The sequence below is a fragment of the Streptomyces sp. NPDC058579 genome, assembly GCF_042718575.1.
Lineage (GTDB): Bacteria > Actinomycetota > Actinomycetes > Streptomycetales > Streptomycetaceae > Streptomyces.
The window spans coordinates 111,605-225,634 of sequence record NZ_JBHXPI010000008.1; the positions used below are offsets into that span (position 1 = coordinate 111,605).

Below are 114,030 nucleotides of genomic sequence, written 5' to 3' on the forward strand. Positions count from 1 at the left end.
GCTCGTCGCGCACGAGCCCGCCGAGCTCGACCCGAGCCGTACGCTCCGGTCGCTCTACCTCGACCCGCTGTTCGCCCGGGTGCGTGCCAACCACGGTGCCGTGTACCCGGGTTACCGCCACCCCGTGCAGCTGCTCGTCGACATCAAGGCCGACGGCGTCGCCGCGTACCAGGAGCTCCACCGCCAACTCCGGCCGTACCGGCGGATGCTGTCCACCTACGCCGCCGGTCACGTCAGGCTCGGCGCCGTGACCCCCGTCATCTCGGGCGACCGCGCCGCCCGCGCCCCGATGGAGGCGCAGGACTTCCGCCACGCCTTCTACGACGGCCGGCTCGACGACCTCGCGGCTCCGGCCCCCGCGCCCGCCTCCTTCATCCCGCTTATCAGCTCCAACTGGACCCAGTCCTTCGGCTGGACGGGCGTCGGCGCCTTCCCCGCCGAGGAGCGCGCCCGGCTCCGCTCGATCGTCAGGACCGCCCACGCGCGCGGACAGCGGGTCCGCTTCTGGGCCACGCCCGACGCCCCCGGACCTGCCCGCGACGCCCTCTGGGGCGAACTGCGCGCCGCCCGGGTCGACCACATCAACACCGACGACCTCGCCGGGCTCCGCGCCTTCCTGAACCGCTGACGCGGAATCCCACCCGTTCGGCCGACATGCCGTACGGCCGGACGGCGCTCCCGCTGCGCCACACTGGCCGCCGAACGCCGCGATTCCGGCGCGGCGCAAGGAGGGTGTGGGCGATGGCCGTGTCCGTTTCTGTCGTACTTCTGCTGCTCATCCTGGCGGTGATCTTCCTCCGCAACGGCGGCCTCAAGCTCTCCCACGCGCTGGTCTGCGCCCTGCTCGGCTTCTTCCTCGCCGGCACGAGCATGGCGCCGACCATCCAGAACGGGGTCGCCGCCACCGCCAACGTGGTCAGCAACCTCAAGCCGTAACGTTTCGCGACACCTCTGTTCGGTTCATCGCGTCGGTTCGTTGCGCGATCATGAAGTGGGTATGAAACCAGCGGCAGTTCCATGTACATCTCAATCACTCGGGCCTAACGTCGGCCGCCGGCGCGACCGACGTACGCATCCGAGGAGCCGCATTGACCACCCCCACCGGACGAGCCCGCGCGCTCGCCCTGATCGCCGTGGCGAGCGCCATCGCCCTCGCGTTCGCCACGCCCGCCGCCCTCGCCGACGACATACCGAAGGCCCCCGGCCACCGGCTCGTCGACCACTACCAGGGCGCTCCCGCGACCGCCCGGCCCGTGCCGGGCGACGCGCCCGACCAGCATCCGTACCTCGCGCCGAACGGGCGCAGCGGCATGCACGCCGACGGCGCGGGCAGCGGCACGCACCCCTTCTCCGGCCCGCTCGGGCGCGACCCGCAGGTCTCCAGCGAGAAGATCGCCGCCGTCGGCGGAGAGTGCGCCACGGCCACCTTCGACGCGGGCGGCCGCCTCGTCACCGTCTGCGGAACGTTCTCCGGCTTCCTGCTCAAGCTGCTCGACCCGCGCACCCTGGACACCCTCGCCGAGTACAAGCTGCCGCAGCGCTCCTCGACCGTCGAGGCGATCACCCGGCTCGACTTCGAGAAGATCTTCAAGGACACCTCGGGCGGTGCCTACTTCTTCCTCGACAACCAGGACCGGGTCGTCCTCGCCGACTCCCGGCAGCACGTCCTGCGCATCGCACACCGTCAGAAGTCCGACGGGGCCTGGGAGTTCACCGTCGAGAACGACTGGGACCTCACCCCGCTCGTCCCGCACGACTGCGTCAGCTGGACCAACCTCTTCCCGAGCGGCGTCTGCGACCCCATCACCTCCGTCATGCCGGACTACGACGGCCGCGTCTGGTGGGTGACCCGGCTCGGCCGGGTCGGCACCGTCGACCCCGCCACCGGCGCACTCCGCTCGATCCGTCTTGACGGCGAGGAGATCCAGAACTCGTTCTCCGTCGCCCGGGACGGTGTCTCCATCGTCTCCGACCACGCGCTCTACAGCTTCCGCGCCGACCCCGACGGCACCCCGCGCATCCAGTGGCGGCAGACCTACGACCGGGGGACCGGCACCAAGCCCGGTTCGGTGAACCAGGGTTCGGGCACCACGCCCGATCTCTTCGGCACCGGTGACCGATACGTCGCGATCACCGACAACGCCGACGACCGGATGAACGTCCTCGTCTACCGGCGCGGCACCGGCGTCCCCGAAGCCGAACGTCTGGTCTGCAAGGTGCCGGTCTTCCGCTCCGGCGCCTCCACCACCGACAACTCCCTGATCAGCTGGGGCAACAGCCTCGTCGTCGAGAACAACTACGGCTACGAGAACCCCACCACGCTCACCTTCGGCCGCAGCGTGGTCGGCGGCGCCACCCGGATCGACGTGCGGGCCGACGGCAGCGGCTGCGACACCGTGTGGGAGAGCGACGTCCGCTCGCCCTCGACCGTCCCCAAGCTCTCCACCGCCAACGGCCTGCTCTACTTCTACGAGAAGCAGCCCAACCCCCTCGGCGTGGACGCCTGGTACCTGACGGCCGTGGACTTCCGCACCGGCAAGCGCGCCTGGAGCCGGCTCACCGGCACCGGTCCGGCCTACGACAACAACTGGGCCCCGATCACCATCGGGCCCGACGGCACGGCGTACGTCGGCGTCTTCAACGGGATCGTCGCCGTCCGCGACGGCGGCTGACGGGCGCCGGGCATGAAGGTGCCCGGGGCCTCCACCGCCCCGGGCACCGTCGCGCGTACCGCTCAGACCATGTCGGGCATCTCGCCCACGGTGGTCTTCGTGTCGATCACCGCGAACGCCGCGCCCTGCGGGTCCAGGATCGCCGCGTACCGTCCGAAGGGGCTGTCCATCGGCCCGAAGACCTTCTGCCCGCCGAGCTTCACGGCCCGGTCGGCCGCCTGGTCGCAGTTGTCGACGACGAAGTAGATCTGGATGTACGACGGGACCTCGGCCGGGAAGTCCTCCTGCGTCATCTTCATCCGCCCCAGGACTGGCATCTCGCCGCCCAGGTCGAAGACCTTGTAGTCCATGGTGTCGTCGGCCATCTTCTGCGCGTTGTAGCCGAACACCGAGGTGAGGAAGTCATCGGACTTCGCGGGTTCCCGGGTGAAGACCTCGGCCCACACATAGGAGCCGGTTTCGCCCTCCAGCTCGAACCCCTTGTGCGTGCCGGGCTGCCAGACGCCGAACACGACCCCGGCCGGGTCCTGCGCCAGACACATGGAGCCGAAGTCGCCGACGGCCATCGGCTCCATCAGGACGGTGCCGCCGCTGCTCTTGATCTTCTCGGCGGTGGCGGCGGCATCGGGCGAGGAGAAGTACAGACACCAGGCCGACTGCGGCGAGCCGTCCTGGCCCGGCATGGGCGGGACGACGGCCGCGACCGCTTTGCCGTCGCGGTACGCCTGGGTGTAGTTGCCGAATTCCGAGGAGGCTTCACCGAAGGTCCAGCCCAGCACCTCGCCGTAGAAGGTCTTGGCTCCTTCGACGTCGGTGAACGCCGCGTCGGTCCAGACCGGTGTGCCTTCAGGTCGTGCGGCCATGACGGGACTCTCTCTTCCGATCGACGGTGGTTCGAAGACGGTCTCGATGGGGTTGTGACTCCCACGCTATCGACGGCTCGCGCACCCCGCTCGGTGACGGAGCGTGGCCGTTCCGGATCGGCGGCGGCCAGGGGAGAGTCAGCGGCGGGCGAAGATCCCCACGCCGTTCGGCACGGGGCGTTCGACGCCCCCGGCGGGGTGGTTGCGCACGGTGACCGACGGAGCGTCCCGATCCCGGGTGACGAGCGTCGAGGAGCCTCCGCCGTCGAGGCTGAAGCCGTCGACCGCACCCACCTGGTCCAGTACGGTCGCCACTTCGGCGATCGTCAGGCCGGTCCGGAACTCGGGGCCGCCGTCCAGCGCCATCAGCAGCAGACGCCGTCCGCCGTCCGCGACGCCGCCCGCCGTGCGGACGGCGGATGTCCTGCCGTCGAGGCCGGGCAGGGGCTCGCCCGCCCGCAGCACGGGATAGCCGCCCACCGCGAAGACGTACGGGACACGGGAGCCCTCCGCGACCAGCCGGTGGCGTATGCCGACCCGGTCGCCCACCTCCAGCGCCCGCAGGCTCCGGGCGCCCGCCTCCCGGCCGACGAGGACCTCGGAGCCCGCCGCTATCGTTCCCCGCCCGGGCGTGTCGGCCACCGCGACGACCCGTCCGTCGCGCACCGTCACCTCGTACGTCTCCGTGGAGCAGGGGGCGGCCCGGTCGGTGTCCGTGCCGCAGGTGGCGCGGACGCGCGAGACGGCGCCCCAGTCGGATGTGAACGCCCCGACGGCCCCGACCGGCAGCGCGTACGCGTTGAGCCCGCCGAGCGGGAACCGGCCGTCGGGCGTCGACACCGAGCCGTCCAGGGCGAGCCGGCCGAGCCGGGCCCGGCCGTCCACGCCCACGCCGAGGACCTCGCGGGTGTCGGTGCCCGGCGGCAGCGCGGGACCGAACCGCTGGCCGGTGGGCACGGCCGACTTCAGCGCCCGCCGGGCGGCGACCGCGGGGCCGACCGGGGCGCCGGTCGCCTCGACACCCGGGTGCTGGCTCTCGGTGATGTTGAAGAAGTCCCCGTTGACCCCGGCGACCGCTCCGCGCGCGTCGGCGAGTTCCGACAGCGGGGCGCGGGACGCGACCGCGCCGGGCGTGAGCAGATCGACGCCGACCCCGGGCGCGCGCAGATCCACCGAGACCAGATGGACCCGGGCCGGACCACCGACACCTGTCACGTCGACGGTGCGGTACGCGACGCCCCGGGCGACCTCCGTCCAGACGGCGTCGGCCGTGCCGGGCGTGGCGGCCGCGAGGAGCGCGCACCAGGCCAGCAGGACGGCGGCCAGTGCTCGCGCGCGTGAAACCGGAACTCGCACAGCTTCCCCCTGACGTACCGTCACCATGACGGAATCTCAAGGGAGTTGAGCAGGCGCCGGTGACGGAGAGAAGGTCAGGAGTCGAGTGGCCGGGAACCGGCGAGGAAACGGACCGAAGTCGTTCCCGACTCTAGGAACTGACGGTCCGTCAGGTTACTCTTCCCCGCATGATTCCGACCGTTGTCTGGGGTACCGGAAATGTCGGCCGCGCGGCCATCAGGGCCGTCGACGCCCACCCGGGGCTCGCCCTCGCCGCCGTCCTCGTCCACGACCCCGCCAAGGTCGGCCGTGACGCGGGCTTGCTCGCCGGACTCGACCGCCCCCTCGGGGTGGCGGCGACCGACGACATCGACGCCGTGCTCGCCGCCCGCCCCCGGGCGGTGGTGTACGCCGCCTCCGGGGACATCCGGCCCGACGAGGCGCTCGCCGACGTCGTCCGGGCCGTCCGGGGCGGCGCCGTCGTCGTCACGCCCGCGCTCTACCCGCTCTACGACCAGCGCGGCGCCCCGCCCGAGTTCCGCGACCCGGTGCTCGCCGCCGTCGCCGAGGGCGGCGGCGCGCTCTTCGTCTCGGGCGTCGACCCGGGCTGGGGCAACGACGTGCTGCCCCTGCTGATCAGTGGCCTCGGCTCCACCGTCGACGTCGTCCGCTGCCAGGAGATCTTCGACTACTCGACGTACGAGCAGGAGGACTCGGTCCGCCATCTCATCGGCATGGGGCACCCCATGGAGTACGAGCCCCTGATGCTCGCCGAGTCCATACCGACCATGGTGTGGGGCGGCCAGATCCGGCTGATGGCCCGGGCCCTCGGCGTCGAACTCGACGAGATCCGCGAGACCATGGCGCGGCGCGCGCTCGACACCACCGTGACCACCCGCACGATGGGCGTCTTCGCGGCCGGCACCCAGGGCGCCGTACGGTTCGAGGTCCAGGGCATCGTCGCGGGCGAACCCCGGATCGTCATCGAGCACGTCACCCGGATCCACCCCTCCTGCGCCCCCGACTGGCCCATCCCGCCCGACGGCGTGGGCGCCCACCGGGTGGTCATCGAGGGCCGCCCGCGCATCGAGGTCACGGTCGAGGCCACCGACGAGGACGCCAACCGCTCCGCGGGCGGGAACGCCACGGCCGTCGGTCGGCTGGTGAACGCCGTCGACTGGCTCGTGGACGCGAAGCCCGGCCTCTACGACGCGCTCGACGTCCCGCTGCGCCCCGCAGTGGGCAGACTGGGAAGGAAGAGACCATGAGGATCGACGTCCCCGAGGGCAAGCACCCGATCGAGTTCGTATGGGGCGAGATCGTCCCCGAGATCGGGACGGCCGCCGCGAACTTCTCCCTCTCCGTCTACGCCCATACGACCCTGGGCCTGCGCGAGTTCGAGGCCGCCCGGCTGCGCGTCGCGCAGATCAACGGCTGTCTGTTCTGCCTCGACTGGCGGACCGACCGCGACGGCGAGAAGGTCGAGGAGTCGTTCGCGGACGCCGTCACCCAGTGGCGTACCACCGATGCCTTCGACGACCGGACGCGGCTGGCCGCGGAGTACGCCGAGCGGTACGCCCTGGATCACCACGGTCTCGACGAGGACGAGGACTTCTGGACTCGTATGACCGCGCACTACAGCCAGCCCGAGATCGTGGAGCTGACGATGAGCATCGGTTCCTGGTTGTCGTTCGGACGGCTCAACCGGGTCCTCGGGCTCGACGCGGCGTGCGTGCTGCCGACGTCCTGAGCCGAGGCCGAGGCGCTCCGCGGCTCAGAGGTCGGTGGCGATGATCTTCTCGATGTTGCGTTCGGCGAGCGCGGTGATCGTGACGAACGGGTTGACGCTGGTGTTGCCCGGGATCAGCGCGCCGTCGATCACATAGAGGCCCGGATGCCCGTGCAGGCGGCCGTAGTTGTCCGTGGCCCGGCCGAGCACCGCGCCGCCGAGCGGGTGGTACGTGAGGTGGTCGCCCCAGATCTTGTAGGCGCCGAACAGGTCGGTGCGGTAGATCGTCCCCTCCTTCGCGTTGATCTTGTCGAAGATGGTCTTGGCGGCGTTGATCGACGGCTGCTTCCAGGCCGTCTGCCAGTTCAACTCGACCCGGCCCGTCGCGGGGTTCCAGGAGAACTCGGCGCGGTTCGGGTTCTTCGTGATGGAGAGGTAGAACGAGGCGTACGTCTCGATGCCGGTCGGCAGCGGCGCCACCTCGGCGAACGCGCCGCCCGCGTCCCAGTTGTCGATGCCGGCGGTGGGCATGGACGACTGGAGCTTGCCGGTCGCGTCCCACATGTGGTTGGCCCGGCCGCACATGACGTTGCCGTTGTCGCCCCAGCCCTTGCCGATCTCGCCGTTGAGGCCCGGCAGCGCGCCGGTGGCCCGCAGCTTGGTGAGCAGCTTGCTGGTGCCCACGCTGCCGCACGCGAAGAAGACGCGGTCCGCGACGACGGTCTCGGCGGACGTGGCGTTCCCGGCCGTGTCGAGCCGCTCGATGTCGACGGTGTAGCCGCCGCCGGACGCGGGCGTCACGGACGTGACCCGGTGCAGGGGTGAGATGGTGACCCGTCCGGTCGCCCGGGCCTGCGCCAGATAGGTCTTCTGGAGCGACTTCTTGCCGTGGTTGTTGCCGTACAGGACCTCGCCGGCCAGCGCCGACTTGGGGACGGCGCCGGCCGCCTCCTGCTTCATGTACTCCCAGTCGTAGACGTTGGGCACGAAGACGAAGGGGAAGCCGGAGCGCTGGGCGTGCTTACGGCCGACCCGGGCGTACTGGTAGCAGGCCGTGCTCTCCCACCAGGCCTGGTCGACGTGGTTGACGCCGAGCCCGGCGTTGGCGCGCGGGTAGTAGACGTCGTACATCTCGCCTGCGTCGACGGTCGGGAGGACCGCGCCGAAGTTCTCCCGGCGCGGGGTGACGGCCATACCGCCGTTGACCAGGGAGCCACCTCCGACGCCCCGGCCCTGGTAGACCGTGATCCCGGCGAACTCCTCGGCGTCGAGGATCCCGGTGTGGCGGGGGACGTCCTTGTCGAGCGGGAAACCCAGGAACTGGCTGAGTGGCTGCTTCGTGCGGGTGCGCAGCCAGAAGGACCGGTGGTCGGGGGTGGTCGTGTTGGCGAAGATCTTTCCGTCGGGGCCGGGGGTGTCCCAGGCCATGCCCATCTCGACCATGCGCACGTCGACCCCCGCCTGGGCCAGTCGCAGCGCGGCGACGGAGCCGCCGTAGCCGGTGCCGATGACCAGGACGGGGATCCGGGACGAGGTGGCCGAGGCGTAGGCGTGGGCGGGGAGTGCCAGAGTGCCGAGAATAGAACCTGTTCCCGTGATGAATCCACGGCGTGTAACAGCCATGAGGAGCCCTCACTGTCGGTGGAATGGGAACGAGTTCTACTGCCGCCCGCATGGGAAGTCACGGCATACCTATGGGTAACTTTTGGCTGGATCGCTCAAGAATGTTCGGGACAAAGCCGACATAACGATGAGTCGAAGATCCGTCGATCCCGGAGCGCACATGTCCCAGCCGACCCTCGCCCCCGACGATCTGGACCGTGCCGCGGTCGAGCTCCACGACACCGCCGCGTGGCAGGAAATCGTCCGTCACTGGGACGGCCCGTCGGGGCTCTCGGGTGGCTCGAAGGAACCGGTTCCCGCCCCGGTCGAGCCGGAGTCCGCGCCTGATGACTGGCGCCGGTTGCTCTCCGTCCCCGTCGACCAGCTCGTCGCCACCGCGCTACGGGACATCCCGCCGTCCCCGCCCGCCGAGCGGGCCCTCCCCGGCAGGCTCGGCGCGATCCTGCCCGACCGGCTGCACGCCTGGCGCCGCCTCGGACAGCCCGACGTACGCCCCTCGACCCATCTCGCCCACGCCCGCCGCGTCCTCGTGGAGTGGGGCTGGCAGAACCAGCCGTACCGGCTCCGTGACGCCCGGGGCGCACGCTGCCTCTGCGGCGCCCTGCTCACCGCGCACCGCCTCGGCCACGGCAGCGCCGACACCATGAACCGCTCCGCCGCCTGGATCGTCACCGAACTGCGCGCCCAGGGCTGGACCGACCTCATCGGCCCCTGGAACCGCGCCCCGGGGCGTACCGCCGACCAGGCCCTCGCGCTCGTCGACGCGACGATCCGGCGCGCCGCCGACGCGGGGGAGTGACCCCGGGGGCCCGGCCCCGGGGGCCGCACCGCGCAGGCGTCACTCCACGCTGTCGGCCACTGTGAACAGGCCGCCGTCCGGATCGCGCAGCGCCACGGACCTGCCGTTGCCCGACGGCCGGACCTGCGAGGCCGTCGTACCGCCGAGACGGATCGCCGCCTCGACGGCCTCGTCGATGTCCGGGACCCGGAAGTGCACGTGCCAGCGCGGTCTGACCTGCGGGTCGGGGGCATCCTCCACCGCGCCCCCGTAGAGCCGCGCGACGGTGATGTCGCCGTGGCTCAGGACGACATGGTCGTCCTCGTAGCTCACCTGACAGCAGCCGGGCTGCTCACCGGCCCAGTCGAGCACCTCGGCGTAGAAGATCGCCGCGTCGAACGCGTTCCTGGTCCGCAGCTCCAGCCAGGCAGGGGCACCGCCCTTGCCGACGCTCCAGTCGGGGATGATCTCGCCCTCCCAGATGCCGAAGACGGCCCCCTCGCGGTCCGAGGCGAGCGCCGCCCGCCCCGTCCCGAACCGCAGCGGCCCCACGGCCACCGTCGCGCTGCGCTCGCGGATCCGGGCCGCCGTCACATCGGCGTCGTCGACGGCGAAGTACGGGGTCCAGGCGACGGCCACCGCGAGGCGCGGCGCCAACGCGCCGATCCCGGCGACCGGGGCGCCGTCGCTCAGAGCGACGGAGAACTCCTCACCCAGTCGGGTGGGCCGGAACTCCCAGCCGAAGACACCCCCGTAGAAGGTCTCGGCGGCGCCGAGGTCGCGGGCCATGAGACTGACCCAACAAGGGGCGCCGGACACCGCATGGCTCGAGGTCGACACAACCTATCCATCCGTCGTGGACGCGTGATCGCTCTCATCCCACCGTAACCCCGGCGAGATCGCCATTCCGGCACGCCCGCACCCGCGCCCGACCGGTCCACGCCCCGCGCACGGCATGCGAAGAGCCGACCCTTGCGAAAACCTGACAAGGTGAGGGACGTGCGCGCGGCGCTACGACGAGCCGGAACCGAGCTGTGGGCGCGGCGCCGGGACCCCGTGGTCGTCCAGACCGTCCGGTCCACCGCCGCGGCCACCATCGCCTATGTCGTCGCCCTCCAGCTGAGCAGCGAGGCCGCCCCGCTGACCGCGCCGCTCACCGCGCTGCTCGTCGTGCAGGTCACCCTGTACTCCACGCTCACCACGGGCATCCGACGGGTCAACGCGGTGGTCGTCGGTGTCATCATCGCGATCGCGTTCAGCGCCCTGGTCGGCCTCACCTGGTGGAGCCTCGGACTGATCATCCTCGCGTCGCTGGTGGTGGGCCGCTTCGTGCGCGTCGACGAGTTCGTCCCCGAGGTCGCGATCAGCGCCATGCTCGTCCTCGGCGTCACCCAGGTCACCAACACGGCCTGGGACCGGGTCCTCGAAACCCTCATCGGCGCCGTCGTCGGCCTGCTGTTCAACACCGTCCTCGTCCCACCCGTCTGGGTCGACACGGCGGGGGAGTCCATCGAGGACCTGGCGCGCCGCATGCGCCGGCTCCTGCTCGGCATCGGCGAGGACCTCACCACCCCCACGCCCGTCGCGCGCGCCGCCGCCCGGCTGCACGAGGCCCGCCGGCTCGACAACGACGTGGCCGACGTCGACGCGGCGCTGCGCCAGGCCGAGGACAGCCTCAGGTTCAACCCCCGGGTCAAGGAGAAGGAAGGCGCCCTGTACCGCATCGTGCTCCGCACCGGCCTCGACACCCTGGAGATCTGCGCCGTCGTCCTGCGCGTCCTGGCCAGGACGCTCACCGACCTCGCCAAGGAACGAGAGGAGGGCGAACTCTTCCCGAAGGACGTCGCGGTCGCCCTCGAAGACCTCCTGGCCCGGGTCGCCGACACCCTCGTGAGCTTCGCCGTCCTCGTCTCCACCCATGTCAGCGCGGACGCCGACGCCGCCGAGGAACGGCTCGCCGGCGAACTCCGCGCCGCCCGCGCGGTCCGCGACCACGCGGCGGAGCTGCTGCTCCGGGTCGTCCAGCGCGACCCTCGCCAGTGGCAGCTGTACGGAGCGCTGCTCGCCGAGATCGACCGGATCCTCGACGAACTGGACCTCGACCAGCGAGGACGCCGCCTCATGGAAGAACTCGACCGCCACTCGCGCGAACGCGCCGAGCGGCGGCCGAGGCTGTCGGCGTTCTACGACCGACTGGGGGTGTGAGGGGTCGTAGGGGGATCGGGCACAGGGAAATTCCGGCAGTCACCGCCGGTCGTTCATCAGCTCCTGAAAAGAACTCATACAGGGCGTGCAGTGACGGTCGGTCCTCTCACGCTCCTCGAGCGGCTCCTCGTGGAGCGACTCCCCGCAGAGGGCGGTCGCCTTGCCGATGGCGGCCACGTGCCAGACGAAGACCCCGTCCCGGGGTGCTATGCCGACGTGCATTTCGTACATGGTCGTCTCCATGCTCGGCGGACGGTTGCCCTTCCAGTGCACCCGACCGACCGTGGGTTGCACGCCCGGAGGGCGGCTGTTCGGGTGACGCGGCACGTGAGGCCGCCCGGGTGCCTGATGGCTACCCTGGAGCGAGGGGCGCGACGGCGACCCGGTCGGAGGCGACCCCATGAGACGACGCCACCATTTCCACATCGACCACGCGGGGCACTCGGTCAGCGTCACGGTCCAGACCGGCCACAAGGCCGTGGTGGAGGTCCTGGTCGACGGCAAGTCGACCGGCTACGCCACGACGAGCGGCGACCGCCCGGTGACCGTGCACATCGAACTGCCGACCGACCCGCCGACCCCGGCCACGGTCCGGGCCACCGCCGGGCCCGGCATCCCCCGCTGTGTCCTCGAAGTGCCGGGCGCCGAATCGCAGGTCATGTCCCCGAGGCTCTTCTGACGGCTGTACTGGCAGCTCAACGACACTGGCAGCTCGACCGACACGATCTACCGACAGGTCGTACCGGGTCGGACCGGCTTCAGCCCGACGAGATACGCGTCGACGGCGTCGCCCACGCAGGAGCCACCGCGACCGTAGGCCGTGTGGCCCACCCCCTCGTACGTCAGGAGCATCCCGCCGGGGAACTGCGCCGCCAGGCTCTCCGACTCCTCGTACGGGGTCGCCGGGTCGCCGGTGGTGCCCACCACGAGGACCGGCGGCACGCCCTCCGCGCGGACGCGGTGCGGCGCCTGGGTCCCGGCCGGCAGGTCCTTGCACGTCAGGGAGTCGAGCACGCTGGTGGTGCCGTACCGGCCCGCGGCCTTCTCCGCCGGGGCGAGGGCGTCCCAGTACGGCTGCGCGGCCCGGGGGTGCGGGGTGTCGGCGCAGTTCACGGCGAGGAGGGCGGCGTCCTCGTTGTCGGCAGGCGCGGCGGGCACCACGGGCCCGCCTTCGGGAGCCGCATCGCCTTCGGAGTCCTCCGCCTCCCCTTCGGGATCCGCCTCCCCTTCCGCCAGCGCCGCCAGCTTCGTACCGTCGCCGCCGTCGGCTGCGGCCAGCGCCTCCGAAAGGCCCTTCCACTGCTCCTCGGGCGTGTACATCGCCATCGACAGCACGTCGATCAGCATCCGCTCGTCGACCCCGGATCCGGCCCCGGACGCGGACCCGTCGACCGGGAGCGGGGAGCGCGCGGTCCGCGTGAACAGCCCGTCGACCACCGCGCGTATCTCGTCCGGGGTCGCCCCCGGGCAGCTGTCGGCGCCGACGATCTCGACGCAGCGCGTGGCGTAGTCGTCGACGGCCCGGCGGAACCCGACGGCCTGGCCCTGCGCCCGCGCGCGCCAGTCGAGCGAGGGGTCGATCGCCCCGTCGAGGACCAACGCCCTTACGCGGAGCGGGAATTGTTCGGCGTACGAGGTGCCCAGGCTCGTCCCGTACGACCAGCCGAGGTAGCTGAGCCGGGGCTCGCCGAGGGCCGCCCGGAGCACGTCCAGGTCACGGGCCGCGTCCCGGGTCCCGACGTGCCGCAGGAGCGAGCCGCTCCGCTCGACGCACGAGGCCGCCGCCGCTCGGGCTCCGTCGAGGACGTCCGCCCGGTCGGCTTCGGTACGGGGGCTCAGCGGGCGCGCGTCGTCCGAGGCGCTCGGGGCGTCCGGGACCTCCGGACTCGGCTCGGCCGCCTCCTTGCCGCCCTCACAGGTCAGGGCCGGGGTGCTGGCTCCCACACCGCGCGGGTCGAAGGAGACGATGTCGAAGCGCTCGCGCACCGGGGCGCCGAAGGAGTCGGCGCCGCCGTCCTTGAGGTGGTCGACCCCGGAGCCGCCGGGGCCGCCGGGGTTGAACACGAGGGAGCCGATGCGCCGCTTCGGATCAGCGGTCGTCGCCTTCGCGACCGGCAGCACGAAGGTCCGCCCGTTGGCCGGGTCGTCGTAGTCCATGGGGACGGTGAGCCGCGCGCACCGGAACTCGCCACAGGCGGTCCACTTCAGCTTCTGCGCGTAGAAAGGCCTCAACTCCGGTCGCGTGGCCGGGTCGACGGCGGCGTTGGGGCTGCCGTTGCTCGGCGTCGCCGGCGCCGTGCAGGCGGAGAGGGCGGTGGCGCCGAGCACGGCGAGGGTCAGGACGAGGGCGGTACGGGGACGGGCTGCGCGCTTCACGGGAGTGCTCCTGGGAGACCTGGCGGTGCGGTACGCCTCAGCTTCGCGGGGCGATGCTGAGGTTTTCGTGAGGAGCCCCTCAGCCGCCGTCGACCGGCAGCCGCAGCACGAACCGGGCCCCGCCACCGCCACCGCTACCGCCGGCCGCCCCGCCCTCCGCGCCCGCCCCGCCCGCTCCGCTCGTGGCCGTCAGGCTCCCGCCGTGCGCGTGGGCGACCCAGGAGGCGATGGACAGGCCGAGGCCCGTCGACCCCGACCCGCTGCGGAAGCGCTCGAAGAGCGCGTCCGCCACCCCCGGCGGCAGTCCCGGACCGGCGTCCTCCACCGTCACGGTCGCCTCCCGACGCTCCCGTCCCGTCAGGGCGACGTCGATCCGTACGTCGGCGGCCTCGCCCGGCGCGTGCCCGTGGGTGAGGGCGTTGCCGAGCAGGTTCGCCACCGCCCGGCGTACGAGATCGGCGTCGGCCACGACGACCGCCTCCTCGGCACGTACGGTCACGCGATGCCCCTCCGTCGGGGCGTCCTCGACCACCGCCTCCACCAACTGGTCGAGCCGCAGCGGCTCCCGCGCGAGGGTCTGCACCCCGGTCATCAGACGGGCCCGGGTGAGCAGACCGTCCACCAGGCCGCCCATGCCGTCCGCGAGCCGCATCGTCCGGCGGAGCACCTCCCTCTCGTCCGTGTCGCCGCGCAGGGCGGTCTCGGCGAGCATCCGCAGCGAGGCGACCGGGGTCCGCAGGTCGTGGGCCGCGTCGGCGAGGAAGGCCTCCTGCTGCCCGAGGGCCGTCAGCGCCGGGCGGATCGCCCGACCGGACAGCGCGTGGCCGACCGCCGCGGACAGCACCACCAGGACCGCGCAGCCGGCCGTCAGCAGCCACGTCGTCCGCCGGTGGTCGGCGAGCGCCTCCGTGGTCTCGTACAGGGTGACGACCGCGCCGTCCCTGCCCTCCGCATCCTCGGCGTCCGGTGCGAAGAACGGCTCCGCGAAGAGCCGGACCCGCCGCCCGTCCACCGCCCGCCCGTCGACGGCGACGGCCTCCTCCCGGCGCACGGCGGTCTCGGCGAGGGCCCGCACGTCGGCCGGGCGCCCCACCAGACACGGCTGCGGTCCGGCGAAATCGACGACGGCGCCGGAGGAATTGTTCCGGGGCACGGAGAGCACGGTCAGCTGCGGGCAGCCGGTGTCCATCGTCTCGACGAGATCGGTGGTGTCGAGGCGGTCGTCCTCGTCGTACCTGAGCAGGCTGAGCGCCTGCGTGGTGTCGAGGTTCATCGCCTGGTCGAGCTGGTCGCGCCAGCGCGCGTCGTCGCTGCGCACGGCGAGGACGGCCATCGTGACGAGGCCGGCCGCGCTGGTGAGCGCGAACAGGGCGGTGATGCGCAGGCGCAGCCGCCGGACCCGCCCGGTGGGGGTGAGAGCCCGGCGCCCGCTCACTCGGGCCCCGGCGGGGCCAGCCGGTAGCCGAGGCCCCGTACGGTACGGATGAGGGGCGGGTCGCCGAGCTTGCGGCGGAGCTGGGAGACCAGTACCTCCAGGACGTTGGAACGCGGCTCCGCCATCTCGTCCCAGCAGCTCTCGATCAGCTCGGTCCGGGACACCGCCTGGTCGGCGCGGGCCGCCAGGACCTCCAGGACGGCGAACTCCCGCCCGGTCAGGGTCAGCAGGACCCCGGCGCGCCGGACCTGGCGGCGCGCGGTGTCGATCTCCAGGTCGGCGACGTGGTGGACCGGCGGCCGGACGACGGCCGCCCGGCGGCACAGACTGCCCACCCGGGCGACCAGTTCGGGCACGGCGAACGGCTTGACCAGGTAGTCGTCACCGCCGCTCGCGAAGCCCCCGACCCGGTCGGCGACGGTGTCCCGGGCGGTGAGGAAGAGCACGGGCACGGCGCCGCCCCCGCGGCGCAGCTCCGCGACGTACTCGGCCGCGTCCCCGGAGGGCAGCATCCGGTCGAAGACCGCGCAGTCGTAGGGCGTGACGAAGAGCGCTTCGTCCGCCTGCGGAAGGTCCGCCACCTCGTCGACGGCGAACCCGGCGGCGCGCAGCGCGGCGGCCACCCCGAAACGCAGATCCCCGTCGTCCTCGACCAGCAGCACCCGCACGGCGCCCACCCTAACGAACCGCCCAACGGCGTCGAAATCCACCTCACCTGATGTTCCGTCAGGTCAACACTGTGTAACGCCAACAGGCTTGTCGGACTGAAGGCTTCCTTCCGCTCACGCCCTCTGGGATCTTGCGTCCACCCCACACATCACAGGGCCCGGCCGGCGCCACCAGCGTCACCGGGCCATCGGAGGACGCATTGTTTTCCCACATATCCAGCAGGCTGAGACTCCCGGCCACGGCCGCCACCGCCCTCGGAGCGGTCGTCGCGCTCGCCGCGCCCGTCGGAGCCGCCCCGGCCGCTCCGGCCGGCATCCCGGAGCCCAGGTCCGCCTCGGCGGCGCCCCTGACCACCGCGGCGTCCGCCGCGTCGGCAGCAGCCGCGGCGACCCGCGCGGCCGCCGCTCCCGCCGCCACGGCGGCCTGGGCGGCCGGCACCCGGGCCTACCTGGTGATCACCGCTCCCGGTGACACCACGGCCGTCCGCACGGCGGTCGCGAGCAACGGCGGCTCGGTCTTCTCGTACTTCGACGCCATCGGCGTCGTCGTGGCGCACTCCACGTCGAGCACCTTCGCCTCGACCATGCGTACGGTCTCCGGCGTCCAGCAGGTCGGCGCCACGCGCACCTCCGACGTCCCGGCCGACGCCTACAACCCGACGCTGCCGAGCAACCCGGCGCAGTCGACGCCTCCGGCCACCGAGCCGGTCCGCTCGGACATGACGCAGATCAAGGCCGACCAGGCCTGGGCCGTCACCACCGGCTCGCCCACCGTCAAGGTCGGCATCCTGGACACCGGCGTGGACGACCAGCACCAGGACCTTGCGCCGAACTTCAACGCCGCCGACTCGGTCTCCTGCGCCTACGGCAAGGCGGACACCCGGGCCGGGGCCTGGCGCGACGTGGACCAGCACGGCACGCACGTGGCCGGCACGGTCGCGGCCGCCAAGAACGGGAAGGGCGCCATCGGCGTCGCGCCGGGCGTGAAGATCTCCTCGGTGCGCATCGCGGAGCCGGGCAGCACCCTGTTCTTCGCGGAGAACACCATCTGCGGCCTCGTCTGGTCCGGTGACCACGGCTTCAAGGTCACCAACAACAGCTACTACACGGACCCGTGGCAGTTCAACTGCCCGAACAACCTGGACCAGGCGGCCATCCTGGAGGGTGTGGGCCGCGCCCAGAAGTACGCGGAGGGCAAGGGCTCGCTGCAGGTCGCGGCGGCCGGCAACTCCAACGTCGACCTGGCGAACAAGACCACGGACACCTCCTCGCCCAACGACTCCACCCCGGTCAGCCGAACCATCACCAACGACTGCCTGGACATCCCGGCCGAGCTGCCGGGTGTCGTCACGGTCGCGGCGAACGGCACCAACGGCTCGTCCAAGGCGTCCTTCTCCAACTTCGGCCGGAACGTCATCGAGGTGTCGGCGCCCGGTGAGTCGGTCTACAGCACCGTCCCCGGCGGCAAGTACTCCTCGCTGAGCGGCACCTCCATGGCCGCCCCGCACGTCGCGGGCGTGGCCGCGCTCCTCGCGAGCGCGAACCCGGGCGACACCCCGGCCGACATCCGTACGAAGCTCGGCGTCCAGGCCACCGACCTGGCCTGCCCGTCGGACACCCGGTGCACCGGCACCACGGCCAACAACAGCTTCTTCGGCGAGGGCCGGGTCGACGCCCTGAAGGCCGTCGGCGGCACCACCCCGCCTCCCGGCAAGTACTTCGAGAACCTCACCGACGTCACCGTCGCCGACAACGCGACCGTCGAGAGCCCGATCACGGTCAGCGGGGTGACGGGCAACGCCCCGGCCACCCTGAAGGTCGGCGTGGACATCAAGCACACGTACATCGGTGACCTGAAGGTCGACCTGGTCGCTCCCGACGGCACCGTGTACACCGTGCACAACCGGACCGGCAGCGGCACGGACAACATCGTCCAGACCTTCACCGTCAACGCCTCCGCGGAGGTCGCGAACGGCGTCTGGAAGCTCCGTGTGAACGACAACGCCAGCCAGGACACCGGAAAGATCGACGCCTGGAACCTGACCTTCTAGGGTCTAGGCCTTACCCGGGCGCCCTCCGCCCTCCCGGCGGGGGCGCCCGGACGCCTTGCCGGAGTAGAGGTGGTCCACCTCCGGCCGCAGGTCGAGTATGTCGAGGAACTCCGCCAGCTCGGCCGCGTCGGCCGTCCGGCCGGCGACGGCCCGCCGCGCGGCACGGCGCCGGTCTCCGGGACCCTCGGGCCCCGGTGAACCGTCGCTCGCCTCTGTGACGTCCATGCGCCGATCCGACCACACCCGGGCGCGGCGCGCACGGCCAGCACGCGCGGGGGTGTGTCCGTACCCGCCGGTGCGTCAGTACACGCCGAGGAAGATGCCTCCCGGGGTGTTCAGGTCGTCGTTGTGGAGATGGAACGCGCGCAGCGACCGGGCGATCTCCCGCTGCGAGACGTAGGCGTCGCGGTCCAGGTCCAGATACGTGAAGACCTGCGCGCCCTCGTCGACGGAGATGCCCCAGACGGCCAGGTAGGCCGCGAACTCGTCGCCGCTGACCCGCTTGTCACCCTTGGTGTCCATGATGCGGAAGACGGCCGCCGCGAGGTTCTCCAGGATCTCGGGCCGGTCGCTGTCGTAGCCCACCGCGCGGTGCGCCGCGACGAACGCGTCCTGGTCGAGCCGCTCGAGACCCGGCACCGACTGGGTGAGCAGGCCGAGCCACTGCGCCCAGTACGCCCGCTCCAGGGCCTGGATCCGAGGCTCGTCCATCGGCAGCCCGTACGCGGAGGCGTACGCCTCCACGACGCGCCGGTGGTCGGACCAGGTGACGAATCCGTCCTCGTCGCTGTCCAGGACCGCGAAGAGGCGCCTGAGCCTACGAGTGACGGGATCGAGCGTCGCCATGCCGGGGGTCCTTCCGAAGGAGGGGATCGTATGGAGAGGGACGGCAGAACCCCCAGTGTGGTTGCCCGGACGCGCACTCGCGCGCCGCGTGCGCGACGATCGACGGCATGGAGGCAGGCCCCGACGTGCCCGGCCTCGTCCGGGAGCTGACCCGGCGGGCGGATCCCGCGCGCCTGCGGGACGACGTCGCGTTCCTCGCCGACCGTCCGCGTAGCCGGATCCACGCGCCCGAGGCCATGCTCCGCGCCGAGGCCCATGTGGCGGAGCGGCTCGCGGAGGCGGGCTGGCGCACCGAGCGGCAGCCGTTCGACGTCCGGTGGCGCCCGGGCTGCACCGACCGCCCCGGCGGCGGCAGCCTGTCACCGCTCCGGTTCCGCCTGCACCGGCGGCTCATCGGGGCCAACCTGCTGGCCGAGCTGCCGGACGCGGACGACGGCCCGGACGCGGACGACGGCGCCGCTGTGCTCGTCGGTGCGCACCTGGACACCGTCGTGGGCAGTCCCGGCGCCGACGACAACGCCTCCGGCGTCGCCGCCCTCCTGGAGGTCGCCCGGCTGCTCGGCGGGCTGCCCCGGCCGCCCCGGGTCCGGCTCGCCTGCTTCGACATGGAGGAGCTGGGCTTCGTCGGCGCCCGCGTCGCCGCCCGCGCGGCGCGCCACGGCCGGCGCGTCTCGGGCATGCTCTGCCTGGAGTCCGTCGGCTGCTTCGCCGACGAGCCCGGTACGCAGACGATGCCGGCGGGCTTCGGCGCCCTCTTCCGGGGCGCGGCCGGAGTCGTACAAGCCCGTGACCGGCGCGGCGACTTCACCCTCGTCGTCCACCGTCGCTCCTCGGACGCGGCGGCCGAGCTCTGGCGCAGGGCGGCCGGCGCCGCCGACCCGCGGCTGCCCGTCGTCACCCTCCGCGACCCCCGCCCGGACGGCCCCCTCGGGACCCTCGCCGGGCTCGCCGTACCCCCGCTGAACCACCTCGGCCGCAGCGACCACGCCGCGTACTGGAGCGCCGGCATCCCGGCCGTCCTGCTCACCGGCACCGCGAACTTCCGCAACCCCCGCTACCACCGGCCCACCGACACCCCCGACACGGTCGACCCCGCGCGCCTGACGGCCGTCGCCGTCGCCACGGCGGTCACCGCCGCCCTCTGGCGCCCGCCCGGTCACGGCCGGTAGCCGCCTCGGAGGCGGAACCGGCGCCCCGGACCTACCGTGGTCGAAGGAGCACGACAAGGAGGCCGCGATGGAGCAGCGCTTTGTCTGGGTGACCACGCGCCGCATCAAGCCGGGCACCCTGCACGAGTTCGAACGGGCCTGGCGCCCCGGCTTCGCCCCCGACGGCCTGCACCGGGCGTACGCGTACTGGACCGAGGACGGCCACGAGATCACCGGCGTCTCCCTCTGGGACTCCCAGGAGGCCTGCGACGCCTGGCGCTCCTCGGAAGCGGAACGTTCCCGCCGCGAGACGATGGCCCCGTACGTGGTGGAGGAGACGGAAGCCTTCTACCAGGGCGGCGAACTCGGCCTTCCCGGACGGTAGCCGCACGCGGAGTTCCCGAACGCGGAGGTACGGCCGATGGGTTACGCGCTGTTCAAGAAGGCCAAGCGCTGGCCGGGGGGCCGTGTCCCCTTCGAGGTCGACGGGCTGTCGTTCCCACCCGGCTCGGTGGAACAGATGGCGATCACCGCCGCGATCACCGCCTGGAACAACGCCACGATCCTCGACTTCGTGCCCCGCAACGGCGAGGCGGACTTCATCCGCATCGTGCCGGACGAGGCGAAGACCGCGTCGGCCGTGGGCCGCAGCGGCGGCGGGCAGAAAGTGGTGCTCGCCGCCTACCCGAACATCCCGGCCGGCGCGCCCATCTCGACGATCCACCAGGAGGGTGACCAGATCGACTGCCTGTACGCCGACGACAGCGGCGCCGTCAGGGTGATCTGGGTCAACGGGAAGGGGGAGTGGGACGGCCCGGTCGCCCTGACCCCGCCCAACACCCTGCTTGCCGGCGCGACGCTGGCCACGGGCCGGCAGACGGCCGATCAGATCGACCTGTTCTTCGTCGACCGGGCCGGCGCGGTCAACGTCATGTGGGTGGTCGGCAGCGGCACCTGGAACGGGCCCATCAGGTTGACGGACCCCGAGAAGAAGAGGGTCCCCACGAACGCGGTACTGGTCACGGCCCGGCAGAGCGACGAGCAGCTCGATCTGTTCTTCATCGACTCGGACGGCGCGGTGAACGTCATGTGGGTCGTCGGCACCGGACAGTGGAACGGCCCCCTGGAACTGGCGCCCGGCGGCTCGGCTTCACCTGGCGCGCCACTGGCCACTGCCCACCAGACGGAGGGGCAGCTCGACCTGTTCTACGTCGGCGCCGGCATCGACACGGGTGGGGTGATCACCGTTGTGTTCGTCGTGGGCAACGGCGCCTGGAGCCAACCCATCGGCCTCACCGGTCGCGGCGCGGCGTCCATCGTCGCCCCGCTCGCCACGGCCCGGCAGACGGATGACCAGATCGACCTCTTCTTCGTCGGTCATAACGGCGCGGTCAACGTCATGTGGGTGGTCGGCAACGGAGAGTGGCACGCGCCCGAAAGCATCACCGCCCCCGGCGTGGCGGTTTCGGGAGACGCGCTCGCGACCGCACGGCAGGCGGATGATCAGATCGACCTGTTCTTTGTCCACGTGTCCGGGGTCATCCAGGTCATGTGGGTCGACGGCACCGGCGAATGGCACCCACCCGTGGGCCTGACACCCCCTGGCACTGCCCGTGGCGGCGGTGCACTCGCCACCGCCCGGCCGACGGACAAGCAGCTCGACCTCTTCTACATCGGCACGGACGGCTCCCTCGCTGCGATGTGGGTGGTCGAAAAGGGAAAGTGGAACGGTCCGGTCGTCTTCAGACCCAGGAACCTGGCAGCGGTCGACGTCATGCACGAACTGGGCCATGCGATCGGCCTGAAGCACGAGCACTCGCGGCCCGACTCGGTCGACTTCGTGACCATCGTCGGCGGCACTCCACCGAACTACGGACCGGCAGTGGACTGCGCGCCCGTCGGTCCGTACGACTGCGGCTCGATCATGCACTACCCGCCGAGCGCGACCCCTCCGACATTGACGGTCATCAATCCATTGACCTGTGTGAATGTCGGACTGGCCCTCACGCTGAGCCCCGGCGACATCGCGACGGCCGACTACGCCTACGGCCGTGTGACCGCCGCAGGGGCGGCGCTGGCCACCGAGAGCCAGATCGACTTCCAGCCGTTCTTCGAGCCGGGCAGCCAGCTCAACGTGACCTTCGCCGACCGCTTCGGGGCGATCGCCGTGACGTTCGTCGAAGGCGTCGGAGCATGGGAAGGGCCCTTCGAGCTGACCGCCGCGGGAGTCGTCGAGCCGGGCACACGGATCGCCTCCGTCCGGCAGACGGCCGCCCAGATCGACACGTTCTTCGTCGACCGCGCCGGCGCCGTGAACGTCATGTGGGTCGTCGGCAAGGGCGCGTGGAACGGTCCCCTCGCCCTGACGGGCCCCAAGACGGCTCCCCCGAACGCGGCTCTGGCCACGGCCTGGCAGACCGGGGAACAGACCGACCTGTTCTTCGTGGGCGAGGACGGCGCCGTCCACGTCATGTGGGTGGTGGGCACCGGCGTCTGGAACAAACCCGTCGCGCTCACACCGCCCGACACCGTCCGCAAGGAAGCGGCGCTGGCCACCGCCCGGCAGGTCGCCGACGACGGCCAGGTCGACGTCTTCTTCGTTGACAAGTTCGGCGCGGTCAACGTCGCGTGGGTGGTCGGCACGGGCACCTGGAACAAGCCCGTCGCGCTCACACCCCCGAACACGGCCCCCACGAACGCGGCGCTTGCGACGGCCAGGCAGTCCGCCGACCAAGTCGACCTGTTCTTCGTGGGCGAGGACGGCGCCGTCCACGTCATGTGGGTGATGGGTACCGGCAAATGGAACGGCCCCATCGCCCTCACACCGCCCGAGACCGTCGAGAAGAACGCGAAACTGGCCACGGCCGGCCAGACCGGCGACCAGGTCAACGTCTTCTTCATCGACAAGGGCGGCGCGGTCAACGTCGCGTGGGTGGTCGGCAACGGCATCTGGAACAAGCCCGTCGCGCTCACACCCCCGAACACGGCCCCCGCGAACGCGGCCCTTGTGACGGCCCGGCAGACCGCCGAGCAGATCGACCTCTTCTTCGCGGACAGGCACGGTGCCGTCCACGTCATGTGGGTGGTCGGCACCGGCACCTGGAACGGCCCAGTGGGCCTCTGACACCGAATCCGTCGGCATACCGGTTACGGATACGTCCGTACGTCGTCGGTGTACTCGCGGGCCCTGTTCTGGACCAGCTCCGGCAGGGCGCCTGATGCCAGGTCCGCGAGGGTGGTGCCCTCCAGGACGTGGCGGAGGCTTGCTCGTACCGCGCGCCAGACGTCCGGCATGGGGGCCGCCGCGCCTCGGTACTCCAGGCCGGTCAGTTTCAGGTCGCGGACGCTCACCAGGGGGCCGTCCATCGCGCGGAGGACGTCGGCGAGGGTGATCTCCGCGGCCGGACGGGCGAGGGTGTAGCCGCCGTCCGGGCCGCGCACGCTGCGGACCAGGCGGGCCTGGCGCAGTTCGCTGAGGACGACGAAGAGGAAGCGGACCGGGATGTCCTGCCGCCCGGCGACGTCCTCCGCCTTCAGCGGCCGGTCGGGGGAGGAGGCCAGCTCCGCCATGGCCCTGACCGCGTAGTCCGTTCGTGCTGAGATCCTCACCGCCTCAATGTCTCACGGCTGGCCCGAAACCGATCAGGCCGATGGGTGAAGGGACGGTGCGCTCTTGTCCATTCACATTGTTCATCGACATAGTGCAGTACGCAGTACCTCGTCACGTCGTCGCCCAGTGTCCGTCCGGCCGGAGGTTCCTCGTGCCCACGCCCCCCACCGCGTCCCCCCGTCCGCGACCGACCGTGGCCGTCGTCGGCGCGGGCGCGGCCGGGGCGCTGGTCGCCGTCCAGCTGTGCGAGACGGCCGCCCGGCGGCGGACCCCGGTCGATCTCGTCCTGATCGACCCGGCGGCCGAGGCCGGGCGCGGTACGGCCTACGCCACCGAGGTCGCCGAGCACCGGCTCAACGTGCCGGTGGGCGGTATGAGTTGTTATCCCGACGACGCCGGGCACTTCCGGCGCTGGCTCTGCCGGCACGGTGAATCCACCGTCACCGCCGCGGACTTCGCCTCCCGGTATCGCTTCGGCTCCTACCTCGCCGACACCCTCGGCCGCGCCGTCATCACCGCCCACGGCACCGTCTCCGTACGGCGCGTGCGGGCCCGGGCGACCGGCTGCGCGGAGACGAGCGACGGGCGGTTCGTCGTGGGGCTCGACGACGGCGCCGAAGTGGCCGCCGACAGTGTCGTCCTCGCCACCGGGCCCGCCGCCGGGACCGCCCGCTGGGCGCCCGCCGAACTGAGCCGCTCCGCGCGGTTCATCACCGCCCCGTGGGCGCCCGGCGCGCTCGACGCCGTCGGCGCGGACGACGACGTGCTGCTCGTCGGCGCGGGGCTGACCGCCGTCGACCTCGCGCTGGTCCTCGACCGGCCCGGCCGTACCGTGCACGCCCTCTCCCGCAGCGGGCTCCTGCCCCGGCCGCACGCCGTCGCCCCGCTGCCGCCCGTACCCCCGCCGCCCGGCCTCACGGCCCTCCCGCTGCACCGGCTGCGCACCGCGCTCCGGCTCCACTTCGCGGCCTCGATGCGCGACCACGGCGACTGGCGACCCGCCCTCGACGGGCTGCGGCCCGTGATCGGCGCGCTCTGGCAGGGCCTCACCGACGAGGAGCGCGCCGAGTTCCTCGAGCGGGACGCGACCCGCTGGAACGTCCACCGCCACCGGATGGCCCCGGCCACCGCCGAGGCGATCGCCCGGGCGCGCGCCGCCCACCGGCTGCGCGTCCACGCGGGCCGGATCACAGCCGCCCAGCCGCTGGACGACGGCCGGATCCGCGTCGGGCTCGCCGACGGGCGGGAGATCGAAGTCGCCTGGGTCGTGGACTGCACCGGGCCCGGGCTACGGCTCGACGCCGCCGCCGACCCGCTCTGGGGCAGCCTGCTCGACGGCGGACTCGCCGTGCCCGGGCCCCTCGGCATCGGCGTCGCCACCGACGCGGGCCGCCTCCGCGACGCGGGAGGCGCCACCCACCGGCCGCTGTTCACCCTCGGCTCGTCCCGGCGCGGCGAGCTGTGGGAGACGACCGCGATCCCCGAGATCAGGGCCCAGGCCCGGGAGGTCGCCGAGGCCGTGCTCGCCCCGTTCACCCGCGCCCCGCAGCCCACCCGCCGCCGGCCCACCGACCAGTTCGGGCTGCCGCTCTCCACCCACGCCGCCGCGGCCGCCGCCTACCGCAGCGGCCTCGGCCGGGTGGTCACCGTGCGGGCCAAGGCGGCCGAGGCGTTCGCCCGGGCCACCGCGCTCGACCCCGGCTTCGCCCTCGGCCACGCCGCGCTCGCCCTCCTCGGCCACGAGTGCGGCGCCGAGGTCGACGTACACCGCGAACTCGCCGACGCCCAGCGAGGAGTCGCCGAGCGCGGTGACGAGCGGGAGCGCTCGTTCGTGGACGTCGTGACCCGCAGGATCGAGGCGTCGGGTGACGACGGGGGAGCGGACGGGGACCGGGCGCTCGTCGACCACCTCGACCGGCACCCGGTCGACGCCTTCGCCCTGAGCATCGCCGTGCCCACGATCGCCTTCTCCGGCGTCGGCGACCTCGACGGGACCCTCGCCCAGCGCCTGGTGGAGCACACCGCGCCCGCCTACGACGGCCACTGGTTCCCCACGTCGCTCCTCGCCTTCCTCCGCCAGGAGCAGGGGCGCGTCGACGAGGCCGGCTTCCTCGCCACCGCCGCCCTGGCCGCCGAACCCGCCTCCGGGCACGCCGCCCACGCCCTGGCCCACGTCCACTACGAGTCCGGCGCCCACCGCGCGGGCCGCGACTGGCTCGACGGCTGGATCGGCGGCCAGGGCAGGGGCGCCGTGCACCGGGCCCACTTCTCCTGGCACGTGGCCCTGCACGAACTCGCCCTGGACGACTCCGAGGCCGTACGCCGCCGTTGGTTCGCCCAGCTCGGGCCGCGCCAGGTCAACGGCGTACGCGCCCTCGTCGACTCCGGCTCGCTGCTGTGGCGGGCCCGGATGACCCGGAACTGGACCGGCAGCGTCCCCGTGGACGGCGTGCTCGACGCCGTCGCCCGCGACCTTCTCGAACGGCCCGCCACCGCGTTCACCGCCCTGCACAGCGCGGTCGCCCTCACCGCGGCCGGCGACCTGGCCGCGCTCCGGCGCCTGCGCGCCCACGCCGCCGGGGCCGACGCCGTCCAGCGCGAGGTCATCGCCCCGCTCTGCCACGCGCTCGAAGCCGTCCTGGAGGAACGGTGGACGGCGGCGGTCGACGGACTGCGCGGCCTGCTCCCCACCCTGCGACGGGTGGGCGGCAGCGCCGCGCAGCGCGAGGTCGTCGAGGAGACCCTGCTCCACGCCCTCCTCGAAGCGGGCCAGTGCGACGTGGCCCGCCACCTCCTGGAGGAACGCCTCGACCGCCGCTCCTCCCCGCTCGACCGCCGCCGCCTGGCCGACCTCCCGCAGTGAGCGGCCTAGCTCACCGGCTCTCCTCGATCAGGCGGTGCAGCAGCTCCGCCGCCGCGCGGCCGAACGACGGGTCGTTCAGGTGGGTGTCGAACTCCACCACGTCGACCGGGCTGCCCCGCAACCCGTCCCTGACCGCGTCGAACACGACCTCGTCCAGGACCGGGTCGTGGTACGGCCCACCCGGCGCGCCCAGCGTGGACAGGCCGCGCAGCGGCAGGCACACCGCCGTGGGCCCGGTCGCGGAGAGCAGCTTCACGGCGACGCGCGCGCCGAGCTCCGCGCACTCCTCGGCCGTCGTCCGCACCACCGAGATCGACGGGTTGTGCACCCGCACGTCCCGGTCCAGCACCCGCTCCGGGACCGTGTCCAGCGGCCCGAACTTCACCATGTCGAGCGCGCCGGGGCTCACCACCTGCGGGATCCCCGCGCGCCCGGCGGCGAGCAGCCGGTCGGGTCCTGCCGTCAGGATGCCCCCGCAGAGGTCGTCCGCCAGCTCGCAGAGCGTCAGGTCGAGGACGCCCGCGAAGAGTCCCTGCTCGGCGAGCGACTCCAGCGTCCGGCCGCCCGCCCCGCTCGCGTGGAAGACCAGCACCTCGTAGCCGAGTTCGGTCAGCCGTGCCCGGGCCGCGTCGACCCCGGGGGTCGTCACGCCCGCCATGCTCGCGGCGACGAGCGGCCGGTCGTCCCGCACCGCGGGAGCCGCCGCCGTCTCGGCGTAGCCCCGCGCCATGCCGGCCACCGCGTCGACCGCGTTCGCCAGTATCGGCGCCGAGACCCGGTTGACCCCGGCGATGTCCACCACGCTGTACATCAGGGTGATGTCGGCCGAACCGACGTACGGCGCGACATCGCCCGAGGCCATCGAGGAGACCATCACCTTCGGCACCCCGAGCGGCAGCGCCCGCATCGCCCGCGTCGCGATCGATGTGCCGCCGCTGCCGCCGAGGGCGAGCACCCCGTGCAGCCTGCCCTCCGCGTGCAGCCGCCGCACGACCTCGGCCGCCCCGCGCGCCATCGCGGTCACCGCCGCGCCCCGGTCCCCCTCGTTCTGTAACCCGTCGAGATCCACGCCCGCCGCCCGCGCCACCTCGGCGCGGGGGACGTCCGGGGGTGTCCGAGGGGCCCCGATCACCCCCGTGTCGACCATGATGACCTCGACCCCGCGGCTCTCCAGCCGCGCGCGCAGCCATCCGTACTCCAGACCTTTGGTGTCCAGCGTGCCCACCAGCACTACGATCGCCATCCCCGTACTGTCCGTCCAAGTCGACATGACGACAAGACTGTGGCAGTCGGACGCCAGACGGCATACTGACCCCTCTTGATCACCTAATAGGAGGAGTTTCATGGCCGCCAGTTTCAAGACCGTCATAGAGGTGGGCCGGGACCATCTCGACCAGGCCCGGGCCATCGACCGGCTGTTCCAGCAGGCGATCGCGCCCGCCACCGTCAACTTCGACTTCGAGAACATCCACCGGGCAGCCGCCGAGATCCCGGACAGCGCCGTCGTGAAGATGGTGCGCGGCTGGGGACTCCAGGAGCAGGCCCCCGTCATGGTCATGGTGCTCTCCCTCAAGGAGGCGGTGCGCCAGGCGCTGCCCGTCGAGTTCGCCGAGGCCTCGTTCTGGGACACCGTGGAGAAGGAGCTCGCCGACGCCTTCACCGGCCTCGCCGCGCAGGAGGGCGAGCCGGGACTCTCGTACTACGAGGAGGGCCCGGACCGCACCCGTTACTACCGTGACCTGTTCTTCGCCCTCCAGGACGAGGAGACCGGGGACCACATGTACGCGATCGCCTTCTGCATCGACGTGACCGTCGAGCTGGCGAAGGAGCAGGCAGCCGCCCTGGAGCTCATGGACGTCGCGCCGTACGCGATCCGGCTCAACGCCATAGTCCTGCGCCAGGAGTTGCGCCTCGCGGCCTGACGGTCGCCCGCTCCCGCCCGAACGTGCGGGGAACCGCACCGGCCCGCCGTCCCGGGCCGGACCCGACGGAGAACCTAGACTGCCCCGCATGGCGAAGTACTTCGACGTGCACCCCGAGAACCCCCAGCGGCGCACCATCAGCAGTGTGGCGGACAGCATCCGCTCCGACGCGCTCATCGCGTACCCGACGGATTCCTGCTATGCGCTGGGATGCCGCATCGGCAGCCGCGACGGCATCAACAGGATCCGAGCGATCCGCGAACTCGACGACCGCCACCACTTCACCCTGGTGTGCCAGAACTTCGCGCAGCTCGGCCAGTTCGTGCAGGTCGACAACGACGTGTTCCGCGCCGTGAAGGCGTCGACGCCCGGCAGTTACACCTTCATCCTGCCGGCGACGAAGGAAGTCCCGCGCCAGCTGCTGCACCCCAAGAAGAAGACCGTCGGTGTCCGGATCCCCGACCACGTCGTCACCCAGGCCCTCCTGGAGGAGCTCGGCGAACCGCTGCTCTCCAGCACCCTCCTCCTGCCCGGCGAGGACGAACCGATGACCCAGGGCTGGGAGATCAAGGAGCGGCTCGACCACGCGGTGGACGCCGTCCTCGACTCCGGCGACTGCGGTACGGAACCGACGACCGTCATCGACTTCTCGGAGGGTGAGCCGGAGATCGTACGCCGAGGGGCGGGCGACACCTCACGGTTCGAGTAGCCCTGGCCCCGGCGGCCGCCGTGTGATGATCGCGGCATGACCGTCATATCTCCGCGCCACGGCCCGGTCCTGCTGGCCGCCGCCCTCCTCACCGCCGGGTGCGGCCTCGGGGCCGAACTCGACCGCGAGGTCGACCCCGAGCGGACCGGCTCGCACGCGACCGCCGAGCCGTCGGGAACCCCGTCCCGCCCGGGCGGCCCCGCGGACCTGGGGATCGCTCCGCCGATGGAACCGCCCACCGCCACCGCCCCGGAGGGCTGCCCGGCCACCGGGGTGAACGTGACGACCGGCATGGTCAACGCGGCCATGGGCCTGCGCGCGATGCCGGTGACCGTCACCAACTGCGGTACGGGCGAGCAGCGCGTCAACGGATATCCGGACGTACGCGTACGGGACGTGAACCGGCAGCCGATGGATGTCACCGTCCTCAAGGGGACGGGCCCCATCGCGCAGATGGAGGACCCGGGCCCGCACCCGGTGACGCTGAAGCCCGGCGAGTCCGCGCGCTCCGTCTTCGCCTGGCGGTACTCGGCCGTCGACTCGGCGACCCAGCGCGGCAGCGGGGTGTACGTCGAGATCGCCCCGGCCCCGGGCGTGGCCCGCCAGACCGTGGTGCCGGAGGGCGGCCTCGACGTCGGCGAGACGGGCCTGCTCGGCACCACGGCCTGGGAGAAGGTCACGGACTGACAGGTCAGCTGAGGAGGCGCAGGCGGGAGCGGCGCGCCGTCGCCACGAGGGCGGCCACCGTGGTGAGTTTGACGCGCGGGCGGCCCGTCGCACGGCCCTTGGCGCGTTCGGCCCGGTCGATCGCGGCCAGGCCGCGGGCGTCGACGACCTCGGCGCGCCCGCGCACCAGGCGCCGGAACGCCCGGGCCGTACGGGACGGAGCGGGCAGGGCGCCCGCCACGGCGTCCGCGAGCAGCGCGCCGACCGTCTCGGCGGCGCAGGTCCGGTTGGCCCCGATCCCGCCCGAAGGGCCGCGCTTGATCCAGCCGACGACGTACGTTCCGGGCATCCCGGCCACCCGGCCGCGCTCGTGCGGCACGGTGCCGGTCGCCTCGTCGAAGGGCAGCCCCGGCACCGGCACGCCCCGGTAGCCGACCGCCCGCAGGACGAGCCCGGCCGGGATCTCGCGCTCACCCCGACCCTCCGTCACCCGCGCGCCCCGCACTGCGTCCTCGCCGACCAGGGCCATGGGCGCCGAGTGGAACCGGAGCACGATCCGCCGGTCCGGGCTCGCCGGCCGCGTCCAGTCGACGGTCTCCCTCGCCACGTCCCGTAGCAGCGCCGCCTTCGCTCCCGGCGCCGCGCCGTCGATCGCCGCGCCGGTGCGCGGGTCGTGGTCGTCGACGACGAGGCGCACCCCGGACAGGTGGGTGAGGGCACGGAGTTCGGAGGCCGTGTACGCGGCGTCCTCCGGGCCCCGGCGCCCGAGCAGCGCGACCTCGCGCACCCGGGAGCCGCGCAGGGCCGCGAGCGCGTGGTCGGCGATGTCGGTGCCGGCCAGGGCCTCGGGGTCCGTCACGAGGATCCGGGCGACGTCGAGCGCCACGTTCCCGTTGCCGACCACCACGACCCGTTCCGCGCCGGTCAGGTCGATCGCGTCCGGGGCGGTCTCCGGGTGGGCGTTGTACCAGGACACGAACTCCGTGGCGGGGACGCTGCCGGCCAGCTCCTCGCCGGGGACGGCGAGCCCGCGGTCGGCGGAGGCGCCGACGGCGTACACCACCGCGTCGTGGTGCGCGGCGAGTTCCGCCGCCGTGACGTCCCTGCCGACCTCGACGCCGAGCCGCAGCCGTACCCGGGGGTGGGTGTGGAAGCGGGCGAAGGTGTCCCCGACCTTCTTGGTCGCGGGGTGGTCGGGCGCCACGCCGTACCGGACGAGACCGCCCGCCACGGGCAGCCGGTCGACGAGGGTCACCTCGGCGTTGGTGTGGAGCAGGAGGTCCTCCGCCGCGTACATCCCGGCCGGTCCTGTCCCGACGATAGCGACCCGGATCGGCGCGAAGTCGGACGGCAGGCTCCGCTCGAAGGCCGGGGCGCCCCAGGAGTGGAAGTTCGGGCCGGTCGTGGCCGCTTCGAGCGGCTCCTTGTCGGCGAAGTACGCGGCGTTGACGGCCGCGTACCCGGCCTGGGCGGGGGAGAGGCTGTCCACGGGGAAGATCGCGTCGACCGGGCAGGCGTCGGCGCACGCGCCGCAGTCGATGCAGGTCGCCGGGTCGATGTGGAGCATCTCGGTGGAGCCGAACTCCCGCTCCCGCGGCGTCGGACGGATGCAGTTGACGGGGCACACGGCGACACAGGTCGCGTCGTTGCAGCAGGTCTGGGTGATGGCGTAGGTCATGTCGTCGGCTCAGCTCGGGGTCGCTACGGCTACGGCTTCGGCTTCGGGCGGGGTCGGGATCGCGGTCGGGTCTGGTGGGGTCGGTCCGCCGCGGTCAGATCAGGTGGGCGCGCCTGTAGAAGGCCAGCGCCGGCCGGGTGAGCAGCCCGGCGGAGGCCAGGAACTCCATGAGGCCCGCGCAGCTCGACCGCATCAGGGCCTTGTGGTGCTCGTTCGCCTTCGCCTCGGCGACGGCGCGTTCGACGTCGAGGTCCGCGCTCTCGTAGACCTTCCGGCCCACCATGCTGGTGACGATGACGTACGAGGCGATGGCGATCACCAGCGCGTGGAACCGGCGGCGCACCCCGCTCGCGCCCCGCAGCCGGCGGAGGGTCTCCTCGCGGGCGAACTTCATGTGCCGCGACTCCTCCACGACATGGATGTTGTTGATCGTGCGGACGAACGGCACCACCCGCTCGTCGCGCATCCAGTCGCGCTGCATCACGTCGAGGACCTCCTCGGCGACCAGGATCGCCGCGTACGCCGCCTCGCCGAAGGCGACCGTCTTGAAGGCGCGGCCGAGTTCGATCGCGAGCCGGTGCGGACGGTAGGCCGGGGCGCCGAGCTTCGCGGCGCCGCGCGCGAACATGATCGAGTGCCGGCACTCGTCGGCGACCTCGGTGAGCGCCCACTGGAAGCGGGGGTCGGTCGGGTCCTTGGCGTACATGTCGCGCAGCACCATCTGCTGCAGGATCATCTCGAACCAGATGCCGGTGCTGGCCACCGACGCGGCCTCCTGGCGCGTCAGCTCCTTGCGCTGCGCGTCGGTCAACTCGCCCCAGTACGCGGTGCCGTAGAGGGTGCTCCACTCGGGGCTCGCGCCGTGGAAGTCCTTGTCCAGCGGGGTGTCCCAGTCCACCTCGGTGGCCGGGTCGTAGGACAGCTGCGCGGCCGAGTCGAGCAGCCGCCGGGCGACCTCCTGCTCGACGTGCCGGTCCTCGCTCTCCCGTGGGGCGGTGCTGCGTGCCATGTGCGGCTCCTCGGCTCTCGACTCGGATCGATCGGATCGAGACGCCGCACGTCTTGTTAGATGCGGCGTCTAGCAAGCTGTTAGACGGAACGTATAACAAGCGGGTCCGGCGGGCCTACCCCCGTGCGGCGATTTCCCGCCGATCTCTCCGCGAGCCCGGCCTTCTCCCGTCCCACGAGGCAACCCACGCCCACCGGTTGCCGTCCTCCGGTCACGAGAGGGGACCCCGAGGCGTCCTGAGGCGCCCCGAGGTGTCCCGAGAGAACCGATCGTGAGGAAGACCGCTTTGATACGTGTCACACGTGTGGTGACCACGGCCGTGGCCTTAGTCGCCCTGGCCGCGGCGGCGCCACTGCCGGCGTACGCCGAACCGTCGCCGGGCCCGCTGTCCCGAGCGGGCGGCGAGAGAGCCGGTGGCGTCGACGGGACGCTGCCGGAGGGCTGGCGGCTCACCGGCGAGGGCGCCGACCGGGAGCTCGTCTGGACGGCCGGCGAACCCGTGCCCATGGGCGACGCCCGCGTCGAGTTCTACTCGGGCAAGAGGCTCCTCGGCCGCCCCGCACCGGCCGCCGACGGACGCGCGTTCCGGCTGAAGGCCGACGGCGTACGGCTGGGCGCCGCGAAGGACCTGCGGGTCGTGGCCGCCGGGCGCCGCCTGGACGCCGGTACCCCCGGCGCCGCGGACGCCGCGAACAAGGCTCCACGGAGCAGGCCCCACGCCCCCTCCGGGCGGGTGGAACCGCCCCTGCCGCTCAACCCGGTCGACCCCGGCAAGCCCGGCGCCTACCGCACCGTCAGCGGCGAATACGACCTGCCGGCCGTCCGGTTGCCCGGATACGCCGAGCCGATCGAGATGCGCGCCGTCGTCGTCGGACCGACCGGCGCACCCGGGAAGCGGCCGCTCGCGCTCTTCCTGCACGGCCGCCACGGCACCTGCTACGGCCCCGGTGAGGAGGTGACCGGCTCCTGGCCCTGCGGCCCCGGCACCAAGCCGATCCCCAGCCACAAGGGCTACCTGGCCGCCCAGAAACTCCTCGCCTCCCAGGGCTATGTGACGGTCTCCATCTCCGCCAACGGCATCAACGCCCAGGACCACGCGGCGGACGACGCCGGCGCGCAGGCCCGTTCGTCCCTCGTGCGGCAGCACCTGGGCCGCTGGGCGGACTGGGCCGCCAAGGCCGACGGCGCCCCTGCGGCGGTCCGCGCCACCGCGCCGGCCGACCTCTCCCGCGTCCTGCTCGTCGGCCACTCCCGGGGCGGCGAGGGCGTGAACCGCGCGGCGCTCGACAGCCTGCACCGGCCCCCGGCCGACCAGGACGGAGCCCCCGGCCAGGCGCGCTGGACGATCCGCGGCAACGTCCTCATCGGCCCCACGATCTTCGGCCAGAACCCGGCCCCGGACGTGCCCTCGATGACCATGCTGCCCGGCTGCGACGGCGACGTCTCCGACCTCCAGGGCCAGATCTACGCCGACGGCACCCGCGGTGTGAGCCGTGGCACCGCGCTGCAGAGTGCGGTGTACATGATCGGCGCGAACCACAACTACTTCAACAGCGAGTGGACTCCGGGCCAGGCGGAGGCGCCCGCCTTCGACGACTTCTCCTCGGACGACGCGCAGGACCCGGTCTGCTCGCCCGGCACCAAGACCCGGCTGACCGCCACGCAGCAGCAGACCGTGGGCGCCACCTACATCGCCGCCGCGGCCCAGCTGTTCGTCGGCGGTGACGACCGGGTCCGTCCGCTGCTCGACGGCACCGGCCGCCGCGTCCTCTCGGCCGGCCCCGCGCGCGTCCTCAGCCACGCCGTCGGCGCGCACCGCACCCCCGGCTTCCTGCCCGGCCCCGGGCTCACCGTGACCGGCGGCGGCCGCCTCTGCGCGCAGATCGACCCGGACCCGGCCCGCGCCTGCCTGCCGGAGAACGAGGGCGGCACGGGCGGCCGGTCGCCGCACTTCGCGTACTGGGAGGCCTCGCCCGAACCGGGCCGCGACGCCGTCGCCCTGCGCTGGTCGGGTACGGGCGCGGGGGCCAAGGCGACCCTGCGCTCCGAGCGCCCGGTCTCCCTCAAGGGCTCCGGCTCGCTCGCGCTCCGCGTCATCGTGCCGCCCAACACCACCGGTACGCGCCTGGACATCGCGCTCGTCGACGCCGACGGCCGCCGGGCGCCACTCGGCCGGGCGCAGATCGACGGCCTCCCGGGCAGCGACCGGACCACCTCCCACTGGGGGCGTGAGGTCCGCGTACCGCTCGCCCCGGCCTCCCGGTCCAAGCTGGACCTGACGCGGATCACGACCCTCGAACTGACCCCGAGCGGCGGCTCGGGCCAGGCCTGGCTGATGGACGCCTGGGGCTGGCGCCCCGGCACCCCGGCAGCCCAGCCCGGCGCGATGCCCCGCATCGACATCGGCCGGCTGACCGTGGACGAGGGCGACTCCGGCGTGCGGACCTACCGCGTTCCGGTCCAGGTCTCCGGCCAGGGCAGCGGCCAGGTCCGGGTGTTCACCCCGCAGCCGGGCTCGGACGAGGTGACGTCCCGGATCGTGACCGTGAGCCCGGGGAGCCAGTCCATCGACGTGCCGGTCGAGGTGACGGGCAACACCCGCTTCGGCTACGACCTGTCGCGGGACATCTCCGTGAAGGCCGTCAAGGGCGTGGCCGTCGGTGCCCACCGCGGTGGTGTCACCGCGAAGAACGACGACGCGAAGCCCACGGTCACGGTGACCCCCGTCGCCGACGACGTCACCGAGGGCAAGCCCCTGACCTGGCGGGTGAACCTGTCCGCGCCCGCCGACGTGGAGGTCGGCGGCGTCCTCGAACTCCTGCCCGTCACCGGCGGCCCCGAGCTGTCCAGCGCGGACGTCGCGCCGAGCTGGCTGGAGCAGTTCTTCGGCGCCGTGCCGAACCCGCCCAAGCCGCTCTCCGCGCTCGGCTGGGAGGGTGAGCCCGCGAGCCTCTGGGCGGACGTGCCCGCCGGACAGACGAGCGTCGAGGTCTCGATCCCGACCGTCGCGGACGCGCTCAGCGAGCCCACGGAGACCCTGCGGGCCCGTCTGACCACCTACGACGACAACTGGGACCCGCACCACGGGCCCGAGTTCACGGGCTCGGTGCGGGACGCCGCGTAACCGGATGTGACGATACGGACCGGGCGGCGCGCGCACTTTCGCGCCCGCCGCCCGGTCCGCCACGTTGGGGCCGGAACGCCGGAACGCCGGAACGCCGGAACGCCGGAACGCCGGAACGCCGGATCGCCGGATCGCCGGATCGTCCGGTGCCCTACGCCATCGACTCCGTACAGCGAGGACAGCCACGCCATGCCCCCGTCCTTCCAGCTCCTCCCCGGAGACCCCGGCTCCCCGGTCCTCCTCCACGTGCCGCACTCCTCCCGGGACCTCCCGCCGGACGTGCGCGCCGGCATCGTGCTCGGCGACGAGGAACTCGGGCGCGAGCTGGACCACATCACCGACGCCCACACCGCCGCCCTCGCGGACGTGGCCGCACGGGCCGCCGCCGTCACCCCCTGGCGGTTCGTCAATCTGCTCTCCCGCCTTGTCGTCGACCCCGAGCGGTTCCCGGGCGAGCGCGAGGAGATGCGCGCGGTCGGCATGGGCGCGGTCTACACCCGGACCACGCACCGTGCCGAACTGCGGCCCGAGGACTTCGACGAACGGCCGCTCCTGGAGCGGTACTTCACGCCGTACGCCCGTGCCATGACCGCCGCCGTCGACGCCCGCCTCGCGGCGGCCGGCCATGCGGTGATCATCGACGTGCACTCGTACCCGACCGAAGCGCTGCCCTACGAGCTGCACGGCGCCGGCCCCCGGCCGCCCATCTGCCTCGGTACCGACCCCTTCCACACACCGCCCGCCCTGCTGGACGCGGCACGGAAGGCCTTCGCGCCGTTCGGCGGCATCGGGACGGACAGCCCCTTCGCCGGGACGTACGTGCCGCTCGCGCACTACGGCCGTGACCCGCGCGTCGCCGCCCTGATGATCGAGATCCGGCGCGACGTCTACATGGCGGAGCCCGGCGGCCCCGCGGGGCCCGGACTCGACGCCCTGGGCGCGGCCCTGGCCGCCCTGGTCGAGGAAGCGGCGGCGGCGCTCGGGTGAAATCCCGCCACATCGGCCCCCGTATGCCGATGCTGGGAACCATGAACGCCACACGCTCCGCCCGCAGGGGGCCCACCCGCACCGACCGGCTGCTCGCCGTCGTCGGCGGTGTCCTCTCCGGCTACGTCGCCCTGGCCGTCGCCGACGTCCTCGCCGGCCTGATCCGGCACGAGTCGGGCCCGGTCACGGCCGTCGGCGACGCCGTGGTCGACCGGACCCCGGCCGCCGTCGAGCAGTGGGCGATCCGTACGTTCGGGGAGAGCGACAAGGCCGTCCTCCTGCTGGGCATCGTGCTCGTCCTCGGTCTGATCGCCGCGGCCCTCGGCCTGCTCGCCCTGCGCCACCGTGCGGCCGGGGCCGCCGGCGTCCTCGGCTTCGGTGTCGTCGGCGCGCTCGCCGCCGTCACCAGGCCCGACTCCGACTCCGCGCTCGACGCTCTGCCCTCGCTCGTCGGGGCGGTCGTGGGCGCCCTCCTGCTGTACGTCCTCATCGGCCGGCTGCTCGCCTCGGGCGCCGACGAACCGCCGCAGGCGGCCGCTCGCGCCGACCGGCGGAGCTTCCTCGTCGTCGCCGCCGGCGCGGGCGTGGTGGCGACCGTCGCCGCCGCCCTCGGCCGGGCGGCCGGGCCGTCCTCGGGGGAGGGCGCCACGGCCTCCCGCAGGGCTCTGCGGCTACCCAGGCCGGCGTCGGCCGCCCCGGCCGTGCCGCCGGGCGCCCAGCTCGACGTGCCCGGCATCAGCCCCTTCGTGACCCCGAACAAGGACTTCTACCGGGTCGACACCGCCCTCGTCGTCCCCAAGGTCGACGCCGACGGCTGGCGGCTGCGCGTCCACGGCATGGGCGTCACGAGCGAACTCTCCCTCGACCTGCGCGAGTTGATGGCCCGCGAGGTGGTCGAGCGGGACATCACCCTCGCCTGCGTCTCCAACGAGGTCGGCGGCCCCTACGTCGGCAACGCCCGCTGGCTGGGCGTGCGCCTCGCGGACCTGCTCCGCCAGGCCGGGGTGCGCCCGCCGTCCGAGGGCGGTCCCGCCGACCAGCTCGTCGCGCGCTCCGTCGACGGCATGACGCTCGGAACCCCGGTCGAGGACGTGATGGACGGCCGCGACTCTCTGCTCGCCTTCGGCATGAACGGCGAACCGCTCCCCTTCGACCACGGCTTCCCGGTCCGCATGCTCGTCCCGGGGCTCTACGGGTACGTCTCCGCCTGCAAGTGGATCGAGTCCATCGAACTGACCACCTTCGACGCCTACGACGCCTACTGGGTCCCGCGCGGCTGGGCCGCCGAGGCCCCGGTCAAGACCCAGTCCCGGATCGACACCCCCCGGGACCTCGCCCGCCCTGCGGCCGGCACGGTCATGATCGCCGGGGTCGCCTGGGCCCAGCACCGGGGGATCTCGCGGGTGGAGGTCAGGGTCGACGACGGACCCTGGCAGGAGGCCCGGCTCGGCGCCGAGGACAGTCAGGACACCTGGCGCCAGTGGGTCCACCCCTGGCAGGCCGCACCCGGCCGCCACACCCTCACGGTCCGCGCCACCGACGGCACCGGCGCCACCCAGCCCGAGCGGCGCACCGACACCATGCCCGACGGGGCCGCCGGCTGGCACTCGGTCGTGGTGACGGTCGAGTAGTGCGGGGTGAGGGTCGACCGGTGAAGGGAGGGGGAGCGGAAGGCGGCCCCGCGGGCTAGATCAAAATGCCGTCGGGTTAGCATATGAGCACCGCCTAGCTCGAAAGATGAACTCGTGACTGTCAATGACGACTCGTTCACCAGCTGGAAGAACCGCGAGGAGATCGCGGAGTCGATGATTCCGATCATCGGGAAGTTGCACCGGGAGCGGGACGTCACGGTCCTGCTGTACAGCCGTTCCCTGGTGAACAAGTCGGTGGTGAGCATTCTCAAGACCCACCGATTCGCCCGTCAGATCGCCGGTGAGGAGCTCTCGGTCACCGAGACCATGCCCTTCCTGCGGGCCCTCGCCACGCTCGACCTGGGCCCGTCCCAGATCGACATCGGCATGCTCGCCGCGGAGTACAAGGCCGACGACCGCGGTCTCTCGGTGGAGGAGTTCACCGCCGGAGCCGTCGCCGGCGCCACCGGCGCCAACAAGATCGAGTGCCGCGACGGCCGCGACGTCGTCCTCTACGGCTTCGGCCGCATCGGCCGCCTCGTCGCCCGCCTCCTCATCGAGAAGGCCGGCTCCGGCAACGGCCTGCGGCTGCGCGCCATCGTCGTGCGCGGCGGCGGCGAGCAGGACCTGGTGAAGCGCGCCTCGCTGCTGCGCCGCGACTCGATCCACGGCCAGTTCCAGGGCACGATCACCGTCGACGAGGCGAACAGCACCATCGTCGCCAACGGCAACACCATCAAGGTGATCTACGCCAACGACCCCTCCGAGGTCGACTACACGGCGTACGGCATCAAGGACGCCATCCTCGTCGACAACACGGGCAAGTGGCGGGACCGCGAGGGCCTGTCGAAGCACCTGCGCCCCGGCATCGACAAGGTCGTCCTGACCGCCCCGGGCAAGGGCGACGTCCCGAACATCGTGCACGGCGTCAACCACGACACGATCAAGCCGGACGAGCAGATCCTGTCCTGCGCGTCCTGCACCACGAACGCGATCGTGCCGCCGCTGAAGGCGATGGACGACGAGTACGGCGTCCTGCGCGGCCACGTCGAGACGGTTCACTCGTTCACGAACGACCAGAACCTGCTGGACAACTACCACAAGGCCGACCGTCGCGGCCGCTCCGCGCCGCTCAACATGGTCATCACGGAGACCGGCGCCGCCTCGGCCGTCGCCAAGGCCCTGCCGGACCTGAAGGCGCCGATCACCGGCAGCTCGATCCGCGTCCCCGTCCCGGACGTCTCGATCGCCATCCTGAGCCTGCGCCTGGGCCGCGAGACCACCCGCGAGGAGGTCCTCGACTACCTCCGTGACGTCTCGCTGCACTCGCCGCTGAAGCGCCAGATCGACTTCACCACGGCCCCCGACGCGGTCTCCATGGACTTCGTGGGCTCGCGCCACGCCTCGATCGTCGACGCGGGCGCGACCAAGGTCGACGGCGACAACGCGATCCTCTACCTCTGGTACGACAACGAGTTCGGCTACTCGTGCCAGGTCATCCGGGTCGTCCAGCACGTCTCCGGCGTCGAGTACCCGACGTACCCGGCCCCGGCGGTCTGACCCCCGGCGCACTCGGTGCGTACGCAGGCATGAGCGAGGCCCCCACCGGCAACGGCGGGGGCCTCGCTCATGTGCGCGCTCAGGGACGCGGCGTCTCGCCGGCCCGGTCGACCGCCGCCCTGGTGAGGATCGCGGACGTGCCGACGACCGTGCCCTTCGGGCCGGCCTCGCCGGACTCCGTCAGGACCGTGCGCTCCCCGAGGAACGCGTGGGTGGCCGGGTCGAAGACCCACTGGGTCTGCCGCCCCTCGGACGTCCGGGCGACCGCGACCCCGTGCCGGCCCACGGCATCGGTGGCCGCGGGGACGACGACCACCCCGGGGATCCTTCCGGCCGCCCGGTAGAGCGCGGCGCTGACCCGGGGCGGCGCCCAGGTCTCCATGAGCAGGTCCCCGATCGCGGCGAACGCCCGCTGGTCGGGATCCGCCCCCGGTGCCTGCGTACCCGAACCCCCGGTCTCCGCCCGGATGCGCGCGAGCAGGGCGTCGGGGTCGGTCGGCAGCTCCGCGAGCTCCTGGTACGTCGTCCGGGCGGCGGCGTCGGCGCCGAGCGGGGAGTCCGGTCCGCCCTCCTCGCGCAGCAGCCCCGGGCGCGTGCCGTCGGCCGACAGCCACACCTGGCGCGTGCGCACGGGGGCCGGCGTGACCGGGCCGCCACCGGCGCTCTGGGAGCCGTACGCGACCTTGCTCTCGACGTAGACGAACTGGTCGCCCCGGAGCGGCGGTCGTGTCCCTTCGCCCGCGGCGAGGGCGATGCGGTCGAGCAGCCGGGCCGCCTCGGGCGAGGCGGTGGCCGGGACGTTCCCGGCGGGTCGCGTCTCCGCCGTCCCGAAGGTCACCACGCCGCCGATCGCCAGGGCGCAGGCGACGGCCGGTGCCAGGACCCGGATCAGGCGCGGGCGTGGCACGGGACGCGGGACGGCCTCCGCCTTCCGGCCGTCGACGGTCGAAGTACGGCTCAACAGGGCCGCCTTGAGGCGCTGTTCGCGCTCCGGGGTCAGGTCGGGGACGGCCGGCGGGGGCAGCAGCCCGGCCAGGTCGGCGTACTCGGGGTCCCCGGTGCGGTGCGGGCCGATGTTCATCCGTGGTTCTCCTGGGGCTTCGGCCGGACCGCGCGGGAGCGGCCCGCCACCGGCTGGTCGGGGGTGGTGCTCCGGTCGCGCGCGTTCCGCGCTTCCCGCGCGGCCCGCGCCGTCTCCGCCTCGGCGAACGCGCGCAGCCGGGTACGGGCCCGGGAAAGCCGCGACCGTACGGTCCCTACCGGTACGCCGAGCGCCTCGGCGGCGGCCGCGTAGTCCAGGCCCGCCCAGACGACGAGCGTGAAGACCTCGCGGTCGCGGCGGCGCAGCCGGCCGAGCGCGACGTGCGCCGCGCGCACCTGCTCGGCGTCCGCGAGGTGCGAGACGACCTCGTCGGCGAAGTCCGGGACCGAGCCGCGTTCCGGAAGCCGGGCGAGCGCGACGTCACGACGACGGCGGGCCCGCGCGCCCTGGCGCATCAGATTGGTGGCGATCCCGAGGAGCCACGGCCGCAGCCCGTCGCCCTCGGGCAGCCGTTCGTCGTCCTCGGGCCGTAGCCGCTCCCGGCTCCGCCAGGCCTCCAGGAAGGTCGCCGACACGACGTCCTCGGCCTCCGCCCAGTCGCCCGTCACCCGCAGGGCATAGCGGTACAGCACCTGGGCGTGTGCGTCGTACAGCTCACCCAGGGCCTCCCGGTCACCACTGCGGAAGCGCTCTCTCATCACTGTTTCCACATCCTGCACTGGCCGTCGCGTCGCACGGGTTCCGGTGACCTGCGCCACATCCCCGGGTGTCGAGGGTGCGTGTGACGCGGCTCACGGGAACGCAGGCGCCCGGCGGACCAGTACGGATCATGAACACTTCCTCACCGTCCCAGCCGTCCACACCGTCCCAGCCCTCCTCGTCCTCCCAGCCCTCCGCGCCCTCGCGCCGGTCCCTCCTCCGGACCGCCGGCCTCGCCGCCACCGTGGCCGCGGTGGGCCTCGCCCCCGCCCGGAGCGCCGTCGGGGCGTCGCGGACCCCGGACACATACACCCTGACGATCACTCACCTCGACCGCGCCGGGCGGCCGACAGGCGCGTACGCCACCACCGTCACCGGTCTCTCCGGGCCGGGCGCCGCGGAGAGCGTCCAGCCGTACGACCCCTCCGGCACGGTCACCGTGCGCCTGCCCAGGGGCCGCTACATCCTGGACAGCGTCCTGACCGCCTCGGGCGACGGGGGCGGCACCGACTGGATCGTGCGACCGCGCCTCGATCTGGACCGCGACACCACCCTCACCGTCGACGCCCGCACCGCGAAGCCCGTCGACGTCCGGCCGCCCGACCGGTCCGCCGCGCTCCTGCACGCCGGGATGTTCCTGCGGATCACCCACGACGGGACCGAGCGGTTCCTCAACCAGGTCGTCAACGCGCCCACCCTGCGCGTCGCCCACCTGGGCCCCGCCGCCGAACCCGGTTCGGTGGAGCAGTGGTACGACGCGTACTGGCGGACCGGGGCCCTGAGTTACGCCCTCGGCCACACCGTCACCGGCTCGCGCGCCGTCACCGGGCTCACCCTGCGCCCCTCGACCCAACAGCTCGCGACCCTCCTGGTCCACGGGGGAGCACGGTCGGGCGCCCCAGGCACCGCGACCGTCGACCTGCTCCCGAGCAAGGGGCCCACCGTCGGCCTGGCTCAGCCCCTGGCGACGCCCGGCACCGCCACCTTCCTCCTGACCCCCGAACGCGGCACCTGGGACGTCCTGTACACGGTCCGTCCGAGCACGCCGGACGGACAGCCGACGTCCTACCGCGCCGAAGGCATCCGCGTCCGCGCGGGCGAGACGACCACCCGCAGCTTCGACGGCGCGGCCCGGCTATGAACCGACCCTGCGCTTGTTCCACACGTCGAAGCCCACCGCCGCGAGCAGCACCAGGCCCTTGATCACCTGCTGCCAGTCCGTACCGATCCCCACCAGGTTCATGCCGTTGTTGAGCACACCCAGGACCAGGCCGCCGACGATGGCTCCCAGGACCGTGCCGACGCCTCCGCTCATCGACGCACCGCCGATGAACGAGGCGGCGATCGCCTCCAGTTCGAAGTTGATGCCCGCCTTCGGCGAGGCGGCGTTGAACCGGGCGGCGAAGACCAGACCGGCGAGCGCCGCCAGCACTCCCATGTTGAGGAAGACCAGGAAGGTGACCTTCCGGTCCCGCACACCGGAGAGCTTGGCGGCGGGCAGGTTGCCGCCGATCGCGTACACATGGCGTCCGACGATCGCGTTCCGCATGACGTAACCGAAGCCGACGAGGAGCGCCGCGAGAATCAGGAGCACGACCGGCGCTCCCTTGTAGCTGGCGAGCAGAAGGGTGAACACCAGGACCGTCGCGACCAGCGCGCCCAGCTTCACCGCGAACAGGCCGACGGGCGCGACCTGGAGGGCGTACTCCCGCTGGCGGCGGCGGTCCCGCACCTCCTGCCAGACGACGAAGACCATGAGGGCAAGGCCGAGCAGCAGCGTCAGATTGTGGTAGTCCGTGTGCGGCCCGACCTCGGGCAGAAAGCCGTTGGAGACGGTCTGCAGCCCGTCCGGGAAGGGACCGAGCGTCTGGCCCTTGAGGAAGATCTCGGTGAGCCCGCGGAACAGGAGCATGCCGGCGAGAGTCACGATGAACGACGGTATGCCGAGATACGCGATGAAGAAGCCCTGCATCGCCCCGGCCGCCGCGCCGAGCAGCAGCACGAGCACCACCGCCAGCGGCCAGGCCATCCGGTGCTCGACCATCAGCACGGCGGAGACCGCGCCGACGAAGGCGGTGAGCGAGCCCACCGACAGGTCGATGTGGCCCGAGATGATGACGATCATCATGCCGATCGCCAGGATCAGGATGTAGCTGTTCTGCAGGACCAGGTTGGACACATTCCGCGGCAGCAGCAGATCGCCGCCCGTCCAGACCGCGAACAGGGCAACGATGAGACCGAGGGCGATCAGCATGCCGTACTGCCGCATGTTGCCGCGCAGTCCGTCGAGGACCAGCCGGCCGACGCCGGGCCCGGTCTTCGTAGGGCCGGATTTCGTCGGGCCGGTCTTCGTCGGTCCGTCGTCGTCGGCGGCCCGGTCGCCGGCCGTGAGATCGGTGCTCATGCGCGTTCCGTCCTGTCCTTCGTCATGTGCCGCATCAGCAGCTCCTGGGTGGCCTCGGCGCGGGACACCTCGCCCGTCAGCCGGCCGGCCGCCATCGTGTAGACGCGGTCGCACATGCCGAGCAGCTCGGGGAGTTCCGAGGAGATGAAGAGGACCGCCCTGCCCTCGGCGGCCAACCGGTCGATGACGGTGTAGATCTCGTACTTGGCGCCCACGTCGATCCCGCGGGTCGGCTCGTCCAGGATCAGCACGTCCGGTCCTGCGAAGATCCACTTGCTGAGCACGACCTTCTGCTGGTTGCCGCCCGAGAGCCGGCCGACCGGCTCGAAGACCGTCGGCGCCTTGATGTTCATCGACCGGCGGAACCCCTCGGAGACCCTGGCCTCCGCGTGCTCGTCGACGATGCCGCGCCGGGCGACCTTCGGCAGGGCGCTCAGCGAGACGTTGCGGTTGATCGTGTCGATGAGGTTGAGGCCGTAGTGCTTGCGGTCCTCGGTGACGTACGCGATGCCGTGCCCGACCGCCTCCGGGACCGTACGCGTACGGATCTCCACGCCGTCCTTGAGGACCGTGCCGCCGCCGTACCTCCCGTAGCTGCGCCCGAAGACGCTCATCGCCAGCTCGGTGCGGCCCGCGCCCATCAGCCCCGCGATGCCGACGATCTCCCCGCGCCGCACGGTCAGCGAGACGCCGTCGACGACCTTGCGATCCTTGTCGATGGGGTGGCGCACGGTCCAGTCGCGGATCTCCAGGGCCGGAGCCGCTCCCCGCTCCGGCGTGTGCGGGGTGCGCTCGGGGAAGCGGTGGTCCAGATCGCGGCCCACCATGCCCCGGATGATCCGCTCCTCGGTGGTCTCCTGGGCCTTCACATCGAGGGTCTCGATCGACCGGCCGTCGCGCAGGACGGTCACCGAGTCGGCGATGCGGGCGATCTCGTTCAGCTTGTGCGAGATGAGGATGGAGGTGATGCCCTGCGCCTTCAACTCCTCGATGAGAGCGAGCAGTTTGGTGCTGTCCTCGTCGTTGAGCGCGGCCGTCGGCTCGTCCAGGATCAGCAGCTTCACCTCCTTGGCGAGCGCCTTCGCGATCTCCACGAGCTGCTGCTTGCCGACGCCGATGTCCGCGACCCGGGTCTGCGGATGCTCGTCCAGGCCCACTCGGCGCAGCAGCTCGGCGGCGTGCCGCAGGGTGCGATCCCAGCTGATCACGCCCCTGGTGGCGTGCTCGTTGCCGAGGAAGATGTTCTCCGCGAGCGAGAGGTACGGCACCAGGGCGAGCTCCTGGTGGATGATCACGATGCCGCGCTTCTCGCTCGCCCCGATGTCCCTGAACCGGCAGGGCTCGCCCTGGAAGACGACCTCCCCTTCGTAACTCCCGTACGGATGAACCCCGCTGAGGATCTTCATCAGCGTCGACTTGCCCGCTCCGTTCTCCCCGCAGAGCGCGTGCACCTCGCCCGCGCGGACGGTCAGGGAGACGTCCGACAGGGCCGTCACGCCGGGAAAGGTCTTGCTGATCGAGCGCATGTCCAGGACGGCCTCCGCCATGGCACACCCACCCCTCTCCGGTCGACGACTAGTTGAGGTCGCTCGCCTTGATGTAGCCCGAATCGACCAGCGCACTCTGGTAGTTGGACTTGTCCACATTGACCGGATCGAGCAGGAAGGCCGGGACGACCTTCTTCTCGTTGTCGTACGTCGTGGTGTCGTTGACCTCGGGCTTCTTGCCGTCGAGCAGTGCGTTGACCATCTGCCCGGCCACCTTGGCCAGTTCGCGGGTGTCCTTGTACACGGTCTGGGTCTGCTCGCCCGCGATGATCGACTTCACGGACGCGACCTCGGCGTCCTGCCCCGTGACGAGGGGCAGCGGCTTGCTCGCGCTGCCGTAGTCGTCGGACTTCAGGGCGGACAGGATCCCGATGGAGATGCCGTCGTACGGCGAGAGGACCGCGTCCACCCGCTCGTTGGCGTACGAGGAGGTGAGCAGGTCGTCCATCCGCTTCTGGGCCTGACCGCCGTCCCAGCGCAACGTCGTCACCTGGTTGAGCTTGGTCTGTCCCGACCGGACGACCAGCTGCTTCTTGTCGATGTACGGCTGCAGGACGTTCATCGCGCCCTGGAAGAAGTAGCGGGTGTTGTTGTCGTCGTTCGAGCCGGCGAACAGCTCGATGTTGAACGGGCCCTTCTTGCTGCCGTCCTTCAGGCCCAGCTTCTCGACGAGGTAGCCGCCCTGGAGTTCGCCGACCTTCTCGTTGTCGAAGGACGCGTAGTAGTCGACGTTCGGCGAGCCGAGGATCAGCCGGTCGTAGGAGATCACCGGGATCTTCGCGTCCGCCGCCTGCTGGAGGACGTTGGCGAGCGCTCGGCCGTCGATGGCGGCGATCACCAGCGCGTCCACACCCTGCGTGATCATGTTCTCGATCTGGGAGACCTGTTGGTCCGGGTCGTCCTCGCCGTACTGGAGGGTCGTCCTGTACCCGTACTTCTCCAGGCTGCTCACCATGTTCTTGCCGTCGGCGATCCAGCGTTCGGACGACTTGGTCGGCATGGCGATGCCCACCGTCAGGTCCTTCGTGCCCTTCTCCTCCTTCGCCCCGCCCGACCCGCTCTGGCCGCAGGCGGAGAGGGCGAGGGCGAGACAGGCGGTGAGGACGGCGGTGGTGGCGGTGGCGGATCGGGGGAGTGCGCGCATGGTCATCAGTCCTTGTCCGTGAGGGGGATCGGGTCGGGGAAGCGGTGGAGGGGGCCCGGCAGCCGGGAACCGAGCGGGGACATCCCGCCGTCCGCGCCGTGCCGCGCCAGCAGATCGAGGGCGAGCCTGCCCCGCCGTACCCGCTCGCGGGCGGTGGCGAGGACCGTCTCGCGCAGGTGCAGACCGGAGGGATAGAGCGAAGGCGCCTTCGACAGGCCGAACTTGAGGTACAGCGGTGCGCCCCGCCGGATCAGCTCGGCGACCTCGTACATCCGGACGTAGCCGCCCAGGTCGTCGGGTGCCTCGATGTACATGTCCATCGGCGCGGCGCTGACCCGGCGGATCTCGGTGAGGTGCGCGAGCGGCAGATCGCTCGGCACGTTCACCGAGTCGGCGCCGAGGCGTTCGTGGACGGCGTACGCGGCCGGGTTGACCGGGCCGATCAGCGCCGAGACCTTCAGCGTGGTGTCGGCGGGGATCACGCCGTGGCGCCGGGCCTGGTGCAGCGTCCACAGCACGCCCTCGTCCGCCACCAGCAGGCACCGGACGCCCAGTTCGGTGGCGCGGACGGCGTCCTCCACGCAGCCGGCGACCGCGTCGTGGCCCCGCGCGCGCAGGCCTCCGCCGCGCGAGTCGCTGCGGACCGAGCCGCCGATGTCCCAGGTGCCGCGCGGGCCGGTGAACAGACAGAGTTCGACGCCCCGTTCGGAGCAGGCCCGCACCATCTCGGTGATCTCGCCGTCGATGAGCATCCAGGCGCCGCTGCCCTGGCTGACCCGATGGACCGGCACGTCGAGCCGTGCGGACTCGGCCAGGACCGCCTCCAGGGCCTCGGGGCCTTCCACGGACGGCACTTCGGTACGCCAGGTGCCGCCGTCCGGGAAGGAGTGCGGGGAGGCGTCGGCGGGGGATAGGGCGGGGGCGTCGAGCCCGAGGACGGCGAGCGCGGGTTCGCCGGGGCGGCGGGGAGGGGAGGGAGCGGCTTCGGTCACGAACGGGTCCTCCGTGTTCGGCAGGTCGGACATGGTTCGGGCGAGGAGGCGGGGGTGTCCCACGGGTCGGGCGAGGAGGCAGGAGAGACTCACGGGTCGCATGGGGTCATGGCCGGAGCAGCACCTTTCCGACCTTGGGGTCGCCGCTGCCGACCAGCTCGATCGCCTGCGGGAACGCGCCGAGCGGGAGCTCGTGGGTCACGAGCGCGCCGAGGTCGAGCAGCCCCGCCCCGAAGGCGCGAACCGCGTGGGCCCAGGCCGTGGGCGGTGCGCCGAAGACGGTGTGGAGGGTCAGCCGGCCGGTGACGAGCGCCGTCGGATCGAGGCCGGCCGCCCCGGGCGCGGGGATGCCGGTGAGGACGACCCGGCCGCCCCTGCGGGCGAGGCTCACGGCGGTGCGGGCGGAGCCGGGGGCCCCGGCGGCCTCCACGACCAGATCGCACCGTCCTTCGAGCCCGGCCGCCGACTCGACGACACCGGTCGCCCCGAACTCCCGTGCCAGCTCGGCACGTTCGCGACGTGGTTCGAGGACGTGCAGCTCGGCGGGTGAGGAGAGGGCGAGCAGCTGTACGGCGATCAGGCCGAGGGCCCCGGCGCCTACGACGGCCACCCGCTCGCCGGGCCGTGGAGCCGCGGCGAGCGTCGCCGCCGCCACGCAGGCGGCCGGTTCCAGGAGGGCGGCGGCCGTCAGGTCGGCGTCGTCGGGGAGTACGTGCAGCAGCCGGGCCGGGAGCGTCAGCGTGGGCGCCATCGCGCCGGGCCGGGTGAAGCCGGTCTCGTCGTATCCGGCCGTGCAGAGGGTGGTGTCGCCCGTATGACAACGTTCGCACGACTGGCAGTTGCGGAAGCCCTCACCGACGACCTTCCTGCCGAGGAGCCCCTCGGGGACGCCTTCGCCGACCTCGGCCACCGTGCCCGACCACTCGTGGCCGGGGACGACCGGGTAGCGCATGTACCCCTCGGGACGTGTGCCGCCGTACACCTCGCGGTCGCTGCCGCAGACCCCGCTCGCGTGCACCCGGACCAGCGCCTCGCCCGGGCCCGGCGGGACCGGCTCGTGCGGGACGAGCCGGTGGACCCCCGGCGCGTCGATCACCACGGCGAGCCCCGGGCCGCCCGGCGGCCGGCTCACGAGGCGCCGCCACGAGGCGCCGGGACGCGCCGCTCCCAGCCGTCCGCCCACAGGTCGAAGCGTGCCTGCCGCTGCGGGAATTCGGCCGCCGCGTCGGTGTCGAGCTCAACGCCGAGACCGGGCGCGTGCGAGAGCTGGAAGTAGCCGTCCACCACCTGAGGGGCGCCCTTCACCACCTTCTTGATCTCCGCGTCCGCGAAGTCGTTGAAGTGCTCCAGGATCTTGAAGTTCGGGGTGGTGAAGCCGACTTGGAGGGAGGCGGAGGTGAGCACCGGGCCGCCGACGTTGTGCGGGGCGACCATCATGTAGTGCGTCTCGGCGGTCGCGGCCAGCTTCCGGGTCTCCCAGATGCCGCCGAGGTGGCCGACGTCCGGCTGAAGGATGTCGACGGCCTGGCTCTCGAACAGCTCACGGAACTCGATCCGGTCATGGACGCGTTCCCCCGTCGCGATCGGGATGTCCACCTTCGCCGCCACCTTCTCCAGCGCCTTCAGGTTCTCCGGGGGGACCGGCTCCTCCAGCCAGGCCGGTCGGAACGGCGCCAACTCGTGGGCCAGCCGGATCGCCGTCGCAGGGGCGAACCGGCCGTGCATCTCCAGCATCAGCTCCGCGTCCGGCCCGATCGCGTCGCGCACGGCCTCGATCAGGGAGACCGCGTACAGCGAGTCCCGGTGGGAGAGTTCGAGGTGCCCGGTGCCGAACGGGTCGATCTTCAGGGCCCGATAGCCCCGCTCGACGACCGCGCGGGCCGCCTTGTGGTAGCCCTCCGGGGTCCGCTCCGTCGTGTACCAGCCGTTGGCGTAGGCCTTGACCTTGTCCGTCACCTTCCCGCCGAGCAGTTGCCAGACCGGCACGCCGAGCGCCTTACCCTTGATGTCCCAGCAGGCCATCTCGACCACCGCGATGCCCGACATCACGATCTCCCCGGCCCGGCCGTAGTCCCCGTACTTCATCCGGCGGACCAGGTCCTCGATCGCGAAGGGGTCCGACCCGGCGATGTGATTGGCCTCGGCCTCGCGGAGGTAGCCGAGCAGCGCGTCGGTGTGGCCGAGCATGCGGGTCTCGCCCACACCGGTCAGCCCCTCGTCGGTGTGGACGAGGACATAGGTCAGGTTCCGCCAGGGAGTTCCGACGACATGAGTGCTGATTCCCGTGATGCGCACGGCAGTTGCCCCTCGATCTCGTTCGAAATTTCGTCACGCGTTCGAAATGTAGGCGTGACCGTAGGGGCTGGTCCGGAGCATGTCAACGCCTCGCGCGCGACGGACGCACTGCGGGTGGCGCGACCATTGCCGGGTCAACGCGCCTGTGGTTAGCCTGTGTTCGCGATATCGACAGCTGACCGGCATACCGAACGACGGCGACACGAGGGGTGGGTGAGTGGCGATGGGACGCCAAGTTCCCGCGGTGGCGAGAGCGCTGGACATACTGGAGCTGTTCCTGACGGGCGACGAGACACTCGCCGCCCCGGACGTCGTCCGCAGGCTGGGCCTGCCGCGCACGACGGTCCACGAACTGCTCACCACCCTGACCGCGCGGCACTATCTCGTGCCCGCCCCCGAACACCCCGGCCGCTACCGGCTGGGCGTGCGCACGTATCAGCTGGGCAGCCGGTACGCCGAGCAGCTCGACCTCGCCGCCGAAGGTCGCCAGGTAGCCCGCGAGGTCGCCGAGATCTGCGACGAGACCGTCCACGTCGCCCTTCTGGAGGACACCGACGTCATCTACGTCGCCAAGGTCGACTCCACCCACGCCGTCCGCATGGTCTCCGCCGCCGGCCGCCGCCTCCCCGCCCACTGCACCGCCGTCGGCAAGATGCTGCTCGCCTCGCTGCCGCCGGCCGAGCTGGACAGCCGTATCGACGGGCGCGAGCTCGTCGCGATGACACCGCACAGCATCACCGCCCACGACGCGCTCCGCGCGGCCCTCGCCGAGATCCGCGAGCGCGGGATCGCCGTCGAGCACCGGGAGTCCAACCCCGACGTGAGCTGCGTCGCCGCGCCCGTGCGCGACAGCTCCGGGCGCGTGGTGGCGGCGCTCTCCGTCTCCGTCCCGGTCATCCGGTGGAGCGAGGACCGCGAGCGCGACCTCGCCGAACTGGCCGCCAAGGGCGCCGCCGACCTCTCCGTACGCCTCGGCCATCGGGGCACCCGATGACGGCCGAACTGGCCGTCGCCGTACGGGAACAGGCGGCGCTGGGGGAGGGCCCCACCTGGGGCGCGGCGGCGCGGAGGCTGATCTGGGTCGACATCCTCGGCTCGCGCGTCCACACGTACACGCCGGAGACGGGTCGGCGCACCGTCATGGCCACCGAGCAGCACGTCGGCGCGGCCAAACCACGCGCCGACGGCGGCCTGGTCGTCAACCTCAGGGACGGCGTGGGCAGTTACGCCCCGGACGGCTCCTTCACCTGGCTCCTGCGCGACCCCGTCCCGGGCCGCCGCGGCAACGACGCGGCCGTCGCCCCGGACGGGTCCCTGTGGGCGGGCACCATGCGCTACGACGAGGCGCCCGGCGGCGGCAACTTGGTCCGCATCGCCCCCGACGGCACCACCCGCGAGATGCTCCCCTCGGTGGCGGTCAGCAACGGCATCGGCTGGAGCCCGGACGGCTCCCTCCTCTACTACGTCGACAGCCCCACCCGCCGCATCGACGTCTGCCCCGCCGACGCCGAACTCGCCACGCACCGACGCCCGTTCGCGACGATCGAACCCGGCGCCGGCTACCCCGACGGACTCACCGTGGACGCGGACGGCTGCGTGTGGGTCGCCCTCTGGGACGGCGCCCAACTCCGCCGCTACACCCCCGACGGAACCCTGGACCGCGTCGTCCCCCTCCCGGTCCACCGCCCCACGGCATGCGCCTTCGGCGGCCCGGACCTCCGCGACCTCTACATCTCCACCGCCCGCACCGGCCGGCCCCGCCCGCACCCGCTCTCCGGCTCGCTGCTGGTGTTGCGCAACGCGGGACGGGGCCTCCCGGGCGTTCCCTTCGGGTCACCTGAAGTAGTCGACCGGTTCGGCTGATTCCTCGGCGGGAGTGAGCTGTCAGGGGCGGGCGTCGGTTAGCCCGAAGACGCGGGGCAGTACGTCCCCGTCCTGCACCCCGATCGGTCAGCCGAGCGACTCGCGCGCCGTGGCTGCCCTTGCGTGTGCCTCGCGGGAGGCGTCGGCCGCCTTGGTCGCCGCCGCGCGGGCCTCTCGGCGGGCGGACCTTGCCCGGCGCAGCTCCTCTTCTAGGCGGGCCACCTGGGCGTCCGCCTCCGACGCGCGGGCTTCCGCCGCCCGAAGGTCTTCGTCCCGCAGGGCGGCTTCCGCGGCTGTCCTTTCCGCCACCTCGCGGGCGCGGGTGTCGGGCTTGGCGGCCCTGGCGGGCTTGGACGGCGGTCTCGGTGGAAGGCTCTCCGGGGTGATGAGGCCGAAGCCCACCGGGGCCTCCGGGGGCTTCGCGAGGCGGCCGGCGGACCACGCCGCCGCGATGTCCGGGTCGGCGAGCACCGCACGCAGGAGCTGCTCGACCTCGTCCCTGACCGAGGCGCTCAGCGGCTGCCCCGCCTCCTCGGCGAGCGCCGCCGTCACGCGGACCTCCGCCGCGACGACCTTGTTCTGCTGCCCGGCCGCCTCTCGGAACGTCTTCGGGTCCAGGTGCCGGTGGGCCTCCTGGAGGGTCTCGCCGAGGGCGAGCAGCCGCCGGACCTCCTCCGGCCGTTCCCGTACGAAGCGGTTCGAGGCCCAGGCGGCGAGAGTCGGCCGGCGCAGCGCCGCGATCCGCTTCGCGCCGGCCGGGTCCTCGGCGCTCCTGGCCTCGGCCGCCCGGGCGTCCCGGGCCGCGACGAACTCGCCCGGCGCCACCCCGTACAGCTCATCGATGACCTGCTCGACGTCCATGGATCTCACTCTGCACGACCGCGCCGCCGCGAGCCGGGAACGGCCCGCGACGGCGCGGTCGGCGAGCGGGGTCAGCCGGTGAACCCGGCCGTGATCGAGGTGAACTGCCAGTCGCTCTGGGCGATGCCCGAGCAGTTGCTCGTCACCCCGCCGCCCGCGCAGCCCCGGTCGCGGTTGACGGACCAGAAGGCGAGCCGGGCGATGTGGTTCGTGTTCGCCCAGTCGCGGATGCTCGTCCAGGTCTGCGGGCTGGTGAGCTCCTGCTGGTCGGAGAGGCCGTTCATGCCCGAGATCCCGAGGTGGGCGTAGGCCGTGGCGTCGTCCCAGCCGAAGACCGCCTTCAGCTTGTCCTTCAGGCCGTTGGCCGCGTTCACGGTGTTGCCGTACATGTCGGCACCGCCGCCGAAGTCGAACGGCATGATGGTGAAGACGTCGATGTCCGCGTTCAGCGCCTTCGCCTGCTCGATCAGCCGGTTGCCCCAGTACGTCGGGCCGGTCGTCGAGGTGCCGAAGGTGACGATCGTCCTGAGCCCCGGGTTGTTGGCCTTGACGGTCTTCAGGGCGGTCAGGACCTTGTCCTGGACGGCCGCGTTCTCGAACTCGTCGGTGTTCTCGATGTCGACGTCGATCGCCTTGAGCCCGTACGCGTCGATCACCTTCTGGTACGCGCCCGCCAGGTCGGCCGCCGTCGCGCAGTTCGGCCCGAGCTTGTTGCCCGACCAGCCGCCGATCGACGGGACGATGTCGCCGCCCGCCGCCCGGATCGCGTTGATCGTGGACTGGTCCGTGCCGCCGGTCAGCGGCCGGCTGCCGTCCCAGGCCGGATTGCAGCCGCCGGAGGAGAGGATGAACGCCATGGTGAACCACTTGATGCCGGTCGCGTTCATCACCGTCGAGACGGCCGGCGGATCGCCCCAGCCGAGGTAGAGGTACGGCGCGGCCTGCTTGAAGCCGCCACCGCCACCGCCCGGGTCGGTGGTGACCGAGATGCTGTTGGACGCGCCGGAGGTGTTCCCGGCCGCGTCGCGCGCCTTCACGGTGAAGGTGTACGCGGTGGACGGCGCGAGCCCACCGACGGTGGCGGAGGTCCCGGTGACCGTGGAGACGAAGGAGCCGCCCCGGTAGACGTCGTACCCGGTGACGCCGACGTTGTCGCTGGCGGTGTTCCAGGCGAGCGTGGCGCTGGAGGAACTCTTGCCGGTCGAGCGCAGATTGCCGGGCACGCTCGGGGCCTGGGTGTCGTCGCCGCCTCCGCCGCCCGGTCCGTCGAGGCTGACGTCGTCGGCGTGGTAGGTGCCCTGGCCGTACCACCCGTGGGTGTAGATGGTCGCGCTGGTCTGCGAGGCACCGGTGGTGAAGCTCAGCGAGAGCTGGGTGTACGAGGCGGCGGACGGCGTCCAGGTGGAGCCACCGCCGTCCACCCCCAGGTAGACGTACGCGCCTCGGACCCAGGCGGAGAGCGTGTACGCGGTGTTGGGCTTGACCGCCACGGTCTGGCTGCACTTGGCGTTGTCGCTCGCGCTCGCCGCTCCGGCGAGGGCCTTCGTACCGGAGTGCGTGGGGGTGGAGACGACGGAGCCGAGCCCGCCGGTGCACGACCAGCCGGAGAGCGTGCCGGCTTCGAAGCCGGCGTTGGTCAGCAGGTTCGCGGCCTGGGCCGACTGGGGCAGCGCGACCACACCGGTCGCGCCGAGCAGCACACCGGCGACAGCTGCCGCCAGGCGATTTCGGGTACGCAAGAGTCCTCCCGGGGGTGAAGGGGTGGAGGGAGCGGAGGGGATGGACGGGGTGAGGGGGAGTGCGGGGAGCGCGCAGAGAGCGGAATGAACGGGAGTGCGGCAGCCACAAGTTGGCCTAGACCAATAGGGTCCGTCAATAGGCCTGTCGTGACGGGTTCACGCCAACCCGCGACGCCGGACGCCCCGCGTCCGCCGCGCTCACCCCTCCGTCGCCTCGCCCTGGCCCTCGCCCTTCCCCGCCCCCGCGTCCGCCGCCTCCCCCTCACCCTCGCTGTCACCCTCACCCTCCGCCCCGCCCGCGTCCCGCAGCGCCACCCGCACCGACCAGATCACCGACACCAGCGGCACCGCCACCACCGCGCCCACCACACCGGCGGCGATCGCGCCCGCGATCACCGAGATCGCCACCACCAGCGGGTGCAGCCGTACCGCCCAGCTCATGACGAGCGGGTGCAGCAGATGGCCCTCGATCTGACCGATGATCACGATCAGGCCGATCACGATCGCCGCGATCCACGGGCCCTGCGAGGCCAGGGCCACGACCGCCGCGACCGCAAGGGCGATCGGCGAACCGATCAGCGGCACGAACGCGGCGACGAACTCCAGGAGCGCCAACGGGACCGCCAGCGGCACCCCGAGCAGCCAGAGGGCGAGCCCGACGAGGGTCGCGTTCACCGCCGCGACCAGCACGATGCCGTGCGTGTAGCCGGTGAACGTACGCCAGGCCGCCCGGCCGCCGACGTCCATGCGTTCGCGCACCCGCCCCGGCAGCTGCTCCTGCAGCCATCCCCACTGCCGGTCTCCCGAGTGGATGAAGAACACCGAGCAGAACAGCGCGAGGGCCAGTGTGGTGAGGACCGCGACCAGCCGGTGGGCGCCGCTCATCGCCTCGCTGATCAGGGCCGAGCGGTGGCTCGACAGGAACTGCCCGATCCTGCTCTGCACATCCGTGAGCGCCTCCGGGTTCAGCCGGAAGGGCGGCCGCTCCAGCCAGTCCTCGATCCGGTCGATGCCGTCACGGAACTCCCGTACCAGCGTCGTCCGCTCGCCCTCCACAGCCTCACCGACGAGGGCCAGCACGCCCAGGACCAGCGCGAGGCTGCCGAGGATGGTGATGGCGACCGCCAGCGGGCGGGGCAGCCCCTTGGCGACGATGTCCGCCACCGGGCGCAGCAGTGCCGTGACCACCAGACCGAGGAAGACGGCCACCCCGATCTCGTGGAAGCGCCCGAGCAGCGCGAACAGGCTGTACACCAGCGCGCCGACGACGAGCAGCCGCCAGGCGTAGGCGGCGGCGGTACGGAGGAACGGGATCACCTGTGGCGGTGTGCCGGGCTGCATGTCGACGACGTACCACCACGGACCCGGCCGCCCACGCCCGCGGCCCCGGATTCGGCCGACCGGCGGCAGGAGGGGCGCGTACCGGGTGAACCGCGCGCCCCCGCCGGTGTCGGCGCCCGGCCGTCCGGCGGCGACGGTGACCATCGGGAGGATGAGTGTCGTCCTGCCGGTCCTCTTCGCCGTGTGCGCCGCGTTCAGCAACGCGCTCGCCACGGTGCTGCAGCGCCGTGCCGCGCTCACCGTCCGTCAGACCGACTCGTTCCGGCCCGGCCTGATCCTCGATCTGCTGAAGCGCCCGCTCTGGCTGGCCGGGATCCTCGCCGTCATCGTCGCGGGAGTCGGGCAGGCGGCGGCCCTGGCGACCGGCCCCCTGTCGCTCGTACAGCCGCTGTTCGTGCTCGAGCTGCCGCTCGCGCTGCTGATCGCCTCGCTGATGACACGGGAGCGGCTGCCGAAGGCGCAGTGGGGCGCCGTGGCGGCGGTGGTGCTCGGCCTGGGGGTGGCCCTCATGGCCGCCTCGCCCGACGGGAACCGCACGCACGTGGCGCTCGACCGCTGGATCCCGGCGCTCGCGATCGCCGCCGGCGCGGTCGTGGCCCTGACGGTGGCCGGCTTGCGGAGGCCGGCAGGGCGCGCCCGCGCCGGGTGCCTCGGCGCCGCCACCGCGATCTGCTACGCCCTCACCGCGGGGCTGATGAAGACGTCCATGCACATCCTGGACGACGACGGCCTGGCCGGCTTCCTGACCGCCTGGCAGACGTACGCCTTCTGCGTGGCCGGGATCGCGGCGCTCCTGCTGCTCGAACACGCCATGCAGGGCGGACCGCTGGTCGCCTCGCAGCCCGCGCTCACGCTGGGCGACGCCACGGTGAGCCTGATGCTCGGCATCCTGATCTACGAAGAGGACGTACGCGTGGGCTGGTGGCTCGTACCGGAGACGCTGGGCGTCGCTCTGGTCGTCGTCGGCGTGTTCGCCCTCGCGCGGGGCGAGGCGGCGACATGACCGGCGAAGCCGCTCCGACCGTACGGAGCACCTCCCGCCACCGAGGGCGCCTCGGCTACGTCGCGGCGGCCGTCGTCTTCGCCATCGGCATGGCCGGCACGACGATCCCCACCCCGCTGTACGGTCTCTACCGCGAGGAGCTGGGCTTCTCCGAGCTGATGGTGACGGTCATCTTCGCCAGCTACGCCGTCGGAGTCATCGCCACCCTCCTCCTCGTGGGCAACCACTCCGACCGGGTGGGCCGCCGGCCCGTCCTGTGGGCGGCGCTGGGGTTCGCCGCCGCCAGCGCACTCTTCTTCCTCTTCGAGGGCGGACTGCCCTTCCTGTTCGCCGGCCGGCTCCTGTCGGGCTTCTCCGCCGGGCTGCTGAGCGGGGCGGGCACGGTCACCGTGCTCGAACTGGCGCGGCCGGACCGGAAGTCCCGCGCGGGCTTCGCCGCGACCGCCGCGAACATGGGCGGCCTCGGCTGCGGGCCGCTCCTCGCGGGGTTCCTCGCGGAGTACGCCCCGGAGCCGCTGATTCTGCCGTTCCTCGTCCACCTCGGCCTGGTCGCCGTGGCCTGCGTCATCGTCCTCTTCCTGCCGGAGACCGTCGAGCATCCACGGCTCCGCAGCCGGCTGCGGCCGCAGGGGCTGTACGTACCGCCCGAGGTCCGAAGCGTCTTCACGCCCTCGGCGCTCGCCGCCTTCGCCGGGTTCGCGCTGCTCGGCCTCTTCACGGCGGTGGCCCCGAGCTTCGTCGCGCAGACCCTCGACATCACCAACCACGCCGTCTCGGGTCTCGTGGTCTTCTCGGTGTTCCTCGCCTCGACCGTGGGCCAGTCGTGGACGGCCCGGATGCCCGGGCGCGTCGCCCTGCCGCTCGGCTGCGCGGTCCTGGTGCTCGGGCTGCTCCTCGTCGGCGCGTCCCTGTGGGCGGAGACCCTGCCGCTGCTGATCGCCGGCGCGGTCTGCGGCGGGATCGGCCAGGGGCTCGCCTTCCGCGCCGGACTGACCGCCGTCGGCGAGGCCGCCCCGCCCGCGCACCGGGCGGCGACGGTCTCCTCGTTCTTCGTCGTCGCCTACACGGGCATCTCGCTGCCGGTCGTGGGCGTCGGCGCGCTGACGATGTGGCTGGGCCTGGACGCCGCCGGGCTGATCTTCACCGGCTGCGTGACCCTGCTCGCCACGGCCACCGGGCTCTATCTCGCCCGTGGCCTGCGGGAACAGGATCAGCGCAGTTGACGGCGGACCAGTTCGTGGAACAGTCCGGTCGTGTCCGCGAGCAGCTCGGCGGGTGACCCCTGCTGGACGATCCGGCCGTCCGCCATGGCGATCACCCGGTCGGCATCCATGATCGTGGACAGCCGGTGGGCGATCACCACCCGGGTGGCGTTCAAGGCCCGCGTGGACTCGATCACCACCCGCTGCGCCTCGTTGTCGAGCGCGCTCGTGGCCTCGTCGAAGAAGAGCACCCGGGGCCTGCGGATCAGCGCCTGGGCGATCATCAACCGCTGCCGCTGACCGCCCGAGATGGTGCCGCCACCGTCGGACAACATCGTGTGCATGCCCATCGGCATGGCCTTGATGTCCTCGGCAAGACCCGCCATCGCGGCAGCCGCCCACGCGTCTTCGAGGGGGAAGGTCTCGGCGCCGCAGATGCAGTCGAGGATCGTGCCGGAGAAGGGCTGGGCGTTCTGCAGCACGACACCGCACTGGCGGCGCACGGCCGCCTGGTCGAGCGCCGCCAGGTCCTGCCCGTCGTAGCGCACGCTGCCGGACGAGGGCCGGTCGAAACCGATGAGCAGTCGCAGCAGTGTCGACTTGCCGCAGCCGCTGGCGCCGACGACCGCCACGAACTCGCCCGGCCGCACCCGGAAGTCGACCCCGTCGAGGACCAGGGGACCGTCGTCGGTGTACCGGAAGGACAGGTTCTCGGCCTCGATCGCCCCGCTCAGCTCGCCCGGCTGGGCGCTGGAGCCCCGTACCTCGGGCGTCTCCCGGAACACCGGCCTGACCTGTTCGAACATCGGCTGCACGGCGGCGGCCGACAGGAGCGCGCCGGTCAGCTGGGTGACCGAGGACAGCAGCATTGTCACGGCGGTGCTGAAGGTGAGGAACTCGCTGGCGGACATCGAGCCCCGGGCCGGTCCGGCGAGGAGCATGAACATCACGAGCGTGCAGAGCGGCAGACAGACCGCGCCGAGCACGGTGAGGACGTTCGCGATCCGCCCGACGCGCTGCTGGAGCTCCCGGGTGCGGGCGAACTCGCCCGCCCAGGCCGCGTACGCGAAGCTCTCGGCCGCCGCGACACGCAGCTTGGCGAGCCCGCGCAGGGTCTGGAACGCCTGGTTGTTGAGCTTGTTGCCGAGCCGGACCAGCCGCCGCTGGTACCGCAGCTGCCACAGCCCCAGGCCCAGGAACACCGCCGCGACGACGGCCAGCATCGCGAGCGCGGCGAGTGCCAGGGGCACGCTGTACACGAGCAGCAGGACCAGGTTCATCGTGCCGACGGTGCCGGCCTGGACGACCACCGGGCCGGTGCCGGACACCACCCTGCGGATCGCGCTGATGCCCATCGCCGCACTGGCCAGCTCTCCGGTGGAGCGGCCCGCGAAGAACCGGGTCGGAAGGCGCAGCAGCCGGTCCCAGACGGCGGGCTGGAGAGTGGCCTCGATACGGCCCTCAAGACGCAGGATGGTGACGTTCTGCAGCAGCATGAAGGCGGCCGAGACGACGGCGGTCGCGAGGATCGCGAGCGCGGTCTGCACGATGAGCCCGGTCTCGCCCCGGGGCACGTAATCACCGAGCACCTTGCCCGTGGCGATGGGCACAAGCGCGCCCAGACCGACCGCCACCAGACCGGAGAGCAGCAGCGTCCGCAGCTCCGACCGGGTGCCCCGCACGCTGAAGCGGAGCAGGCCGAGCAGGCCCAACGGCCGGTCGGGCAGCGGACGGTAGAGCATGACGGCGCGCGGCGCGACCAAGGAGGCGCCGGCCTTCCCGAGGCGCTCGCGCGTGCCGGTGGCGGGGTCCACGGCCTCGTACCGTCCGCGCCGCCAAAGGAGTGCGACGGGGGCCTCGTCCGCCTCGCGCCGCCCCACGAGCGGCCCGCTGTTCTCTCGCCACCAGCGGCCGTCGAGCCGGACGACCCGGGTACGGATCCGGGAGGCGAGCGCGATGCGTTCGACGGGGTCGAGGCGTCCGGGGAGGCCGCTCGCCTCCGCCGCCCCGGCCAGCGTGATCCGGGCCTCCTCCGCGACCAGCCGGCAGACGGCGTACGTCGCGTCGTCACTCGCGCGCGCCCGGGAGCCCTCGCCGGAAGCACCCGAAGCACCGGCCGCACCGGACGCGCCCGACCGGTCGATCGAGGCGAGCAGCGCCCGGTCCGCCTGCGTACGGGCGGCCCGGCCGGCCTCGATCCCGGCCGCCGTGCGGTCCTCGTGGGCGCGCTCCAGCTCCTCGATCCAGCTGTCCAGGGCGTAAAGCAGCCGGAACTGCTGGTCGACCATCCCCTGCCACATCGTCGGTTCGACGAGGAGCGTGCCGGCGGCGTCGTCGCCGTACCCCTCGTAGGCGGCCCCGTAGAGGACGCTGCCGGGGGCGATCTGCATCCACAGGATGTCGTCGTCCGCGCCACCGGACTCGTTGCCCGCCCCGCCGTCCAACGGTGCCTGGTACAGCACCCGCAGGCCGCGCCCGATGCCGAGCGCGAAGGCGTGCTCCAGCGGGCTCAGGCGCGGCTCGGCCGTCCCGTACGGGTCCTGGTCGGCGTACCACTGCCCGCCGTACCACTGGCCACCGTAAGCCTGACCGTCGTACGGCTGAGCCCCGTAGGCGTACGGCTGCAGTTCGCGCAGCTCCACGCGGCGCAGCAGGCAGCCCTCCAAGGGGCGCCCGATGAGCGTGTGCTCGGGTCCCTCCACCGGGCCGAGCAGCAGGGTGCCCGCCTCCAGACGGCCCAGGAAGTGCCAGGGGCCGAGCTGCGCGGCGTCCACGGCGAACAGGTCCATGGCGCCGTCGACGACGAGCCACAGCACGTGCGGGCCTTCGAGGGGGACGCTGCCCAGGCCGGTGCAGTCGACCACGGTGCCCAGGCCGCCGAGGGCGGCGACGACGGGGTCGACGCCGACGGCCGTCGGCTGGTGAGGGAACGTCACCTCAGTGCTCCTTGACGAGTTCGGCGTACGCGCCCCCGGCCGCGACCAGCTGGGCGTGCCGGCCGCGTTCCACGACCGTGCCCCGGTCGAGGACGAGGATCTCGTCGCTGTCCCGCACCGTGCTCAGCCGGTGCGCGATGACCACGCAGGCGCAGCCGCGCCGCCGCAGGTTGTCGATGATGATCTGTTCGGTCGCCGCGTCCAGGGCGCTGGTCACCTCGTCGAGGACCATGACGCTGGGGCGGCGCACGAGCGCCCGGGCGATCTCGAGCCGCTGGCGCTGCCCGCCGGAGAAGTTGCGGCCGTCCTGCTCCACGCGGCTGTGGATGCCCCCGGGCCGCCGGGCGACCACGTCGTGCACGGCCGCGTCCTCCAGGGCGGCGACCACGGCCTCGTCCGGGACGGAGGGGTCCCACAGCGCGATGTTGTCGCGGACCGTGCCCTCGAAGAGGAAGACGTCCTGGTCGACGAAGGAGACGGAGGCGGCGAGCGCGCTGCGGGGAATGTCCTCCAGACGCATCCCGTCGATCCGGACGGCGCCTTCCCACGGGGCGTACAGGCCGGAGATCAGCCGGGAGACCGTCGACTTGCCGCTGCCGGAACCGCCCACGAGCGCCACCTGCTGCCCGGGGCCGACCGAGAGCGTGAAGCCCGTCAGCAGCGGGGCGTCCAGCGGGCTGTAGCCGAAGGTGACGCCGTCCAGCTCCACATGGCCCTTGAGCCGCCGGGTCCTGGCGTGCGGCTCCCGCCGGGTGTACACCGGGTCGACGGGGAAGTTCTCGACGTCCCTGAGCCGGGCGACGTCGGCCGCGAAGTCCTGGATCCGGCCCGCAACGCCGTTGAGGCGGGTGATGGGCGCGGTGAAGCTGGTCACCAGGGACTGGAAGGCGACGAGCAGACCGACGGTGAGATGGCCCTCCACCGCCCGCAGACCTCCGATCATCAGGATCAGCGCGCTGTTGAGCGCGGCCAGGGTGGGCGCGACGACCGCCAGCCAGGCGGTGGGCACGCCGAGGCGCTGCTGCACGTCGAGGGTGGTCGCGTGCTGGCCGGCCCAGCGGCGGAAGAAGCCGTTCTCGCCACCGGTCGCCTTCATCGTCTCGATCAACTGAAGGCCGCTGTAAGCGGTGTTGGTCAGCCTGGCGCTCTCGGCGCGCAGCTTCTGCGTGCCGGTGGCCCGCAGATGGAGCACGATCCGCATGGCCACCACGTTGAGCAGCGCCACGGCCACGCCGACGACGGTGAGTTGGGGGTCGTACGTCCACAGCAGCACGGCGTAGAGCAGCACCACGACGGCGTCCACGCCGGCGGCGGCCAGGTCGCGGGCGAGGGTCTCGGCGACCGCGTCGTTGGACTGCAGCCGCTGGACCAGGTCGGCCGGGTTGCGCTGGGCGTAGAACGTGAGGGGGAGCCTGAGCAGGTGCCGCAGGAAGCGGGCGCTGCCCAGGGTGGAGGAGATGATCCGCCCGCGCAGGAGGTTCGCCTGCTGGACCGCGGTGAGCGTAGCGGTGAGGACGAGGGCGGTCGCCATGGCCGCGAAGAGCACGCCGAGTAGCGAGGTTTGGTTCCCGATGAGGAACATGTCGATGTACGTACGGCTCAGCGCGGGCACCCACGCGCCGACGAGCACGAGCAGCAGGCTGGAGACGACGGCGGCGGCCATCGTGCCGGATGTGCCGCGCAGCCGGGCCGGAAGCCCGCCCATGACGCCGGGCTTGCGCCCGCCGCGCCGGAACCCGGGCCCTGGCTCGAAGGTGAGGACGATCCCGGTGAAGCTCGTGTCGAACTCCTCCATGGGGACGAACCGGCGCCCCTTGCCGGGGTCGTTGACGTACACGCCCCTGCGGCCGAAGCGGCGCCCCATGCCGTCGTAGACGACGTAGTGGTTGAACTCCCAGAACAGCACGGCCGGTGCCGCCACGTCGGCGAGGGCTGCCAGGTCCATCTGCATGCCCTTGGCCTGGAGACCGTAACCGCGCGCCGCCTTCAGGAGGTTGCTCGCCCGGGACCCGTCGCGCGAGACACCGCAGGCGATGCGCAGCTCCTCCAGGGCGACGAAGCGGCCGTAGTGGCCGAGCACCATCGCCAGGGCGGCCGCGCCGCACTCGACGGCCTCCATCTGGAGCACGGTCGGCGTGCGTACGGTCCGCGTCCGGCGGCCCGTGGGCACGGGCGCCCGACGGCGCCGGGCGGGCGGGAGCCGGCGCGCCGAGGCCCGGGAGGCGGAGCGGGAGCGCGACCGGCCCTGCGGGGAATCGGTGGGGGCGCTCACGGCAGCAGCCAGTCGACGGGCCGCTGCGCGGAGAGGTGGACGGCGCCCGTGACGGGCGTACCGGAGTCGAGCGCGTGCGGCGGGCCGTCCGCGGAGGACCAGGCGTAGCCGGAGGCGGTCGCGGTGGAGCGGTCGAGGGCGACCAGGACGGCGACCGGGTTGCCCTGCCCGGCGAAGCGTTCGGCGAGCCCGCTGTCACCGAGGAAGGAGCCGATCTGCTCGCGCGTCTGGGGCGTGCGGCTCACCGCCTTGACGTGGCCCCGCAGGACGCCGAAGCGGTCGCGCGGGGCTGACTGGACGCCGAGGTCGACGGCGGCGCCCACCCGGAGCGTCGCGGCGCTGTCGCCCGGGAGGTAGAGGACGGCGACCAAGGGCGCGTCCCGGTCGGTCACGCGCTCCACCGTCGCCACGTCCGCCCCGGTGGTGACGACCTGTCCCATCCGGGCGAAGAGTGTGGTCACCCGGCCGCCGGCCACGGCGCGCACGGGCCGGTCCCCCTGGTCGGTACGGACGGTCAGTACGGGTGCGCCGGGGGAGACGGGGCGGCCCTCCTCGACGAGGACCTCGGTGACCTGTCCGGCGACCGGACTCTGCAGCAGGTAGCTGCCCTCGGCGTGGGTGAGGACGCCGGACGCGCTCAGCTTGGCTGCCACCGTGCCGGTGAGGGCCCAGTAGCCGGCGACGGCCATGACGACGACCGTGACGGCGAGCACGAGGCGGCCCGGCGGGCGCGCGAATCGCACGGGCACATCGAGTTCTTCGGGCGATTGCAGCTTGGAAAGCGCCTTCTGGCGGAACTGCACGGACTATTCCCTCGACTGCATTCGTACGGACGGACACGGGGGGTGAACGGGCGTGTACACGGGGGGTGCACACAGGGGTGCCCACAAACCCCGGAACGGGGAAGTTCCGGGGTTTGCGGGCGGTGTTCGGCTCAGAGGCCAGCGACACCGGTGATGCCGGAGGCGTTCACCGAGACGCCGGTGAGGCCCTGGGCCAGGCCGGGGACGCCGGTGGCGATGGCCGTGACGCCCTGGACCGTCTGGAGCGAGCCGACGGTGCCGAGCAGGCCGGTGACGTCGCTGGTCACGGCGCCGCCGAGGCCACCGGAGACGGAGACGAGACCGCCGGACACGGCGTCCAGGTCGGCGTCGGAGATCTCAACGGTCTCAAGGTCGTGACGCATGATGCGCACCCTTCATTTGTTGGGGGGGAATCCGTTTCTGCGGCCGCAGGGCGCTGATCAAAGCACGCGAACGGGTGAGCGGACCAATTCAGTTGACGTCGCCACGCGCACGGTTGTGTCCCTCGGGAAACGACCGTGCCGCCATATTCACGGAACGCCGACATCTTCTCCGCAGGAACGAGTAACACATTCCGAGGCGCCGAAGAGGGTGCGGTACCAACCGGACAGAACGGCGCCGTCCTGACGATTCCCGAACGGCCCGGGTCGAGGAACGGTGAAGGGGGCCGACGTCAAGAGACGCACGTTGTGCAGGTTTTCGGCAGGTGCGCGGGGGCGAACGCCTGCACAATGCGGGGGTGAGCGATGACGACCCGTACCTGTGGCTTGAAGACGTCGAGGGCGAGGCCGCCCTGGCGTGGGTGGCCGAGCGGAACGCCGAGACCGCGGCCGAGCTGGCCGACGAGGGCTTCGACGCCCTCAAGGAACGGCTGCGGGAGGCGCTGGACGCCTCGGACCGCATCCCGTACACCACCCGGCGCGGCGCGTTCCTCTACAACTTCTGGCGGGACGCCGACCATGTGCGGGGAGTGTGGCGGCGCACGACTCTGGAGCGGTACCGCAAGGACGAACCGGAGTGGGAGGTCCTCCTCGACGTCGACGAACTCGCCGCCGCCGAGGGTGAGAAGTGGGTGTGGGCGGGCGCCCGGGTGCGCCGGCCCGAGGACGACCTCGCGCTGGTGTGCCTCTCGCGCGACGGCGGGGACGCCGTCGAGGTCCGCGAATTCGACCTCGCCGCCCGGGCCTTCGTGGAGGGCGGCTTCCGGGTGGCGGAGGCTAAGACGCGGATCGGGTGGATCGACGCCGACACCGTCTTCGTCGGCACGGACCTCGGGCCGGGCTCGCTGACCGACTCGGGGTATCCCCGTACGGTACGCAGATGGCGCCGGGGCACGCCCCTGGAGAGCGCCGACGAGGTCTTCGAGGCCGAACAGGGGGACGTGTCGGCCTGGGGGCTGCGCGACACCACACCCGGCTTCGAGCGGGACTTCGTCGGCCGCGCGCAGGACTTCTACCGCAGCGAGACCTACCTCCTGACCGCCGACGACGGCCTCGTGAAGATCGACGTCCCCGACGACGCGCGGGCCTACGCCCACCGCGACCACCTGATCGTCACCCTGAAGTCCGACTGGCTCGGCAGGCGGGCCGGCTCCCTCCTCGCCTTCGGCTTCGACGCCTTCCTGGCGGGCGACCGCACCCACGAGGTGCTCTTCACGCCGGACGAGCGGACGGCCCTGGCCGGGCACTCGTGGACCCGCCACCACCTGCTCCTGGAGACGATGCGCGACGTCAGCGCCCGCATCGAGATCCTCACGCCCGGAGGCGGCGAAGGCGGACCCGGAGGCGAAGGCGGCACCGGAGGCGAGGGCGGCGGCTGGACGCGCCGGCCGCTCACCGACGTACCACCGCTCTCCGCCGTCACCGTCGTCGACACCGACCCCGACGTCTCCGACGAGTACTTCCTGGACGTCTCCGGCTTCCTCCAGCCCTCCACCCTCTACCGGGGGAGCGTCGGCGGGGACACCGAGATCCTCAAGCAGGCCCCGGCCCGCTTCGAGACCGCGGGCCTCGCCGTGGACCAGTTCTTCGCCACGTCCCCGGACGGCACCCGCGTGCCGTACTTCGTCATCGGCCCGGACCGCGCCACCGGGAGCCACGGGCCCGGGCCCACCCTCCTCTACGGCTACGGCGGCTTCGAGGTCTCCCTCACCCCCGGGTACGGATCGGTGCGCGGGCGCGCCTGGCTGGAGCGGGGCGGCACGTACGTGATCGCGAACATCCGGGGCGGCGGTGAGTACGGACCGGACTGGCACCAGGCCGCGCTCGGCGCGAACCGGCCCCGCGCCTTCGAGGACTTCGCCGCCGTCGCCGAGGACCTCGTCGCGCGCGGCATCACCACCCCGGCGCGGCTCGGGGCCGTCGGCGGCAGCAACGGCGGGCTGCTCATGGGCGCGATGCTCACCCGCCACCCCGAGCTGTTCGGCGCGATCGTCGCCCAGGTGCCGCTGCTCGACATGACCCGCTTCCACCGGCTCCTCGCGGGCGCGTCCTGGATCGCCGAGTACGGCGACCCGGACGACGAGGCCGACCTGCCCCACCTCCGCGCGCTCTCCCCCTATCACCAGCTCGCCGCGGACCGCGCCTACCCGCCGGTCCTGCTGATGACCTCCACCCGCGACGACCGCGTCCACCCGGGCCACGCCCGCAAGACGGCCGCACGGCTGCGCGAGCTGGGGCACCGGGTGCTGCTCCACGAGAACACGGGCGGCGGCCACGCCGGCGCCAGCGACAACGAACAGGTCGCGCACAACAACGCCTTGATGCACACGTTCCTGTGGCAGCGGCTCGCCGGAAGTGAAGAAGGCGCAAATATTCGGTGAGTATTTTCCCGGAGTATTGCGGGTCGTGTTGAACTCGCCGTGGTAGCAAGGAGGTGAGGTTTCCCTTTATGGAATCCGACCCCCGGGGTATGGTCGAGCGCGTTCGCACACCCGTGCCAGGAATTCCGAATGGGAGAGGGAAAACGGGGCGCATTCGGACCCCATGCGCGTAGACCGACCGAAAGACGTTCGAGGCGAGGCAAACCGATGCATGGTCCGACCCCTACGTCGGCCGACAACGAGAGCGCAGGCGGCATAGGCCGGGACGCCGGCTGGTTCGGGCGCAACCCGGGCGGCATACCGGGCCCCGTACCGGGCGGCCCTTCGGCCGGCACGGCACGCCCCACACCCGCCCGCGCACCGAGCCCCGCACCTGGCCCCGCGCACCGCCCGGCTCCTGCCCCCGCGCCCCGCCCCGCGCCCGGCCCCCCTCCTGCCCCCGCGCCCCGCCCCGCACCGGCTCGGCCGGCCCCCGCGCCGCCCGAGGACACGTCGGACGGCGCGCTGCTGCGCCGGACGCTCGCCGAGATCGAGCCGATCGCCCACACCGTCACCGGGCACTTCTACGCGCTGCTCTTCCTCAAGCACCCCGAGCTCCGCGCCCTCTTCCCCGCCGCGATGGACACCCAGCGCGACCGCCTCTTCGGGGCGCTGCTCACCGCCGCGACCCATGTCGAGGACGCCGCCACCCTCACCGCGTACCTCACCCGGCTCGGCCGGGGGCACCGCAAGTACGGGACGCAGCCCGAGCACTACCCGGCCGTCGGCGAGTGCCTCATCGGCGCCCTCGCCCGCTACGCCCCGCGCAGCTGGGGACCTCGCACCGAGGCGGCCTGGATCGGCGCCTACACCGCGATCTCCCAGATCATGATCGACGCGGCGGCGGAGGACGAACTGCGCGCCCCCGCCTGGTGGCAGGCCGAGGTGGTCGCCCACGAGATGCGGACCCGGGACATCGCCGTCGTGACGGTCCGTCCCGACCAGCCCTACCCCTTCCTCGCCGGGCAGTACACCGCCCTGGAGACCCCCTGGTGGCCGCGCGTCTGGCGGCACTACTCCTTCGCCTCCGCGCCGCGCTCCGACGGACTGCTCTCCTTCCACGTCAAGGCCGTCCCGGCGGGCTGGGTCTCCAACGCCCTCGTGCACCGGGCCCGTCCGGGCCATGTCATCCGCCTCGGCGCGCCCACGGGCTCCATGACCGTGGACCACAGCACCGACAACGGGCTGCTCTGCCTCGGCGGCGGCACCGGCATCGCGCCCATCAAGGCCCTCGTCGAGGACGTCGCCCAGCACGGCAGACGGCGCTCCGTCCAGGTCTTCTACGGGGCGAGACACGACCACGACCTGTACGACATCGACACCATGCTCCGGCTCCAGCAGTCGCACCCCTGGCTCTCGGTCCGCCCGGTCGTCGACGACGGCCTCGAAGGGCAGCTGTGCGGCCAGCTCCCGGACGCGGTCTGTCAGTACGGCCCGTGGCACACGTACGACGCCTATCTCTCGGGACCGCCCGGCATGATCCGGTGCGGCGTCGACACGCTGCTCGGCATCGGCATCCCCACCCACCGCATACGGCACGACTCCATCGAAGAACTGGTCGGGGCACGGAATTGAGCACTTTCGAAGAGACCGGGCACCGGCGGCCGACGCCGGTCCGCACCACCCGCCCGGGCAGCGCCGGCGAACACCAGGTCCAGCAGCGCATGGGGACCGGTGAGCGGGCCGACAAGTTCTACGACGAGCAGGTCCTCGACCGGCTCAACCCGCGCATGCGGGAGTTCGTGGCGCGCCAGGAGATGTTCTTCCTGGCCACCGCCGACCGGCACGGGGAGTGCGACAACACCTTCCGGGCCGGGCCGCCCGGCTTCCTCCACGTCCTGGACGACCGGACACTCGCGTATCCGGAGTACCGGGGCAACGGCGTGCACGCCAGCCTCGGCAACATCGAGGAGAACGCCCACGTCGGCATCCTCATGATGGACTTCCTCCAGGACCGCATCGGCCTCCATGTCAACGGCCGGGCCCGGATCGTGCCGGACGACGCCATGCGCCGAGCCCACGCCGGGCTGCCCGTCGACTCCGTGCCGGGCCGGCGCGCCCAGGCGTGGGTGGAGGTCACCGTCGAGGAGGCGTACATCCACTGCGCCAAGCACATCCCCCACCTGCGGAAGGTGGACAGGACCGGCCCCGGACGCGCGTGGGGGACGGACGACGTCCGGCGCAAGGGCGGCGACTTCTTCGGCGCCGCCGCCGACGCTCCCGAGCGGGGCGCGTACGTGCCCCCGCCGCGCGCCGACGCGGAGACCTGGCGGGCGGAGGCGGAGAAGGCGCTGGAGCGGGCCGCGCTGCGGCCGGCGTCGGCCGCCGGAGCCGAGGACGAGGAGTTCCACGGCTGGTTCCACCGCAAGGTGACCGTCTGATCCTCGCCGCGGCGGGTTCGGTCCGCAGCGCCACCCGTGCGACCTTCGCCGCGCGGGGTACCCGGTCCGCAGGTGCCACCCGTTCGGACTCCGGCCCGTCCGCGTCCACGTGGCGGCGGCGACCGATCGGCTTACGGTGGGCGGATGCGACCTGTTCCACGGTGGGCCTTGGTCTCCTCAGGGTGCGCGCCGCTCCTGCTGGCCGGGGGCTGGGTGCTCGCGGCACGCCTTGAGGGGTCCGGCTACGACCCCGCCACCCAGAACATCAGCGTCCTGGCCGCCTACGGGGCCGAGGGGTTCTGGGTGATGACCGGTGCCCTGCTCGCCCTGGGCGTCTGCCATCTGCTGACCGCCTGGGGGCTGCGCCCGGCCGCGCCCGCCGGACGGGTCGCCCTCGCGGCCGGTGGGGTGGCGTCCCTGGCGGTGGCCCTGCTCCCGACACCCAGTAGCGGAGGGTCCCTGCGCCACGGCTCGGCCGCCGCGCTCGGCTTCGCCCTCCTGGCCCTCTGGCCGATCCTGGCCGCCCACCGCGGCCGAGCCGCCCCCTGGGGCCTGCGGCTCGCGCCCGCGCTCGCCGCCACCGCCCTGATGGGCCTCGGGGCGCTCTGGTACCTGATCGAGACGCACCGCCAGGGCGCTCCCGGCGCCGCCGAACGCCTCGTGACCTGTCTGCAGTCGCTGTGGCCCTTCGTGGTCGTCGCCTCCTGCCCGCGCTTCTCCACCGACGACCGCACCTGACGTCGCGGCAGAGCCCTGAAGGAGCCGTGAAGCAGCCGTGAAGGAGAGGACGGGCCGGCATGGAGAAGACCACGGACCCGGCGGCGTCCACCCATCCGTTCCGGGCCCTGCGGGTCCGTAACTTCCGCCTCTTCGCCACCGGGCAGGTCGTCTCCGCCGCCGGCACCTGGATGTCCGTGGTCGCACAGGACTGGCTCGTCCTGGAGCTGACCGACGACTCCGCGACCGCCCTCGGCACCGTCACCGCGCTGCAGTTCGCCCCGATGCTGCTCCTCACCCTGTACGGCGGGAGGCTCGCCGACCGCTACGACAAGCGGGCCCTGCTGACCGGCGCCAACCTCGTCTCCGGGCTGCTCGCGCTCGCCCTCGCCGTCCTCGTCCTCACCGGGACCGCCGGCCTCGCGCACATCTACGTCTTCGCGTGCGCCCTGGGCCTGGTCAACGCCGTCGAGGTGCCCACCCGGATGTCCTTCGTCGGCGAGCTGGTCGGCCCGGAGCTCCTGCCCAACGCCTCGGCGTTGAGCGCCGCGTACTTCAACGTGGCCCGGGTCGCGGGCCCCGCCGTCGCCGGACTCGTCATCTCCACGTACGGAACCGGCTGGGTCCTGCTGATCAACGGGCTCAGCTACGCCGCTACCGTGCTCGCCCTGCGACGCATGCGCCCGGGAGAGATCCAGCGCGCCGCCGCCCCGCCCGGCCGCACCCGGGTCGTCGACGGCCTGCGCCATGTGCGGGGCCGCCCCGACCTAGTGGTGCCGCTCGCCCTGGTCGCCGGCGTGAGCCTCTTCGGGCTGAACTTCCAGCTCACGCTGCCGCTGCTCGCGAAGACCGTGTTCCACGCCGACGCGACCTCCTTCGGCCTGCTGACCACGGCCTTCGCGGCCGGCTCGCTGGCCGCCGCCTTCCTCACCACGGCCCGCAGGTCCCGGCCGTCGGGGCGGCTCGTCACCGGCTCCGCCCTCGTCTTCGCCGTCCTGGAGACGGCGGCCGGCTGGGCGCCGGGCTTTCCGGCCGCCGTGGTCCTGCTCTTCCTCACCGGCGGCGCCTCGATGTACTTCGCCCAGGCCGCCAACCACCGCGTCCAGCTAGGCAGTGACCCCCGCTACCGGGGCCGGGTGCTCGCCCTCTACACCCTCATCCTCCAGGGCTCCACACCGATCGGCGCGCTCATCGTGGGCTTCATCGGGGCGGAGTGGGGAGCCAGGGCCTGCTTCGTCGTCGGAGGCCTCGCCTCCCTCGTCACCGCCCTCGCCGCGCTCGCCCACCGCTCCGGCCGCTCGGGCCCCGAGCCGGGCGTGAGCTGGGCCTCAGGTCCTGCGGACGTCCGGGCGGCCGACGGGCGTCAGCCGCCCGGCTGAGCCTCCCAGGCCTTCGATAGCCCCTCCAGCCAGACCGGGGGCAGCTCCCCGAGGTCCCACTCCTCCCGCAGCGCGGACGGCGCCGCGACGAGGCGTTCGAGCACGGCGACGCTGCTGGGGGAGTGCAGGAGGGAGTAGCGGCCGTGGATGGAGACATCGCTGCCCGGCCCGTACTCCGCGTACAGCAGGGCCAGCCGGGCGCGCCGCTCCTCGGTGAACTCCGCGAGCCGGCCCGCGTACCCGGCCCGCTCGGCGGTGCTCATCGTGCCGAGGACGGCGACAAGGACGTCGTCCGACACCTCGGGGTCGAGGTCCGAAACGTGGGTGAACGTGAGGTAGAGCGGGGTCACCGCCACCTTCGCCCGCGCCACGTCCACCCCCGCGACCGGAGGGTGGACGTGCGCGGTGTCGGGGACCGGCGCGTCCGGGCCGAGAGCCTCCCGTACGGCGTGGTCGGCCCTGCGGAGCAGCGCGGCGCCGGCCGTCCGGGCGCAGTCGTGCCACCCGGTGTCGTAACGCTGCCCCTTGCCCGCCGGGGCGCCGGCCTCGATCCCGGCGATGTCGCCGTGCGCCTGCGCGAGGGCGCCCGCCTCGACGAGCGCGAGCAGCCGCCCGGCCTCGTCCGCGGGTACGCCGGTGCGCCCGAGGAGTTCGAGGAGGGTCGTCTTCGCGTTCATGACGTCGGCCGAGTGCACCAGGGTGGCGGGGTGGGCGACGTTCTCTTCGTGAGGCGGCGGCTGCTCCGAGTTCATGGTGCCCATGCTGCCCGACGGGACCCTCCGTCAGGTGAACGCCGTCGGGACCGGATCCACCGGAATTCCGGTCCCGAGGTTCGGCGGGTCCTACCAGGGCGCCGGGCCCGCGCCTCGAGCGTGGGTCAGTCGATCGCCAGGGGAGTGCCCGGGGCGAGCTTCGCCGCGATGCGTTGCGCGACCACCTCGGCCTGGTTGCCGTCGGGCGTGGTCGCCGTCTTGGTCGCGGAGACCGCGATGGCGAGCCGCTTCGACGGGAGGTACGCCTGGATCGCCTGGTACCCCGAGAACGACGGGTTCTGCACCACCCATCCGTTGACCACGATGACGCCGAGGCCGAAGTGCGCGGCCTCGGTCTGCTTCAGGCAGATCGAGGCGGGACAGGTCTCGCTCGCTCCGCCCAGGCCGACCGTGCCCGGGTTGAGCAGGGTGCGGTACGAGCGGGGTGACAGAAGCTCACCGCTGCCGACGGCCTGTGCCGAACGGGCCAGGTCGCAGACGTCGGTGGTGATGACCGCGCCGGGGGCGGTGGTCCACGACGGGTTCCAGAAGGTGGACTCCTCGTAGAGCCCGCGGTCGGAGGTGAAGGCGTGCAGGACCGGGCGCGGGATGTCCGGGGTGAGGTTGCTCCGCGTCTCGCGGAGCCCCAGGGGCTTCCAGACCCGCTCCTTCATGAACGTGTCGATCGGAGCGCCCGTGATCTTCTCGATCGCGGCGATCAGGAGCAGGTAGTTGGCGTGCGAGTAGCTCCAGCTGGTGCCCGGCTCGTACCAGAACGAGTGCTTGAGGGGGAAGGCGAGCAGCTCCGCCGGGGTCCATTGCTTGAACGGATGGGCCTCCAGCTCCGCCCCGAACGCCGGGTCGGTGACGTAGTCGTGCAGGCCGGTGGTGTTGGAGGCCAGCATGCGCAGGGTGATCTGCTCGGCCTTGGGGAGATCGGGCAGCCAGCGCTCCACGGTGTCGTCGAGCCGGACCTTCTTCTCCTCGACCAGCTGGAGAAGGCCCGTGGCGATGTGGGCGAAGGCGACGGAACCCGCGCGGAAGTGCATGTCAGGCTCGGCCGGGACCCCGGTCATGGACTGGCCGAGTGCCTCAGTGACGACCTCGCGCCCGTCGACGGTGACCTTCAGTTCCACGGAGTTCAGAGCGAGGTCGTTCTTGGCCTTCCGGGCGATCTCCATGACCTCACGGGCCCGCGGGTCGCGCGTGTGCTCGGTCCGCACGCAGTCGCTTCCGCCGCGGCCGTCCGGGCCTTTGCCGGGCGCGGGAGCGGGCGAGGCGACGGTCGTCGGGGCCGTGAGGCCGAGGAGGGCGGCGCAGAGGAGGGCCGTGCGGGCGGCCGCACGCGTGCGCCGACGCCTCGGGGAGGGTGTCTGTGTCATGCCCGGCACTATGGCGGGAAGCCCGCCGCGAACCGGTCGAACACTCCGCACATCGGGCGAGACGCGCCCAACTGGGGCAGGGCGCTTCCGCCAGGGGGCTGAGCTTCGCCCGGCCAAGGGGCTGAGCCCCGCCCGCCTGGGGGCGAGGCTCAGCGGTCCGTCTGCGGAGCTGTGCTCTACCAGATCGCCTCGACCCACTCGGGGTGGTCGATGAACGGGTTCCGGTTGCCCTGGTAGGTGCCGAAGATGAGGTCGTTGCGCCGCTCCTCGAAGGCGCTCGGCGGGTCCTGCTCGTTCCACTGCTTCAGGATCGAGAGCCGGCCGTGCAGCGGGACGCTGCCGTTGGAGGTCGACTCGTTGGGCTCCAGGTCCGCCCAGGCGTCGTCACCCTCGTAGCGGACGGCCATGTAGAGGATCATGCGGGCCACGTCGCCCTTGTCGGCGTTGCGCGGCTCGAAGGAGTTGGCGTCCGTGTAGCTGCCGGGCGCGCCGCTGACCGCGCTGCCGCCGTTGTCGAAGTCCTTGTTGCCGCGGATGCTGTTGACCTGTACGTCGGCGGGACGCAGGTGGTGCAGGTCGGTGCCGGGTCCTGCCGAGGTGCCGAAGTTGCCGTGCGACTGGGCCCACACGTGCTCGCGGTTCCAGTTGCCGACGGCGCCGCCGTTGAGGGACTTGCTGCGCGAGGTGCCGCTGTACAGCAGGATCACGTTGGCGCTGTTGTTCGGGTCCTGGTCGGTGGCCTTGAGCGCGTTCCAGACGGCGTCGTACGAGATCTTCGTCTGGCTCTTGATGATCGTGTGCAGCGAGGACTTCAGGGCCGGACCGGTCTTGCCGATCGCGTTCTTGTAGTACGTGCTGTCGTACGCGGTGGTCGTGGCGCTCGCGGGGGTGGCGGCGACCGTGGGAACCGTGAGGGCGACGAGGACGGCGGATATCGCCGCGGCCACGGACTTCCATCTGCCAGTGCGTATAACGGACATGGGGGGCCTCTCGTGGGGGACGGCACGCGCGGAACCGGGTGGGTGGGCTCAACACCGCCGTGATCTACGCGTGTTGACGACGTGCAAGCGGGAGAATCGCACGGGGGAGGGGATGACCGTGTAACCCGGAGAAGGCTTTTTCGTGACGTTCTCGCATACGGCACAACGCCGTTGCCGCCCTGCGCCGCCCCGTACCCGCCCCGCCCCGTCGCCACGATCCGTGCCCGCCCCTCGGCGGCCGGTATCGAAATCCTGGTCGGTATCGTGATCTTTCCGGGCAGGGTCCCGGGGGCAGCGGCGGCCGTCGTTGCCCGTGCGAGGACGGATGGTGTTCTGTGGAGGGTTCCTTGAGCGGGTCGCAGACCGGTGGCGCTCCCCGCACCGCGACCGTGTGCGTCATCGGCGCGGGCCCCTCGGGTCTGGCGACCGCGCACGCGCTGGCGGGCCGAGGCGTCGACTTCGTCTGCCTGGAGCAGGCACCGGACGTCGGTGGGCTGTGGCGGCAGACGGCGGCGGGCGAGCCGGGGCCCGGCTACCGGTCGCTGCACCTGAACAGCTCCAAGCAGCTCACGGCCTTCGTCGGTTTCCCGATGCCGGACGCTTTCCCCCTGTACCCCGGGCATGCTGATGTCGCCGCCTATCTGCGGTCGTTCGCCGAGTGGGCCGGGCTGCTCGACCGGGTGGAGCTGCGGACAGAAGTGCTCGCCGTACGACAGGACGGCGACGGCGCCTGGACGGTCACCAGCCGCCAGGCCCGGGGTCAGGAGACCGAACGTCGGTTCGCGCAGGTGATCGTCGCCTCCGGGCACAACACGGTGGCGCTGCCGCCGAATCCGCTGCCGCCGGGCTCCGACTCCTTCGCCGGAACGATCCTTCACTCGATGGACTACCGCGACGGCGCCGACTTCGCGGGTCAGCGGGTGGTGGTCGTGGGCATGGGGGCCTCGGGCGTGGACATCGCCGCGGACCTCTCCCGGCACGCCGCGCGGACGTCGCTGTCCGTCCGACGGGCGCTGCACATCGTGCCCAAGCAGCTCTTCGGCATGTCCGTGGACCTGATCGCCGACGCGCCGTGGTGGGGCGAGATGACCATGCCCGAGAAGCGCGCCTTCATCGGGCAGGCCCTGCTCGTGGCCCGCGGGCGGCTGTCGGACTACGGCCTGCCCGAACCCGACCACCCGCTCTTCTCCTCGGCCGTCACCATCTCGGACGAGATCCTCAGCCGCATACGGCACGGTGGGGTGACCCCCAGGCCCGAGATCGCGTCCCTGGACGGCGACCGGGTGACCTTCACCGACGGGACCGTGGAGGAGGCCGACGCGATCGTCTACTGCACCGGCTTCCGCATGGCCTTCCCGTTCCTGCCGGCCGGGTGCCCGACGGACGGGCCGCACGGTCAGGTCCGGCTGTACCGGCGGATGGTCGCACCCGGCCGCCCCGGCCTCTACTTCGTCGGCCTGATCCGGCCCGTGGGCTCCATCACGCGCCTGGTGGAGGCCCAGGCGCGGTGGGTGGCCCGGGCCGTCGACGGCGCCGAACCCCTGCCGGCCGAGGGCGTCATGCGCGACGAGATCGACCTGTACCTGAAGGAGGTCGAGGAACGCTACGGCCCCAGCCAGGGCGCCTCCGTCCAGGTCGACATCCCCGCCTATCTACGGGAGTTGCGCGAGCCGCAGGACGCCTAGAGCCTTTCGTCCGGATCAGGGCCGGGACCGGGGAGACGGTACTCCCCTGATGGCGGGCGGCCTGACCTCGTACGCCTCCGAGGAGATGTAGGTCGTCACCCGCGTCGGCCGGCCCTCCTGGTGGGCGAGCCCCACGTACGCGACGAGGCCCACGCCGTCCCGCAGTCGCCGCGCGGTCACGGCGGACAGCGAACGCAGCAGCGGGGTGGGGTCCATGCCGTACCGGCCGAGGACCGCAAGCGCCCGGTCGAGGGCCTCGCCGTCGTGCCGGGCGTAGTCGCGGACCGGTATGTAGAGGGTGAAGCCGCTCGGCCGGCCGGTCGCCGTCTCGGTGAAGGAGTGGCAGGACTGGACGGGGCGCAGGTCGAGCCGCGGGTCCCGCCCCGCCGCGGACTCGGCCCCGTCGGGGTCGTGGCCGGCCATCGTGCGGAAGAACGACGCGATCTCGGCCGGCCCGGGCCCGCCGTCCACACGGGACAGGTTCGCGGCCTCCTCGGCCGACATGTCGTGGTGCGCGAGGTAGACCTTCGCCCGGGGCTCGTTCCAGTCACCCAGGTCGAGGGCGAAGAACAGATGGCGATCGCCCTCGGGCAGCGCCGCGAAGGCCTGGCGGTGACCGAGTCGGCGCAGGGCCTCCCGTACCGTTTCGGCGGAACGTTCCTGCCCGGACGCCGCCGGGTTCAGATACACCTTGACCCTGGGTACTCCGCCCGGGACCATCTCCAGCGCGCACCAGAGCGCCAGCGGGCCCCGCGGGTCGGGCGGGAAGAACAGGTCCTCCAGCTGGTCGAGGCGCCCGGTGTCGATTCCCCAGCGTCGCGCCATGTCGCGGACGGCCTCAAGGCCCGTACGGCCGTTGCTCGCCAGGTCGGGGGCACCGCACCCCGGTTCGAGGACGACCCGCAGCGTCGGCGCGGCGTCCGAGGTGAAGGCGAGTGAGAACTCCACCGGGGTGTGGTCGTCCGCGACGAACGAGTCGTCCGGGGCCGGCAGATCGAGCGGGCGCTCGCCCATCGGTCCAAGGAGGGTGAGCAGCGTCCGGGCGTACGCCGCGGAGTCGGGCCCGCTCAACCCCGCCGTCTCGCACAGCCGCAGGAGCTGGCGCGCCGTGTGACCGCCGAGCGTCTCCGCGTGGCGCGGGAGGGCGCAAGAAGATACCCGCCCGGAGGGGCGGGTATCGAGGGGGCCGACCGAGAGGGGTCTGCGAGCAAAACCGGCATCGACGGACATCGGTTCCACGGGATCTACTCTCCTCATGAGCACGCCAGAATATTCGCCGTGCTCACTACCCCGGTGGTTGAACGCTCATGCGATGGCGGGAGTTCCAAGCGGAGTGGTGTCCATCACTTCGCCAGCCAGTTGAGGAACTGGCTCCACATTCCGCCGCGCTTGCGCCCCTCCTCGGCCTGCTCGGGGTCCGGCCGGGCCGACGCCTCGGGGTGGGCCTGCGCGCCGCCCCGGCGTACGGTCTCGACCGGTGTGAACCGGGCGGGCAGCGTGGCCAGGCCGCGGTTGAACGGGCCCGGACGCCAGACGAGGCTCTCCTCCGGCACCGCGAGTTCGACGTCCGCGAGCTGGTTGAGGAGGTTCTCGATGGCGATGACCGTGATCTGCCGGGCGGGGTCCTTGGACGGGCACGCGTGCGGGCCCGCGCTCCACGCCAGATGGGCCCGGTTGCTGCCGGACTGGCGCGCGGCCGTCAGCGCGGGACCGGTGTTGGCGGCCGCGAAACTGACCAGCACGAGATCGCCCGCGTGCAGCTTCTGCCCGGCGAACTCCATGTCGGCGGCCGGATAGTGCGGCGCGAGGTTCGGCATGGGCGGGTTCTCCCACAGCGTGTCGTCGATCGCCTCGTCGATCAGCCCGCCCTTGTGGGCGTACGCGTCATGGGTGAGCAGCCGGTGCAGGGTGTTGCCGATGAGGTTCCGCAGCGGCTCGTTGCCCGCCACCAGCAGGAGAGCGAGCTGATGGACCATCTCCTCGTCGGTCAGCCTCGCCTGGTGCTCCATCAGCCACGAGGTGACGTCGTCCCCGGGCCTGGCACGCTTCAGCGCGACGAGTTCGCCGACGGCCCCGAACAGCACCTCGACGGCGCGCTCGGCGTTCACGCCGTCGAACATGCCGGTGATGCCGAACAGCATGCGGTCGCCCACGTCGGCCGGGCAGCCGAACAGCTCGTTGAAGACGAGGAGCGGCAGCTGCTTGGCGTAGTCGCCGAGCAGGTCGGCGGAGCCGCGGGCGGCGAACTGCGAGATGAGGTACGCGGAGACCTGCTCCGTGGTCCGGCTCAGCTTGCGCACGTCGACCCGGGCCATGCTGTCCGTGACCGCCTGGCGCAGCCGCAGGTGCTCGGCCCCGTCGCTGAACATGCAGTTGGGCCGGTACGCGAGGACGGGCACGACCGGGTTGTCCGGGCTGATGAGCCCCTCGTTGAGGTGCCGCCAGCGGCGCGAGTCCTTGCGGAAGCTGCCCGAGTCCTGGAGGAGCTGGAGGGCCGTCGCGTAGTCCGTGACGAGGGTGGCCTCCACCCCGGGGGCCAGCTCCACGGGAGCGGTCGGCCCGAAGTGGCGCAAGTACGCGTAGTACGCGTCCGGGTCGGCCTGGAACTCCGGCCCGTACAGCGGGACCCGGCCGCCGTCGGCGTGCGCGGGGCACCCGGGCGGGGGTACGGGTGCGGTGGATCGAGCGTCCATGATTTCTCTCTGCTTCTAGTGAGCGCGGTCCAGCAGGTACCGGACGAGGGTGATCAGCGCGTCGGCGGACGACTTCTCGTCGCGCGCGTCGCAGGTGACGATCGGGGTGTCGTCGAGCAGGTCGAGCGCCTCGCGGAGCGCGCGCTCCTCACGGTCGGGGGTCCCGTCGAAGTGGTTGACGGCGATCGCGTAGTTGAGCCCGTACTGCTCGATCAGGTCGATCACGCCGAAGGAGTCCGCGAGCCGCTCGGGGTCGACGAGGACAAGCGCGCCGAGCGCGCCGCGCGCCATGTCCTCCCACATCTGGACGAAGCGCTGCTGACCGGGCGTTCCGAACAGGTAGAGGACGACCCGCTCGCTGATCGTCAGCCGGCCGAAGTCCATGGCCACCGTGGTGGTGGTCTTGGACCGGACGCCCTTGAGGTCGTCGAACGACTCGGCCGCGCGCGTCATCGTCTCCTCGGTGGTCAGCGGAGGGATCTCCGAGATCGCACCGATGAACGTGGTCTTGCCGACGGCGAAGTGGCCGACGACGAGGATCTTGACGGCGGTCTGCGTGGCGCCGTCGCGCACGTACGCCTGCTCACCCAAACTTGGCGCGGAGACCATTCAGTACCTCCTCGAGGATGTCACGGTCCGCGAGCGCGGCACGCTGCACGGGAGGGCGGGTGATGAGATATCCGCCCTCGGTGAGGGCGGAGAGGAGGATCCTGACCACGCCGATCGGCAGCTTGGAGTGCCCCGCGACCTCGGCGACCGAGAGATAGCCGGCGGTGCACAGGTCCAACATGCTCTGCTCCTCCGGCGAGAGCCGGGTGGGGCGCTGCTGGTGGTCGGCCGACGCGGTGACGAGCGTCACCAGCGACAGCTGCTCCTCGTCGGGCAGGCCACGTCCCTTGGTGATGACGTAGGGACGGACTAACTCCGCCGACTCCGGCTCCCGTTCGTCGTAGCGGCTCATGAGCGGGCGCCGAGGTTCTCGCGCGGCGGCGTCGTCAGGGCCTTGCCCAGCTGGCCGACGAGCTGCTGCATACGGAAGGTGATGTCCTGCATGTCGACGTCGGGCGAGGCCGAGACGCCGAGGTAGGCACCCTCGCCCGCGGAGATCAGGAAGACCCAGCCGCCGTCGAACTCGACCAGCGTCTGACGCCACTGCAAGCGTCCCGGCTCCACGAAGAAGCCGAGCGAACGGCTGAGCGACTGCATGCCGCTCATCGCGGCGGCGACCGTGTCCGCGTTGTCCTTCCCGAACGCCTTGGTCCGGGCCATCAGCAGACCGTCCGCGGAGACCAGGACCGCGTGCAGCGCCCCGGGTATCTCCAAGGCGCTGTCAAGCATCCATGACAGATCGTCGTTCACGAGACCTCATGCCCTTCGCTGCTCGCATCACGTGTGCTGCTCGATTGATCCGCCGACTCCGGCCGGGTGGCCCGTCCGGACTGCGTGCCCCGCTGGAAGGCCCCCATGATCGCGGCGGTCTCCGCGCCGGAGCGCGACGGAGCGGGCGCGGACTGATCGCCGCCGCTCACGATCGTCATCGGCCGCTTGCGGCGGCGCTTCGGCAGACCGTCGTCGGTGGTGGCCGCGGCAGCCACCACGGGTGCGGGGCCGCTCGGCTCCGGCACCGCGGCGGCCGGGGCGACCGGCTGCGGGGCCTTCCTCTCCGGCATTCCGGTGAGCAGGTCGTGCGGAAGCAGGAGGACGCCGCGGACGCCTCCGTACGGCGAACTGGAATCCACGGACACCTCGAATCCGAAGCGCTCACAGAGCACACCGATCACGGCGAAACCGAACTGCGGCGGGCTGCCGAGTCCGGAGACACCGGACACCCGCTCGGTGGACAGAAGCTTCTCGGCCCTGACCCGTTCCTCGTCGTTCATACCGACACCGGCGTCGTCGACGACGATGCAAATGCCCTTGGGCACGGTACGGATATTGATCTCGACCACGGTGTCCGGGCTGGAATAGCTGGTCGCGTTGTCGAGGAGCTCGGCGAGCGCGAGCGCCACCGGTTCGACGGCGCGGCTGGTGATGCCGAAATCGACCTGGGAGAGGATCTCCACCCGCCGGAAGTGGCGGATACGGCCCTGGGCGCTGCGGACCACGTCGTACACCGAGGCGATCTCGCGGTGCCGGCCGAGCCAGCCGTCGCAGAGCACGGCGATCGACTGGGCGCGCCGGCCGAACTGCGAGTTGGTGTGGTCGATTTCCAGGAGGTCCCGGAGAATGACCGAGTCACCGTACTTGTTCTGCAGTCCGGAGATGACCAACTGCTGCTCGGCGGCGAGGCCTTGGAGCGTCCGCATGGCGGACTTCAGGACCGACTTCGTCGATTCCTGGGCGCGGTCCTTCTCGTCCTCGACGGACTTCGTGTAGCTGTTCTCCAATTCGGAGTAATGTGCCTTGAGCTCCTCGGTCCCCTGCCGTAAGGTCCGAATCGCCTTGCGCTGGCGAACGATGACGGCGACGGCGCCAATGGTGGCGGCCAGGAGGACCCAGAGGACCGGGTTCTGTGCGTAATACGTCATAGGACTCTCTTCAGGCGACTGACGGTCTTTGCTGAACTCCGTCAATGCGGGTGGCCCGGCTTCCTTCCGTGTCCGGGGTACCGTCCGGAGGGTCGCCGTGGTCGGAGATGTCGTCTTGCACCCATCCACCGCTCCGCAAGCGTGGTGATCTTAGCACCGGGCACGAACAGGTGACCGATCGTCAAAGTGTGACCTTCGTACGGTCTCTTGGCTCAACCCGGCGTTCATGCCGAGTTCATTTCGCACCCTCGCGTCCGGGGCGCGACAGGCCTGGTCAGGAGCCTGTTCATGATCGTAAAGTCCGGATCATGACTCAGAACACCTCCCACGAGACGCCGTCCGCCGCGCCCTTCCCGCCCGTGCTGACCCGGCACGCGGAGGCCGAGACCTGCGCCGACCCGAGCAGCGTGATGACCCTGCTCGCCGACTCGGACGGCACGGCCGACGGCTTCACCAGTTACCGGTCCAGCTTCGCCAAGGGCGCCGTGGGCGCGCCCGCGCACTTCCACACCAAGGCGACCGAGCTGTTCTTCGTGATCAGCGGCTCCCTCCAGGTACTTGTGGGGGAGGAGGTCACCGTCCTGGAGGCGGGCGACTTCCTCGCCGTGCCGCCCCACACCCCGCACGCCTTCGCCGCCGCGCCCGGCTGCGAGGCGGACGTCCTCTTCGTCTTCACGCCCGGCATGGGCCGCTTCGACTACCTGCGGCTGCTCGGCCGCGTGATGCGCGGCGAGGCCGACCCGAAGGAGATCGCCGCGTCAGCCGAGCGGTACGACAACCACTACGTCGACAGCCCGGCCTGGCGCGCGGCGCTGGAGGCCTCGGCGTGATCGACCCCACCACGCACGTCCGCGTGGCCAGGCCCTCCAGGGACCTCGCCGCCGCCGAGCGGTTCTACGTCGACGGCCTCGGCCTCGACGTGCTGTGGCGGACGACCGAACGCGTCCCGGGCGAGCACGACCTGCTGATGGTCGGGCCGCAGGACGGGCCCTGGCACTTCGAGTTGACCCACGACCCGGAGCGCCCGCTGGAGCCGACGCCCACGGTGGACGACCTGTTCGTGCTCTACCTCGGCAAGCCCGCGGACGCGTCGCTGATCGACCGGCTTTCGGCTGCCGGCGGTACGCGTGTCGCGGCGCACAACCCCTACTGGGACGAGCACGGCGTGACGATCGCCGACCCGGACGGCTACCGGCTGGTGCTCTGCTCCCGTACTTGGGGCTGAGGGCCGCCCGGCCCTAGGAGTGCGGGCGGCGTTCGAAGACGACGTCCCGCGCCGTGTCCAGGGCGATCGCCAGGGCGCCGTGGAGTACCGCGTCCTCGCCGAGGTGGCTCGCGGCGACCCTGGGGCGGATCGGGGTGATCGCCCGCAGGGTGCTCCGTACGGTACGCAGCAGCAGATCCGCGCTGTGGCCGACGCCGCCGCCGAGGACCACGAGGTCGGGGTCGAGCACCGCGGACACGGCGGCCACCGTGTGCGCGAGGCGCTCGCCCTCCAGCTCGACCGCCTCGACGGCCGCCGGGTCGCCCGAGCGGGCCGCGTCGAAGACGTCCTTCGCGCTGAGGTCCCCGGTCATGCCGCGGTCCCGCGCGGCCGCGACCACCGCGTCGCCCGAGACGAGCCCCTCCAGGGTGCCCGGGCCCTGGCGTCCCGGCCACGGCACGAAGCCGATCTCGCCCGCGCCGCCGTGGGCGCCGGTGAAGAGCCGGCCCTCGCTCACCACGCCCATGCCCAGACCGGTGCCGATCATCAGGTACACGAAGAGCCTGCTGCCCGCGCCGGCCCCGACGGTGTACTCGCCGAGCGCCGCGAGGTTGGCGTCGTTGTGGACGGCCAGGGGCAGGCCGAGCCCCTCGCGCATCCGGTCGAAGAGCCCCGGGCGCCCCCAGCCGGGCAGGTTGCCCGCGAACCGGACCCGCCGGAGCTCCTCGTCGTACACGCCGGGCGTGCCCACGACCGCCTGCACGATCTTGTCCGGCGCGACACCGGAACTCCCCACGAGCTGCCGGGCGGTGGCGACCACCAGGTCCGCCATCGGGCCCGACGTACGGGCCTGGTTGCGCACCTCCGTACGGGCCACGACCGTGCCGTCGAGGTCGGCGAGGGCGACGCGGAGCCAGGCCCGGCCGATGTCGATGCCGAGCGCGTAGCCGGCGGTCGGATCCGGAGCGTAGAGCACGGCGGTCCGGCCGCGTTCGGGCGCGTGGACACCGGCTTCCCTGACGAGCCCGGCCTGTTCGAGCGAGGCCAGGGCGCTGGAGACCGTGGGCTTGGACAGGCCGGTGGTCCGGGCGAGCTGGGCCCGGGAGGCCGGCCCGCCGGAGCGCAGCAGGCCGAGCAGCAACCGTTCGTTCCCGCTGCGCAGGCGCTGCGGGTTCCAGATCTGCTCTCCACCCACGTCGTTGCTGGTCATCCCGTCATTCTGGCGTATCGCACAAGCCGTTCGGCACGCGCCCGCGCGCTCAGCTCCGTACGGCCACGGCCCCCGCGTGCGTGGGGTCGACCGGGACGTCGGCGATCCGCCAGCCCGGCAGCCGGGCCTCGCACGGTTCGGCCGAGCCGACGTGGTCGAGCGCGAGCCCGCGGGCGAGGCCGGTGCCGAGGCCCTTCAGATACGCCTCCTTGCGCGCCCAGGTCCGGGCGAAGGCGCGAGGTCGGTCGGCCGCCGCGTACCCGGCCAACTCCTCCGCCTCGCGCGGATGCAGCATCGGCGCGACCTCCTCGACCGTGGCCGGCTCCGGGAGCCGCTCGACGTCCACCCCGACCGGGCTCGCGGCGAAGGCCAGCAGGCCGAGCCCGTCGCTGTGCGAGAGGGAGACGTGGAGCGGATCGCCCTCGACGGCGGGCCGCCCGTGCGGCTCCCCGCACTCGGGGCACGGCCGCCGTACGAGCGGCACGTCCCGGGGCTTCACCCCGAGGTAGGCCCCCAACAGCACCCGCAGCCCCACGTGCACCTCGGTGTACGTACGCCGGTCCGCGGCGCTCCGGAACCCCCGCGCGGTCGCCAGCTCCCCGGCGTCGAGCACGTCCATCCGCTCGGCGGGCAGGTCGACTTCGGGCGCCCGGACGAGCCACACGTGCGGCGCCTCGTCGGGAGCGGGCGGGGCGAGCGGCGCCGGCGGCTCCTGCCCGGGGACGCGCGGGAGCAGCCGCGGCTCGATCTTCATGGGGACAGTCTAAGAGTCTTGACGGTGGGCGGTGGCCCTCGGATACTGGCGGCCAAATCGATTTGGCCTCATCGCATCGGCCCTCCGTCCGGGGCTGGATCGCGGCTGACATCCGAGCGTGCAGCGACGCCCGAACGGAGCCCGAACGTGTCCACTCCCCACCACCTTCCCGGTACGGAACGACGATCCCCAGCTCCTGAGACACCCGAGACCCCCGCCCCCGAGGGCCCCAGCCCCGAGCCCCCCGAGGGCCCCAGCCCCGAGCCCCCCGAGGGCCCCAGCCCCGAGCCCCCCGAGGGCCCCAGCCCCGAGCCCCCCGAGCCCTCCGCCCCCGAGACCCCCCACCCCGTCGACCAGTCCCGCCCCCTGGGCAGGATCCTGCTCTTCGGGGTCCAGCACGTGCTCGTCATGGCCGCCACCCCCATCTCGGCGATCTTCCTGATGAGCGCGACCCTCCGCCTCGACCCCGGACTCACCGTCAACCTGCTCTCGGCGGCCTTCGTGCTCTCCGGGGTCGGCTCCCTGATCCAGTCCCTCGGTCCGTGGAAGTTCGGTCCCCGGCTGCCGTTCGTGATGCTGCCGGGCGGCGCGCCCCTGATCCTCTTCCTCGCCATCGCCGAACAGCACGGTCTGCGCACCGCCACCGGGGCCGTGATCCTCACCGCGGCCTTCTACTTCCTCGTACTCCCGGTCTTCTCCCGGCTGTTGGCCTTCTTCCCGGCCCTCGTCATCGGCACGATGATCGTCATCGTCGGCGTCAACCTGGTGAAGGTCGGCGCGGTCCTCGTCACCGGACGCCCCGGCACGCCGGGCTTCGCCGACCCCCTCAACCTCGGCCTCGGCCTGGCCACCATCGGCTTCACCGTCGCCTTCTACCTGTTTTTCAGCGGCATCCTGCGCCAACTCGCCGTCATGCTCGGCCTCCTGGCCGGCACCGGCCTCGCCGCAGCTCTCGGCTCCGTCGACCTCGGCGGCGCCACCGACGGCGGCCTGCTCACCCTGCCGCAGCTGATGCCGTTCGGCTCGCCCCAGTTCAACCTGGTCGCCGCGCTGCCGCTGATGCTCTACAGCCTCGCCTCCATGGCGGAGGCCACCGGACAGACCGTCATCAACGCGGAGGCCGTCGGCAAGGAGATCGACACCCGCACCGACGTCCCCAAGACCGTCCGGGGCGACGCGCTCACCTCGCTCTTCGGCGGCTTCTTCGGCCTGCCGCTCATGGTCACCAGCGGCGAGAACATCGGCATCGTCCGCGTCACCGGCGTCCGCAGCCGGTTCGTGACCGCCGCGGCCGGTGTCGTACTCATCGCCATCGGGTTCCTCGCCCCCGTGACCCGCGCGATCAGCGTCATCCCGTCGGCGGTCGTCGGCGGCACGGCGATGGTCGTCTTCGCCGTGATCACCGTGCTCGGCGTGCAGATGCTCGGCCGCTCCGACCTCGGCACGCACACGAGCACCTTCATCTGCGCCGTCGCCCTCGCGCTCGGACTGCTCCCGATCCTCGTTCCCGGCGTGTACGGGGGCTTCCCGCCGAACCTCCGCATCCTCCTCGAAAGCGGCGTCGCCGTCGGCGCGTTCGTCGCCGCCGTCCTCAACGTCCTCTTCCACCACGTCAGGCCGAACGTCGCCGCCCGGCTGACTTCTGCCCGCCCCACCGGAGCCCGCCTCGGCTCCCCTCGTACGGAAAGCGACCGATGAACAAGCTCACCCGTGACGCCCTGACCGGTTCGGACCGGCCCCTCCTGCTCGTACCGGACGCCGTGCTGCTGCCGGAGGGCCCCGCCGAGGGTCACGCGGTCGTCGTCGCCGACGGGTCCTTCCAGCGCGTGGGCCCCCTCGCGGACGTGGCGCGCACCCATCCCCACCTCGAACCTGTCCCGCTCCCGGGACACCTCCTGATGCCCGGCTTCGTCGACTCCCACCACCACCTCACCCAGAGCTTCGGTGCCGCGCTCGCCTTCGGGGAGCCGTCGGAGATCTTCCGTAGGGTGTGGGTGCCGCTCGAGGGCGCCCTGGACGAGGAAGCGGCGTACGTCGCCGCCAAGTTGGCCGTGCTCGAAGCCCTGCGCGGCGGCTTCACCACCGTCGCCGACGCGGGGACCCGCGCCGATGTCGACGTCGAGGTGGTGGCCGCCGCGGCGCGCGACGCCGGAATCCGGTGCGTCCTCGGCCTGGTCCGTAACGACGCCGACGGCGAGATCGTGTCGGCCTCGTCGGCCTCGTCCGCCCCGGACAGCGCCGAGAAGCACCTCGCGCGCTACGAAGGCGACCCGCTGATCCACGCCTCCCTCGCCGTCTCCATCCCCGAGGCCGCCACCGAGGAGACCCTCCGGCACACCGCCCGTCTCGCGGCCGAGTCCGGAGCGGTCCTCCAGATCCACGTCAACGAGCACCTGGCAGGGGTCGAACGCTCCCTCGTACGCCACGGCCTGCGGCCCCTGGGACACCTCCACAGGCTCGGCGTGCTCGGCCCCCACCTGCTCGCCGCGCACGCCACCCTCCTCACCCCGCGCGAACTCACCCTGCTCGCCGAGACCGGCACCGCCGTCAGCTACAACCCCGTCGCCAGCGCCTGGAAGGGCAACGCCGTCGCGCCCGCCACCGCGATGGCCGAGCGGGGCATCCGCTTCGGGCTCGGTACCGACGGCACGCGCGGCGACGGCTTCCGGCTCGCCGACGCGGCCGAGTTCGCGCAGCGGCTCGCGTACGGGCTCGCCACCGGCGACTCGTCCTGCGGCGCCGGCTGGACCTGGCTGGAGCACGCGACTCGCGGCGGAGCCGACGCCGTCGGCCTCGGCGCGCGGACCGGCGCGATCACCGAGGGGCTCGCCGCCGACTTCCTCCTCGTCGACACCACCACCCCGGAACTCGCGCTCTCCTGGGACCTGCCCTGGGAGCTGGTGCGGCGCGGCAACCGCGACCAGATCACCGCCGTCTTCGTCGCCGGCCGGCTGCGGCTGTGGGGCGGCCGGCCCGTCGACTGGGACGGGGCCGCCCTCGTGCGCCGGGCGGCCGAGCTGGCGCGTAGGGCTGTGGGCGGCGCCGCCATCACCCGCGTCCATCCGACATCGACGGTGGCGCGGGCCGTGAGGACCGCGAAGTGACCGCCGGAACACTGGCGGTCCTCGCCCTCACCGTGACGGCCGCCGCGTTCGTCCAGGGCAGCAGCGGACTCGGTTTCGCCCTGATCGTCGCCCCGGTGGCGGGCATCCTCGACCCGCGCCTGGTCCCCGTGTTCGTCCTGGCGTCGATGATCCCGCTCAACCTGTACGTCGCCTGGCGTGAACGGTCCTCGCTCGACCTGCGCGGCGCGGGCTGGATCACGGCCGCGCGCCTCGCGGCGACCCCTGGCGGCCTCGCGCTGCTGTGGCTGATCCCGGAGCGCAGCCTCGGTCTGTTCGTGGGCGTCGCCACTGTGCTCGCGGCCGTGGTGAGCCTGGCGGCGCCCGCGTTCACGCCGGGCCGCGTCGCCTATGTGGGCGCGGGCGCGGTGACGGGCCTGACGGAGACGGCGACGGGGGTCGGCGGCCCGCCGCTCGCCCTCGTCTACCAGCACCGGCCGCCGGCGGAGCTGCGGTCCACCGTCGCCGTGTGCTTCCTCGTCGGTGAAGTCGCCTCGCTGCTGCTGTTGTTCGCGACGGGGGAGGGGAGGCCGGCCGACCTCGGCTGGGCGCTCGCCCTCGTTCCCGCGATCGCCGCGGGCGCGTGGCTGAGCCGCTTGGCGCACGATCGGCTCGACGCGCGGCGGATGCGGCTCTTCGTGCTCGTCTTCGCGCTCGTCTCGGGGGCGCTGCTGATCCTGGGCCTCTGACCCCGGGGTCTCACGCCCCCGTCGGACCTCGCTGCGACGAGCGGCGGGCGATGACGCGCGGCTCCGGGACCGTCGGCACGGGCGCGGTGGCGGGGGTGTCCGCCCCACCGCGCAGCCGGCCCAGGAGCAGCGTCACCGCGTCGGCCGCCGCCCGGTCCAGGTGCAGGTCGACGGCGGTCAGGGGCGGTTCGCAGGTCCGGGCGCGCAGGCCGTCGTACCGGGTGACGACCATGACGTCGTCCGGCACGGCGCGCCCGCTGTCCCGGATCGCCCGGACCGCGCCCACAGCGAAGGCGTCGACCATCGCGCAGACCGCGTCGATCCCGGGGTGCTCGGCGAGCAGGGCCGCACACCGTTCGTACCCGGCCTGCTCACCGCCCGCCTCGGGCGCGGTCGCCACGAGCGGCGTCCAGCCGTGCTCGTCCGCGAGCCGCTCGTAGGCGGCGCGCGCGTCCACGGCCGAGTGGCGTCGGCCGGAGCCGATGAGCAGGGCGGGCCGGCGGGCCCCCTGCTCGTGCAGATGGGTCAGGAGCAGCTCGGCGACGAGGCCGCCGCGCAGATCGACGTACGGTACGTCCTCGGCGGGTGACACGGGCCTGCCGAGCGTCACGTACGGCAGCCCGCGTTCCTTGAGGGCGGCGACCGCCGGGTCGTCGGCGTCGGGCTCCACGACGATGGCCCCGTCGATGTCGACGGAGTACAGCGCGGAGCCGGACTGCACGGGCGGTACGAGCACCAGCGCGTAGTCGTGCAGGAGGGCGCTCTCGGCGGCCGCGGCCGCGACCTCCATGTAGAACCCGAGCCGCGACGGTCCGCCCGCCACCGCGAACGGCATGGAGGAGGCGAGTGCGATGGCCTTCGCCTCCCCGCGCCGCAGCCGCTGGGCCCGCAGGTTGGGCCGGTAACCGAGGTCCGCGGCGACTTGCTTGATGCGCTCCCGGGTCCGGGGGTCGACCTTGCCGATCCCGTTGAGGGCGTGCGAGACCGTCGTACGCGACACACCGGCGACCCTGGCGACATCGGCGATCGTCGGCGGCCTCGTACCGGGACCGGAACCGGGGGTGGACATCAGGGCGGACGCTCCTCGTGTCGAGGGACGGGGTGACGCCACCATCTTCGCCGACCGGCCCGGTCCCGTGCCGGACCGGGCCCCGCTCGGGTCAGAAGATGCGCTGGCCCGGCGTGAGGATGCCGTCGGGGTCGTAGCGGTGGCGGGCGGCGCGGAACTCGGGCCAGAAGGCGCCGAAGTGGCGGACCCAGTCGTCCGTGGTGAGCGGGACCGAACCGATCGGGTACCAGGTGCCGCCCGCCTCGACCGTGGTGTCGTACTGGGCGCGGTTCGCGGCGACCATCTCCTCGGCGGAGTCCGCTCCGGGGGAAGCGGTCTTGAGGAGGGAGAAGAGATAGGCGAGTTCCTCGTCCGGCATGACCGGGAGCGGGGTCCGGCACTTGGTGGTGAGCACGGGGTACAGGAGGACGACCGCGCTCGCGCCGAGGGAGCCGGACTTGAGGCCGGCCAGCGTCTCCGTGACGACCTCGTTCACGGTGGACGCGGGCAGCAGGCTGTCGTACCAGGGGTGGGGGCGCTGCCACTCGCCGTTCGACCTGAGCATGTCCACCAGCGGGGCGATCCGGTCGAGGAAGTCGAAGTACTCCATTTCCTGGGCCTCGACCGAGGTGTATCCCAGGCCGTCCGTGAGCCGGGCGTCGTCGGCGGCGGTGGCGTCGTAGGACGCGGCTTCGATGAAGTGGATCCAGCCGTCCGGGGTGAGCATCACCTGGCCGACCAGGTAGTCGAACCGGCCTTCCCTGATCAGTTCGGCCTCCCGCGCGGTGAGCGCGGCGACGCTCGGGTACGTCAGGGTGTAGAGCCGTACGGAGCGGGGCGCGGGGACAAGGGCGAGGGTGGCGCGGGTGATGATCGCGCACTGCCCGAGGCCGCCGAGGGCGGCCCGGAACAGGTCCGGACGCTCGGTGGGCGAGCAGGTGGTCAGCTCGCCCTCGCCGGTGACCACTTCGAGTTCGAGGACGTTGTCGACCTGCGTGCCGTGGTGACCGATCTGCCCGCCGAGACCCCCGGCGGACAGCGTGCCGCCCACGGACAGCTCCAGGTAGTCGGTGAAGACGGGCGGGGTGAGGCCCAGGGGCAGGGTGGCGCGGACCAGGGTGCTCCACAGCACCCCGCCCTGCACGACCGCTGTGTTGTCGCGGATCTCGACGGCGTCGAGGGAGCCGAGGTCGACGACGAGCCCGGCCGGTACCTGGGCCTGTCCGTTGGTCGAGTGGCCCTGACCGCGCCCGGCGACCTTCACTCCGCGCTCCCGGCAGTAACGGACCATCGTGGCCACGTCGTCGGCCGAGCCGGGCTTGAGGACAGCGGCGGGCGACCGGCGGACCATGCGGCCGAAGTCGCCGGAGGCCGCTTCCAGGGTGGCGCCGTCGAAACACAGCTCCCCGTCGAGTGCGGGCACCGCGTCGAAGGGACCGCCGGCGCCGGAGGCGTCGGCCGGGTCCGGCTGCGGGGTGGGAACGGGGGGTGGCGTCACGCCGACTCCAGATCGACTCGGGTACAGGGGGGGGTGCCGCCTCCGACGTGCGTACCGGTGGCCGCCGTGTGCCGACGCACGGCACGGGTCTCGGAACCCCCTGCCGGTCGCCTCCACAGTTCCTGCACATTGTGATCGTTTAGCTGTCGAACCGTCCACCGAAATGCCCAATTCCGGTTATAAGGGTGGACCGTCAGGCGCCTCCGAGGCCCGCGAGGGACTGCCGGGCTCGACGCGGCCGCCTCCCGCCCCTTTTCGAGGTCGCCCACGGCGAGGACGGCATGGGCGCCCTTGGTGGCCAGAGCGGCGGCCGCTATGCGGCCGATCCCGCCCTCGCGCGTGCGGGTCACGATGACGGCGTACGTCCGTTTCGCCACCGAGAACGCCGCACTTCTCGAGCTGATGTGTTCGAGCAAGCACCGTCCGGGCGCGACGTGCGTCGTCAAGGCGGCCGAAGCGCCGTTCGGGCGGATGGGCGGGCAGGAGCAGGGTGCGCTGCAGGGCGGCGACCCTGAGCGGATCGGGATCGTCCTGTTCGCGACGCTCCAGGGCATGGCCTCGACCATCAACAGCGACTTCGTCCCGGCGGACCTGCTCGACAGCCTCGTGGAGACCGCGGTCGAACAGTTCCTGCGCGGCGCCCGCCCGCTGTCGTAAGGGCACTTCAAGGGCCGTCACGTCATGTCCGGCCATGGCGAATCGATCCGGCAATCCGTGCGATCAACTCCCGGCGGAAATAAGCCTGGTTGAGACGATCTTCGGGGGTGCGCGCGGGGGTATTTGGATCATTGGCACCGGCGCGTTCGACACCGTGCGCCGGTCGGTGACCGTTGCCGTACGTAGTCATGTGAATTCATACTGTCATCAAGCTCCCCGGTGCCTCCCTCCTGGTCGGGGAGCGCTCCCACGTGTCCGGCCGTCCCCAAGAAGTGGAGTGCCATGCCCCGGTTATCGGCGCGCGATGTCCTGGCCGTGACCGCCCAACCGGTCCTGCTGCTCGCGGTCGCCGCCGTCTTCCTCCTCACCGAAGGACGCGGCTGGGACACGGGGCGCGCCGTTCTGCTGTTCCAGTTCACGGTGCTCGGCTATCTCGTGCTGCTCGAGTTCCTCATCCCGTACGACCGTTCCTGGCAGCCCGAGCGCCGGGAGTGGGGGTGGTACGGCGTGTACTACGTCCTCACCGCCGTCGGCGGCACCCTCGGGCAGAACCTCGTGCTGTACGCCGTCGGCAAGGTCGCCCGCCGCGATCCGTGGCTGCCCCTGTGGGCCGAGATACCCGTGGCCCTGCTCCTGGGCTCGCTCGCGAGCTACGCGGTGCATCGCGCGGGCCACACCTACGCCTGGCTCTGGCGGCTGCACGGCGTCCACCACGTCCCCACGAAGGTCAACGCCGGCAACAACGGGGTCAACCACGTGCTCGACGTCGTCATCTCCCAGGGCTTCGTCCAACTGGCCCTGGCCCTGGTCGGGTTCTCCGAGCGGACGGTGTTCGCGGTCGGTCTCTTCGTCGTCGCCCAGGGGTACTTCGTCCACGCCAACGTCCGCGTACGGCTCGGGCTGCTCAACCACGTCCTCTCCGGGCCCGAGCAGCACCGGCTGCACCACAGCACCGACCTCTCCGAAGCCGGCCACTACGCCTCCGACCTGTCTGTCTGGGACCGGGTGTTCGGCACGTTCACCTGGCGCCCCGGCCGTGAACCGGAGTCCGTCGGCCTGACCGACCCCGGCTCCTTCCCCGACACCGGCGCCGTCCTGGCCACACTCGTCCACCCCTGGCGGCGCTCGGTCGGCTGACCGGCCCCGTACCGCGGACTCCGCACCTCGGCCCCAGCGCCTCGGACCCCGCACCTCGGACCTCCCCGGGCCGCGTCGCCCGCGTCCGCTTTCTGTGGCGCCCGCGCGTCTTTCCGTGACGTCTCGACTCGTGCCGTTCCGCCTCGTCCTGCCCCACCTCTTCTCTCGCTACGCGAATCAAGGGACCGCTCATGCCTGAATCGCTTCGCCATGCCCAAGTCGCCGCCTCGGCCGCCCTCCCCACGCGCGCCGAGAAGATCGCGATCATCGGGATCGGCTGCCGCTTCCCCGGCGGCGCGAACGACCACCGCGGCTTCTGGCGCAACCTGGTCGACGGGAAGGACTGCATCACTCCCACGCCGCTCGACCGGTACGACGTCGCCTCACTGGGCAGCCGTGACAAGTCCAAACCCGGTCGGCTGGTCGGCGGGCGCGGCGGATACATCGACGGCTTCGACGAGTTCGACCCGGAGTTCTTCGGGATCAGCCCCCGCGAGGCGCACTCCATGGACCCGCAGCAGCGCAAGCTCCTCGAGGTGAGCTGGGAGGCCCTGGAGGACGGTGGGCAGAAGCCGGCCGAGCTCGCCGGGCGGGACGTCGGCGTGTTCGTCGGCGCGTTCACCCTCGACTACAAGATCCTGCAATTCGCCGACCTGCGCTTCGACACCCTCGGCGCGCACACCGCGACCGGCACGATGATGACGATGGTGTCGAACCGGCTCTCGCACTGCTTCGACTTCCGGGGGCCCAGCCTCTCCGTCGACTCCGCGTGCAGCTCCTCCCTCGTCGCCGTCCACCTCGCCTGCGAGAGCCTGCGGCGCGGCGAGAGCTCGCTCGCCCTGGCCGGCGGCACGCTGCTCCACCTGACGCCGCAGTACACGATCGCCGAGACGAAGGGCGGTTTCCTCTCCCCGGAGGGCCGCTCCCGGACCTTCGACGCCGAGGCGAACGGCTACGTCCGCGCCGAGGGCGTCGGGATCGTCGTCCTCAAGCGGCTCTCGGACGCGGTACGGGACGGGGACCGGATCCACGCCGTCGTCACCGAGACCGGCGTCAACCAGGACGGCCGCACCAACGGCATCACCGTCCCCAGCGCCGACGCCCAGGTCACCCTGATCGAGCAGGTCTGCGCACGGGCCGGCATCACACCCGGCGACCTCCAGTACGTCGAGGCCCACGGCACCTCTACGCCCGTCGGCGACCCCGTGGAGGCGGGCGCGCTGGCCCGGGTCCTCGCCATCGGGCGCAAGCCGGGCGACGCCTGCTACGTCGGCTCGGTCAAGACGAACATCGGGCACACCGAGTCCGCCGCCGGTATCGCCGGGCTCATCAAGGCCGCGCTCAGCCTCAAGCACCGGCTCATCCCGCCCCACATCAACCTGGAGCGGATCAACCCCGCCATCGACCTCGCCGCCGCGCCGTACGAGATCCCCGACCGGCTCACGCCCTGGCCAGCGCACGAGGGAACCGCCCGCGCCGGGGTCAACTCCTTCGGCTTCGGCGGCACCAACGCCCACGTCCTGCTCGAAGCCGCGCCCGTGCCCTTGCCCGTCGTCACGGATGCCACCGACGCCACCGATGCTCCCGCGCCCGTGCCCTCCGTCCTCCCGCTCAGCACGCGCGACCCCGCCGTCCTGCCCGCGCTCGCCGAGTCCGTCCGCGCGGAACTGGCCGCCCCCGACGAGGGCGCGTCCCTCCCGGACCTGGCGTACTCCCTCGCCCATCGCCGCCAGCACCACGACGTCCGGCTGTCCGTCGTGTACGGCTCGCCCGAGGAGCTCGACGAGGCCCTCGCCGCGTACGGCCGGGGCGAGGAGCACCCCCGTGTGCTGACCGGGAAGCGGCGCGAGGGCCGACAGGCCGAACCCGTCTGGGTGTTCACCGGCATGGGCCCCCAATGGTGGGCGATGGGGCGCCAGTTGTTCGCGTCCCGGCCCGTCTACCGCGAGGCCGTCGAGGCCGTCGACCGGGAGATCGCCGCCCAGGCCGGCTGGTCCCTCGTGGCCGAACTGAACGCGGCCGAGGGCGCCTCCAGGATGGCGGAGACCTGGCTGGCCCAGCCCGCCAACTTCGCCGTCCAGGTGGGCCTCGCCGCACTCTGGCGGGCGCACGGGGTGGAGCCCGCCGCCGTCGTCGGCCACAGCACGGGCGAGATCGCCGCGTTCTACGAGGCCGGGGTGTACAGCCTCCGCGACGCCGTGCGGATCGTGCTGACCCGCAGCCGCCTCCAGCACAGGCTGGCCGGCACCGGCACCATGCTCGCCGTCGGGCTCCCCGAGGACGAGGCGCTGCGCCGGGCCGCGCCCTTCGGAGAGCGGCTGTCCGTCGCCGCCGTCAACAGCCCGGGCGCACTCACCCTGGCCGGCGAGGAGGCCGCGCTCGGCGCGTTCGCCACGTCCCTGCGCGCCGACGGGGTGTTCGCGAAGCTCCTCGACGTACAAGTGCCGTACCACTCCGCCGCGATGGACGCGATCAAGGACGAACTGCTCGCCGAGCTCGCCGACATCGAGCCCCGCGCCGCCCGGCTTCCGCTCCACCTCACCGGACGGGAAGGCCGGGCCGAAGGCCCCGAGCTGGACGCCGACTACTGGTGGCACAACGTGCGCGACACCGTGCGCTTCCGCGCGGCCGTCGACGCGCTCGCCGCCGACGGCTACCGCACCTTCCTGGAGATCGGGCCGCATCCGGTGCTCGGCCACTCCATCAAGGAGTGCTTCCAGCACGCGGCCGAGACCGGTGAGTCCACCGCGACCACGCTGCCCTCCATCCGCCGAGCCGAGGACGAGGCCCTCCGCTTCACCACCTCCCTGGCCGCGCTCCACACCCTCGGCAGCCGGGTCGACTGGCACGCCCTCCACCCGCGCGGCCGGTCCGTACCCCTGCCGCGCTATCCCTGGCGGCGCGACCGCTACTGGACCGAACCCGAGCCGGTCGCCCAGGTACGCCTCGGCCGGCAGGACCACCCGCTGCTCGGCCGGCGCCTCGACACCGCCGAGCCCACCTGGGAGGTGGCGCTCGACGTCGAGACTCAGCCCTATCTCGCCGACCACCGCATCCAGGGGCGGACCCTGTTCCCCGCCGCCGGCTACATCGAGATGGCCACCCAGGCCGTCCGGGCGGTGACCGGCGCCGAGGACGTCGTGCTCGGCGACATCGAACTGCGCAAGGCCCTGTTCCTGCCGGACGACGCCCCCAAGGCGGTCCAGCTGTCGCTCTCCACCCGGTCGGCCGCGTTCACGGTGGCGACCGGCGGCGGTGACAGCCCCACCGTCCACGCCGTCGGAGTCGTACGCGGCGGGGCGCCCGTGCCACGTCGTACGCCGGCGGAGGTGGAGGCGATCCGCAAGCGCGCGGAGCGGACCCTCGACTCCGTGACCTGCTACGAGACCCTCGGCGCGCGTGGCTACCACTACGGACCCGCCTTCCAGGGCATCGCCGAGGCGTGGCGGGGGCGCGGCGAGCACGGACAGGGCGAGGCGCTCGCGCTGATCCGGCCGCCCGCGAGCGTCGGCGGCGGCGCGGCGGGCCACCAGCTCCACCCCGTCCTCCTCGACGCCTGCTTCCAGGCCCTGCTCGTGGCCGGACTCCCGGACGAGACCGCGGCCGGTGAGGCGGGCACGGGCATCCTGCTGCCGCTCTCCGTAGACGAGGTGCGGACGACACCGATCGGCGACCGGCCCCTGTGGGCCCACGCCACGATCACCCGGCGCGCGGACGACGAACTCGTCGGCGACATCGTCCTCTACACCGAAGGAGGCGAACGAGTCGGCCACGTCCACGGCTTCCGCGCCGCGGACGTCGAGCAGGCATCGGCGACGGTCGGACTCGCCACGATCGACGGCTGGCTCGCCGAACTGGCGTGGACGGAGGAGTCGTTGGACGAGGTCGACGCCAAGGACCCCGGGAGCTGGCTGCTGTTCGCCGACCGGCGCGGGGGAGTGGCGGACGCCCTGGAGCGGCTCGTCACCGCGCGTGGCGGGAGCTGCCACCTCGTCCGGCCGGGCGACGCGTACACCTTCGGCGCGGACGACGGCGCGCGCTCCGAGGTCGTGCCCGGGAGCGCCGACGACCTGCGGCGGCTCCTCGCCGACCTGGCCGCGCGCGACGGGCGTCCCGTCAGCGCCGTCGTGCACCTGTGGAACCTGGACCTGCCCGCGCTCGACGCGACCTCCCGCGAGGACCTCGACCGGCACAGCGCGCTGGGCGCCTACTCCGTCGTCGCCCTCGCGCAGGCGCTCCGGGACGACCCAGGACAGCTCGCCGCGCCTGCGGCCCTGCACCTCGTCACCAGGGGCACCCAGGCGGCGGCCCCCGGCGACCCGGTCGAACCCCTCGGCGCCCCGGCCTGGGGCATCGGCCGCGTGCTGCGGCACCAGGAACTGATCGCCCACCCCGGCAAGCTGATCGACCTGGAGGGCGCGGGGACGGCCACTGCTCTCGTGGGGTCGACCACCGCCCCCGCGGGGTCGGCCACTGCCCCCGCGGGATCGGCCACCGCCCCCGCGGGGAAGGGACCCACCCCGGACCCCGAGGCCGACGCCCACGCCCTCCTGCGTGAGGTCCTCGCCCCGCCCGGCGCCGACCGCCCCCAGGACGAGGTCGCCCTGCGGGACGGCCGCCGGCTGGTCAGCGGACTCGTCCGGCCCGAAGGCCTCACCCGCCCCCTGCCGCCCCGGCTCCGCCCGGACGGCGCCTACTTGGTGACCGGGGCCTTCGGCGCCCTCGGCCGGCTGCTCTGCCGCTACCTCGTCCGCCAGGGCGCCCGGCACCTGATCCTGGTGGGCCGTACCGAGCTGCCCGACCGCGCCACCTGGCGGACCCTCGACCCGGACGCCCCCGAGGCCTCCGGAGTGCGCTTCGTCAAGGAGCTGGAGGCGCTCGGCGCCCACCCCGTGCACGCGGCCCTCGACATCGCCGACGAGCCCGCGCTCGCCGCGTGGCTGGCCGCCCGCAGGGACCGGGACGCCCCTCCCGTACGCGGGGTGTTCCATCTCGCCGGGCACGTACGGGACATCCCGGTCCAGGACATGGACCGGGCCTCCTTCGACGCCGTGCTCGCCCCGAAGGCCGCCGGGGCCTGGCTCCTGCACCACCTGCTGCGCGACGAGCCGCTCGACCACTTCGTGCTCTTCTCCTCCGTCGCCGCACTGCTCACCACCACCGGCCAGACCAACTACGCGGCGGGCAACGCCTTCCTCGACGCCCTCGCCCACCACCGCAGGGCCCGTGGCCTGCCCGCGCTCAGCCTGAACTGGGGCCCGTGGGCGACCGGCATGATCGAGGAGCTGAGCCTGGTCGAGCACTACCGCGTGGTCCGGGGCATGAACTCGCTCTCCCCGGCCGCCGGGACGGCCGTCCTGGAGCGGGTCTTCGGGCAGGACCGGGCGCAGCTGCTGATCGCCACGATCAGCGACTGGAAGACCTTCCTCGCCTGGTACCCCACCTCGCCCCCGCTCGTCGCCGGACTCGCCGCCGAGGCCGCCGCGTCCGCCGGCGGCCCGGCCGGGGCCGAAGGACAGGGCGGCTATCTCGCCCGGTTCCGTGCGGCCGCCGACGAGGAGGAGCGGGCCAGGCTCGCAGCCGACCACTTCCTCGCCCCCGCAGCGACCGTCCTGCGGGTGGGCGCCGAGCGGATCGACCCGGACGCCGGGCTCGCCGAGCTCGGTCTCGACTCGCTCCTCGCGATGGAGCTGCGGGCCCGGATCCAGGCGGAGACCGGTGTCGCGCTGCCCGTCGTGGCGCTGCTCAGCGGAGCCCCCGTACGGGAGTTGATCGCCCACCTGTACGCCGCCACGCAGACGCTCGCGGCTCAGGGCGAGGGGCCCGAGGACACGGTGGCGACGATCGAGCTGTACGAGGACCCGGGCCGCCACCCCCTCACCCAGAACCAGAAGGCGCTCTGGTTCCTCAAGCAGCTCAACCCCGACGGGTTCGCCTACAACATCGGCGGCGCCGTCGAGGTCCGTACGGTCATCGAGCCCGAACTGATGGCGGAGGCCGTCCGTGCGCTCGTCGCCCGCCACCCCGTCCTGCGGGCGAACTTCGTCCTGGAGGACGGCCGCCCGGTGCAGACCGTCTCCGACCCCATGGAGCCGGACTTCGAGGTGTTCGACGTCGAGGGCCTGCCCTGGGACGAGATCCGCGAGCTGATCGTCGCGGAGTACCGCGAGCCGTACGACCTCGCCCACGACCCGCTGATGCGGTTCCGGCTCTTCCGGCGCGGCCCCGACCGCTGGGTGATCATGAAGGCGGTCCACCACATCGTCTCGGACGCCATCTCCACCTTCACCTTCATCGAGGAGCTGCTCGCCCTCTACGAGGGCATGCGCGCGGGCCGGCCGGTCGAGCTGCCGCCCGTCCCGGCCCGGTACCTCGACTTCCTCAACCGGCAGAACCGCTTCCTGGCCTCCCCGGACGCCGACCGCATGCTGGAGTACTGGCGCGGCGCCCTGCCCGCCGAGATCCCGCCGCTCGCCCTGCCGACGGACGGGCCCCGGCCGCCGGTGCAGACGCACAACGGAGCCTCCGAGTTCTTCGTCCTCGACGAGGAACTCAGCGCCCGGGTGCACACCCTGGCCCGCGAGCACGGCGTCACCCCCTTCATGGTGCTGCTGTGCGCGTACTACCTCCTGCTGCACCGCCACTCCGGACAGGACGACCTCGTCGTCGGCAGCCCGGTGACCGGCCGCACGGACGAGGAACTCGGCTCCGTCTACGGGTACTTCGTCAACCCGCTGCCGCTGCACGTGAACCTGGCCGGCGACCCGACCGTCGGCGAGCTGCTCGCCCAGGTCCGCCGGACCGTCCTCGGGGGCCTGGACCACCAGGAGTACCCCTTCGTGCTGCTCGTCGAGAAGCTGGGCCTCCAGCACGACCCGAGCCGCTCGGCGGTCTTCCAGGCGATGTTCATCCTGCTGGCCCACAAGGTGTCCTCGCAGCAGTACGGCTATCACCTCGACTACATCGAACTCCCCGAGGAGGAAGGGCAGTTCGACGTCACCCTCTCCGCGTACGAGGACGAGAGCGAGAGCCGCTTCCACTGCGTCCTGAAGTACAACACCGACCTGTTCGGCCCCCGGACCGTCCGCCGCATGGCCGACCACTACCGCACGCTCCTCGACGCCCTGACCCGCGCCGCGGGCGACCGGCCGGTGGCCGCGCTCGACATGCTCGGCGCGCACGAGCGCCACGAGATCCTGCACGGCCGTGCCGCCCGGGGGCCGGTGGTCGCCCAGGACCGGCCCGTGCACCGCCTCTTCGAGGAGGCGGCGGCCCGCACCCCCGACGCGGTGGCGGTCACCGTGCCCGCCGCCGGAACCGGGGGAGAGGCGCGCCGGCTGACGTACGGCGAGCTGGAGCGGGCCTCCGCGGCGCTGGCCGGACGGCTCCGGGCCCGCGGGGTGGGCGCCGGCGACGTGGTCGCCGTCTGCCTGCCGAAGTCGCCCGAGCTGATCGTCGCCCTGCTCGCGGTCTGGCGGGCCGGGGCCGCCTACCTGCCGCTGGACCCCGGCCACCCGGTCGACCGGCTCGCCGCCATGACGGGCAACGTAGGTGCCGCACTGGTCATCGCCGAGCCCGACGGCGCGGAGCGACTCGCGGCCCTCGGCGCGGAGTTCCTCACGGACGTGCTCCCGGACGTGCTCACCGAAGGCGCGGACGAGCCGCTCGGCGACCTGCCCCACGACCCCGACACCCCCGCGTACGTCATCCACACCTCCGGTTCGACCGGCAGGCCGAAGGCCGTGCGCGTCTCCCACCGTGCCCTCGCCGCCGTCCACGGCGCCTGGCGCGAGGAGTACGGCCTGGCCGCCGAGCCCGGCGTCCATCTCCAGCTCGCCGCCGTCTCCTTCGACGTGTTCACCGGCGACCTGGTCCGCGCCCTGTGCTCCGGTGGCCGGCTCGTCCTCGCCGACCGTGACCTGCTGCTCAACACGGCACGCCTGTACGAGGCGATGACGGCCGAGCGGGTCGACTGCGCCGAGTTCGTGCCCGCCACGGCCCGCGCCCTGATGGTCCACTGCGAGGAGGGCGGTCACCGGCTCGACTTCATGCGCCTGATGATCGTCGGCTCCGACACGTGGAAGGTCGCGGAGTACGAGCGGCTGCGCCGGCTCTGCGGCCCGGAGACCCGGGTCATCAACTCGTACGGCCTCACGGAGGCGACCGTCGACAGCGCCTGCTTCGAAGGCCCCACCGACGGCCTCGACCCCAACGGCACCGTCCCTGTCGGCGCACCCCTGCCCAACTGCGTCCTGCACGTCCTGGACGCCCGCCTCGAACCCGTCCCGCCCGGTGTCGTCGGCGAGCTGTGGGCCGGCGGCCCCGGCCTCGCCCTCGACTACGCGGGCGACCCCGAGCAGACCGCCCTGCGCTTCGTCACCCTCACCCTCGACCAAGGCCCCGACGCGGCCCCCGAGCGGCTCTACCGCACCGGGGACCTCGCCCGCAGGGACGACCGGGGCCGGATCCACCTGCTCGGCCGCGCCGACGCCCAGATCAAGCTGCGCGGCCACCGCGTCGAGCCGGGCGAGATCGAGTCCCTGCTGCTCGAAGTCCCCGGCATCGCCGAGGCGTTCGTGACCGTCCGCACCGGCGCGGCGGGCGAGGCTGCGCTTTGCGCGTACGTCGTCGCGGCCGCCGGGAGCACACCGGACCCGCTCGCCCTGCGCCGCCATCTGGCCGGCCATCTGCCCACGTACCTCATCCCGGCCCAGCTGACGGTCCTGGACGCCCTGCCCCTGACCCCGAACGGCAAGGTCGACCCCGCGGCGCTCCCCGAGCCCCGGGCCGAAGCCGCCAAGGAGGACCACGAACCGCCCGTGACGCTCTACGAGGAGCGGGTCGCCGCGCACTGGAAGGCGGTGCTCGGCATCGAACGGATCGGCCTGAGCACCGACTTCTTCGCCTCCGGCGGCAGCTCCATCACGCTCATCGAACTCATCCACCACCTGCAGAAGGAGTTCGGCATCGCCATCCCGGTCGGCCTGCTCTTCAAGGTCACCACGCTCCACGGCATGGCCCGCACCGTCGAGTCCATCGTCACCGGCCGGGTCTCCGGGACCCTGCCGCAGCTGACGTTCAACGCGGGCGCGGGCCCCGCCCTGTTCTGCCTCCCGCCGGCCGGCGGCCACGGCCTCGTCTACCGTCACTTCGCCGCGCACCTGCCCTCGTACGAAGTGATCGCCTTCAACCACGTCGACGGCGACAAGACCGTTCGCTACGCCGATCTCGTCGAGGAGCTGCGGCCCACCGGCCCGTGCCTCCTGCTCGGCTACTCCCTCGGCGGCAACCTCGCCTTCGAGGTCGCCAAGGAGCTGGAGCGGCGGGGCCGCGAGGTGTCCCACGTGGTGATCCTTGACTCGTACCGGATCGAGGAGGCGTACGGCATCGCCGCCGAGCACGTCGAGGCCTTCGAGCACGAGCTGCGCGAACACCTGCGCCGGCACACCGGCTCCGAGACGGTCACCGCGCAGACGCTCGGCCAGGCCAGGGACTACCTGGAGTTCTGCGGCCGGACCCCGAACCTCGGGACGGTGACCGCGGCCGTGACCGTGATCGCCGACGAGGCCAAGGCCGAGCTGTACGCGGTGGGGCAGCGCGGCAGTTGGGCCGCCGCCTCCACCACCGGCAACCGGCTCGTGCGCGGCTCCGGCCTGCACGCCGAGATGCTCGACGAGAAGCCGGCGGCGCGCAACGCGGCGCTCGCCCGGGCCGCCCTCGACGACGACATCGCCGCCGCCGCGAGGGAGGGCCTCACCTTCCTCGCCGTCGCGCCCACGACGGAGGGGGAGACCGATGTCGCGTGAGAAGAGGACCGTGTGGGAGCGGCGGGAGGCCAGGGCGCCGGGCGAGGCGCCCCGGGTGATCATCATCGGCGGTGGCATCGGCGGGCTCTCCACCGGTGTGTACTCCCAGATGAGCGGAGCCGAGACGCGGATCTTCGAGCGGCACGTGCTGCCCGGCGGCTGCTGCACCGCCTGGTCGCGCCAGGACTACGTCTTCGACTACTGCATCGAGTGGCTCACCGGCACGGGCCGGGGCAATGACGCCGCCCGCGTCTGGCGGGAGTTGGGCGCGCTAGACGGGAAGAGCATCGCGAACTTCGAGATGTTCAACACCGTCACCGACGAGAGCGGCCGTTCGGTCACCTTCTACAACGACCCCGACCGGCTCGAAGCCCACCTGCTGGAACTGTCGCCGGCCGACGCCCGCCCCATCCGGGCGTTCTGCCGGGACCTGCGGCGCTTCACCCGGATCAACCTCTACCCGTTCCTGACCCCTTCGCCGCTCCAGTCCCCGCGCGAGCGCCTCGCGACGCTGCGCGCGGTCCTCCCCTCCTTCCTGCTGCTGTGGCGGACCGCGGTGACGCGGATGGAGACCTTCTGCGACCGGTTCCAGGACCCGCTGCTGCGCCGGGCGTTCCCGTTCATCTTCTTCCAGGACCACGAGGTCTTCCCGCTGCTGCCGTACCTGTTCAACATGGCCAGCGCCTACCACCTCAACGCCGGTTTCCCGCAGGGCGGTTCGCTGGGCCTGGCCCGCTCGGTCGAGGACCGCTACACCGGGCTCGGCGGACGGATCGACTACCGGGCCCGGGTCGAACGGATCCTGGTGGAGAACGACCGTGCGATCGGCGTCGAACTGCGCGGCGGCGAACGGCACTTCGCCGACCATGTGGTGGCCGCCTGCGACGGCGCCACCACCCTCCACGGCCTGCTCGACGGCCGCTACACCAGCCCTCGGGTCGAGGGGCTGTTCGCGCAGATGACCGAGAGCCCGGACGTGGTCTACCCGGGCGTCGTCTCCGCCTTCATCGGTCTGAAGGACGAGCTGGACCCCGCCGCCCGGCACAGCGTCACCTATCTGCTCTCCGACGAGGACAGCAAGGCCCTGCCGGGCGTCCTGCAGAACAGCCTCGTGGTGCAGATGCGCTCCCGCTACTCCGACGGCTTCGCCCCGCCGGGCAAGTCCGTCGTCCACTGCACGTACTTCAGCGACTACGAGTCGTGGAAGGAGTTGCGGCGCACCGACCGGCGGGCGTACTGGGCCCGCAAGCAGGAGGTCGCCGACTTCGTCCGGGGCTTCCTGGAGCGGCATCACCCGGGCATCGGCCGGGCGATCGAGGTCGTCGACGTGGCGTCCCCGGTGACGACGGAGCGGTACACCGGCGTGCGCGGCGGCTCCATCCTCGGCTGGAAGTCCTTCACCGCGGCCGACGACGTCATCACCGCGATCATCAACAAGGACCGGATGCGGCTGCCCGGCCTCGACGGGCTCTCGCTCGCGGGCCAGTGGTTCGGCGGCGGCAGCCTGATCCGCGCCGCCGCGAGCGGCCGGTTCGTCACCCAGTACCTGTGCCGGGACCTCGGCCTGGAGTTCCAGGCCTGGGAGTCGACCGACACCACTCCGTGGCACCCGGACCGGCTCGGCCGGCTGCCTCAACTCGAATCCCGCAGGGTCAGGTGACCGCCGTGACGAGTACGCAGACGCCGCCCAAGCGCCGCGAAACCATGATCATCATCGGTGGGGGCCTCGGCGGCCTCTCCACCGGCGCGTACGCCCGCATGAACGGCTACCGCACCCGCATCTTCGAGATGCACGAGATCCCCGGCGGCTGCTGCACCGGCTGGGACCGGGGCGACTACACCTTCGACGCCTGCATCAGCTGGCTCCTCGGCAACGGGCCGGGCAACGAGATGCATCAGATCTGGCTCGAACTCGGGGCGCTCCAGGGCAAGGAGATGCGCCACTTCGACGTCTTCAACACCGTGCGCGGCGCGGACGGGCGGGCCGTCTACTTCTACTGCGACCCCGACCGCCTCGAAGCCCACCTGCTCGACCTTTCGCCCGCCGACGCCCGGCCCATCAGGGCCTTCTGCGCGGGCCTGCGCAAGTTCATCACCTGCCTGCCCTCGTACCCCTTCCTCAAACCCGTGCCGCTGATGACCCGCCGGGAGCGCTGGCGGATGCTGGCCGGCTTCGTGCCGTACTTCAACCTCTTCCGCACCTCGATGTCCGTGCTGATGACGGAGTACTCGACGCGCTTCAAGGACCCGCTGCTGAGGGAGGCGTTCAACTACATCCTGTACGAGAAGCACCCCGGCTTCCCTGTCCTGCCGTTCTACTTCCAGATGGCCGCGCAGGCCCACCGGTCGGCGGGCGTCCCCGAGGGAGGCTCCCTCGGCCTCGCCCGCTCCATCGAGCAGCGCTATCTGCGGCTCGGCGGCGAGATCACCTACAACGCCCTCGTCGAGGAGATCCTCGTCAAGGACGACCGCGCGATCGGCGTCCGGCTGGCCAACGGCGAGGAGCACTACGCCGACATCGTCGTCTCCGCGTGCGACGGCCCCACCACGCTCCTGAAGCTCCTCGACGGCCGCTACCTGGACGGCGACTACGCGACGCTCTACCGGGAGACCCTGCACCGGCCCGGGATGGTCTTCCCCGGCTACGTCAGCGTCTTCCTGGGCCTTCGCCGCCCCTTCCCGGACGCCGACCCCACCACCACCCACCTCCTCGACGAGGAGACGGCCGGACGGCTCACCGGCATCCGGCACCCGAGCCTCAACGTCCAGTTCCGCAGCCGCTTCTACCCCGAGATGTCGCCCCAGGACACGACCGTCATCTACGCCACGTACTTCTCCGACACCGCGCCCTGGCGAGAGCTTGCCGAGGGCCCCGAGCGGCTCAGCCGCCCGCGCCGCGGAACGGAGCTGCACACCCTGCCCGTGCGGCGGGGCAAGGCGTACGCCGTGGCCAAACGCCGGACCCGGGACGCCGTCGTGGACTTCCTCGACGCGCGCTACCCCGGCCTGAAGGACTCCATCGCCGTACGGGACACCAGCACGCCCCTCACCCAGATCCGCTACACAGGCAGCTACGAGGGCACGTTCCTCGGCTGGCAGCCCTTCGTGGAGAGCGGCGAGGCGATGGAGGAGCTCGTCAAGAAGAACGGCCCCGTCCTGCCGGGTCTGGGCGACTTCTACCTCTCCGGGGTGTGGGCCACCACCGGCGGCCTGATCCGGGCCGCCGCGGCCGGACGCCAGGTCATGCAGTTCGTCTGCCGCGACGACGGCCTCGACTTCACCGCCGACGTCGACACCAGCGCACCCCTGCCCACCCACGTCCTCGTCCCCGTGGGCCCGGGCCCGCAGGCACCCCCCGCCTCCGCCGAGAAAGGCACCGCCCCATGACCGCGACCCCGCTTCCGTACCCCTTCTGGACCGATCACGGACTCGGCGTCTCCAGCGGGTACGGGCCGCTGCGCGGCCGGCCGCTGACCCGGGTCCGTCTCCCGTACGGCGACGAGGCCTGGCTCGCCACCTCGTACGAGGACGTGCGCGGCGTCCTCTCGGACGGCCGGTTCTCCCTCGCCGAGGCGCTACGGCGCGACCATCCCCGCATCGACCCGATGCCCCGCGCCGGCGGCGGCCTCATCGCCCTCGACGCGCCGCGCCACACGCCCCTGCGGGCGCTGCTGGCCAAGGAGTTCACGGCACGCCGCATGGAGGGCCTGCGTGTCCGCATCCGGGAGGTGGCCGACGAACTGCTCGACCGGATCGAGGAGACCGGGCCTCCCGCCGACCTGGTGGAGGACCTGTCCTTCCCGCTGCCCATGACCCTCATCTGCGAACTGATCGGCGTCCCCGCCGCCGACATGCCCTCCGTACGGGCGTGGGCGGACGTCATCTGCTCCGGCAGCGAGACGCCCGAGGTGCTTGAGCAGCGGGGGAAGGACTTCTTCACCCGGATGCACGCCTTGATCGAGGAACGCCGCCGAGCCCCCGCCGAGGACCTCCTCACGCTCCTGGTCCGCGCGCATGATGACGGCACTCTGACGGAGCCGGAACTGACAGGCCTGCTGGGCGAGTTGCTGATCGCGGGCTTCGTCACGACGACGAACCAGATCGCCAACTTCTTCGCGGTGCTCCTCCTGCCCGGCGAGGCGAGGGGCGACGGCACCGAATGGCTGGCGACCCTGCGAGCCCAGCCCGAACTGATCCCCCGGGCGGTGGAGGAACTCCTGCGCTACGTCCCCCTGCTCAACGGCCTCACCCTGCCCCGCTACGCCCGGGAGGACGTGGAACTGGGGGGCGTCCTGATCCGCGAGGGCGAGGCGGTCGTGGTCTCCCAGGCGGCCGCCAACCACGACCCGGCCGTCTTCCCGGACCCCGACCGCCTGGTCCTGGACCGGCCGGGCGCCGCGCACATCAGCTTCGGCCACGGCATCCACTACTGCCTGGGCGCCCATCTGGCCCGGCTTGAACTCCAGATCACCCTCGAACGCGTCACGACCCGCCTTCCGGGCTTGCGCCTCGCGGTCCCGGAGCAGGAACTGCGCTGGCGCTCCCGGGAGTTCTTCAGCGGACTGAGGGCGCTGCCGGTTGCTTGGTGAGTGCACGACACGGGGTCTCTGAGTACGCGTACTCATGGCACGACGATCACGGTCGGCGAGGGTGGTGCCCACGCCGACCGACAGGAGAGACCACGATGTCCACCCACCGCCCCTCCACCGCAAGAGGGTTCGCCCTCGCCGCCGTCACAGCCGTGGCGGCGGCCTGGGTGCTCACCGGCTGCGCGTACGAGGAGGACATCTGCAGCAGCGGCGAATACCCGGTCATGACCGTGGGCGCCACGGGCTCCGCGTGCGTAAGCAACAAGGAGCAGCCGCCGGAGGGCTATGTGCGCTACCCCGAGGGCAAGGTCCCGCTGAAGGTCGACGACAAGTGGGACATCTACTGGAACACCCACACGCTCGACAAGGACGGCAAGATCATCGACGCGCCGTAGGCGTCAGGTACGGGTCAGCCAGCAGGTGGCCGCCACCACCTCGCCGGCGATGTCGAGCACGGAACGCCCGTCCGTCACCACCCGAACCGTGTCCTCGGGGGCCTGCGCGTCCAGAAGATGCGCCTTACGCGCGCTGTTTTCCAGCTCGTGCTCCAGCTCCGAGCCGAGCTCCCGGCCCGCCAGGCGCTCACCCGCCGTGACGTCCGTGGCGGTGAGCAGTACCTCCGCGTGAGTCATGGAGAGACCGTGCCGGACGGCGACCGGATCGGGCCAGGGGATTTCGTCAGGTCGCGTTGAGCGCCGTGGTCGGGTCCAGGCGGGAGGCGCGGATCGCGGGGTAGAGGCCCGCGAGGGCGCCGATGGCGAGGGTCGCGGCCAGGCCGCCTGCCAGGGACCACGGCGGGACGACCGGTGTCCAGCCCTGGACGAGGGCGAAGCCGTGGGTGGCCGCAGTGCCCAGGGCCGCGCCCGCCAGGCCGCCGAGAGCCGACAGGAGGAGCGACTCGGTGAGGAACTGGAGCCGGATCGCGTTCCGGGTGGCGCCAAGGGCCCGGCGCAGACCGATCTCCTGACGCCGTTCCAGTACGGACACGACCATCGTGTTCGCGACCCCCACACCCCCGACGAGCAGGGCCACGGCGCCCAGGCCGAGCATCAGCGTGGTGAGACCCTCGTCGGTCGCGGCCTTCGCGGCGAGCGCGTCGGAGGGCCGGGAGACCTTCACCCCGGCCGGATTGCCGGGGCTGACCGTACGGGCGAGTACGGCGCGCACGTCCGCCACCGACGGGTCGGAGGAGCGTTCGAAGATGGTGGTGGGATGGCCGTCGAAGCCGAAGTGGCGCTCGGCGGCCGGGAATCCGACGAGGGCGACCCGGTCCAGATTGGGGACCAGCTCGATCGGTTCGAGGATGCCGACGACCACGACGTACTCGTCGTCCATCATGATCTTCTCGCCGGGCGCGGTGACGCCGAGCCGCCTCGCCGCGACCGATCCGAGGACGGTCACCGGAAGCCGTTCGTTCGCCTCGTTCAACCACACCCCCCGGCCGACCTCCGCGCCGAGCGCCGTGAGCAGGTCGGGCCGGGCGGCCTGGGCGGTGACACCCGCCGTCCGCTCCTCGGGTACGACATCGCTCCGTCGGATCCGCGCGTCGACGTCGGCCGTGGCTGTCGCGTGCTGGACGGGTCCGATGCGCTCGACCATCGCGACGGCGTTCTTGGGCAGCTTGACCTGCTGCCCATAGGCGTCCTGGCCGGCCTCTGCGGTCAGCAGGTTGGTGCCAAGGCGGTCGAGGCGGCTCATCAGGTCGGCGCGGCTGGACGTGGAGAGACCGACGACGGCGATCATGGTCGCGATGCCGATGGCGATGCCGAGGGCGGACAGCACGACCCGCGTACGGCGTGCGCGCAGGCCGACCGCTCCCGTACGCAGGACATCGTGGAAGGCAAGGCGGGCCGGCCGCAGCCTACGGGAGGTCTCGTACCGGCCCCTGGGGCGTGATGCCGTGGAGCTCATGCCGTCACCCCCGAGTCGGCGACGATCTCGCCGTCGCGGAAGCGGACCCGCCGGGGCAGGGAGTCGGCGATGTCCTGGTCGTGGGTGATCACGCACACGGTGGTGCCGGCCGCGTTCAGCTCGTGCAGCAGCCCCATCACGATCCGGCCGGACGCGCTGTCGAGGGCGCCCGTCGGCTCGTCGGCGAGCAGCAGGTCCGGTTCGCCCACGAGCGCCCGGGCGATCGCGACGCGCTGTTTCTCCCCACCGGAGAGTTCGGTGGGCCGGTGGTCGAGACGGTGCCCGAGCCCCACCCGTTCCAGCGCCGCACGGGCCCGCGCCCGGCGGTCCTTCGCACCGACGCCCGCGTACAGCAGCCCGTCGCCGACGTTGTCGACCGCGTCCCGCCCGGGGGAGAGGTGGAAGTGCTGGAAGACGAAGCCGATGTGCCGGGCCCGCAGCGCGGAGAGCTGGGCGTCGCTCAGGGCGCCGACCTCGTGTCCCGCGACATGGACGGTCCCGGTGGTGGGCCGGTCGAGGGTGCCGACGATGTTCAGCACGGTGGACTTGCCGGAGCCCGACGGGCCGACGACGGCGAGGAGTTCGCCCGCACCGACGGTCAGGTCCACCGCGCGCAGGGCGTGGACGGGACCGGGGTGGGTCTTCGACACACCCCGGAGCTCGATCACCGGGGTGCCGGCCGAGGCCGGTGGGGAGGCCGACGGCAGCTTCAGCGTGGACGGGTGCGGTTTCACGGCGCGGCCACCCCCACCGTCATGCCCTCGCGCAGCCCGGCGCCGCTGACCTCGATCTTTCCGTCGGCGGTCATTCCGGTCTCCACCCGCACCATGCGGGTGGTCGTGCCCTCGACGACTTCGAGTCCGTAGCCCCCCTTCTCGCCGCGCAGCGCGACGACCGCCTCGACCGGAACCACGAGCACGCCCTTCCGGCTCTCGCTGACGAACTTCACGCTCGCGGGCGCCCGCGTGTCCTCGCCCGTCGGGGTGGGCCCCTCCAAGGTGACCTCGACGGTGATCCCGTCCTGGGCGCCGCCACCCGCCCCCTCCCCGGATCCGGACCCGGCGCCCTCGGGCCGGACGGTGCCGGTGACCTTTCCCCGTACGGTCGCACCGCTGGGCAGGGTCACCTCGACGCGGGTGCCCGGCGCGGTCAGCGGCGCGTCCGACTGCTCCAGGGCGGCCCTGACCACGGGACGCGGGGACGCGGCGGTGAGCACCGGCCTGTCGGGCCCGACCTGGTCGGCCAGCGCCGCGTCGGCCGAGACGATCCGCACCCGGTCGGGCTGGAAGACCACGTCACCCTTGCCGACCCGCCCGGTCGGCTCGCGGTTCAGCGACTTCTGCCAGCGCTTGACCGCGGCCTCCGTCGCCGCGTCGTAGCGGGGGTCCACGTACAGGCCGCCGCCGTACCCCAGGTCGCGCAGGTTGCGTTCGAGCTGGAGGACGTCCGTGCCCCGGTCACCGGTCTTCATCTCGCGGAACATGGGCACCTGCCCGTACAGCAGCGTGACCGGCTTGTCGTTCAGCTCGTACAGCGGCTGCCCCGCCTTCACGGTCGCGCCCTCCCTGGCCGCTACCGTGACCGTGCCCTCGACCGCCGCCTTGACCGGGCGCCGGCCGGCGAAGTCGAGGCGCCCGTCGACGGTCTTGCTGCTCACCAGGTCGGTGCGGACGACCGTGGTGGTGGCGGGCGGAAGGCCGGAGGCACCGGCCCCGCCCTCCGTCCCGGGTTCGGCGCCGAGCACGACAACCGCCCCGGCGCCGCCCGCGATCGCCACCGTCAGCGCACCGGCGACGAGGAGCGTCCGTCGCCGCGTCACTGCATGCCGTCCAGGCCGTCGAGCAGCTTGTCCGCGCACGCCGTACGGGCCTGCTTGTACGCGGGGGAGTCGTGGCTGAACGACGGGTTCGCCGGGTTGGGGTCGCCGCCCGGGATCACGTTGCCGCCGGACATCGTCGGGTTCTGGAACCGCGAGACGCCCTTCTCACGCATGCACTGGGCGTGCGCGAGCATCGACTCGTACTCCTGCTGCGCGTCGCGGTCCGGCTCGTGGTTCATCGCCTCGGTCAGCTCGGTCGCGCAGACGCCTTTCTTGCCGCCCTTGGAGACTTCCGGGTACGTGGAGCTCAGCTCGTCGATCTTCGTCCAGTCCAGGTAGCCGCTCAGTTTGGGATCGGGGAACTCCTTGACGCCGCCCTTGCCGCGCATGCACCGGACGTAGTTCATCTGCGCGTCGTAGAAGGCCCCCTTGCCGCCCGCGGCCGAGGCTCCGTCACCGGACGAGGCTCCGTCGCCGTCGCCGGAGGGCGTGCTCGGGGTCGTGCCCGTGCCCGCCGGCTCCTCGGGGACGGTGGCGACACCGGCGTCCCGCGCCTGGCCGTCGGAGCCGCAGGCCACGGTGAAGGTGAGGAGGGGGACGGCGACGCACGCGGCGAGACGCAGCCAACGGGATCGAGGAGTGCTCTTCGAGGTCATGCGGACGACTCTCGGGGGAGGACGTGATGGTCTCTCCCGCGCCGTTCGATGGATACGTAACATCACATGATGAGCACGTAACAATGCCGGGCGGCCTTCGATCCAGGGACCCGATCGCGGCTTCGGCACGAAAATCTCGCCCATAATCGGGCGCATGCCCCATGTTCTGCTCATCGAGGACGACGCCGCCGTGCGCGACGGGATGGAACTCGTCCTGCGCCGACACGGCTACGACGTCGACACCGCGGCCACCGGCGAGGAAGCCCTCGCCCTGCTCGACGGCCCCGCCGGCCGGGCCGTGGAGCTCGCCGTCCTCGATCTCATGCTGCCCGGCATCGACGGATTCGAGGTCTGCCGCCGCATCCGTACGCGCTCCACCGTGCCCGTCATCATGCTCACCGCCCGCGGCGACGACTCCGACATCGTCCAGGGCCTGGAGGCCGGCGCCGACGACTACGTGGTGAAGCCCGTCACCGCCCCCGTCCTGGAGGCCCGCATCAAGGCGGCGCTGCGTCGCGCCGAGCCGCTGCCCGCGCACCCGGAACGCTCCGAGTACACCGGCCTCGTCCTCGACCGGGCCGGCCTGACCGTCACCAAGAACGGGGACCCCCTCGCCCTGCCGCCCACCGAGCTGAGGCTCCTCCTGGAACTCTCCGCCGCACCCGGCCGGGTCCTCAGCCGGGAGCAGCTGCTCGAACGGGTCTGGGAGCACGACTTCCTCGGAGACTCGCGCCTCGTCGACGCCGCGGTGGGACGCCTGCGCGCTAAGATCGAGGACGAACCCGCGCGGCCCCGCTACATCCAGACCGTACGCGGCTTCGGCTACCGCTTCGGGCCGATATGACCCGGGACCGCACGACGCCGCCCGGGGAGCGTACGAGTCCGTCCCGCGACCGCACGGCGCCGCCCCGGACCCCGTCCGGTCGCGGCCGTCGCCCCTGGCTGGGCAGCCTGCGGACCCGGCTCCTGGTCACCTTCGTCCTCGTCACGCTGATCGGCTCCGCCACCGCGACCGCGCTCGCCTACCGCGAGGCGCGCACCGCCATCCTGAAGCGCGCCCAGGATTCCTTCCAGGACAGCCTGCACGACCGTGTGGCCGGCATCGCCCCCGACGTCGACCTGCCGCCGACCGAACGCACGCTGACCGAGCTCGCGGAGCGTGTCTCCCAGAGCCTCGACGGCGCCCCTGTCGTCATCAGCCGCTACCGGGAGCTGCAGGGCGCGTCCGACGGGCTCGCGGACCTGACCAGGATCACGCCCCAGCTGCGCGAGGCCGTCCGCACGCGCGGATCGATGAGCTTCCAGCGCGTCACCCGTGACGACATCCCGTATCTGGCCGTCGGCACGCCCGTCACGTTCGGAGACAACGGCGAGGCCTCAGGCCTGGAGATCTACGCCATCACCTCCCTGCGCCCGGAGCAGGACGACACCGCGGCCCTGCTGTCGGCGGTACGCGACGGTGTCGTCCCCGTCGTCGTGCTGTCCGCGCTCCTCGCCCTGCTCTCCGCGCGCGCCGTCCTGCGTCCGGTACGGGACCTGGGGCGGGCGACCCGGAAGCTCGCCGAGGGCGACCTGTCGATCAGGGTGGCGGTCAAGGGGCGCGACGAACTCGCGAACCTCGCCCAGGACTTCAACGAGACGGCCGACGAACTCCAGTCCTCCGTGACCCACTTGAGGGATCAGGAGGAGCGCGCCCGGCGCTTCGTCGCCGACGTCTCGCACGAACTGCGCACCCCGCTCGCCGCGATGACCATGGTCGCCACCGTCCTCGAAGAGGACGCCGACCAGCTCCCTCCGGACACCGCCCGTGCGGCGCGCACGGTCAGCGCAGAGACGGCCAAGCTGTCGCGGCTCGTCGACGACCTGATGGAGATGTCCCGCTTCGATTCCGGCGCGGCGCGGCTGCGCCTCGCCGACACCGACCTCGGTGAGGCGATCCGGGCGACCCTCGCCCTGCGTGGCTGGACGGACGAGGTGCGGGTCGAACTCCCCGACGGGGTAAGGGGATCGGTGGACCGGCGGCGCGTCGACGTGATCATCGCCAACCTGGTCGGCAACGCGCTGCGGCACGGGGCACCCCCGGTCACGGTCACGCTCGCCTCCGACCCGGGCTCGGGTCTTGGCCCAGGCCCAGGTCCCGGCCACAGCTTGGCGATCGTCACCGTCGCCGACCACGGCCCCGGGCTCTCGCCCGACGCCCTCGCCCATGTCTTCGACCGCTTCTACAAGGCGGACGCGGCGCGCACGCGGTCCGAGGGGAGCGGCCTCGGAACGGCGATCTCCCTGGAGAACGCCCGGCTGCACGGCGGCACGATCGAGGCCGCGAACAGGCCGGAGGGCGGGGCGGTCTTCACCCTGCGGCTGCCCTTGCGCCGTACCGAAGGGACCACCGGATGACCCCCCGCGCGGCCTCTCGTGCGACCCGCCGTACGACTGCTCGTCGGCGTCCGCCGACCCTGCGTCTCAGCCTGTTCCTGAGCCCGTTCCTGGCCCTGGCGGCGGTGTCCTGCGGGGTGCAGCCGAGCGGTGTGATCGGCGCGGGCGAACCGCCGACCGGCCTCACCAAGGGGCTCCGCCTCTACTACGTCTCCGGCTCGGGGAACCTCGAAGGCGTCTCCCGCCCCGACCTGGAGATCACCGAACTCGGCGCGGCCCTCAAACTCCTGGTCGCCGGCCCCACCGAGCCGGAACAGGAGCGGGGCCTGACGACCCTCGTGAGTAGCATCTCCTACCAGGTCACGGGGGAGGCGACCCGCGTGACCCTGCGTTCTCCCGGCTCGGCCTTCTCGGGCACCCGGCGCGACGACCTGGTCAACGGCCAACTGGTGTGCACCCTCGCCCGCGCCCAGTCCGTCCTGCATCCCCGGATCCACCCCGACGACGTCGAGGTCACCCTGGTGGGGGACGGCGAACCGGTCGGTCCGTACCGGTGCTCCCAGTTC

At 72.5% G+C, this 114,030-nt stretch carries 92 protein-coding genes and 1 pseudogene (2 of these 93 only partly in view); 46 read left to right on the forward strand and 47 right to left on the reverse strand.

The features are described from left to right. The 3 genes from ACFWRO_RS13470 to ACFWRO_RS13480 all read left to right on the forward strand — a co-directional run. Positions 1-628, forward strand: partial view of a phosphatidylinositol-specific phospholipase C/glycerophosphodiester phosphodiesterase family protein gene (locus ACFWRO_RS13470; RefSeq protein WP_384508859.1) — the 3' portion only. The gene continues 221 nt to the left of window position 1, outside the view; the window shows 628 of its 849 coding nt (coding positions 222-849); its start codon lies off the left edge, out of view; the stop codon is at positions 626-628. A gap of 113 nt (positions 629-741) precedes the next feature. Continuing rightward, the gene (locus tag ACFWRO_RS13475) at positions 742-936 is read left to right on the forward strand and encodes a hypothetical protein (protein WP_384508862.1); all 195 of its coding nucleotides are present in this window, start codon (positions 742-744) and stop codon (positions 934-936) included. A gap of 152 nt (positions 937-1,088) precedes the next feature. Continuing rightward, positions 1,089-2,672: a hypothetical protein gene (locus ACFWRO_RS13480; RefSeq protein ID WP_384508865.1), complete on the forward strand. Its 1,584-nt coding sequence runs from the start codon at positions 1,089-1,091 to the stop codon at positions 2,670-2,672. Between the two features lie 62 nt (positions 2,673-2,734). Here the strand turns inward: ACFWRO_RS13480 and ACFWRO_RS13485 are convergent, their stop codons facing one another. Then, entirely contained in the window at positions 2,735-3,535 is an 801-nt protein-coding gene (locus ACFWRO_RS13485) for a VOC family protein (protein ID WP_384508868.1), read from the reverse strand. 138 nt (positions 3,536-3,673) lie between these two features. Continuing rightward, positions 3,674-4,918 (reverse strand): phosphodiester glycosidase family protein, encoded by a 1,245-nt coding sequence (locus ACFWRO_RS13490; protein WP_384508870.1) that lies wholly within the window; start codon positions 4,916-4,918, stop codon positions 3,674-3,676. A 140-nt stretch (positions 4,919-5,058) separates the two neighbouring features. On the opposite strand from ACFWRO_RS13490, the gene ACFWRO_RS13495 reads away from it, so the two are divergent. Together ACFWRO_RS13495 and ACFWRO_RS13500 are read left to right on the forward strand one after the other, a co-directional pair. Beyond that, positions 5,059-6,138: a dihydrodipicolinate reductase gene (locus tag ACFWRO_RS13495; protein WP_384508872.1), complete on the forward strand. Its 1,080-nt coding sequence runs from the start codon at positions 5,059-5,061 to the stop codon at positions 6,136-6,138. Further along, positions 6,135-6,620 carry a carboxymuconolactone decarboxylase family protein gene (locus ACFWRO_RS13500; protein WP_384508874.1) on the forward strand — a complete coding sequence of 162 codons (486 nt, stop codon included), beginning with the start codon at positions 6,135-6,137 and terminating at the stop codon, positions 6,618-6,620. The genes ACFWRO_RS13495 and ACFWRO_RS13500 overlap by 4 nt, the downstream gene beginning before the upstream one ends. Positions 6,621-6,644: 24 nt before the next feature. Here the strand turns inward: ACFWRO_RS13500 and ACFWRO_RS13505 are convergent, their stop codons facing one another. Continuing rightward, a complete protein-coding gene (locus ACFWRO_RS13505) occupies positions 6,645-8,222 on the reverse strand; it encodes a GMC oxidoreductase (RefSeq protein WP_384508877.1) in 1,578 nt (525 codons plus the stop codon). A 160-nt stretch (positions 8,223-8,382) separates the two neighbouring features. Between ACFWRO_RS13505 and ACFWRO_RS13510 the strand changes: the two genes are divergently transcribed. Beyond that, positions 8,383-9,021: a hypothetical protein gene (locus ACFWRO_RS13510; protein WP_384508879.1), complete on the forward strand. Its 639-nt coding sequence runs from the start codon at positions 8,383-8,385 to the stop codon at positions 9,019-9,021. A 39-nt stretch (positions 9,022-9,060) separates the two neighbouring features. Here the strand turns inward: ACFWRO_RS13510 and ACFWRO_RS13515 are convergent, their stop codons facing one another. Then, positions 9,061-9,789 carry a VOC family protein gene (locus tag ACFWRO_RS13515; RefSeq protein WP_384508882.1) on the reverse strand — a complete coding sequence of 243 codons (729 nt, stop codon included), beginning with the start codon at positions 9,787-9,789 and terminating at the stop codon, positions 9,061-9,063. A gap of 201 nt (positions 9,790-9,990) precedes the next feature. Between ACFWRO_RS13515 and ACFWRO_RS13520 the strand changes: the two genes are divergently transcribed. Continuing rightward, positions 9,991-11,205 carry an aromatic acid exporter family protein gene (locus ACFWRO_RS13520; RefSeq protein ID WP_384508885.1) on the forward strand — a complete coding sequence of 405 codons (1,215 nt, stop codon included), beginning with the start codon at positions 9,991-9,993 and terminating at the stop codon, positions 11,203-11,205. Positions 11,206-11,244: 39 nt separating this feature from the next. Here the strand turns inward: ACFWRO_RS13520 and ACFWRO_RS13525 are convergent, their stop codons facing one another. Further along, positions 11,245-11,436: a hypothetical protein gene (locus tag ACFWRO_RS13525; protein ID WP_384508888.1), complete on the reverse strand. Its 192-nt coding sequence runs from the start codon at positions 11,434-11,436 to the stop codon at positions 11,245-11,247. 169 nt (positions 11,437-11,605) lie between these two features. On the opposite strand from ACFWRO_RS13525, the gene ACFWRO_RS13530 reads away from it, so the two are divergent. Further along, positions 11,606-11,884 carry a hypothetical protein gene (locus ACFWRO_RS13530; RefSeq protein ID WP_384508891.1) on the forward strand — a complete coding sequence of 93 codons (279 nt, stop codon included), beginning with the start codon at positions 11,606-11,608 and terminating at the stop codon, positions 11,882-11,884. Between the two features lie 47 nt (positions 11,885-11,931). Here ACFWRO_RS13530 and ACFWRO_RS13535 read toward each other — a convergent pair whose 3' ends face one another. The 3 genes from ACFWRO_RS13535 to ACFWRO_RS13545 all read right to left on the reverse strand — a co-directional run bounded on the left by ACFWRO_RS13535 (position 11,932) and on the right by ACFWRO_RS13545 (position 15,678). After that, positions 11,932-13,581 (reverse strand): alpha/beta hydrolase, encoded by a 1,650-nt coding sequence (locus ACFWRO_RS13535; RefSeq protein ID WP_384508894.1) that lies wholly within the window; start codon positions 13,579-13,581, stop codon positions 11,932-11,934. A 79-nt stretch (positions 13,582-13,660) separates the two neighbouring features. Then, positions 13,661-15,016 (reverse strand): sensor histidine kinase, encoded by a 1,356-nt coding sequence (locus ACFWRO_RS13540; RefSeq protein WP_384508896.1) that lies wholly within the window; start codon positions 15,014-15,016, stop codon positions 13,661-13,663. After that, positions 15,013-15,678: a response regulator transcription factor gene (locus ACFWRO_RS13545; protein ID WP_384509190.1), complete on the reverse strand. Its 666-nt coding sequence runs from the start codon at positions 15,676-15,678 to the stop codon at positions 15,013-15,015. The genes ACFWRO_RS13540 and ACFWRO_RS13545 overlap by 4 nt, the downstream gene beginning before the upstream one ends. Positions 15,679-15,908: 230 nt before the next feature. Between ACFWRO_RS13545 and ACFWRO_RS13550 the strand changes: the two genes are divergently transcribed. Then, on the forward strand, positions 15,909-17,735 hold the full coding sequence (locus ACFWRO_RS13550; protein WP_384509192.1) for a S8 family serine peptidase: 1,827 nt from the start codon (positions 15,909-15,911) through the stop codon (positions 17,733-17,735). Between the two features lie 3 nt (positions 17,736-17,738). Here ACFWRO_RS13550 and ACFWRO_RS13555 read toward each other — a convergent pair whose 3' ends face one another. Beyond that, entirely contained in the window at positions 17,739-17,960 is a 222-nt protein-coding gene (locus ACFWRO_RS13555) for a hypothetical protein (protein WP_384508899.1), read from the reverse strand. A 75-nt stretch (positions 17,961-18,035) separates the two neighbouring features. Continuing rightward, positions 18,036-18,581 (reverse strand): EF-hand domain-containing protein, encoded by a 546-nt coding sequence (locus ACFWRO_RS13560; protein WP_384508901.1) that lies wholly within the window; start codon positions 18,579-18,581, stop codon positions 18,036-18,038. A 107-nt stretch (positions 18,582-18,688) separates the two neighbouring features. On the opposite strand from ACFWRO_RS13560, the gene ACFWRO_RS13565 reads away from it, so the two are divergent. The 3 genes from ACFWRO_RS13565 to ACFWRO_RS13575 all read left to right on the forward strand — a co-directional run bounded on the left by ACFWRO_RS13565 (position 18,689) and on the right by ACFWRO_RS13575 (position 22,853). Beyond that, complete coding sequence (locus ACFWRO_RS13565) at positions 18,689-19,750, forward strand: M28 family peptidase (RefSeq protein ID WP_384508904.1); 1,062 nt, start codon at positions 18,689-18,691, stop codon at positions 19,748-19,750. Between the two features lie 67 nt (positions 19,751-19,817). Next, positions 19,818-20,114, forward strand: coding sequence for an antibiotic biosynthesis monooxygenase (locus ACFWRO_RS13570; protein ID WP_362010628.1), 297 nt, complete (start codon positions 19,818-19,820; stop codon positions 20,112-20,114). A 36-nt stretch (positions 20,115-20,150) separates the two neighbouring features. Next, the gene (locus ACFWRO_RS13575) at positions 20,151-22,853 is read left to right on the forward strand and encodes a M12 family metallopeptidase (protein ID WP_384508908.1); all 2,703 of its coding nucleotides are present in this window, start codon (positions 20,151-20,153) and stop codon (positions 22,851-22,853) included. A gap of 23 nt (positions 22,854-22,876) precedes the next feature. On the opposite strand, the gene ACFWRO_RS13580 is transcribed toward ACFWRO_RS13575, so the two are convergent. Continuing rightward, positions 22,877-23,338, reverse strand: coding sequence for an RrF2 family transcriptional regulator (locus tag ACFWRO_RS13580; protein WP_384508911.1), 462 nt, complete (start codon positions 23,336-23,338; stop codon positions 22,877-22,879). A gap of 152 nt (positions 23,339-23,490) precedes the next feature. Between ACFWRO_RS13580 and ACFWRO_RS13585 the strand changes: the two genes are divergently transcribed. Continuing rightward, positions 23,491-26,202 carry an FAD/NAD(P)-binding protein gene (locus tag ACFWRO_RS13585; RefSeq protein ID WP_384508914.1) on the forward strand — a complete coding sequence of 904 codons (2,712 nt, stop codon included), beginning with the start codon at positions 23,491-23,493 and terminating at the stop codon, positions 26,200-26,202. Positions 26,203-26,212: 10 nt separating this feature from the next. Here the strand turns inward: ACFWRO_RS13585 and ACFWRO_RS13590 are convergent, their stop codons facing one another. Continuing rightward, on the reverse strand, positions 26,213-27,445 hold the full coding sequence (locus ACFWRO_RS13590) for a Tm-1-like ATP-binding domain-containing protein (RefSeq protein ID WP_384508916.1): 1,233 nt from the start codon (positions 27,443-27,445) through the stop codon (positions 26,213-26,215). 100 nt (positions 27,446-27,545) lie between these two features. Here ACFWRO_RS13590 and ACFWRO_RS13595 point away from each other — a divergent pair, with 100 nt between their 5' ends. From ACFWRO_RS13595 to ACFWRO_RS13605, 3 genes are all read left to right on the forward strand, one after another. Further along, positions 27,546-28,124, forward strand: coding sequence for a Type-2Aa cytolytic delta-endotoxin (locus ACFWRO_RS13595; RefSeq protein ID WP_384508919.1), 579 nt, complete (start codon positions 27,546-27,548; stop codon positions 28,122-28,124). A gap of 88 nt (positions 28,125-28,212) precedes the next feature. Continuing rightward, entirely contained in the window at positions 28,213-28,833 is a 621-nt protein-coding gene (locus ACFWRO_RS13600) for an L-threonylcarbamoyladenylate synthase (RefSeq protein WP_384508921.1), read from the forward strand. 36 nt (positions 28,834-28,869) lie between these two features. Next, the gene (locus ACFWRO_RS13605) at positions 28,870-29,520 is read left to right on the forward strand and encodes a DUF4232 domain-containing protein (protein ID WP_384508924.1); all 651 of its coding nucleotides are present in this window, start codon (positions 28,870-28,872) and stop codon (positions 29,518-29,520) included. Positions 29,521-29,524: 4 nt separating this feature from the next. On the opposite strand, the gene ACFWRO_RS13610 is transcribed toward ACFWRO_RS13605, so the two are convergent. Together ACFWRO_RS13610 and ACFWRO_RS13615 are read right to left on the reverse strand one after the other, a co-directional pair. Next, positions 29,525-31,177: an FAD-dependent oxidoreductase gene (locus ACFWRO_RS13610; protein WP_384508927.1), complete on the reverse strand. Its 1,653-nt coding sequence runs from the start codon at positions 31,175-31,177 to the stop codon at positions 29,525-29,527. A 94-nt stretch (positions 31,178-31,271) separates the two neighbouring features. Then, the gene (locus ACFWRO_RS13615; protein WP_384508929.1) at positions 31,272-32,186 is read right to left on the reverse strand and encodes a diiron oxygenase; all 915 of its coding nucleotides are present in this window, start codon (positions 32,184-32,186) and stop codon (positions 31,272-31,274) included. 286 nt (positions 32,187-32,472) lie between these two features. Between ACFWRO_RS13615 and ACFWRO_RS13620 the strand changes: the two genes are divergently transcribed. From ACFWRO_RS13620 to ACFWRO_RS13635, 4 genes are all read left to right on the forward strand, one after another. Further along, entirely contained in the window at positions 32,473-35,310 is a 2,838-nt protein-coding gene (locus ACFWRO_RS13620; RefSeq protein ID WP_384508932.1) for a hypothetical protein, read from the forward strand. 189 nt (positions 35,311-35,499) lie between these two features. Beyond that, positions 35,500-36,297: an N-formylglutamate amidohydrolase gene (locus tag ACFWRO_RS13625; RefSeq protein ID WP_384508934.1), complete on the forward strand. Its 798-nt coding sequence runs from the start codon at positions 35,500-35,502 to the stop codon at positions 36,295-36,297. Positions 36,298-36,338: 41 nt separating this feature from the next. Beyond that, positions 36,339-37,928, forward strand: a complete 1,590-nt coding sequence (locus tag ACFWRO_RS13630; protein WP_384508937.1) for a molybdopterin-dependent oxidoreductase — start codon at positions 36,339-36,341, stop codon at positions 37,926-37,928. A 114-nt stretch (positions 37,929-38,042) separates the two neighbouring features. After that, a complete protein-coding gene (locus ACFWRO_RS13635; RefSeq protein ID WP_384508940.1) occupies positions 38,043-39,488 on the forward strand; it encodes a glyceraldehyde-3-phosphate dehydrogenase in 1,446 nt (481 codons plus the stop codon). A 79-nt stretch (positions 39,489-39,567) separates the two neighbouring features. On the opposite strand, the gene ACFWRO_RS13640 is transcribed toward ACFWRO_RS13635, so the two are convergent. Further along, positions 39,568-40,569: a CU044_5270 family protein gene (locus tag ACFWRO_RS13640; RefSeq protein ID WP_384508943.1), complete on the reverse strand. Its 1,002-nt coding sequence runs from the start codon at positions 40,567-40,569 to the stop codon at positions 39,568-39,570. Beyond that, the gene (locus tag ACFWRO_RS13645) at positions 40,566-41,228 is read right to left on the reverse strand and encodes an RNA polymerase sigma factor (RefSeq protein WP_384508946.1); all 663 of its coding nucleotides are present in this window, start codon (positions 41,226-41,228) and stop codon (positions 40,566-40,568) included. Before ACFWRO_RS13645 ends, ACFWRO_RS13640 begins: the two co-directional genes overlap by 4 nt. Before the next feature lie 131 nt (positions 41,229-41,359). Here ACFWRO_RS13645 and ACFWRO_RS13650 point away from each other — a divergent pair, with 131 nt between their 5' ends. Further along, complete coding sequence (locus ACFWRO_RS13650) at positions 41,360-42,370, forward strand: hypothetical protein (RefSeq protein WP_384508949.1); 1,011 nt, start codon at positions 41,360-41,362, stop codon at positions 42,368-42,370. Here ACFWRO_RS13650 and mmsB read toward each other — a convergent pair. The 6 genes from mmsB to ACFWRO_RS13680 all read right to left on the reverse strand — a co-directional run bounded on the left by mmsB (position 42,365) and on the right by ACFWRO_RS13680 (position 49,611). Then, a complete protein-coding gene (gene mmsB / locus ACFWRO_RS13655; protein ID WP_384508952.1) occupies positions 42,365-43,633 on the reverse strand; it encodes a multiple monosaccharide ABC transporter permease in 1,269 nt (422 codons plus the stop codon). The genes ACFWRO_RS13650 and mmsB overlap by 6 nt on opposite strands. After that, complete coding sequence (gene mmsA / locus ACFWRO_RS13660; protein WP_384508955.1) at positions 43,630-45,180, reverse strand: multiple monosaccharide ABC transporter ATP-binding protein; 1,551 nt, start codon at positions 45,178-45,180, stop codon at positions 43,630-43,632. Before mmsA ends, mmsB begins: the two co-directional genes overlap by 4 nt. Before the next feature lie 28 nt (positions 45,181-45,208). After that, entirely contained in the window at positions 45,209-46,330 is a 1,122-nt protein-coding gene (gene chvE, locus ACFWRO_RS13665) for a multiple monosaccharide ABC transporter substrate-binding protein (RefSeq protein WP_384508957.1), read from the reverse strand. Then, the gene (locus ACFWRO_RS13670; RefSeq protein WP_384509195.1) at positions 46,330-47,349 is read right to left on the reverse strand and encodes a hypothetical protein; all 1,020 of its coding nucleotides are present in this window, start codon (positions 47,347-47,349) and stop codon (positions 46,330-46,332) included. The genes chvE and ACFWRO_RS13670 overlap by 1 nt, the downstream gene beginning before the upstream one ends. A 73-nt stretch (positions 47,350-47,422) precedes the next feature. Then, positions 47,423-48,448 carry a zinc-binding dehydrogenase gene (locus ACFWRO_RS13675; RefSeq protein WP_384508960.1) on the reverse strand — a complete coding sequence of 342 codons (1,026 nt, stop codon included), beginning with the start codon at positions 48,446-48,448 and terminating at the stop codon, positions 47,423-47,425. Next, entirely contained in the window at positions 48,445-49,611 is a 1,167-nt protein-coding gene (locus ACFWRO_RS13680; protein ID WP_384508962.1) for a mandelate racemase/muconate lactonizing enzyme family protein, read from the reverse strand. Before ACFWRO_RS13680 ends, ACFWRO_RS13675 begins: the two co-directional genes overlap by 4 nt. 223 nt (positions 49,612-49,834) lie before the next feature. Between ACFWRO_RS13680 and ACFWRO_RS13685 the strand changes: the two genes are divergently transcribed. Together ACFWRO_RS13685 and ACFWRO_RS13690 are read left to right on the forward strand one after the other, a co-directional pair. Continuing rightward, the gene (locus ACFWRO_RS13685) at positions 49,835-50,605 is read left to right on the forward strand and encodes an IclR family transcriptional regulator (protein ID WP_384508965.1); all 771 of its coding nucleotides are present in this window, start codon (positions 49,835-49,837) and stop codon (positions 50,603-50,605) included. After that, positions 50,602-51,474: an SMP-30/gluconolactonase/LRE family protein gene (locus tag ACFWRO_RS13690; protein WP_384508968.1), complete on the forward strand. Its 873-nt coding sequence runs from the start codon at positions 50,602-50,604 to the stop codon at positions 51,472-51,474. The genes ACFWRO_RS13685 and ACFWRO_RS13690 overlap by 4 nt, the downstream gene beginning before the upstream one ends. Before the next feature lie 87 nt (positions 51,475-51,561). Here ACFWRO_RS13690 and ACFWRO_RS13695 read toward each other — a convergent pair whose 3' ends face one another. The 3 genes from ACFWRO_RS13695 to ACFWRO_RS13705 all read right to left on the reverse strand — a co-directional run bounded on the left by ACFWRO_RS13695 (position 51,562) and on the right by ACFWRO_RS13705 (position 55,415). Beyond that, positions 51,562-52,335: a hypothetical protein gene (locus ACFWRO_RS13695; protein ID WP_384508971.1), complete on the reverse strand. Its 774-nt coding sequence runs from the start codon at positions 52,333-52,335 to the stop codon at positions 51,562-51,564. 71 nt (positions 52,336-52,406) lie between these two features. Then, positions 52,407-54,074, reverse strand: coding sequence for a carbohydrate binding domain-containing protein (locus ACFWRO_RS13700; protein ID WP_384508973.1), 1,668 nt, complete (start codon positions 54,072-54,074; stop codon positions 52,407-52,409). A 198-nt stretch (positions 54,075-54,272) separates the two neighbouring features. Continuing rightward, complete coding sequence (locus ACFWRO_RS13705; RefSeq protein WP_384509198.1) at positions 54,273-55,415, reverse strand: AI-2E family transporter; 1,143 nt, start codon at positions 55,413-55,415, stop codon at positions 54,273-54,275. A 151-nt stretch (positions 55,416-55,566) separates the two neighbouring features. Here ACFWRO_RS13705 and ACFWRO_RS13710 point away from each other — a divergent pair, with 151 nt between their 5' ends. Both ACFWRO_RS13710 and ACFWRO_RS13715 read left to right on the forward strand, forming a co-directional pair. Continuing rightward, positions 55,567-56,418, forward strand: a complete 852-nt coding sequence (locus ACFWRO_RS13710) for a DMT family transporter (protein WP_384508976.1) — start codon at positions 55,567-55,569, stop codon at positions 56,416-56,418. Then, positions 56,415-57,641, forward strand: a complete 1,227-nt coding sequence (locus ACFWRO_RS13715; RefSeq protein WP_384508979.1) for an MFS transporter — start codon at positions 56,415-56,417, stop codon at positions 57,639-57,641. Before ACFWRO_RS13710 ends, ACFWRO_RS13715 begins: the two co-directional genes overlap by 4 nt. On the opposite strand, the gene ACFWRO_RS13720 is transcribed toward ACFWRO_RS13715, so the two are convergent. From ACFWRO_RS13720 to ACFWRO_RS13735, 4 genes are all read right to left on the reverse strand, one after another. Further along, positions 57,629-60,556, reverse strand: a complete 2,928-nt coding sequence (locus ACFWRO_RS13720) for an NHLP bacteriocin export ABC transporter permease/ATPase subunit (RefSeq protein ID WP_384508982.1) — start codon at positions 60,554-60,556, stop codon at positions 57,629-57,631. The two genes, ACFWRO_RS13715 and ACFWRO_RS13720, sit on opposite strands and share 13 nt — an antisense overlap. A 1-nt stretch (position 60,557) precedes the next feature. After that, positions 60,558-62,828, reverse strand: coding sequence for an NHLP family bacteriocin export ABC transporter peptidase/permease/ATPase subunit (locus ACFWRO_RS13725; protein WP_384508985.1), 2,271 nt, complete (start codon positions 62,826-62,828; stop codon positions 60,558-60,560). Next, entirely contained in the window at positions 62,825-63,631 is an 807-nt protein-coding gene (locus ACFWRO_RS13730) for an HlyD family efflux transporter periplasmic adaptor subunit (RefSeq protein ID WP_384508989.1), read from the reverse strand. Before ACFWRO_RS13730 ends, ACFWRO_RS13725 begins: the two co-directional genes overlap by 4 nt. 131 nt (positions 63,632-63,762) lie before the next feature. Beyond that, entirely contained in the window at positions 63,763-64,014 is a 252-nt protein-coding gene (locus tag ACFWRO_RS13735) for a hypothetical protein (protein WP_384508992.1), read from the reverse strand. Positions 64,015-64,370: 356 nt separating this feature from the next. Here ACFWRO_RS13735 and ACFWRO_RS13740 point away from each other — a divergent pair, with 356 nt between their 5' ends. From ACFWRO_RS13740 to ACFWRO_RS13760, 5 genes are all read left to right on the forward strand, one after another. Further along, a complete protein-coding gene (locus ACFWRO_RS13740) occupies positions 64,371-66,452 on the forward strand; it encodes a prolyl oligopeptidase family protein (RefSeq protein ID WP_384508995.1) in 2,082 nt (693 codons plus the stop codon). A gap of 207 nt (positions 66,453-66,659) precedes the next feature. Beyond that, positions 66,660-68,066, forward strand: a complete 1,407-nt coding sequence (locus ACFWRO_RS13745; protein WP_384508997.1) for a globin domain-containing protein — start codon at positions 66,660-66,662, stop codon at positions 68,064-68,066. Then, complete coding sequence (locus tag ACFWRO_RS13750; RefSeq protein ID WP_384509000.1) at positions 68,063-68,872, forward strand: pyridoxamine 5'-phosphate oxidase family protein; 810 nt, start codon at positions 68,063-68,065, stop codon at positions 68,870-68,872. Before ACFWRO_RS13745 ends, ACFWRO_RS13750 begins: the two co-directional genes overlap by 4 nt. Positions 68,873-69,016: 144 nt before the next feature. Further along, a complete protein-coding gene (locus ACFWRO_RS13755) occupies positions 69,017-69,610 on the forward strand; it encodes a DUF998 domain-containing protein (protein WP_384509003.1) in 594 nt (197 codons plus the stop codon). A gap of 59 nt (positions 69,611-69,669) precedes the next feature. Beyond that, entirely contained in the window at positions 69,670-70,968 is a 1,299-nt protein-coding gene (locus ACFWRO_RS13760; RefSeq protein WP_384509006.1) for an MFS transporter, read from the forward strand. Here ACFWRO_RS13760 and ACFWRO_RS13765 read toward each other — a convergent pair. The 3 genes from ACFWRO_RS13765 to ACFWRO_RS13775 all read right to left on the reverse strand — a co-directional run bounded on the left by ACFWRO_RS13765 (position 70,953) and on the right by ACFWRO_RS13775 (position 74,082). Next, a complete protein-coding gene (locus tag ACFWRO_RS13765) occupies positions 70,953-71,720 on the reverse strand; it encodes a hypothetical protein (RefSeq protein ID WP_384509009.1) in 768 nt (255 codons plus the stop codon). The genes ACFWRO_RS13760 and ACFWRO_RS13765 overlap by 16 nt on opposite strands. Before the next feature lie 125 nt (positions 71,721-71,845). Beyond that, positions 71,846-73,102 carry a serine hydrolase domain-containing protein gene (locus ACFWRO_RS13770; RefSeq protein ID WP_384509011.1) on the reverse strand — a complete coding sequence of 419 codons (1,257 nt, stop codon included), beginning with the start codon at positions 73,100-73,102 and terminating at the stop codon, positions 71,846-71,848. A gap of 176 nt (positions 73,103-73,278) precedes the next feature. Continuing rightward, complete coding sequence (locus ACFWRO_RS13775) at positions 73,279-74,082, reverse strand: endonuclease I family protein (protein ID WP_384509013.1); 804 nt, start codon at positions 74,080-74,082, stop codon at positions 73,279-73,281. A gap of 347 nt (positions 74,083-74,429) precedes the next feature. On the opposite strand from ACFWRO_RS13775, the gene ACFWRO_RS13780 reads away from it, so the two are divergent. Further along, a complete protein-coding gene (locus tag ACFWRO_RS13780) occupies positions 74,430-75,767 on the forward strand; it encodes a flavin-containing monooxygenase (protein ID WP_384509015.1) in 1,338 nt (445 codons plus the stop codon). 15 nt (positions 75,768-75,782) lie between these two features. Here ACFWRO_RS13780 and ACFWRO_RS13785 read toward each other — a convergent pair whose 3' ends face one another. The 6 genes from ACFWRO_RS13785 to ACFWRO_RS13810 form a co-directional block, all read right to left on the reverse strand. Then, complete coding sequence (locus ACFWRO_RS13785; RefSeq protein ID WP_384509018.1) at positions 75,783-77,024, reverse strand: DMATS family aromatic prenyltransferase; 1,242 nt, start codon at positions 77,022-77,024, stop codon at positions 75,783-75,785. A gap of 86 nt (positions 77,025-77,110) precedes the next feature. Beyond that, positions 77,111-78,460 carry a cytochrome P450 gene (locus ACFWRO_RS13790; RefSeq protein ID WP_384509021.1) on the reverse strand — a complete coding sequence of 450 codons (1,350 nt, stop codon included), beginning with the start codon at positions 78,458-78,460 and terminating at the stop codon, positions 77,111-77,113. 15 nt (positions 78,461-78,475) lie between these two features. After that, the gene (locus ACFWRO_RS13795; protein WP_384509024.1) at positions 78,476-79,069 is read right to left on the reverse strand and encodes an ATP/GTP-binding protein; all 594 of its coding nucleotides are present in this window, start codon (positions 79,067-79,069) and stop codon (positions 78,476-78,478) included. Then, positions 79,044-79,421 (reverse strand): DUF742 domain-containing protein, encoded by a 378-nt coding sequence (locus tag ACFWRO_RS13800; RefSeq protein ID WP_384509027.1) that lies wholly within the window; start codon positions 79,419-79,421, stop codon positions 79,044-79,046. Before ACFWRO_RS13800 ends, ACFWRO_RS13795 begins: the two co-directional genes overlap by 26 nt. Then, positions 79,418-79,819: a roadblock/LC7 domain-containing protein gene (locus ACFWRO_RS13805; RefSeq protein WP_362418573.1), complete on the reverse strand. Its 402-nt coding sequence runs from the start codon at positions 79,817-79,819 to the stop codon at positions 79,418-79,420. The genes ACFWRO_RS13800 and ACFWRO_RS13805 overlap by 4 nt, the downstream gene beginning before the upstream one ends. Then, complete coding sequence (locus tag ACFWRO_RS13810; RefSeq protein WP_384509030.1) at positions 79,816-80,988, reverse strand: ATP-binding protein; 1,173 nt, start codon at positions 80,986-80,988, stop codon at positions 79,816-79,818. The genes ACFWRO_RS13805 and ACFWRO_RS13810 overlap by 4 nt, the downstream gene beginning before the upstream one ends. A 308-nt stretch (positions 80,989-81,296) precedes the next feature. On the opposite strand from ACFWRO_RS13810, the gene ACFWRO_RS13815 reads away from it, so the two are divergent. Both ACFWRO_RS13815 and ACFWRO_RS13820 read left to right on the forward strand, forming a co-directional pair. Then, on the forward strand, positions 81,297-81,818 hold the full coding sequence (locus ACFWRO_RS13815; protein ID WP_384509033.1) for a cupin domain-containing protein: 522 nt from the start codon (positions 81,297-81,299) through the stop codon (positions 81,816-81,818). After that, complete coding sequence (locus tag ACFWRO_RS13820; RefSeq protein ID WP_384509036.1) at positions 81,815-82,213, forward strand: VOC family protein; 399 nt, start codon at positions 81,815-81,817, stop codon at positions 82,211-82,213. Before ACFWRO_RS13815 ends, ACFWRO_RS13820 begins: the two co-directional genes overlap by 4 nt. 13 nt (positions 82,214-82,226) lie before the next feature. Here the strand turns inward: ACFWRO_RS13820 and ACFWRO_RS13825 are convergent, their stop codons facing one another. Beyond that, positions 82,227-83,402 (reverse strand): ROK family transcriptional regulator, encoded by a 1,176-nt coding sequence (locus ACFWRO_RS13825; protein WP_384509039.1) that lies wholly within the window; start codon positions 83,400-83,402, stop codon positions 82,227-82,229. Positions 83,403-83,451: 49 nt separating this feature from the next. Beyond that, entirely contained in the window at positions 83,452-84,156 is a 705-nt protein-coding gene (locus ACFWRO_RS13830; protein WP_384509042.1) for a 4'-phosphopantetheinyl transferase family protein, read from the reverse strand. A gap of 408 nt (positions 84,157-84,564) precedes the next feature. Between ACFWRO_RS13830 and ACFWRO_RS13835 the strand changes: the two genes are divergently transcribed. Genes ACFWRO_RS13835 through ACFWRO_RS13845 form a run of 3 tightly spaced genes read left to right on the forward strand, consistent with a single transcriptional unit; the run spans position 84,565 to position 87,967 of the window. Further along, the gene (locus ACFWRO_RS13835) at positions 84,565-85,854 is read left to right on the forward strand and encodes a uracil-xanthine permease family protein (RefSeq protein ID WP_384509201.1); all 1,290 of its coding nucleotides are present in this window, start codon (positions 84,565-84,567) and stop codon (positions 85,852-85,854) included. Continuing rightward, positions 85,851-87,260, forward strand: coding sequence for an amidohydrolase family protein (locus tag ACFWRO_RS13840; RefSeq protein ID WP_384509045.1), 1,410 nt, complete (start codon positions 85,851-85,853; stop codon positions 87,258-87,260). The genes ACFWRO_RS13835 and ACFWRO_RS13840 overlap by 4 nt, the downstream gene beginning before the upstream one ends. After that, on the forward strand, positions 87,257-87,967 hold the full coding sequence (locus ACFWRO_RS13845; RefSeq protein ID WP_384509047.1) for a sulfite exporter TauE/SafE family protein: 711 nt from the start codon (positions 87,257-87,259) through the stop codon (positions 87,965-87,967). The genes ACFWRO_RS13840 and ACFWRO_RS13845 overlap by 4 nt, the downstream gene beginning before the upstream one ends. A 10-nt stretch (positions 87,968-87,977) precedes the next feature. On the opposite strand, the gene ACFWRO_RS13850 is transcribed toward ACFWRO_RS13845, so the two are convergent. Continuing rightward, positions 87,978-89,036 carry a substrate-binding domain-containing protein gene (locus ACFWRO_RS13850; protein ID WP_384509050.1) on the reverse strand — a complete coding sequence of 353 codons (1,059 nt, stop codon included), beginning with the start codon at positions 89,034-89,036 and terminating at the stop codon, positions 87,978-87,980. Positions 89,037-89,127: 91 nt separating this feature from the next. Then, complete coding sequence (locus ACFWRO_RS13855) at positions 89,128-90,513, reverse strand: FAD-binding protein (RefSeq protein ID WP_384509053.1); 1,386 nt, start codon at positions 90,511-90,513, stop codon at positions 89,128-89,130. 315 nt (positions 90,514-90,828) lie between these two features. Here ACFWRO_RS13855 and ACFWRO_RS13860 point away from each other — a divergent pair, with 315 nt between their 5' ends. The 7 genes from ACFWRO_RS13860 to ACFWRO_RS13890 all read left to right on the forward strand — a co-directional run bounded on the left by ACFWRO_RS13860 (position 90,829) and on the right by ACFWRO_RS13890 (position 107,097). After that, on the forward strand, positions 90,829-91,170 hold the full coding sequence (locus ACFWRO_RS13860; RefSeq protein ID WP_384509054.1) for a hypothetical protein: 342 nt from the start codon (positions 90,829-90,831) through the stop codon (positions 91,168-91,170). Positions 91,171-91,452: 282 nt separating this feature from the next. Further along, the gene (locus tag ACFWRO_RS13865; RefSeq protein ID WP_384509057.1) at positions 91,453-92,307 is read left to right on the forward strand and encodes a sterol desaturase family protein; all 855 of its coding nucleotides are present in this window, start codon (positions 91,453-91,455) and stop codon (positions 92,305-92,307) included. 191 nt (positions 92,308-92,498) lie between these two features. After that, entirely contained in the window at positions 92,499-102,113 is a 9,615-nt protein-coding gene (locus ACFWRO_RS13870) for an amino acid adenylation domain-containing protein (RefSeq protein WP_384509060.1), read from the forward strand. Next, entirely contained in the window at positions 102,103-103,773 is a 1,671-nt protein-coding gene (locus ACFWRO_RS13875) for a phytoene desaturase family protein (RefSeq protein ID WP_384509063.1), read from the forward strand. The genes ACFWRO_RS13870 and ACFWRO_RS13875 overlap by 11 nt, the downstream gene beginning before the upstream one ends. Positions 103,774-103,817: 44 nt before the next feature. After that, positions 103,818-105,500: a phytoene desaturase family protein gene (locus ACFWRO_RS13880; RefSeq protein WP_384509204.1), complete on the forward strand. Its 1,683-nt coding sequence runs from the start codon at positions 103,818-103,820 to the stop codon at positions 105,498-105,500. Beyond that, positions 105,497-106,702, forward strand: a complete 1,206-nt coding sequence (locus ACFWRO_RS13885; RefSeq protein WP_384509065.1) for a cytochrome P450 — start codon at positions 105,497-105,499, stop codon at positions 106,700-106,702. Before ACFWRO_RS13880 ends, ACFWRO_RS13885 begins: the two co-directional genes overlap by 4 nt. A 95-nt stretch (positions 106,703-106,797) precedes the next feature. After that, positions 106,798-107,097 carry an SCO0607 family lipoprotein gene (locus ACFWRO_RS13890; protein ID WP_384509068.1) on the forward strand — a complete coding sequence of 100 codons (300 nt, stop codon included), beginning with the start codon at positions 106,798-106,800 and terminating at the stop codon, positions 107,095-107,097. Between the two features lie 3 nt (positions 107,098-107,100). Here ACFWRO_RS13890 and ACFWRO_RS13895 read toward each other — a convergent pair. The 5 genes and pseudogenes from ACFWRO_RS13895 to ACFWRO_RS13915 form a co-directional block, all read right to left on the reverse strand. After that, positions 107,101-107,322: pseudogene (locus ACFWRO_RS13895) on the reverse strand (hypothetical protein); the annotation flags it as partial. A 58-nt stretch (positions 107,323-107,380) separates the two neighbouring features. Beyond that, the gene (locus tag ACFWRO_RS13900; RefSeq protein WP_384509071.1) at positions 107,381-108,613 is read right to left on the reverse strand and encodes an ABC transporter permease; all 1,233 of its coding nucleotides are present in this window, start codon (positions 108,611-108,613) and stop codon (positions 107,381-107,383) included. After that, the gene (locus tag ACFWRO_RS13905) at positions 108,610-109,326 is read right to left on the reverse strand and encodes an ABC transporter ATP-binding protein (RefSeq protein WP_384509206.1); all 717 of its coding nucleotides are present in this window, start codon (positions 109,324-109,326) and stop codon (positions 108,610-108,612) included. The genes ACFWRO_RS13900 and ACFWRO_RS13905 overlap by 4 nt, the downstream gene beginning before the upstream one ends. Positions 109,327-109,343: 17 nt before the next feature. Continuing rightward, positions 109,344-110,432 (reverse strand): peptidoglycan-binding protein, encoded by a 1,089-nt coding sequence (locus tag ACFWRO_RS13910; RefSeq protein WP_384509074.1) that lies wholly within the window; start codon positions 110,430-110,432, stop codon positions 109,344-109,346. Further along, positions 110,429-111,088, reverse strand: a complete 660-nt coding sequence (locus ACFWRO_RS13915) for a hypothetical protein (RefSeq protein WP_384509077.1) — start codon at positions 111,086-111,088, stop codon at positions 110,429-110,431. Before ACFWRO_RS13915 ends, ACFWRO_RS13910 begins: the two co-directional genes overlap by 4 nt. Before the next feature lie 154 nt (positions 111,089-111,242). On the opposite strand from ACFWRO_RS13915, the gene ACFWRO_RS13920 reads away from it, so the two are divergent. The 3 genes in view from ACFWRO_RS13920 to ACFWRO_RS13930 are tightly spaced (each overlapping or abutting the next) and all read left to right on the forward strand, a layout consistent with a single transcriptional unit that may run on beyond the window. Beyond that, complete coding sequence (locus ACFWRO_RS13920; protein WP_384509080.1) at positions 111,243-111,932, forward strand: response regulator; 690 nt, start codon at positions 111,243-111,245, stop codon at positions 111,930-111,932. Beyond that, positions 111,929-113,485, forward strand: a complete 1,557-nt coding sequence (locus ACFWRO_RS13925) for an ATP-binding protein (protein ID WP_384509082.1) — start codon at positions 111,929-111,931, stop codon at positions 113,483-113,485. Before ACFWRO_RS13920 ends, ACFWRO_RS13925 begins: the two co-directional genes overlap by 4 nt. Continuing rightward, positions 113,482-114,030, forward strand: the 5' portion of a protein-coding gene (locus ACFWRO_RS13930; RefSeq protein WP_384509085.1) for a hypothetical protein. The gene runs 15 nt beyond the window's last position; the window shows 549 of its 564 coding nt (coding positions 1-549); it begins with the start codon at positions 113,482-113,484; its stop codon lies off the right edge, out of view. The genes ACFWRO_RS13925 and ACFWRO_RS13930 overlap by 4 nt, the downstream gene beginning before the upstream one ends.

What these genes read in the sequence shown, in the direction of transcription:
- ACFWRO_RS13475 (WP_384508862.1), top strand. Translation starts at nt 742, where the DNA reads ATGGCCGTGTCCGTTTCTGTCGTACTTCTGCTGCTCATCCTGGCGGTG.
- ACFWRO_RS13485 (WP_384508868.1), bottom strand. Translation starts at nt 3,535, where the DNA reads ATGGCCGCACGACCTGAAGGCACACCGGTCTGGACCGACGCGGCGTTC.
- ACFWRO_RS13490 (WP_384508870.1), bottom strand. Translation starts at nt 4,918, where the DNA reads ATGGTGACGGTACGTCAGGGGGAAGCTGTGCGAGTTCCGGTTTCACGC.
- ACFWRO_RS13495 (WP_384508872.1), top strand. Translation starts at nt 5,059, where the DNA reads ATGATTCCGACCGTTGTCTGGGGTACCGGAAATGTCGGCCGCGCGGCC.
- ACFWRO_RS13500 (WP_384508874.1), top strand. Translation starts at nt 6,135, where the DNA reads ATGAGGATCGACGTCCCCGAGGGCAAGCACCCGATCGAGTTCGTATGG.
- ACFWRO_RS13505 (WP_384508877.1), bottom strand. Translation starts at nt 8,222, where the DNA reads ATGGCTGTTACACGCCGTGGATTCATCACGGGAACAGGTTCTATTCTC.
- ACFWRO_RS13510 (WP_384508879.1), top strand. Translation starts at nt 8,383, where the DNA reads ATGTCCCAGCCGACCCTCGCCCCCGACGATCTGGACCGTGCCGCGGTC.
- ACFWRO_RS13515 (WP_384508882.1), bottom strand. Translation starts at nt 9,789, where the DNA reads ATGGCCCGCGACCTCGGCGCCGCCGAGACCTTCTACGGGGGTGTCTTC.
- ACFWRO_RS13525 (WP_384508888.1), bottom strand. Translation starts at nt 11,436, where the DNA reads ATGTACGAAATGCACGTCGGCATAGCACCCCGGGACGGGGTCTTCGTC.
- ACFWRO_RS13530 (WP_384508891.1), top strand. Translation starts at nt 11,606, where the DNA reads ATGAGACGACGCCACCATTTCCACATCGACCACGCGGGGCACTCGGTC.
- ACFWRO_RS13555 (WP_384508899.1), bottom strand. Translation starts at nt 17,960, where the DNA reads ATGGACGTCACAGAGGCGAGCGACGGTTCACCGGGGCCCGAGGGTCCC.
- ACFWRO_RS13560 (WP_384508901.1), bottom strand. Translation starts at nt 18,581, where the DNA reads ATGGCGACGCTCGATCCCGTCACTCGTAGGCTCAGGCGCCTCTTCGCG.
- ACFWRO_RS13565 (WP_384508904.1), top strand. Translation starts at nt 18,689, where the DNA reads ATGGAGGCAGGCCCCGACGTGCCCGGCCTCGTCCGGGAGCTGACCCGG.
- ACFWRO_RS13570 (WP_362010628.1), top strand. Translation starts at nt 19,818, where the DNA reads ATGGAGCAGCGCTTTGTCTGGGTGACCACGCGCCGCATCAAGCCGGGC.
- ACFWRO_RS13575 (WP_384508908.1), top strand. Translation starts at nt 20,151, where the DNA reads ATGGGTTACGCGCTGTTCAAGAAGGCCAAGCGCTGGCCGGGGGGCCGT.
- ACFWRO_RS13590 (WP_384508916.1), bottom strand. Translation starts at nt 27,445, where the DNA reads ATGGCGATCGTAGTGCTGGTGGGCACGCTGGACACCAAAGGTCTGGAG.
- ACFWRO_RS13595 (WP_384508919.1), top strand. Translation starts at nt 27,546, where the DNA reads ATGGCCGCCAGTTTCAAGACCGTCATAGAGGTGGGCCGGGACCATCTC.
- ACFWRO_RS13600 (WP_384508921.1), top strand. Translation starts at nt 28,213, where the DNA reads ATGGCGAAGTACTTCGACGTGCACCCCGAGAACCCCCAGCGGCGCACC.
- ACFWRO_RS13605 (WP_384508924.1), top strand. Translation starts at nt 28,870, where the DNA reads ATGACCGTCATATCTCCGCGCCACGGCCCGGTCCTGCTGGCCGCCGCC.
- ACFWRO_RS13610 (WP_384508927.1), bottom strand. Translation starts at nt 31,177, where the DNA reads ATGACCTACGCCATCACCCAGACCTGCTGCAACGACGCGACCTGTGTC.
- ACFWRO_RS13615 (WP_384508929.1), bottom strand. Translation starts at nt 32,186, where the DNA reads ATGGCACGCAGCACCGCCCCACGGGAGAGCGAGGACCGGCACGTCGAG.
- ACFWRO_RS13625 (WP_384508934.1), top strand. Translation starts at nt 35,500, where the DNA reads ATGCCCCCGTCCTTCCAGCTCCTCCCCGGAGACCCCGGCTCCCCGGTC.
- ACFWRO_RS13630 (WP_384508937.1), top strand. Translation starts at nt 36,339, where the DNA reads ATGAACGCCACACGCTCCGCCCGCAGGGGGCCCACCCGCACCGACCGG.
- ACFWRO_RS13640 (WP_384508943.1), bottom strand. Translation starts at nt 40,569, where the DNA reads ATGAACATCGGCCCGCACCGCACCGGGGACCCCGAGTACGCCGACCTG.
- ACFWRO_RS13645 (WP_384508946.1), bottom strand. Translation starts at nt 41,228, where the DNA reads ATGAGAGAGCGCTTCCGCAGTGGTGACCGGGAGGCCCTGGGTGAGCTG.
- ACFWRO_RS13650 (WP_384508949.1), top strand. Translation starts at nt 41,360, where the DNA reads ATGAACACTTCCTCACCGTCCCAGCCGTCCACACCGTCCCAGCCCTCC.
- mmsB (WP_384508952.1), bottom strand. Translation starts at nt 43,633, where the DNA reads ATGAGCACCGATCTCACGGCCGGCGACCGGGCCGCCGACGACGACGGA.
- mmsA (WP_384508955.1), bottom strand. Translation starts at nt 45,180, where the DNA reads ATGGCGGAGGCCGTCCTGGACATGCGCTCGATCAGCAAGACCTTTCCC.
- chvE (WP_384508957.1), bottom strand. Translation starts at nt 46,330, where the DNA reads ATGACCATGCGCGCACTCCCCCGATCCGCCACCGCCACCACCGCCGTC.
- ACFWRO_RS13670 (WP_384509195.1), bottom strand. Translation starts at nt 47,349, where the DNA reads ATGTCCGACCTGCCGAACACGGAGGACCCGTTCGTGACCGAAGCCGCT.
- ACFWRO_RS13685 (WP_384508965.1), top strand. Translation starts at nt 49,835, where the DNA reads ATGGGACGCCAAGTTCCCGCGGTGGCGAGAGCGCTGGACATACTGGAG.
- ACFWRO_RS13690 (WP_384508968.1), top strand. Translation starts at nt 50,602, where the DNA reads ATGACGGCCGAACTGGCCGTCGCCGTACGGGAACAGGCGGCGCTGGGG.
- ACFWRO_RS13695 (WP_384508971.1), bottom strand. Translation starts at nt 52,335, where the DNA reads ATGGACGTCGAGCAGGTCATCGATGAGCTGTACGGGGTGGCGCCGGGC.
- ACFWRO_RS13705 (WP_384509198.1), bottom strand. Translation starts at nt 55,415, where the DNA reads ATGCAGCCCGGCACACCGCCACAGGTGATCCCGTTCCTCCGTACCGCC.
- ACFWRO_RS13710 (WP_384508976.1), top strand. Translation starts at nt 55,567, where the DNA reads ATGAGTGTCGTCCTGCCGGTCCTCTTCGCCGTGTGCGCCGCGTTCAGC.
- ACFWRO_RS13715 (WP_384508979.1), top strand. Translation starts at nt 56,415, where the DNA reads ATGACCGGCGAAGCCGCTCCGACCGTACGGAGCACCTCCCGCCACCGA.
- ACFWRO_RS13735 (WP_384508992.1), bottom strand. Translation starts at nt 64,014, where the DNA reads ATGCGTCACGACCTTGAGACCGTTGAGATCTCCGACGCCGACCTGGAC.
- ACFWRO_RS13745 (WP_384508997.1), top strand. Translation starts at nt 66,660, where the DNA reads ATGCATGGTCCGACCCCTACGTCGGCCGACAACGAGAGCGCAGGCGGC.
- ACFWRO_RS13755 (WP_384509003.1), top strand. Translation starts at nt 69,017, where the DNA reads ATGCGACCTGTTCCACGGTGGGCCTTGGTCTCCTCAGGGTGCGCGCCG.
- ACFWRO_RS13760 (WP_384509006.1), top strand. Translation starts at nt 69,670, where the DNA reads ATGGAGAAGACCACGGACCCGGCGGCGTCCACCCATCCGTTCCGGGCC.
- ACFWRO_RS13765 (WP_384509009.1), bottom strand. Translation starts at nt 71,720, where the DNA reads ATGAACTCGGAGCAGCCGCCGCCTCACGAAGAGAACGTCGCCCACCCC.
- ACFWRO_RS13770 (WP_384509011.1), bottom strand. Translation starts at nt 73,102, where the DNA reads ATGACACAGACACCCTCCCCGAGGCGTCGGCGCACGCGTGCGGCCGCC.
- ACFWRO_RS13775 (WP_384509013.1), bottom strand. Translation starts at nt 74,082, where the DNA reads ATGTCCGTTATACGCACTGGCAGATGGAAGTCCGTGGCCGCGGCGATA.
- ACFWRO_RS13785 (WP_384509018.1), bottom strand. Translation starts at nt 77,024, where the DNA reads ATGAGGAGAGTAGATCCCGTGGAACCGATGTCCGTCGATGCCGGTTTT.
- ACFWRO_RS13790 (WP_384509021.1), bottom strand. Translation starts at nt 78,460, where the DNA reads ATGGACGCTCGATCCACCGCACCCGTACCCCCGCCCGGGTGCCCCGCG.
- ACFWRO_RS13795 (WP_384509024.1), bottom strand. Translation starts at nt 79,069, where the DNA reads ATGGTCTCCGCGCCAAGTTTGGGTGAGCAGGCGTACGTGCGCGACGGC.
- ACFWRO_RS13800 (WP_384509027.1), bottom strand. Translation starts at nt 79,421, where the DNA reads ATGAGCCGCTACGACGAACGGGAGCCGGAGTCGGCGGAGTTAGTCCGT.
- ACFWRO_RS13810 (WP_384509030.1), bottom strand. Translation starts at nt 80,988, where the DNA reads ATGACGTATTACGCACAGAACCCGGTCCTCTGGGTCCTCCTGGCCGCC.
- ACFWRO_RS13815 (WP_384509033.1), top strand. Translation starts at nt 81,297, where the DNA reads ATGACTCAGAACACCTCCCACGAGACGCCGTCCGCCGCGCCCTTCCCG.
- ACFWRO_RS13825 (WP_384509039.1), bottom strand. Translation starts at nt 83,402, where the DNA reads ATGACCAGCAACGACGTGGGTGGAGAGCAGATCTGGAACCCGCAGCGC.
- ACFWRO_RS13830 (WP_384509042.1), bottom strand. Translation starts at nt 84,156, where the DNA reads ATGAAGATCGAGCCGCGGCTGCTCCCGCGCGTCCCCGGGCAGGAGCCG.
- ACFWRO_RS13835 (WP_384509201.1), top strand. Translation starts at nt 84,565, where the DNA reads ATGGCCGCCACCCCCATCTCGGCGATCTTCCTGATGAGCGCGACCCTC.
- ACFWRO_RS13840 (WP_384509045.1), top strand. Translation starts at nt 85,851, where the DNA reads ATGAACAAGCTCACCCGTGACGCCCTGACCGGTTCGGACCGGCCCCTC.
- ACFWRO_RS13850 (WP_384509050.1), bottom strand. Translation starts at nt 89,036, where the DNA reads ATGTCCACCCCCGGTTCCGGTCCCGGTACGAGGCCGCCGACGATCGCC.
- ACFWRO_RS13860 (WP_384509054.1), top strand. Translation starts at nt 90,829, where the DNA reads ATGCGGCCGATCCCGCCCTCGCGCGTGCGGGTCACGATGACGGCGTAC.
- ACFWRO_RS13865 (WP_384509057.1), top strand. Translation starts at nt 91,453, where the DNA reads ATGCCCCGGTTATCGGCGCGCGATGTCCTGGCCGTGACCGCCCAACCG.
- ACFWRO_RS13870 (WP_384509060.1), top strand. Translation starts at nt 92,499, where the DNA reads ATGCCTGAATCGCTTCGCCATGCCCAAGTCGCCGCCTCGGCCGCCCTC.
- ACFWRO_RS13875 (WP_384509063.1), top strand. Translation starts at nt 102,103, where the DNA reads ATGTCGCGTGAGAAGAGGACCGTGTGGGAGCGGCGGGAGGCCAGGGCG.
- ACFWRO_RS13880 (WP_384509204.1), top strand. Translation starts at nt 103,818, where the DNA reads ATGATCATCATCGGTGGGGGCCTCGGCGGCCTCTCCACCGGCGCGTAC.
- ACFWRO_RS13885 (WP_384509065.1), top strand. Translation starts at nt 105,497, where the DNA reads ATGACCGCGACCCCGCTTCCGTACCCCTTCTGGACCGATCACGGACTC.
- ACFWRO_RS13890 (WP_384509068.1), top strand. Translation starts at nt 106,798, where the DNA reads ATGTCCACCCACCGCCCCTCCACCGCAAGAGGGTTCGCCCTCGCCGCC.
- ACFWRO_RS13900 (WP_384509071.1), bottom strand. Translation starts at nt 108,613, where the DNA reads ATGAGCTCCACGGCATCACGCCCCAGGGGCCGGTACGAGACCTCCCGT.
- ACFWRO_RS13915 (WP_384509077.1), bottom strand. Translation starts at nt 111,088, where the DNA reads ATGACCTCGAAGAGCACTCCTCGATCCCGTTGGCTGCGTCTCGCCGCG.
- ACFWRO_RS13920 (WP_384509080.1), top strand. Translation starts at nt 111,243, where the DNA reads ATGCCCCATGTTCTGCTCATCGAGGACGACGCCGCCGTGCGCGACGGG.
- ACFWRO_RS13925 (WP_384509082.1), top strand. Translation starts at nt 111,929, where the DNA reads ATGACCCGGGACCGCACGACGCCGCCCGGGGAGCGTACGAGTCCGTCC.